Origin of the sequence: Streptomyces ferrugineus (genome assembly GCF_015160855.1) — a bacterium.
GTDB classification, from domain to species: domain Bacteria; phylum Actinomycetota; class Actinomycetes; order Streptomycetales; family Streptomycetaceae; genus Streptomyces; species Streptomyces ferrugineus.
Map to the genome: position 1 here is coordinate 6,555,911 of NZ_CP063373.1, position 115,343 is coordinate 6,671,253.

The following is a 115,343-nucleotide window of genomic DNA, read 5'->3' on the forward strand; positions in this document are numbered from 1 at the left end:
GAGGGGCTGTACGCCGACTGGCCGCACGGCACCAAGGTGATCGAGCGCGTGACGGCCGACGAACTGGGCGAGCTCCTGCCGCGGTTGGCGACCGGGATGCTGCCGAAGATGGAGGGCTGTCTGCGGGCCGTCCGCGCCGGCGTGCGTAGCGCGCACGTGATCGACGGCCGAGTGCCACACGCGCTGTCGCAGGGTGTCCTCGGCGAACAGGGCACCGGAACCACTGTGGTCCCGGGCGAAGGCTCCGAGGCAGACACCGCGTGTCCGCCGCCGACGCCGCACCGATCGCAGACCGCCGGCGGGCCGTGCTGACGGACACTTCCGGCGCCCGCCGCCGGCACCACTCCGGGACAAGGGCAGCACGACATACGCTCGGGCACACCACCCCGCCGTGGTGGCGGCCGACTCCGCCCGGATCGCAGGGCTCGGCCTTGGTCGCCACGCACAGCGGATTTCACAGGCGGCGATCGATGCGCCCCTACCGCAGTGGCCCCAGGCTCCGGGCGAGGACACGCGAGTTGCGCCGCGGATCCAGTGAACTCACCCACTCGGGAGGCGCCAGACTCGCGCTCGCCGGCGTGAACCCATGCCGGAGGAAGAGGCCGCCACCGCCAGTCGTCGCCGTGAACAGGGCGCCCAGCGACTGGGCGCGGGCCCTCGCCAGGGCCGTGCGCAGGAGGCGGGCCCCGGTTCCGCATCCCTGCCGGTGCCGGGCCACGCAGAAGTTGTACAGAACGCCCGCGGGGACGTGGTCGCGCCCCGGGTCGGCGGGGTGAACCCGCAGGGCCAGACATCCCTCAAGGGTGCCGTCGGGGGCCGTCACCACGAGGAAGTCGGACGCATGGGCGGCGTACAGCGAAAGGGGCCGCTCGCGCACCGCCCCCGTGTGGACGAACGGCCGGGACAGAGCAGCGAGTGCGGCGGCGTCCTCACGGTGTGCGGGCCGTACGGACGGTGCCGCCGAGGGGAGCGCACGTGGTAGGACTGGGCGCGGCGTAGCCGTGGTCAAGGCTTTCCTTCCTCGATTCCGCCAGGTGGCCGGGTACGGAGCACGGCTCGTCGCCATGCCACCGCAGGTGGGGCACGTCGGATCAGTCGCCGGACGGCACCTCGCGGCCGTCGACGTACGTGGCCACCACCTCGATGTCGCCCATGCGCGAGATGTCGACTCGTCGGGGGTCGTCACCGAGTACGACCAGGTCGGCGCGCTTGCCCGGGGCCAGACTCCCCACACTGTCCTCCCAGTGGCAGGCGAAGGCGCCCGCGACGGTGTAGGCGCGCAGGGCCTCGTCGACGGCGATGCTCTCGTCCGGGCCGATCACCTGGCCGGTTTCGGAGGCACGCTCGACCATGAACTGCACGGCCCGCAGCGGGGATCCGTCCGCGACGGGGCGGTCGGAGCTGCCGACCAGGGTGATGCCGTGGTCGAGGAAGCCTCTGCCCCGGTACAGCCACGGAGCCCGTTCCTCGCCCATGATCGCCGCGTAGTCGTCGCCGAAGTACCGCAGGAAGTTGGGCTGGACGACCGCGCTGACGCCGAGCCGCGCGAAGCGCGGGAGCTGGTCGGGGCGGATCAGGCCCGCGTGTTCGATACGGTGCCGGGCGCCGGGGCGTGGCCGAAGGCGATGGGCCCGTTCAAGGGCGTTCAGGGCGACGTCCGCCGCGCGGTCGCCGATCGCGTGCACGGCGAGCTGCCACCCGGCCAGGTGGCCTTCCACGATCGTCTCGGCGAGCGCCTCCGGGTCGTCCTGCAACTGGCCCGCGTGGTCCAGCCCTTCGTACGGACTGCCGAGCGCCGCGGTACGCGCCATCATGCCGCCGTCGGTGTAGATCTTCAGGGCGCCCACGGAGAGCCAGTCGTCGCCGAAGCCGGTGCGCAGACCGAGGTCGAGAGCCTTCGGGATGCCGTCGGCGTCATGCGCGGCGACCGGGTTCAGCCGGTCCGCCGAGACCATGAGCTGCACCCGGAGCGGCAACAGGCCCTTGTCGCGGGCGAGTTGGTAGGCGCCCAGCTCGACGGGGCTGTGGCCGAAGAGGGTGCCGCCGACGCCGGCCTCGGCGCAGGCGGTGACGCCCTCGGCCAGACAGGTCCGGGCGGCGCGTCCGATCGCCTCGGCCAACTCCTCCTGGGAGTACGGCAGCCGCAGCGCGCGGGCGGCACCCATGGCACGTTCGGCGAGGAAGCCGTCCTCGTGCGGGATGTCCGCGGGGAGCAGGTCGAGGACGGCCGTGTTGACGACACAGCCGTGCCCGGAGTCGTGCAGCACGAACACCTTGTGTCCGTCGCTGACCTTGTCCAGTTCGGTGGCGGTCAGGTGGCGGCCCAAGGCCCGCTGGTCGTATCCGGCGATGGTCACCCAGGCGCCCGGCGAGTTCCGCCGGGCGACGGCCTCCTCCACGACGGCGAGTACGTCGTCGATCCGCGTACGGCCCGCGATGCTCGGAGTGTTCTGCTTGAAGCCCGTCCAGGCCAGGTGCACGTGGGCGTCGATGAACCCGGGCAGGACGGTGGCGCCCTGAAGGTCGATCACCTCGCGTGCGGGCAGGGAGGTCACGGCCTCGTCCAGGCCCGCGATCCGGCCGTGCCAGATGCCCAGGTCGTGGGCGACCGGACGGTCCGGGTCCATGGTGAGGAAGCGCGCGTTGGTCAGTCGGGCGCAGAGCATGCGTGGTGTTTCCTCAAGGTGTCGATCCGGACGCCCTGTTCGCCGTGGAGGGTCACGCGTCCATGGACGCCGCGAGGGACCGGGGGCGCAGATCGGTCCAGTGGGTCTCGATGTACTCCAGGCACGCCTCCCGGGTGTTCTCCTCGAAGACGACCGTCCACCCTCCGGGTACCTCGGCGAAGGACGGCCAAAGGGAGTGCTGGCCCTCGTCGTTCGCCAGGACCAGGAATCGGCCGTCGGCGTCGTCGAAGGGGTTGGTGCTCATGTCGAGTGCCTCCCGGGAGTACAGAGATTAGGTTAGCCTGACCTAATTCAAATGAGCCTAGCCTTTCCCCTTCCCTCTCACAAGGAGACGTTCATGCGGGGCCTCGCGGCCGACAGGGAGAACGCCTTCGTCGAGTTCGGCCTGCCCGGTACACCCGGCACCGACGAGTTCTGGGCGGCGGCGGGGACACCCGCCTCGCTACCCGCCGGCGACGGCGGTTGGGTGACCTTGTTCCTGTGGCGCGGGTCCGAGGCGAGCATCGCCTTCGAGAGCTGGTCGGAGCCCGTGTCCCTGCGCCGGTGGAAAGACACGGACTGCTGGTACGCCGAGGTGCGCATGCCCGAACGGCTGCGGGTGACCTACCAGTTCCTCGTGGCGGACGCGGCGTACGCCGACCCGTTCAACCCGGTCGGTGCGGGCGGCGACCGGTCCATCGCCGCGACCCCGGACGCCCCGGCCCAGCCGCACTGGCCCATCCTGGGCGCCGATGACGTCCTGCCCCTGCCGCGCACCCGGATCCGTTGGGCCAGTGAACGGCTCGGCGGGCGGCGTACCGTCCGAGTCCACCCGGCGGGCGGCGGCGGACCGGTGGTCCTGCTGCTCGACGGGGACGACTGGCTGCACCTGCACCCGGCCATGACCGCGTTCGACTCGGCCGTCGCCAGTGGCGAGATGCCCCCTGTCACGGTCGTCTTCCTTCCCGCCAAGGACCGGGAGGCCGAGTTCGCGTGCCGGCCCGACCTGTGGCGGGCGATCCGGGACGAACTGCTGCCGCTGGTGGCGGAGTCCGGCGTACGCGCCGACCAGGACCGGCTGGTGGTCGCCGGGCAGAGCCTCGGCGGGCTGAGCGCTGTGTACGCGGCGCTGGAGTTCCCGGAGCTGGTGTCCCGTGTCGCCTGCCAGTCGGGGGCGTTCTGGTGGGCACCTGACGCCATGGACCTGGCCGACCCCCTGGGCGGCCCGGTCGGCGGTGCGATCGCCGAGCGCCTGCGGGAGCCCGCCGACCTGTCCGGTCTGCGGGTCGCCTTCGATGTGGGGGAACACGAGACGCGGATGCTCCCCCACTGCGAGTCTGTCGAGGCCCTGGCCGAACAGGCCGGTGCGACCGTGCGGGTTTCGCGTTCGGCGTCGGGCCACGACCGGGCGGGCTGGCGGCACGCCCTGCTCAGGGATGTCGCCTGGGCCCTCGGCTAGCAGGTCGCGTCACCGCGCCACGGCCAGGCAGTACTCCTCGTCGGCGGCAAGGAGGTTGCGGTGCGTGTCCTCGGCGGTGATGACTCCGTCGTCCAGTACGAGGACACGGTCGGCGGCGTCCAGGAGGGCCGGGCTGCTGGTGATCACGAGGGTGGTGCGGCCCCGGCGCAGCTCCGCGATGTTGCGCGCGATGAGCTGCTCGGTGACCGCGTCGACGGCTGTCGTCGGGTCGTGCAGGACGAGGACGTCGGTGTCGGCGGCCAAGGCGCGGGCCAGGGACAGCCGTTGGCGCTGCCCCCCGGAGAGGTTCGCGCCGCGGTCGCGGACGCCGTAGTCGAGTCCTTCGCGGTGGAGGGCGACGACATCGGTCAGCATGGACGCCTCGACGGCCTCGGGGACCATCCGGCTGGTGCCCGGCGGGTCGATGTTCGTGCCGAGGGTGCCCGCGAAGATCTCCCCGTCGTACGGGTTCACCAGCATGTGCTCGCGGACCGCCTCGACCGACAGCTCCGCGAGTTCCCGCCCGCCGATCCGCACCACACCCTCGTACGCGCCGGGCGGGACGTTCACGGCCAGGACCGACGCGAGGTCGGCCGCCGCACGCGGCTGGTAGGCGGCGATGGCCACGAACTCGCCGGCGGACACCTGGAACTTCAGCTTGCGCAGGGTCCCGTACCGGACACAGTCGATCTCGAGGTCGCCGCCTGCGGCCGGGCGCTTTGGCCCCGGTGTCATCACGGGCGGCGCGGCCAGCACCAGCGCCATCCGCGCCGCCGACGCGCGCGCGATCATCACGTACTTCGGCATCTCCGAGAACAGCTTGAGCGGTTCCATGATGAACTGCGCCAGGCCCACGGCCATGACGAGTTCGCCGATGTTGATCCGGCCGTTGAACGCCAGCCAGCCCGCCATCAGAGTCACGGCGCCGGCGAGGACCGCGTTGAGGGCCAGCGCCGTGCCCGCGTACGCGCCGTTCACCTTGGCGACGGTGATCGCCTGGAGCTTCGCCTCCGTACTGACCTTCCGATAGGACCGGAACGCCGTGTGGTTGCCGCCGAAGCCGTGCAGCGGACGCAGACCGGTGATCAGGTCGGCGACCTTCGCCCCCGCCCGCGCCACCCGGGCCTGCTGTTCCTGGGTACTGCTGCCGATCCGCTTGGACAGCACACTGAGGATCGACAGGATCGCGACCGTTCCCACGATCACCAGCAGGCCGAGCCTGATGTCGGCCAGACCCAGGGCGACCGCCGCGACCACCACCGCGACCAGTGAGCTGATCAGCAGCGGCACCACCTCGATGATGTCGGCCGTCTGGTCGGCGTCCTCGGTGGCGATGGTCAGCACCTCGCCGGACTTGAGGTCGACGTCCCTGGCCACCGGCTGGAGCCCGCAGGCCGCCACCCGCACCCGCCAGCGGTGTGCCTCGGTGGTGTTGGCCTTCTGCAGGACGCGCATCCCGAACCGCCACGACAGCGACACGGTTGTGATGATCACGGCCAGCGCGGCGATGGACAGGCCGAGCGCGCCGAGGCTCCGGTCGCGCATCGTGTGCTCGACGATCAGGCCGAGCGCGATGGGGAACGCGGTCTCCCCCGCCTGGTACAGGCCCATGAGGGCGGTGCCCCCCACCATGGCGCCGATGTTGCGGCGCAGTGCGGTGCGGAGGATGTCGGACCCCGGACGGGGCCGCTGCGGGTCAGGAGTTGTCATCGAGGTGGCGGGCAATCGCTTCGGGGGTTCGCAGGGTGAACAGGTCTCGGATCGTGATCACAGGGCCGTACTCACGGCGGAGCAGGCCGATCAGCCGCACCGCCAGCATGGAGTGTCCTCCGAGGGACACGAAGTCACTCACCGCGCTCACCTCGTCGTCGTCCAGGTCCAGTGCCTCGGCGAAGAACTCGCACACCACGGTCTCGGTCTCGGTCCGAGGGCCGCGCTCCCCCGCCGTGGTCAGCGCGCCCAGCGGCTTGGCCTCCGGCAACGCCTTCGTGTCAGCCTTCCCGTTCACCGTCAGCGGGATGCTGTCGACCTGGGCGAAGTGCGTCGGGCGCAGAAAGTCCGGGAGTGCGGCGCCCACTTCGGCGGCGACGGTGGCCAACTCCGCTCCCTCCAGCACGAGATAGGCGGCCAGTCGGTGGGCGCCGTCGACCTGCGGGTCCGGTTGGGCGACCGCGGCGACGAACCGCACCGCCGGGTGCGCCGCGAACACGGCCTCGACCTCGCCCGGTTCGACCCGGTGCCCGCGGATCTTGACCTGCTGGTCCGTGCGGCCCAGGTACATCAGGTTCCCGTCAGGGCGACGGACCACCAAGTCCCCGGTGCGGTACATGCGCTCACCCGGTTCGCCGAAGGGACACGCCACGAAGCGGTGCGCGGTCTGGGCGGGCCGGCCGAGATAGCCGCGCGCGATGCCGATGCCGGACACGTACAGCTCGCCGGGAACTCCGTCCGGCAGCGGCCTCAGCCACGGATCCAGCACATACACATCGGTGTTGTCGATCGCCACACCCACCACCGGGTCCTGGCACTCGAAGGTGCCGACGCCGAGCGTGTTGATGGTGTACTCGGTGGGCCCGTACAGGTTGTAGCCCACCGTCCCCTCGGTCTCGGCGAGCCGCCGCCACAGCGTCGGAGTCACGGCCTCGCCGCCCAGCAGGACCAGCGCCGGCCGCCGTGCCGGGTTGTCGAGCAGGCCCTCGGCGACCAGCTGCTGCGCGTAGGTCGGGGTCACGTTGATGACGTCGATCCCGTGTTCCAGGCAGTACTCGACCAGCCGGGGCGCGTCACGTCGCAACTCCTCGTCGCAGATGTGCACCTCATGGCCGTCGGCGAGCCACAGCAGCTCCTCCCACGACATGTCGAACGCGAACGACACGGTGTGCGCGATCCGGAACACCCGGTGGCCGTGCTCGGCCAGCACCGGCTCGAAGATCCGGCGCTGATGGTTGATCAGCATGTTGGTGAGCCCGGCGTATTCGGTCACCACGCCCTTGGGCTTCCCGGTCGATCCGGAGGTGTAGATCGTGTACGCGGGATGCCGCAGACGGTTCGGGTCGTCCGGCGCGAACGTCGGATACGGCTCGGCGTCGGGCAGCGGGCGGTCGAGTTCGATCAGGTCGCCGGTCAGCGAGGCCAGTCGCGGCGCCACGGCGCTCACGGTGAGGACGACGTCCGGGCGGGCGTCGTCGACGATCGAGGCGATCCGCTCGTCCGGGTGGTCCAGCTCCAGCGGCACGTACGCGGCGCCGACGCGCAGCACGGCGAACAGCGCCACGATCGAGTCGAGAGAGCGTGGGATCGCGAGGCCGACGGTCCTCTCGGGGCCGATGCCGCGCCCGGCGAGCACACCCGCCACCGCACGGCTGCGGTCCCTCAGTTGAGCGAAGGTCATGGTCGAGCCATGGGCGACGAGTGCCACCCGCTGCGGGTCCCGGTCCGCCGCCTGGTCGAACCGGTCGACCACGGTGTCCGTGCCCACGTCCGTACGCTCGGCGGGCTCGGGCTCCAGTCCCGGGCCCCGCAGCGCGCCCACCGGCCCGGTCGACCGGACCAGGTCTTCGAGCACGCGCAGATAGTCGTCGAGGAGACGGCGGGCGTGGTCGGTGTCGCCGTCGCGGTACTCCAGCTTGACCGTGAACCGGTCGCCGGGCGTGACGACCCAGGTGAACGGGTAGTGGGTGGAGTCATCGGCCTTCACCGAGGTGATGCCGTGCCTGGCGTTCATCTCGGTGAACGCGTCCAGGTCCAGGAAGTTCTGGAGCACGAACAGGTTGTCGAACAGGGTGTCGTGGCCGCTGGCCCGCTGGATCTCGCCGAGGCCCAGGTGCTCGTGCTCCATCGCCCCGACCCTGGCCGCCTGCACGGCCGACAGATACCCGCGCACCGTGTCGTCCGGCCGGGCCCGCGTCCACATGGGCACGGTGTTGAGCAGCACGCCCACGATGTCGGACAGGCCCTCGCCCTCCCGGCCGGAGACGGTCACGCCGAACACGGCGTCACCGCGGCCCGTGTGGGCGGCGAGGAGGAGACCGAAAGCGCCGGTCAGCACGGAGTTCAGGGTGACGCCGTGCGTCCTGGCCGCTTCCCGCAGCAGGTCCGACTGTTCGGCGGACAGCGTGTGCACGAGCGCGCGCGGCAGGTCGTCCGAAAGGGTCGGCGCCGGTCCGGCGAGCAGGGTCGGGCCGGGGAGGCCGGCCAGGTGCTCGGCCCAGAAGCGTTCCGCTACGGCGGGGTCCTTGGCGTCGAGCGCCCGGGCGTAGTCCTCGAAGCTCGGCGTGGCGGGGGCGGCTTCCAGTGCCTCGCCCGCGACGACCGCCTCGTAGGCGTCGAACAGGTCCCGCAGCACGATCTCGCGGGACCAGCCGTCCCACAGCAGCAGGTGGTAGCTCAGCAGCAGACCGTCGCGGTCGTCGGGCAGACGCACCACGGTCACCCGGATCAGCGGCGGCTCACCCGGGTCGAACCCCGTGTCGCGGTCCCGGGCACGCAGGGCGTCGATCTCCGCGTCCGTCGACAGAGCGACCGTACGGACATCGACCCGTCGGCCCGCCTTGAGGACCTGGACCGGGTTTCCGTCGTCGTCGGTGGCGAAGCCGGCGCCCACGACCGGGTGCCGTGCGATCACGTACGCCATCGCCTCGGCCAGCGCGTCGGTGTCCAGGCGCCGGTCGAAGGTGAACCAGCTCTGCGCGACGTAGTGTCCGGCCGAGCCCGCCATCTGGGCCTGGAAGAACAGGCCCCGCTGGAGCGGGGTGACCGGTGCGGTGCGCTCGGCGGTCGCGGAGGCGTCCGCGATGCGCTCCAGTGCGCGCCGCCAGTGCTCGGTGATCGCGTCGGGGATGCCCTCGGCCAGGGTGAACGCCGCGTGCAGGCTTCCGTCGGCCTCGTCCAGCCACGCGTTGACCTCGACGGCGTACGGGCTGCCCTGATCGCCGCCGGTGATGTGCAGCGCCCGGGACTCGCTGCCCCGGCCGAGGTAGTTGAACAGCACCTGCGGGCGGGCGCTCAGCAGCGGGGCCGTCTGCGGGTTGAGGTACCTGAGCTGGCCGTAGGCGACGTGCCCGCGTTCGTCCGGCTGGCGTTCGCCGATCTCGCGCGCCGCCGCTACGGGGTCGGTGTGCGCCGTGAGCCGCACGGGCGCGAGGGAGGTGAACCAGCCGACCGTGCGGGTGTAGTCATGGTGTTCCAGGACCGGGACCCGGCCGTGCCGCTCCAGTTCGATCGCGAGATCGGTGGGCGACGGCTGGATGTGGGTCAGCGCGGTGCGCAACGCGCCGCACAGCAACTCGGTGAGACCGACACCGAGTGCGGCGGGCGCGCTGCGGATCACGCGGTCGGTCACTTTGGGGGCGAGCACGACCGCGGTCTCGCGCAGCTCCTCGACCTCGGACAGCAGCGGGGGCGCCTGAAGCGTGGTGATCCAGTGTCCGAGGTCGTCGATCACCTGGGCGGACCGGGACGTCAGGGCCTCGGCGTACTCGGCGTACGACGTGGTCGGCGGCGCCAGGGTCTCCCCGCGCATGGCGGTGGCCAGGTCGTCCAGCAGGACCAGCCAGGACACCGAGTCGACGGCGAGGTGGTGCACGGTGACCACCAGGGTCCGGCTCGCCTCCAGCCAGGAGAACGCGATGACGTCCCCGGACTCGGGATCGAGTCGTCCGGCGGCCTCGTTCGCCGCCGTTGTCGCATCGGTCGTCTCCGGTCGTACGACGGTGACCTCGCGTGCGGGTTCGGTGCGCAGTGCCCATACGCCGTGCTCGACACGCAGTCGCAGCCGGAGGGCCGGGTGCGCGGCCACCACGGCGTTCGCGGCGCGCTGGGCGTCGGCAATCCCGGCGCCCTCGGGGGCCACCAGCGTTCTGGCCTGGGCGAACCGGGCGAGCGATCCGCCCAGTTCGCGCTGGCGCAGGATGATCGGCGTCGGCGTCAGCGGGCCGTCCTCGCGGCGGGCGGGTGCGGGCGATGCCTCGACCTGCGAGGCGCTCGCTCCCACCTGCTCGGCGAGCGCGCGCGGGGTCCGGAACAGGAACACGTCCCGAGGCGCGATGTGCAGGCCGAGCGCCCTGGCCCGGTTGATCACGGTGATGGCGACGATGCTGTCGCCCCCGGCCCTGAAGAAGTCGGTGTCGGCGTCCACTTCGGAGCCGGGCAGTGTCTCGGCGAAGATGCCGATCAGCGCGGCGAGCGCGGCGTCACAGGTGCCCGAGGAGTCCGCCACCGGGGTGTCGTCGTGTGCGGCCCGCTCGATCAGGGCCTTGCGGTCCAGCTTTCCGTTGACCGTCAGCGGCAGGGCGTCGACCGGCAGCACCCGGCCCGGCACCATGTGCACGGGCAGCTTGGCGGACAGCACGGCGGTGAAGTCGTCGGGCACCCGGCCCACGACGTGCGCGACCAGGTGGTCGCCGCTGTCCGCCACGGTGACGGCGACGTCGATCACACCGTCGAGATCCCTGATCGCGGACTCGACCTCGCCCGACTCGACCCGGAATCCCTTGAGTTGCACCTGGTCGTCGGCGCGGCCGGTGAACTGCAGCTCGCCGTCGAGGGTGCGGCGGGCAAGGTCGCCGGTGTGGTACATGCGGGAGCCGCCGCCCACGAACGGGTCCGCCACGAACCGGGCGGCGGTGAGCCCGGGCTTGCCCAGGTATCCGAGCGACACCTGGTCGCCGGCGACGTAGATGGCGCCTACCCGGCCCGGCGGCACCGGCCGGAGCCGGTCGTCCAGCAGGTAGGTGACCAGGCCGGGAATCGGACCGCCGATCGGGCTGACGTCGCCGCCGTCGAAGTCCTCGTCGGTCAGCACCCGGTGGGTGACGTGGACGGTGGTCTCGGTGATGCCGTACATGTTGACCAGCTCGGGCGAACCGGTGCCGTACCGTTCGACCCAGCCGCCCAGCCGCCCGAGGTCCAGCGCCTCGCCGCCGAAGATGATCCGGCGCAGTGCGGGCAGCGGCTCGCCGGCATGCCGGTCGGCCTCGATGAACTGGTAGAACGCCGACGGGGTCTGGTTGAGCACGGTCACTCCGCGCTCGCGGACCAGCCGGTGGAAGTCGACCGGGGAGCGGGTCAGAGCGTACTCCGGCACCAGCAGCTCACCGCCGTACGCCAGCGCGCCCCACAGCTCCCAGACCGCGAAGTCGAAGGAGAAGGAGTGGAACTGGACCCACACGTCGTGCGGGCCGAACGCCATGTCGGGCTGGGTGTTCGCGAGCAACGTGACCACGCTGGAGTGCGGGACGACGACGCCCTTGGGCCGACCGGTCGATCCGGACGTGTAGATCACGTACGCGGGATCGTGCGGGCCGACCTCACGCTCGGGCTCGGACGTGGCGATCGGCAGCTCGTCCCCCTGTACGAGCACACCGGCCGACACACCCGCCCGGGCCAGCAGCCGCGTGAAGCGGTCCCGCTGCTCACGGGCCACGAGCACGACCTGTGGGGCGGCGTCGATGAGGATGTACTCCAGCCGTTCGTCCGGGTACGCCAGGTCCAGCGGCACGTACGCGCCGCCCGCGCTGACGATCGCGACCAGGGCGACGACCTGCTCGACGGAACGCGGGACGGCGACGGCGACCCGCCTGCCCGGCCCGACACCGGCCGCGCGCAGGGCCGAGGCCAGCTCGTCCTTCGCGTCCTCCAGTTCGCCGTACGTCAGTGAGCGGGTACCGCCGTCGAGAGCGCACTGGGTGACGGCGGCGGCGTCCGGGGCGCGGCGCGCGGCGGCGTCGAACAGTCCGCCCAAGGTCGTCGGGATGATCGGCGCGGGGCTCCGGGTGCCCTCGGGCGCCAGGGAGTCGACCAGGGCGTCGGGCCGGGTGAGCAGGCCGGCGAGAGTGGTGGTGAACGTGTGCAGGATCGCCCGGGCGCTCGCCTCCCGCAGCAGCTCGCCGTCGTAGATCAGGTTGAAGCGCGGGCGACCGTCGGGTGTGCGCTCCACCACCAGCGTCAACGGGTAGTGCGGGGCGCCCTCGTTCACGATGTCGGTGACGACCAGCGTATGGCCGGGCGCCCGCAGCGCGTCCACATCGGTCGCCACGTCGAACACCACCAGGGTGTCGAACAGGGAGCCGGCACCGGCCTGGCGGCCGACCCTCGCCAGCGAGACATGCTGGTGCGGCAGCACCGCGCTCTGGTGTTCCCGCACCGAGGCGAGCAGGTCCCGCGCGGTGGTCGAACCGGTCCAACGGGCGCGCACGGGGATCGTGTTGATGAACAGACCCACCATGTCCTCGATGCCGGGCACATCGGCGTCGCGCCCGGACACCGTGGAACCGAACACCACGTCCCTGCCGTGCAGGATGCCGCCCAGCGTCACCGCCCAGGCGCTGTGCACGGCGACGCTCAGCGGCACGCCGGCCGACCGGACGGCCGCGTCGATGTCGTCGCCCGGCTCCACGGCGGTGTCGGCGAACCGGTCGGACGGCGTGTGCCCCTCGGCGACCAGCGAGGGGCCGGGCAGTTCGGCGAGCTGGTCGCGCCATACCCGGTCGCTCTCGTCGTCGTCGCGTCCGGCGAGCCAGCGTACGTAGTCGGGGAAGCCGCCGAGCGGGTACGTGGTCCCCGGCGCGTGGTACTCGGCCAGCAGCGCGCGGAGCATCGTCGGCACCGACCAGCCGTCGGCGATGATGTGGTGCACGGTCTGCACCAGGACGCTGCGGCCGGAGCCCGCGCGGATGAGCGTGTACCGCATCAGCGGGCCGGTGGCCAGGTCGAACCCGGCGCTGCGGTCCCGGTCGGCGTAGTCGCGTATCTCTTCGTCGGTGATGCCGGGACGGTCCAGTGTGGTGAAGGGGGCCTCCACACCGCCCTCCAGCACCGAGACCACGCGGCCGTCCGTGAGGGCCACGAACCGCGCGGCCAGGTTGGGGTACAGCGTGAGCAGCCGGGTGGCCGCCGCCGCGAGCCGGTCGGGGTCCACCTCGCCGTCCAGTGTCAGCAGCTGCTGTTCGACGTAGCTGCCCGCCGAATCGCCGTCGAAGACCGAGTGGAAGTACAGGCCCTCCTGCAACGGGGTCAGCGGCAGTACGTCCCGCAGCGCGGGGCCGTCCAGGTCGTCGACGTCGGCCTGGGTGAGGGGCACCAGCCCGAAGTCGCTGGGAGAGTGGCCGCCCTGGTCGAGCGCGGCCAGCCCGGCCAGAGCCGACCGGAAGTATGCGCTGAGAGTGTCGATGTCCTCGTCGGTGAACATCCCATCGGGCCAGGAGATGGTGGTGACCAGCTCGTACTCGCCGGTCGAGGCGGCGGGTTCGGCGATCGCGTTGAACTCCAGGGGGCGCGGCAGGCTCATCCTCGGGTCGCGCTTCTCACCCAACTGGCCGGTGCTGTCGGCGAGTTGCCACTCCCCCGTCGAGCCCGCGTCGAAACGCCCGAGGTAGTTGAACAGGACTTGCGGTGCGGGGGCGTCGAACTCGGTGTGGGTCAGGTACCGCAGGGCACCGTAGGAGACGCCGTTGTCGGGCACCTGGGCGAGGTCTTCCTTGACCGCCTTGAGCGCGGCGGCCAGGTACTCGGGTGCGGTGAAGTCGGACGCCGCGCCGGGGTCGACGGTCACCGGGAACAGGGTGGTGAACCAGCCCACGGTCCGCGACAGTTCCGGCTCGAAGCCCGCGGAGTCCGCGACGAACCCTCCTTCGCGGCCGTGCCCCTCGAGTTCGATGTGCGCGAACGTCTGATCCTGCCCGAGATCGCGGCGCCACCGGGCCAGGGCGACGGCGAGCGCGGTCAGCAGTACGTCGTTGACGCCGGCGTGGAACCTCGCGGGGATCTCGCCCAGCAGCGCGGCCGTGACGTCGGGGCCGACCGAGACGGTCCGTATGCGCTCCCGCGCGACGGTGTCGGCCGCGGACAGCGCCCGTCGGCCCACCCGCTGGTCCTCAGCCGGCAGGGAACGCCGGTAGTAGGAGCTGTCCGCGTCGAACGCGGCGCGCTCCAGCATCTGCGTCCAGCGCCGGAACGACGTGCCCACCGGGGGCAGCTCGATCGGCGCGCCCGACGTGAACTGCCGCCAGGCGGTGGCCAGGTCGTCCAGCAGGACCCGCCAGGACACGCCGTCGATCACCACGTGGTGGGCGACCAGGAGCAGTTGCCGTGCCTCGCGCCGCCAGACGGCACGCAGCATCACACCGCCCGCCGGGTCCAGCCCTTCGGTGGCGAGGGCGACACACTCATCGAGCGGTCGGTCGCTCCCCTGCCAGCCCACGGCGGCCTGGTCCGCCTCCGGGATGTCGAAGCTCCAGCGGTCTCCGCGCACCAGCTTGGCGCGCAGCATGTCGTGCCGCCGGACCACGGCGGTGAGGATCTCGTCGAGGGCGTCGGCGGTCAGGTCCGCCGGAGTGTTCAGCACCACCGACTGCACGAATCCGTCGATCGCGTCCGTGGTCTCGCCGAGCCACTGCACGATGGGCGATCCCACGACGGAACCGGTCGCGACATCGCGGTGGTCCACGGTGGAGACGTCCTCACGGGCTGCCACCGCCGCCAGCGTCCCCACGGTGCTGTTGGTGAAGATCTGCCGTGCCGTGACGTAGAGGCCCGCGTCGCGCAGCGCGCTCAGCAGCGAGATCGCCAGGATGCTGTCTCCGCCGAGTTGGAAGAAGTCCTGGTCGACACCGACTTCGTCGAGCCGCAGCACCGCGGCGACCGTCGCGCACACCACGCGCTCGTCGTCGGTGGCGGGCGGGACGATCGAGCCCGTCCCGATGGCGGGCTCCGGCAACGCGTTCCGGTCGAGCTTGCCGTTCGCGGTGAGCGGGAACCGCGTCATCACGACGACGTGTGCGGGCACCATGTACTCCACCATGTGCTCGCTGGCCCACGCCTTGACCTCGTCCGCGCGCAGGTCCTCGCTCCCGGCGGCCGGGATCACGTACCCCACCAGGTAGGTGCCGCCCGCCGCGTTCTTCTTCGCGACGACGCAGGTGTGCCGTACGCCGGGGTGCTCCGCGAGGCCGACCTCGACGTCCTCGATCTCCAGCCGCATACCGCGGATCTTGATCTGGTTGTCGGCGCGGCCGAGGAAGTCCAGCGATCCGTCCGGGGCGAACCTCGCGAGGTCACCGGTCCGGTACAGCCGGGATCCGTCGTTCGCGAAGGGGTTCGCGACGAACCGGGACGCCGTCAGTGCGGGCGCGCCCACGTACCCGCGTCCCAGGAGGAATCCACCCACGTACAGTTCGCCGCCGACCCCGACCGGGACCGGGCGCAGTTCGTCGTCCAGCACGTACAGCTGGGTGTTGGGATTGGCCTTGCCGATCGACGTCGACAGGCGTTCCGCGGCGCCCCGGTAGATGACGTGCGAGACACCGATCGTCGTCTCGGCCGGGCCGTAGCCGTGGTACATGGGGATGTCGAGCCTGGTGCGGAACCGCTCGTACAGCTCCGGGGTCAGCACCTCGCCGCCGCACCACACGTGCCGCAGGCTCTCCAGGCGGTCGGAGTCGCCGGCGATCTCCAGGAGCACGTCCAGCATGGACGACACCAGGTAGGTGAAGGTGACGCGCTGTTCGGCGATGACGCTCAGCAGGTGGTGCGGGTCGCGTTCGCCGCCGGGGCGCAGGACCACCAGTCTGGCGCCGGACACCAGGGGCAGGAAGATCTCGTTGATGGAGATGTCGAAGGACAGCGGCGCCTTGAACAGCGACGCGTCATCGTGCCCGAAGCCCAGGATCTCGCCCACCTGCCACAGCAGGCGCTCGCTGATCGCCTCGTGCCGGATCATCGCGCCCTTGGGCCGCCCGGTCGAACCGGACGTGAAGATCACGTAGGCAAGGGCGTCGCCGAGAACGGTGACCCCGGTCCCCTCGGTGGAGTAGCAGCCGTACCGCCAGTCGCCCAGGTCGACGGCCACCGCTTCCGGCTCGCTCGGGTCGTGCTCGCCCGAGTCGTTGAGCTGCGCCACGACACGGGCGTCCTCGATGACGACGGCTCGGCGCTCGGCGGGCCACAGCGGATCGAGCGGGACGAACGCGCACCCCGCCTCGAGCACGGCGAGCAGTCCGATCACCATGTCGGCGCAGCGGCTGAGGGAGATGCCGACGACCTGTTCGGGGTCAAGTCCGCGTTCGATCAGATGGTGAGCCAACTGGCTGGACAGCTCGGCCGCCTGACGGTAGGTCAGCGAGCGGTCCTCGTCGACGATGGCGACGGCGTCCGGCCTGGTCCGCGCCTGCTCGCGGAACAACTCCACGATGGTCGGGCGGGCCCGGTCGGCCCTGGTGTCGTTCCACCGGGCCAGGATTTCGAGCCTCGACGCCATGCCGGACGGGCTGATGGTGCCGATGGGCCGGTCAGGGAACTCTGCCAGGTCGTCCAGCGCCGGCTGGGCGTCGGCCGGCGCGACGCCCTCCGGGACGGTGATGCTCCGGCCGTCCGCGCCGACCTCCCAACCGCCGGGCGCCGTCCCGCCGTTGTCGACCCAGCCGAGGACGTCGGCGAACAGGGTGCCGGGGGTGAGGTCGATGCCGTCGGGGCTCCGGCCCGTCGCCCAGTACGACAGCCCGATGGCACACGCTTCGACGATGGTCTTGTCGGTGTAGTCGCCGATTCGCCGGCGTACGTCGGCCAGGCGCGCGGGAGACAGCTGTATGAGACGAGCGCTCGGTTCCATCGACGACTCAACGCCCCTTCTGAGCATAAAAGTTAGTCGAACCTAACTTAGGACTACCTAACTACCTTCTCGCCAGGCGCGCCACAGTCGCGCGTACCGGCCGCCCAGGGCGACCAACTCCTCGTGCGTGCCCTGCTCGACGATGCGTCCCGCGTCCAGTACGGCGATCCGGTCCGCCGACATCGCCTGGGTCAGCCGGTGCGCCACGAACAAGGTGGTCCGGCCCGAGCAGGCGGCCAGCACGGCCCGTTCCAGCTCGGCGGCGCCCTCACTGCCCGCCTCCGCGGTCGACTCGTCGAGCACCACCACCGGCGACCGGCGCAGCGCCAGCCGGGCCAGCGCGATCTGGGCGACCTTGGTGACGTCCAGGCGTTCGCCGCCCTCGCCGACCAGGGTGTTCAGCCCGTCGGGCAGTGCCTCGGCCCACTCGCCCGCGCCGACGGTGCGCAACGCGTCCATCAGCTCGGCGTCGGTCGCAGCCGGTGCGGCCAGCCTCAGGTCGTCGGCGAGCGGACCGGAGAACACGTGTGTCTCCTGCGTCAGGATGCTCACCAGGGCACGCGCCCCGGCCTCGTCCAGACCGGCGAGGTCGGTCGGCCCGATGCGCACCGAACCGGCCTGCGGGGTCCCGATGCCCGCGATCAGCGCGGCCAGGGTCGTCTTGCCCGCACCCGTCGCCCCCACCAGCGCGAGCGAACCACCCGCCGGGATCGCCAGGTCGACGTCCCTGAGGACCGGCTCCTCGGTGCCGGGATAACTGAACGTCAGCCCTTCCACCGTCACCGGCAGCGGCGCGGGTTCCGCGGACGCGACGTCCGGGTCGCCCACCAGCCGGCCCTCCGCGGCCTCCCCCAGGACGCCGACCAGGCGGGTCAGGCTCGCGCCCGACTTCTGCGCCTCGTCGAAGGTGAACATGATCAGGCCCAGCGGGGTGAACAGCCGGTGGAAGAGCAGCGGGGCCGCCGACACCTCGCCCAGGCTGGCGGCATCGGCCTCCAGCAGGGCGTACCCCACCAGCAGGATCAGCACCAGCCCGATGAACTCGGCGCGGTTCTCCCGGCCGACGAACCGGCCGAAGAACCGGAACACCTCGATGCCGAGATCGCGCACCCGCCACGACTCTTCGGTGACCTTCTCGCGAAAGGCATCCTCCAGGCGGTACGCCCGGACCGTGTCGATCCCGTTCAGACCACTGATCAACGCCTGCGCACGGTCCGCCTGGGCCACCCGCTGCTTCCGGTAGAGCGGGGCGGAGCGCGGCAGATACCAGCGCAGGGCCAGCGCGTACGCGGGCAGCGCACCGGCCCCCGCCAGGCCGAGCCGCCAGTCCAGTCCGAACATGCCGAACGTGGCGATGGCGACCAGCACTCCCGCGGAGAACACCGTGGGGATGGCCGTACGGATGCCCTTGGAGATGACGGCCACGTCGTCACCGACCCGCGAGAGCACGTCTCCTCGGCCGACCTGCTCGATCCGTGCGCTCGGCATCCCGAGGACCGCCCGTACGGCGCCTTCGCGCAGCCTCGCGAGCAGATCCGCGCCCAGCCGCCCGATCAGGTACGTCGACACCGCGGTGGCCGCCGCGCCGAGCAGGGCGGCGGCCCCCATCAACACGCCGATCGTGACCAGGACCGAGCGCGCATCACCCTCGACCACCGCGTCGACCACCCGGCCGAGCAGGAGCACGGGGAGCACCTGGAGCGCCGCCCCGGCCACCGTGGTGAGCACGGTGGCGGCCGTCAGCCAGGGCACCTCGCGGCAGCGTGCCGCGACCCATCGGGTGCCCTCGCGTCCGGTCGCCGTGCGCAGGGTGGCCGGGGCCACCCGGGTGTCGGTCGTGCTCACACCGCAACCTGGGCAGGCCGGGGACGGGAAGTGTTGATCGACATCCTTAGCCGGCCGCCGACTTGACGAGCTCGTCGACCGCGTACGGCATGGACAGCAGCGTGCCCTGGGAGATGGCCGCGCCGACCGCCGGGCCCTCACTGTCCAGCAGGTAGGACACCTTGCCCTTCTTCACGGCGTCCAGGTTGGTGAACAGCTTGAACTTCTTCAGCGCGTCCGTGTCCGCCTTGTCGTTGATGACGAAGATGCGGTCGACGTCGACCAGGTCGATACGCTCGGGGGAGAGCTTGGTGTAGAAGCTGCCGTCCGCGATCTTGTCGATCCCGGTCTGGTACTTGAAGCCGATGCCCGACACCAGCCGTCCGCGCACGTCGGTCGAGGTGAACGGCGCCACCGAGTTCTCGTACCAGGACAGCGCGACGGCGGTCTGGCCGGCGAACTCCGGGTGCTCCTTCTTGGCCGCGTCGAGCTTGCCCTGGATGTCCGCCACCATCTTCTCGCCCTCCTCGGCCTTGCCGAGTGCCTTGGCGATGTGCAGCGCGTTGTCCTGCCAGGGCGCGCTGAAGGGCTCCTTCTCGGTCTTGGTACGGCCCACCGTCGGAGCGATCTTGGAGAGCTTGTCGTAGCCGTCCTGGTCGATCTCGGAGTAGACCGCGATGATCAGGTCCGGGCGCAGGGCGGCGATCTTCTCGTAGTTGGGGCCGTTGTCACCGTTCTTCATGATGACCTCGGGCTTGGTGTCGCCCCACTTGTCCTTGACCCAGGGCCACTGGGTGTTGATGTCGGGGCTCTGGCCCGCGGGGTTCGGGTACTGGTCGGTCATGCCGACCGGCTTGATGCCGAACGCCAGGACGGACTGGTCGTCCGTGTAGCCGACGGTGACGACCCGCTCCGGGGTCTTGGTGATCTTCGTGGATCCGAAGGCGTGCTCCACAGTGACCGGGAAGGCGCCGGCCGCGGTGGTCGAGGTGTTGTCGCTCGCCTTGTCCGCCGAGTCCGAGTCGGAACCGCATCCTGCGAGGAGGCCGACGCCGAGCGTCGCGGCAGACAGTATCGCCGTCAGCCGCCGCCAGGTCCTCGTACGCGTCGTTCTGTGGAGGAGCATTCGGAATCTCCTTGCTTTTTCGCGCTGTGAGCGCCCCGTCTGAGGGCAGGCAAACCGTATCGCAGGGAGGTAAGGCAAGCCTAGCCTAACTTTTATAACTTTATTGCGAACTAAGCCAGTTCGACGTGCGTTCGACCAATCGGCACGACCAGCGGCCGGTCGCCCACGGGGTCGTCGATCACCTTGGCGCGCAGTCCGAACGCCTCGTCGAGCAGCTCGGCGGTGATCACGTCGCGCGGGTGCCCCTGCGCCAGGATCGCCCCCTCCCTCATCACGATGAGGTTGTCGCTGTAGCGCGTCGCCAGATTGAGGTCGTGGAGCACCATGACCACCGTGCAGCCCGACTCGTGCAGGTCGTTCACCAGGTCGAGCACGTCGATGGCGTGCGCCAGGTCCAGGAAGGTGGTCGGCTCGTCCAGCAGCAGCAGGTCGGTGCCCTGGGCCAGGGTCATCGAGATCCACACGCGCTGACGCTGGCCGCCGGACAGCGTGTCGACCGGACGGTCGGCCAGGTCGGACACCCCCGTCATGGCCAGCGCCCGCTCCACGACGGTGACGTCGTCCGAGGACCACTGCCGCAGCCAACTCTGGTGCGGATGGCGGCCCCTGGCGACCAGGTCCGACACCGTCAGCCCGTCCGGCGCCACCGGCGACTGCGGCAGCAGGCCGAGCTTCTTCGCCACGTCCCTGGTCCTGAGCCTGGCGATGTCCTCGCCGTCGAGCACGACCGTCCCCTTGGCCGGCTTCAGCAGCCGCGACAGGGTCCGCAACAGGGTCGACTTCCCACAGCCGTTGGGGCCGATGATCGTGGTGATCACCCCTGGCGGTATCGCCACGTCGAGATCATCGATGACGGTCCGGGCGCCGTAGCCGACCGTGACCCCTCTGGCTGCCAGCCGTGAGGCGTCATCGACCTCGGGCTGAGTCTTGGTGATGGAGTGAGCGACCACAAGGCCCCCTTGTTTAGGCTTTCCTGACTCTGTACCAGCTATCTGCGGTTCGCCCGCACCAGCAGATAGACGAGGAAGGGGCCGCCGATCGCGGCGGTGACCACGCCGACCGGGACACTGACCGGGAGTGCCGTACGTGCGACCAGGTCCGAGCCGATCAGCAGCAGGGCACCCAGCAGGCCGGAGGCCGCCATCGGTGGTGTCGGGCACCGCGCCAGCCGCATCGCCACCTGCGGCGCCATCAGCGCGACGAACGTGACCGGACCCGCCGCGCTCACCGCCACGCCGGCCAGCAGGACGGCGCACAGGAGAAGGACCGCCCGCACCGCCGAGTAGCGAACGCCCAGGCCCGCGGCGACGTCGTCGCCGAGGTGCATGGGCTTGAACTGGAACGCGACACACGTCACGACGGCCAGGAGGACGAGCGTGCCCCAGAGCGCCACCCGGACCTCGTCCCACGACCGGTTGTCCAGCGAACCGACCAGCCATGCCTGGGCCTGGGCCACGTCCCTGATGTCGGCTGTGGCCAGCAGCCAGGTCGTGATCGCCTCCATCACGGCGCTCACCGAGATGCCGATGAGAATGAGCCGGAAGCCCTCGATCCCGCGCCGCCACGCCAGGAAGTACACCAGCAGACCCGTGCAGAGACCGCCCGCGAGCGCCGCCGCGGACAGGCCCACGGAGTCGACGACCGCCGCGGCGGCTCCTCCCGACACCGTCACCCCGAACACCGCGACCGCGCTGGCGCCCCAGGTGATACCCAGGATGTCCGGGCTGGCCAGCGGATTGCGCGCGATGGACTGCGTGATCGCCCCCGACACCCCCAGCGCGATGCCCACGACGAGTCCGGCCAGGGCCCGCGGCATCCGCAGGTCCATGATCACGAACTCGTCGACCTGCTCGCCCCGGCCGAGGATCGTGGCGATCACCTGGGGCAGGCCGATGGGGAAGTCCCCGACGCCGATGGACAGGCAGAACACCAGGAAGGCCGCCGCCGCCAGCAGGCAGGTGACGAAGACGATCCAGGGCCGCCATACGAACGACACGCCGCCGAGCCGCACGCCCGGCGCCACCGATGGCTTCACGTCTGTCCTGTTCATGCGCTCTTGAACTTTCCGCGCCAGACCAGAGCCGCGAAGAACGGGGCGCCGAGGAGGGCGACGAGGACACCCGCGTCCAGCTCGCCCGGCCGCACCACCAAGCGCCCCACGATGTCACAGACCAGCAGGATGACGGCGCCGAGCAGACCCGCGTACGGCACCAGCCAGCGGTAGTCCGGCCCGGTCAGATACCGGGCCACGTGGGCCACCATGAGCCCGAGGAACGCGATGGGTCCGCACGCCGCCGTCGCCGCGCCCGCCAGCAGGGTGATGGCGGCGATGCCGACGGTCCGGCTCCACGCGATGTTCACGCCCAGCCCTCGCGCCACGTCCTCACCCAGGTTCAGCAGATTGATGGCGGGCAGCGTCGTCAGCGCCAGCACTAGCCCGACCGCGATGAACGCGGTCACCGGCCAGATGACGTCGAAGCCGACACCCGCCAAGGAACCCGCGTTCCAGAACCGCAGCGCGTTCAGCGACTTCTGGTCCGACAGCGCGACGGCCGTGGTCATCGCCGCGAGGAACACCGTGACCCCTTGCCCGGCCAGTGCGAGCGTCAGCGGGTTGCCGGCGCCCCGGCCGATGCTCGCCAGCCCGAACACGACGACGCCGGCGACGCCCGCTCCCAGGAAGGCGAACCAGACGTACTGGAACGGGTTGGAGAACCCGAACAGGGCGATCACCGACACCACGGTGAACGAGGCGCCGGAGTTCACCCCCAACAGGCCCGTGTCGGCGATCGGGTTGCGTGTGTACCCCTGGATCAGCGCCCCGCCGACCCCCAGCGCGATGCCCGCCACGATCCCGAGCACCGTCCGGGGCACCCGTACGGTCTGCACGATGAGCCTGATCTCGGTGAGCCGTTGGTCGGAGTCCGGAGCCGCGAACAACCCGTGCCACACCTCGGCGGGACTCAAGGCGCGCGCACCGACGGCCAACGACGCCGCCCCCGCGATCACAAGGATCACCACCAGCGCGCCCAGCCCCACAACCCGCCGTCGGCGGACCGGTGTTGTGGCCGTGGACGCGGGACGCTCAACTGCAGTCGTGCCCATGTGGACGTACGTTATCCCTTTGATCAGTGCCGCCCCGCCTGCCCGGTGGAGTTCACCGGGCGGGCGCGGCGATGTAGCGGGGGCCGAAACGGTGGGGGGCCTAACGGGCGGTGCTGCCGGTTCCGTCGGCGACCGTCCGGGCCTCGTCGGAGGCGGATTTCAGGCCCCGGTCGAGGAGTGAGTCCAGGATCTCGCCGACCCTGATGGCGGTGTTGGACAGCAGGGACGATGTGATGCCGTGCGTGTGCTCCGTGCCGCCTTGCAGGTAGATGCCGCAGCGCAGATCGGAGTCGGTCGCGAGTCGGTAGTCGCGCTCGACGCGGACGCGGCCCTCGTCGTCGCGCAGGCAGCGGTCCGCGACCTCGCCGAGCAGGCCGGTCGGGTCGGCGGGGCTGTAGCCGGTGGCGAAGACCACGACGTCGGCGTCCAGACGGGTTTCCTCGCCGGTGACGAGGGACGTGACCGTGGCCCGGACCTGGCCCTGCTGCGTTTCCTTGACGTCGGTGAGCCGGGAGACGTTGAGGAAGCGCAGACGCTCGGTGCCGAGGACCTTCTCCTGGTACATCTGCCGGTACAGGTCGTCGATCAGGTCGATGTCCACCACGGAGTAGTTGGTGTTGCCGTGGTAGTCCATCAGCCGGCGCTTGACGTTCTCCGGCGCGGAGAAGAACTCGTCGACGGCCTCGGGGTCGAAGATCCGGTTGGCGAAGCTGCTGTCGTCGGCGGGGCTGTAGCCGTAGCGGGAGAAGACGGCGCAGACCTCGGCCTGGGGGAAGCGTCTGTGGAGGTAGGCGACGTTCTCCGCGGCGCTCTGTCCGGCGCCCACGACGATGAACCGGGACGGGGCCCCGGCCTCCAATCCATCGACCTTCGCCAGCAGTTCGGAGTTGTGCCAGACACGGTCGCCGCGCTCCACGCCCTCCGGCATGAGGGGACGCAGGCCGGTGCCGATGACGAGGTTGCGCGCCCGGTGTACGGCGAGCCCCTCCCCCGACCGGACCGTCACGTCCAGATACTCCACGGCCCCGTCGCGAACGACCGGCATGACGCCGACGACCTCATGGCCGTAGGAGACCATGTCGTCGACTTTGCCGGCGGCCCACTCGAAGTAGTCGTGGAACTCCACCCGCAGCGGGAAGAGGTTCTTGTGGTTGATGAAGTCGATCAGCCGTCCCTTGCTCTGCAGGTAGCACAGGAAGCTGTACTCGCTGGCCGGGTTCCGGAGCGTCACCAGGTCCTTGAGGAAGGACACTTGCATGGTCGCGTCGTCGATGAGCATGCCTCGGTGCCAGCCGAAGCGCGGCTGCTGCTCGAAGAAGTGAGCCGTGATCACTTCCTCGCGGCCGACGCGTGCGTTGTGCTCGCTGAGCGCGATCGCCATGGCCACGTTGGACGGCCCGAAGCCGATGCCAATGAGGTCGTGGATCAAAGGGGCGTCGCCGGGACGAGCCTGTGCCATGTCACTCCCATCGTGCGGGCGGCTGCCGTGCGGGGGCAGGCAGCCGTTGGTCGAGCATCGGGAAGTACGGAAGTTGGGCACGCCGAAGACCCACGGCCCAGAACTTAGGTAAGGCTAAGCTCATCCCGCGCACCTGTCCATGGACAAAGTGGACACTCCGAAGGCGGACGACGGTCAACACACCTCCATGCACGCCCCGTTGACCACTTAGGTAAGCCTTGCTTTACTGGCCACGGCCAACCCCTGCCTTGAGGAGGAACCCCATGCGGGTCGTCATGTTCGGTTACCAGACCTGGGGGCACCGCACCCTGCAAGCCCTCCTGGACTCCGAGCACGACGTGGTCCTGGTCGTGACCCACCCCAAGAGCGAGCACGCCTACGAGAAGATCTGGAGCGACTCGGTCGCCGACCTCGCCGAGGAGAACGGCGTACCGGTCGTGATCCGCAACCGCCCTGACGACGAAGAGCTGTTCGCGCGCCTCAAGGAGGCCGACGCGGACATCATCGTGGCCAACAACTGGCGTACCTGGATCCCCCCGCGCATCTTCAACCTGCCGCGCCACGGCACGCTGAACGTGCACGACTCTCTGCTGCCGAAGTACGCCGGCTTCTCCCCGCTCATCTGGGCCCTGATCAACGGCGAGCCCGAAGTGGGCGTCACCGCGCACATGATGAACGACGAGCTCGACGCCGGCGACATCGTGCGGCAGGAAGCGGTGCCGGTCGGGCCGACGGACACGGCCACCGACCTGTTCCACAAGACCGTCGACCTCATCGCCCCGGTCACCATCGGCGCACTCGGCCTCATCGCCTCCGGGCAGACGGAGTTCACCCAGCAGGACCGCTCCCGGGCGAGCTTCTTCCACAAGCGGTCCATCGAGGACAGCCGCATCGACTGGACGTGGCCGGCGCAGGACCTGGAGCGCCTGGTCCGCGCCCAGTCCGAGCCGTACCCCAGCGCCTTCACCTTCCACAGGGGCAAGCGACTCGAGGTCCTCGCGGCCGTCGTCTCCGAGGGGCGATACGGCGGCACCCCCGGCCGCATCTTCTACCGCGAGGGCGACGGCGTGGTGATCGTCGCCGGCGCCGACGCCCGCTCCGGCCGCAACCACGGCCTGGCCATCACACGCGTACGGACCGAGGACGGCCGGGAGCTGCCCGCGGGCGAGTACTTCACCTCCATGGGCGGCTATCTGACCAACCGCGCCTGACGGTACGGTCCCGGGGCCGACAGGGCGTCGCCGTCACGAACTTGGACATGAACGTGAGCGATCCGGCCCCGGTGCGCTTCATCGTGACCTCACCCATGTGCGCCGGGGCTGACGACCGGACAACGAGGGCTCCTTATAGGCGGGTTCAGCGGCGTCGGCAAGCGTTCACACCCAGCCCGCGACAGCGGCGATGACGCGGGGCCATCCCACGGCATGCTGCAGGGCCGCCGATGCCACGCGGGTGCGCGGGGCGACCAGCATCGAGCCCAGCACCTCGGCGAAGTCGTCGGCCTCGTCGGGGCGTACGAAGAAATCGCCGTTGTCGTCCTGGCCGAAGCACTCACCTGGGCGTACGACGACGGTCTCGGCACCCGCGAGGGCGAGCCGTTCGGCGAGGGCGGCGCCCCGCGGGTCGTCGGCGAGCACCCGCCGCCTCCAGCTCCTCCTCCGTCACCTGCCGCAGTCCGAGCTCTCCGGCGAGGAGGTTGCGCCACAGCTCGCCGACGTCGGCGGCGCCCGGGAAACGCCCGGACATGCCGATGAGCGCCACTGCGGACTCGTACTCGTCGTCTGTCGCCGCGTTCTCCCCATCCACTGATTCACACGCACACGTCCGGCCGGACCGCGACCGCGGTCAGAGCAGGTGGCTGCGCCCCCAGCCGCGGGCCAGGCGGTAGGTCGCGAGCGCTCCGGCGGCGAACGCGATACCGAGACACACCAGCACCGGGGTCAGCATGGCGCCGGCATCACCCTTCAGGGCGGTCCGCATCATGTCCATGGCCCAATAGCCGGGCGAGAACGGGGCGATGGCCTGGGCCCACCCCGGCATCAGGCTCACCGGGACGAGCGCGCCGCCGAACGCGCTGACCGTCATGGCCCCCACGTCGGACACCAGGGCGAGGTCACCGCGGCTGCGGGCGACGGTCGCCAGCGCGGCGCCGATGGACAGGAGCGTGATGCCCCAGACCGCGACCGCGATCACGACGTAGCCCATGCTGCCGGGCACCGGAAGCCCGATGACCAGGCAGCCGAAGAAGAGCAGGATCACCTGCTGGAGCACCAGCACCACCAGGATCGGCACCGTCTTGCCGAGCAGCAGTTCCGCCCGCCCCGCCCTGCTGGAGCGCATCTGGTCCCAGGTGTGCCACTCGCGCTCGGCGAGGATCGAGTTGCCGACGATGGACAGCGCGAAGACGGAGAACATCACGAGCGGCCCGGTGACCGCCTGGGTCACTCCCCCGTCCAGGGCCTTCACGTACAGCTCCTTGAGCATCACCATCAGCACCATCGGCAGCGCGATGTAGGTGATCAGCTGGGCGGGGTCGCGCAGCCTGAGCACCGTGTTATGCCGGACGAGGAGGGACGTGCGGTGCAGGGCGTCAATCATGGTCAACCGCCAGGGCTCGGTAGAGGTCGTCGAGGTCGGGGTGGTGGATGTCCACGGACTCGACGGGCTTCTGCGCGGTCTTCAGCAGCTCGACCAGCGTCGCGCTCTGGTTCGTGGTGGCCACCGAGACGGTTTCGTCGGGGAAGGTGACCCGTACCTCGCCGGGCAGTCCCGCGAGGAGTTCCTCGCTGCTGCCTCGTGCGATGACCCGGCCCCGCTTGGCCACGGCTATGGTCGCCTGCAGCTCACTGAGTTCGCTCAGATAGTGCGTCGTGTAGATGACCGCGGTCCCCTGTGCCGCCCGCTGTTTGACCACGTCGAGCAGTGCCTGCCGGGTCTCGGGGTCGGCGCCCGCGGTCGGTTCGTCGAGCAGGAGCAGCGCGGGACGGTGGATCAACGCGATGGCCGCCTGTGTCCTGCGCTGCTGGCCGCCCGAGAGGATGCCGACCCGCCGGTCGAGGAACTCCTCCAGGTGCATGGCCGCCGCCAGTTCGTCGATGGCGGCGCTCAGTTCGGCGCGGCGCAGGCCCGCGAGACCGCCGAACAACCTCAGGTGCTCCCGTACGGTGACCGGCAGGTAGAGCGCGATGTGCTGGGGCGACACCCCGACCTCGGCCCGTGCCGCAGCCGGTGGCCGGCCGTTGATGAGCACGGTGCCGGAGTCCTGGCGGATCAGCCCCGACACAATCTCGAGGAAGGTGCTCTTGCCTGCGCCGTTGTGACCCACCACGCCGACGATCTCTCCGGCGGCCACACTGAGGTCGAATCCGGCGAGCGCCTGTACCTCGCCGTACCTCTTCACGAGATGGTCGACTTCCAGCATGGTCATGCTCCTTCCTGGTGAGGCGGGGCGGTGCGCCCCCGTGGTCTGCTCCGTCGCTGTCAGTCGAGGTCCTGGCTCGCGGAGAGCTCCGCGAGCCAGCGGGGAGGAGCGGCCGCGCCGACGCGGGCCCGCTTGGCGGACTTGAGCTCCGCGAGCGATGCGGGCCGGCGCCGCGCACCGTCCGCAGTGCCCCGCACGATGCGCATCGGACGGGGTATCCGGGTGGCGGGGACGGTGCTCTGACCGACCGCCGGGTCGACGCGGCCGCGCGCGGTCGCCTCCTCGGCCGGAGGAGCCTGAGCGCGCCGGGCCTGACCGAGTTCCGCCAGCCGCTCCTCGGCGAGCCTGCTCCACTGGGTCTCACCGAGCATCTCGAACACCGCATGGGCGAGGCCCAGGCGCCCCCGGGCGTTGTCGGTGCGGCCTGCGCGCATGTCGAGCAGGGCCAGCGAGTACAGCAGCGTGGCCTCCCCCAGCCGGTCCTGGTCCTGGCGGGCCGCCCCCATGGCGTAGGTGCTGCTTTCGTGCCAGTCGGTGTGGCGGCCCAGCGCCTCGCAGATCGCCGCGATCCCCAGGGCGAGGTTCCAGCGGTAGGCGGCGTTGCCGACCAGATAGGGCTGCTCGATCATGTTCAGGAGATTCGTCCGCTCGCCTTCGTACCAGTCGTGCGGATCGGTGAGCATCGCGTCGACGACGGGGGCCGACAGCGCCCAGCGCGGCGCGGGGCCGCACGGCAGGCTGGTGTCGCCGAAGTGGCGGCGGCACAGCGTGTCGGCGAGGTGCAGCCAGGCGCCGAGCAGCCTGGCCTGGGCCGCCGAGCGCTCACTCGTGGATTCCGCGAGCGCGATGGCGTGACGCGCGTAGCTGCGGGTGAGGGGGCCGATCCGGTACCGTGCGCCGTTGCCGTCGCGGCTGACGACATCGACCAGCCGCGCTTCGACCAGCGTCTCCAGGACGTCGACGGCCGAGCCGGTGTCCAGGTCGAGCAGCGGCTCGGCCACCCAGGCCGCGAACTCGTCGGTGGCGAGCAGCGCCAGCCGCCCGAGCAGCAGGCGGGCGAGCGGCGGCAGTTGTTCGCACATCGACTGGTGCAGTGAGGCCGCCAGTTCCTGGCCGGCCAGTGAGTCGAGCCGGCGCTGCTCGTCGCGGAGCCGGGCGACCAGGTCGGTCAGTCGCCAGTGCGGCCAGGCGTTGAGCCGGGCCGCCGCCACGTTCAGTGCGAGCGGCAGCCCTCCGCAGAACTCGACGAGGCCGATCGCCTCGCTCGGTTCCGAGGTCACCCGCTCGCGGCCGAGCGTGCTCTCCAGCAGTTGCAGCGCTTCGCCGAGCCGGAACGGGCCGAGTTCGAAGCCCGTGCCACAGTCCAGGGCGTCGGGGCGGATACGGCTGGTCACGACGAGCCGCCCGCCGGGCGCCCCGGGTGCCAGCAGCCGTATGTGGTCGGCCCGGGCGAGGTTCTCGACCAGGACGACCAACCGCCGTCCGGCGATCGTGTCGCGGTAGAGCGCGGCCCGCGGCGACAGGTCCTGCGGGAGGGACGTCGCGGGATGGCCGAGTTCCGTCAGCAGCTGGGCCGGCACATCGAGGAGCGCCTCGTCACAGCCGACGCCCCCGGCCGCCTCGGCATGCAGTTGTCCGTCGGGATAGGCGTCGGCGACCGCGTGCACGGCCTCGAGTGCGCGTGCCGACTTGCCCGCTCCGGCCCGGCCCGTGATCACCGTCGTACGGGCGAACGCCGGTCCCAGGGCACGACGCGCCACGGGACATCCGCCGACCGGTCCTCGCCGGAGGCGTTGACCAGCACCACGTGCCCGACCGTGGAGCCATGGCCGAGCGCCTCGCCCACGGTGCAGCGGCGCTCGGCCGTGGTGATCACGACGCGGGCCTCGCAGTCCTCCACGATGTGCGCCAACTGACCTGCCTTCAAGGCAGGGTTGACCGGCACGAGCACTGCGCCGGCGGCCGGGACGGCAAGCAGCGGTCTCAGGCCCAGTGCGCGCAGACCGTTCGCCGCACGCTCCACGCGCTGCGCCAACTTCCCGTAGGTGAGCGTCTCGGCCCTGTAGGTCACGGCCGGACGCGCGGGATCACCACACGCGATCAGATGATCGACGCGGAACGGAGGTCGTCGCCAGGACGGGAGTGGGAGTGCGGCCGGATGCTCAGGCCTCACCAGACTCCACCGGTTCCACCAGGGCGGCCACCGTGGACCAGAGCGACCCGACCGTCGCGAAGGTCTCCTCGTTGAGGGCCTCGTCGGGGAAGTCCACGTAGGAGTGGTCCTCCAGAGCGGCAAGCGGCTGGACCACTCCCATGGAATCCAGGCCGAGAGACAGAAGTTCACCTTCCGCGTAAGGAAGGTGAACCAGCAGAACACCCTTGAAAGAGTCAGGTACCTTTACAGTCGCCACGCTTGTCCCCCTGGGCAGCGATAAGGCCGCAGACGCGCTACAGAAATACGTACGTTGGCCGGTTCCGTGCGGCGACTTCTCAGCCACACCCTGGAGCCAACCCCACCACGAGCCGCCCTCAAGCGGCTACCAACTCACCACCGGGCCCCGCAGCAAAGGCTTTCCATGCCGATCGCTGGACCGATAGTGGCTTCATACCCCCCTGGCATTCTGAACTCCGAGCCACCGAAACGCTCAAGTTCTGCAGTTCCAGCGAACATTACACCGATGGCATGGCGTATTCGATCAAATGAGGGAAGTAACTCGATCACGACAGTGCCACTTCAGAAACCGGCGAGGTCCGGTGACCGACACGCTGGTGAGCGACGTCTACCGCCTGGCGGCCCGAAGTGGCTGGATCGATTCACTGGAAGGCGCCGCCGACCAGTTGGGGCTCAGCACACGCGAGGTCTTCGCCGCGGTCACCCGGCTCATGGAACTGCGGGAGAGCGTCGAGGCGGTCGCCCGGGCACGCGAGGACTCCCCGGATCCGGTCGGCGCCATCGCCCGGCTTGGTCAAGGGCACCGAACTGGGACAAGCTCGGCTTCCACGAGTCCGCCTCCCTCGGCGGCACCGCCGGCCCGGCGGCCGCACAGCCCGAGCACTCCCTCGCCGACTCGGCCTCGTACCGGATCGGGTTCACCGGCCGCGACGACGAGCGGCAGCTCTCCGCCGTCGTCGCCGGATCGGGTGACGTCGGCTACGCCTCGGCTGCCCGCATGGCGCTCTGTGCCGCGGACTGCCTGCTGTGGAAGGCGCCCGACGCACCGGGCGGGATGTGGAGTCCAGGTGCGCTGCTGGGCGAGGAGCTGGTGAACCGGCTCCGGGAAGCGGCCGGGATGACGTTCACGGTGGAGGAGACCGCTTGACGGCCGCCTCGCAACGGCATCATGGCCGGTCCACCTGAGCCGCCGCAAGCACCGCACAAACTCACACGCCCGAGCACGCTGAAGCACGCCAGGCGATCAAGGACTGCGAGCGACGACCCGCCCGCACCAAGCAGCCCCCGTCACTCAGTGGATCAACGAGACATTGCGCAGCTGCGAAGCCCTGTATTTGTATTTGTGTCCGAGGGGGGACTTGAACCCCCACGCCCGATAAAGGGCACTAGCACCTCAAGCTAGCGCGTCTGCCATTCCGCCACCCGGACCAGGTGTCTGCCGCCTTGCCGGGGGTCTTCCCCGCGGCGACGTGGACAACAATACCAAGGTTTCGCAGTGCCTTTCACCTGCATATCCGTGCGCCGGACGGCCGTGGGAGCCGTCCGGCCGGGCGGCCCGAGGTGCCTCACGGCAGGTGACCGCGGGGTCACGCATGGGTGAGGGCGGCACCGGTACCGGTGGCGCCCGCGTGCCGTGGGCGCCACCGGTGTTCCGTCACGGCATGAGGTGGTAGTCCGGGAAGTTCCCGGGCAGCCGCTCCCCCGCCGGACCTTGTGTCACCGCGCGCACCAGCAGCTCGCCGCCGACGAACGCCCCGCGCCAGGATGCGCCGAACCCGCCGAACAGCTCGTCGCGGTCGCCGCGGGAGCGCGGCTTGCCGTGGCCGACCTTGAACGCGCGGATCTGCGGGGCCAGGCGGTCGTACGTCGCCCGGTCGTCCGTGGACAGCGTGGCGACCAGCGCGCCGTTGGAGGCGTTCATCGCCGCCAGCAGCTCGGCCTCGGTGTCGACCAGGACGATGGTGTCGACCGGGCCGAACGGTTCCGCGTGGTGGAGGGGGGAGGACGGGGGCGGGTTGAGCAGCGTGACCGGCTGGACGTACGCCGAGGTGTCCTGGCCGGGCAGGAAGCGCGCGTCGCACAGCCTGCCCCGGTGCAGTGGGACGGCACCGCGGTCGATCGCCTCGGCGACCTGGTCCTCCAGCTCCTTGGCCTTGGCCGCGTTGATCACCGGCCCGAAGTCCAGCCGTGGATGGGGGTCGTCCCGCTCCTCGACGGCCAGGGGGTGGCCGACCCTGAGCGTGCGCACCGCCGGGAGGTACGCCGCGAGGAACTCGTCGAACAGCTCACGCTGGACGACGAAGCGCGGGTACGCCGTGCAGCGCTGTTTGCCGTAGTCGAAGAGCTTGGGGACGACCGCCGTGAGCGCGTCCCAGTCCGTGTAGTTCCAGATGCCCCAGGTGTTCAGTCCCTCCTGTTCGAGTACATGTCGTTTGCCGAGGTCGGCGACGGCCGTGGCCACCGCGGCGCCGGTGTCGCGGCCGCCGACGAAGGAGACGCAGCCGATCTCGGGCGCCCGCACCAGCGCCTGGGACAGCTCGCCTCCGCTGCCGCTGACGAGGGTGACGGGGATCCCCTCGCGGGCGGCGAGCGCGCAGGCCAGGGTCAGACAGGCGACACCGCCGTCGGTCGGGGTCTTGGCGATGACCGCGTTGCCCGCCAGTGCTTGTACCAACACTGCGTGAACGAGCACGCTCATCGGGTAGTTCCAGCTCGCGATGTTGGAAACCGGGCCGTTCAGCGGGGCCCGCCCGGCGACCATCGGCTCGATGCCGTCGACGTACCAGCGCACGCCGTCGATGGCCCGGTCGACGTCCGCCTGCGCGAGCCGCCAGGGTTTGCCGATCTCCCAGACGAGGAGCAGGGCGAGCAGCTCCCGGTGCTGGGTCAGGGCGTCGAGGGTGGCCGCGACGCGTGCCCGGCGTTCGTCCAGCGGGATGTGCCGCCATGCGCGGTGCTGGTCGAGTGAGGCGCGTACGGCCTGGTGGGCGGCGGCCCGGTCCAGGCGCGGCGGGCCGGCGATCGGGCTGCCGTCGACCGGGCTCATGGCGGGCAGGGCGCGGCCGTCCGCCTGCCAGGTGGAGTTCCAGAGGTTGAGGACTCGGTCGTCCCGGAATGCCTCCGGGGCGACGGTGAGGCAGCGCTGCCAGGCGTCGGCCCAGGAGGTGCCTGCTTTGAGGGTGAGGGTGGTGGCCATGGGGTCTCCGCTCTCGGTGCACAGTCGGGGGCGGTTGATGATGGCTACGGCGGGGCGAGCGAGGCGCCGGTATGCCTGAGAGTGACTTCGCTCGGACGTTGGGTGACGTCATGCCTCCGAGTCGAGGTGGTCCAGCACCAGGCGCGCGGTTTCGGTGGGCGTGCTCCCGACCCCGACGCCCACCGCTTCGAGCGCCTCCTTCTTCGCCGCGGCCGTACCGGACGATCCGGACACGATCGCGCCGGCGTGCCCCATGGTCTTGCCCTCGGGTGCGGTGAAGCCGGCGACGTAGCCGACGACCGGCTTGGTGACGTGGTCGCGGATGTACGCGGCCGCGCGTTCCTCCGCGTCGCCGCCGATCTCCCCGATGAGGACGATCAGTTCGGTGTCGGGGTCGTCCTGGAAGGCGGCCAGGCAGTCGATGTGGGTCGTGCCGACGACGGGGTCGCCGCCGATGCCGACGCAGGTGGAGAAGCCGATGTCACGCAGCTCGTACATGAGCTGGTAGGTGAGCGTGCCGGACTTGGAGACCAGGCCGATGCGGCCGGGCTTGGTGATGTCGGGCGGGATGATGCCCGCGTTGGACTGGCCGGGGGTGATCAGGCCGGGGCAGTTGGGGCCGATGACGCGGGTGCCGCGCGCCTTCGCGTACGTGGTGAAGGCGACGGAGTCGTGGACCGGGATGCCCTCCGTGATCACGACGGCGAGTCCGATACCGGCGTCGGCGGCCTCGACGACGGCCGCCTTGGCGAAGGCGGGCGGCACGAAGACCACGGTCACGTCGGCGCCGGTCGCGCGCATGCCGTCGGCGACCGAGCCGAAGACGGGGACCGCTCGGTCATCGAAGTCGACGGTACGGCCCGCCTTGCGCGGGTTGACGCCGCCGACGACGTTCGTGCCGGCGGCCAACATGCGCCGGGTGTGCTTCATGCCCTCGCCGCCGGTCATGCCCTGGACGAGGACCTTGCTCTCCTTGGTGAGGTAGATGGCCATGTCGTCGTGTCTCCTCAGGCTGCTGCGGCGGCGAGTTGGGCGGCACGCAGAGCGGCGCCGTCCATGGTGGTGGCCTGCTGGACCAGGGGGTGGGCGCGGTCGTCGAGGATGGCGCGGCCGCGGGCGGCGTTGTTGCCGTCGAGGCGTACGACGAGCGGCTTGGTCAACTGGACGCTGTCCAGGGCCTGCACGATGCCGTCGGCGACCGCGTCGCATGCGGTGATCCCGCCGAAGACGTTGACGAAGACCGACTTCACGGCCGGGTCGGAGAGGATGACGGAGAGACCGTCGGCCATGATCTGGGCCGATGCGCCGCCGCCGATGTCGAGGAAGTTGGCGGGGCGGGCGCCGCAGCCCGCGACCACGTCGAGGGTGGACATGACGAGCCCGGCGCCGTTGCCGATGATGCCGACCTCGCCGTCGAGCTTGACGTAGTTGAGGCCCTTGGCCGCGGCTGCCGCCTCCAGGGCGTCGTCGTGCTCCACGTCGTCGGCGCCCCAGCGTGCCTGCCGGAAGCGGGCGTTGTCGTCGAGGGTGACCTTGCCGTCGAGGGCGAGGATTGGGCCCTGCCGGGTGCGCACGAGCGGGTTCACCTCGACGAGGAGGGCGTCCTCGCGGACCAGCACCTCCCACAGTCGTACGAGGACGTCGACGGTCTGCGGCGGCAGTCCGGCCGCCTCGGCGATCTCGCCCGCCTTCGCGGACGTGACGCCCTCGGCCGGGTCGATCGGGATGCGCGCGACGGCCTCGGGCCGCTCGGCGGCGACCTCCTCGATCTCCATACCGCCCTCGGCGGAGGCGATCGCGAGGAAACCGCCCGCCGCGCGGTCGAGTACATAGGACACGTAGAACTCGGTCTCGATGTCCACGGGCTGGGCCATCATCACCTTGCCGACCGTGTGGCCCTTGATGTCCATGCCGAGGATCTGGCGTGCCGTGATCTCTGCGGCTGCCGGGTCCGCGGCGAGCTTCACGCCGCCCGCCTTGCCGCGGCCGCCGGTCTTCACCTGCGCCTTGACCACTACTCGGCCGCCGAGTCGGCGTGCGATCTCGCGGGCTTCCTTGGGTGAGTCCGTCACCTCTGCCCGTGGCACCAAGATGCCGTGTTCCTCGAAGAGTTCCCTTGCCTGGTGTTCGTACAGGTCCATTCCGGCTCCTGACTCAAAAGTGCCGCACGCCCCCTGGACACCACCCACCGGATGCGGGATAACAAGGTTCATACAGTATTCGTCGACTGTATGCAATGTACCGCGAGAGCCGTTCCACCCCCTACGAAGGGACAGGACTTCGCCATGCCCGACGACACCCAGGACGTCATTTCCGGTGGTCATCTCGTTGCCAAGGCGCTGAAGGCCGAGGGGGTCGACCGCATCTACACGTTGTGCGGCGGCCACATCATCGACATCTACGACGGCTGCGTCGACGAGGGCATCGAGGTCGTCGACGTCCGTCACGAGCAGGTCGCCGCCCACGCCGCCGACGGCTACGCACGCATCACCGGCAAGCCCGGCTGCGCGGTCGTCACCGCCGGCCCCGGCACCACCGACGCCGTCACCGGCGTCGCCAACGCCTTCCGCGCCGAGTCACCGATGCTGCTCATCGGCGGCCAGGGCGCCCTCACCCAGCACAAGATGGGGTCCCTGCAGGACCTGCCGCACGTCGACATGATGACGCCGATCACCAAGTTCGCGGCGGCCGTGCCGGACACGGCGCGCGCGGCGGACATGGTGTCCATGGCGTTCCGTGAGTGCTACCACGGCGCGCCCGGGCCCTCCTTCCTGGAGATCCCGCGCGACGTCCTCGACGCCAAGGTGCCCGCCGCCAAGGCGCGCGTGCCGAAGCAGGGCGCCTACCGCGCCTCCACCCGCTCGGCCGGTGACCCCGAGGCCATCGAGAAGCTGGCCGACCTGCTGGTCCACGCCGAGAAGCCGGCCATCCTGCTCGGCAGCCAGGTGTGGACGACACGCGGCACCGAGGCGGCCATCGAGCTGGTGCGCACCCTCAACATCCCCGCCTACATGAACGGCGCCGGCCGCGGCACCCTGGCGCCCGGCGACCCGCACCACTTCCAGCTCTCGCGCCGGTACGCCTTCTCAGGCGCCGATGTCATCGTCATCGTCGGCACGCCCTTCGACTTCCGCATGGGCTACGGCAAGCGGCTGTCGCCGGACGCCACCGTCGTGCAGATCGACCTCGACTACCGCACCGTCGGCAAGAACCGCGACATCGACCTCGGGATCGTGGGCGACGCCGGGCTGGTGCTGAAGTCGGTGACCGAGGCGGCCTCCGGGCGTGTGAACGGCGGCGCGTCGAAGCGCAAGGAGTGGCTCGACGAGTTGCGCGCGGCCGAGCAGACCGCCATCGAGAAGCGGCTGCCGAGCCTCAAGTCGGACGCCTCGCCGATCCACCCGTACCGGCTGGTCAGCGAGATCAACGACTTCCTCACCGAGGACTCGATCTACATCGGCGACGGCGGCGACATCGTCACCTTCTCCGGCCAGGTCGTGCAGCCCAAGTCGCCGGGCCACTGGATGGACCCGGGCCCGCTGGGCACGCTCGGCGTCGGGGTGCCGTTCGTGCTCGCGGCCAAGCAGGCGCGGCCCGACAAGGAGGTCGTCGCGCTCTTCGGCGACGGCGCGTTCTCCCTCACCGGCTGGGACTTCGAGACGCTCGTCCGCTACAACCTCCCCTTCGTCGGCATCGTCGGCAACAACTCCTCCATGAACCAGATCCGCTACGGCCAGGCCCAGAAGTACGGCATGGAGCGCGAGCGGGTCGGCAACACCCTCGGCGACGTCCACTACGACAAGTTCGCGCAGATGCTGGGCGGTTACGGCGAGGAGGTCCGTGACCCCGCCGACATCGGCCCGGCACTCAGGCGCGCCCGTGAGTCGGGCAAGCCGTCGCTGATCAACGTCTGGGTCGACCCGGACGCGTACGCCCCCGGAACCATGAACCAGACCATGTACAAGTGAGGTGGCCTGCATGACCGGCACGACGGGTACTCCGTCCAAGGCTCTCGAAGGCATCCGCGTCCTGGACATGACGCACGTCCAGTCCGGGCCCTCCGCGACCCAACTGCTCGCCTGGCTCGGCGCGGACGTCGTCAAGCTGGAGGCGCCGTCCGGGGACATCACGCGCAAGCAGTTGCGCGACCTCCCGGACGTCGACTCGCTCTACTTCACGATGCTCAACTGCAACAAGCGGAGCATCACCCTCAACACCAAGACCGAGCGCGGCAAGGAGATCCTCACCGAGCTGATCCGGCGCTCCGACGTCATGGTCGAGAACTTCGGACCGGGCGCGGTCGACCGCATGGGCTTCACCTGGGACCGCATCCAGGAGATCAATCCGCGTATCGTCTATGCCTCCATCAAGGGGTTCGGCGAGGGCCCGTACACCAACTTCAAGGCGTACGAGGTCGTCGCGCAGGCCATGGGCGGGTCGATGTCGACCACCGGTTTCGAGGACGGGCCGCCGCTGGCGACCGGAGCCCAGATCGGGGACTCGGGGACGGGTGTGCACGCCGTCGCGGGGATTCTCGCGGCGCTGTTCCAGCGCGAGAACACCGGGCGTGGGCAGCGGGTCAACGTGGCCATGCAGCACGCTGTACTCAACCTGTGCCGGGTGAAGCTGAGGGACCAGCAACGCCTGGCACACGGGCCGCTCGCTGAATATCCCAACGAGGACTTCGGCACCGAAGTTCCCCGCTCGGGAAACGCGTCCGGCGGCGGTCAGCCCGGCTGGGCGGTCAAGTGCGCGCCGGGCGGGCCCAACGACTACGTGTACGTCATCGTGCAGCCCGTCGGCTGGCAGCCGATCAGCGAGCTCATCGGCCGGCCCGAACTCGCCGACGACCCCGAGTGGGCGACGCCGGAGGCCCGGCTGCCCAAGCTCAACAAGATGTTCCAGCTGATCGAGGAGTGGTCCTCGACCCTGCCCAAGTGGGAGGTGCTGGAGAAGCTCAACGCCCACAACATCCCGTGCGGGCCGATCCTGTCCACCAAGGAGATCATCGAGGACTCCTCGCTGGTCGCCAACGAGATGGTCGTCACCGTGCCGCACCCCGAGCGGGGCGAGTTCATGACCGTCGGCAGCCCGCTCAAGCTCTCCGACTCCCCCGTCGAGGTGTCCAGTTCGCCGCTGCTCGGCCAGCACAACGAAGAGGTCTACATCGGCGAGCTCGGCCTCGGCGACGAGGAAGTGCGCCTGCTCAAGTCGAACGGAGTGATCTGACGTGATGGCCGAAGACCGGGTCCTGAGGGTGCGCACGCTCCTCGACTCCGTGCGGGCCGAGGGCCGTACGGCGCTGACCGCACCCGAGGGCAAGGTGATCGCCGACGCGTACGGGATCGCCGTACCGGGCGAGGAGCTCGCCACGGACGTCGACGAGGCGGTGGCCTACGCGGCGCGCTTCGGCGGGCCCGTGGTGATGAAGATCGTCTCGCCGGACATCCTGCACAAGACCGACGCGGGCGGCGTGATCGTCGGTGTCGAGGGGGCGACGGACGTACGGGCCGCCTTCCACAAGATCATCGACAACGCGCGCACCTACAACGCGGATGCCCGCATCGAGGGCGTGCAGGTGCAGGAGCTGCTGCCGCAGGGGCAGGAGGTCATCGTCGGCGCGGTCACCGATCCGACGTTCGGCAAGGTCGTCGCCTTCGGCCTCGGCGGGGTCCTGGTCGAGGTCCTCAAGGACGTCACCTTCCGGCTCGCACCCGTGACCGCTGACGAGGCGCTGTCCATGCTGGACTCGATCCGGTCGGCGGAGATCCTGCGCGGGGTGCGCGGCCAGGCGGCGGTGGACCGGTGGGCGGTCGCCGAGCAGATCCGCCGGGTGTCGCAGCTGGTCGCGGACTTCCCGCAGATCGCCGAGGTCGACCTCAACCCGGTGATCGCCACCGCGGACGGCGCGGTCGCGGCCGACATCCGCGTGATCCTCTCCGAGACGCCCGTGAAGCCGCGCCGCCGCTACACGCGCGAGGAGATCCTCACCTCCATGCGCCGACTGATGCAGCCGTCGTCGGTCGCCGTCATCGGCGCGTCCAACGAGCAGGGCAAGATCGGCAACTCGGTCATGCGCAACCTCATCGACGGCGGCTTCGCCGGGGACATCCACCCGGTGAACCCCAAGGCCGATGACATTCTGGGCCGCAAGGCGTACAAGAGTGTCACGGACGTTCCCGGTGAGGTGGATGTGGCGGTCTTCGCTATCCCCGCCAAGTTCGTGGCCTCGGCCCTGGAGGAGGTGGGACGCAAGGGGATCCCGAACGCCGTGCTGATCCCCTCCGGGTTCGCGGAGACCGGTGAGCACGAACTCCAGGCGGAGATCGTCGCCATCGCCGAGCGGCACGGCGTCCGGCTGCTGGGCCCTAACATCTACGGCTACTACTCGACGTGGCAGGACCTGTGCGCCACGTTCTGCACGCCGTACGACGTCAAGGGCGGGGTGGCCCTGACCTCGCAGTCCGGCGGCATCGGGATGGCCATCCTGGGCTTCGCGCGGACCACGAAGACGGGTGTGTCGGCGATCGTCGGCCTCGGCAACAAGTCGGACCTGGACGAGGACGATCTGCTGACCTGGTTCGGCGAGGACCCGCACACCGAGTGCATCGCGATGCACCTGGAGGACCTCAAGGACGGGCGTGCCTTCGTCGAGGCCGCGCGCGCGACCGTACCGAAGAAGCCGGTCGTCGTCCTCAAGGCGGGCCGCACGGCGGCGGGCGCCAAGGCGGCCGGCTCGCACACCGGAGCCCTCGCCGGCGACGACGCCGTGTACGACGACATCCTCCGGCAGGCCGGTGTCATCCGGGCGCCGGGGCTGAACGAGATGCTGGAGTACGCGCGCGCGTTGCCGGTGCTTCCCGCTCCCAAGGGCGACAACGTCGTGATCATCACCGGCGCCGGCGGCAGCGGGGTGCTGCTGTCGGACGCGGTGACCGACAACGGCCTGTCCCTGATGGAGATCCCGCCGGACCTGGACGAGGCGTTCCGGAAGTTCATCCCGCCCTTCGGGGCGGCGGGCAACCCGGTCGACATCACGGGCGGCGAGCCGCCGTCGACGTACGAGGCGACGATCCGGCTCGGTCTGGAGGATCCGCGCATCCACGCGCTGGTCCTGGGCTACTGGCACACGATCGTCACTCCCCCGATGGTCTTCGCGGAGCTCACCGCGCGCGTGGTGGCCGAATTCCGGGAGCGCGGCGTGCAGAAGCCCGTCGTCGCCTCGCTCGCGGGTGATGTCGAGGTCGAGGAGGCCTGCCAGTACCTGTACGAGCGGGGGGTCGTGGCGTACCCGTACACGACCGAGAAGCCGGTGGCCGTGCTGGGCGCCAAGTACCGGTGGGCGCGGGCGGCCGGACTCCTGGGGGGCGGTTCATGAGGTGAGGCAGCGGGGGGCCGGCCGACGGTGCGCGTCGGCCGGCCCCGGGACCCGCGCGCGCACGAAAGGCAATGGACAGGGGGCGCTGGCCAGAACTTTCGACGCAAGGGGTGCAACTAACGTGACAACCACCGACGTTACAAGGGTCGCCACCTACCGGGAGGTGACCGACAAGAACGGACGCGTCTACCGCATCGGCGAGTCCGACATCGACATCATGGGCCGCAAGCGCAAGTGGATGGTGATCCTGCCCTGGGTCGGCATGATGGGCATCTCCTCCGCCGAGTACGCGTTCGCGTCCGCCGAGGACACCCTGCACACGGCGCATCACTGGAACAGCATGCACATCTTCTGGATGATGACCGTGTGGGTCTTCTTCCAGGCCGCGGTGGCCTTCCCCGCGGGAAAACTGCGTGAGAGCGGCAAGCTGCCGGCCCGCTGGGCGATGATGTTCGGCGCGACGGGCACCCTGCTGGGCTATCTGTCGCTGGCCTTCGCACCGCACGTCGTCGTCGCCTACATCGGCTTCAGCGTCTTCAGCGGCATGGGCGCGGGCATGGTGTACGCCACCTGCGTCAACATGGTGGGCAAGTGGTATCCCGAGCGCAAGGGCGGCAAGACCGGCTTCGTCAACGGCGGTTTCGCCTACGGCTCGGTGCCCTTCGTCTTCATCTTCAACGGCTACATGGACCTGACCAACTTCCGCTGGGTGCTGGTCTCGGTGGGCGTGTTCCTGGCCGGGATCGTCGCGTTCTCCGGCTTCTTCTTCAGGGACCCGCCGAAGAACTGGTGGCCCGCCGCGATCGACCCGCTCAACCCGCCGAAGGACCCGCGCGCGGCCCGCTCGCTGCGGATGAACCCGCCCGCGGTCCACCAGTACTCCCCCAAGGAGGCGTGGAAGACCGGCCGGGTGGCCCTGATGTGGTTCTGTCTGGCGTGCACGTCCGGCGTGAACATCTTCGGTATCGCCTTCCAGGTGGACATCGGCGAGGAGGCCGGATTCGCGGGCGGGATCGTGGCCACGGCCATGTCCCTGAAGGCGATCGTCAACGGCACCGGCCGCGGTGTCATCGGCTGGCTCTCCGACCTGTACGGCCGCAAGCGGTGCCTGCTCTTCGTATGCCTCGTCCTGGGCCTCTCCCAGTACGGCATCCTCTGGTCGGCCGAGGCCAAGAACCTTCCGCTGTTCCTGGTCTTCTCCTCGGTCTCCGGCTTCGGCGGCGGCGCCATCTTCCCGATGTTCGCCGCGCTCACCGCCGACTACTTCGGTGAGAACAACAACGCGTCCAACTACGGCATGGTCTACAGCGCCAAGCTGGTCTCCGGTCTGGGCGCCGGCATGGGTGCCGTGGTCGTCGGCGCCTGGGGACACTCCGGCGCGTTCATCCTGGCGGGCTCCATCTCGCTCTTCGCCGGCTGCATGGCGCTGTTCCTCAGCCCACCGGGACGCGACAAGGAAACGCGCCGTATCGCTCCCAACCCGCAACCGCTCGGCGAGGACATGTCCTGATATGACGGCAGATCCATGCGCAGCAGACAGCTCGTCCGTCCCACCCGACGCCGCACACCGTCCCTACCGTGAGGTGACCGACGCGCGCGGGCGCGTCTACCGTGTCGGCGAGACCGACCGGGACATCCTCGGCCACTCCCGCACGTTCATGGTGTATCTCCCGTGGATCGCCATGATGGCCATCAGCGTCTTCGCATACGCGTACGGCTCCGCGCCGGACACCCTGTCCCACGCGCACGGCTGGACGCAGAGCAACACCTTCTGGATCCTCAGCGTCTGGGTGTTCTTCCAGGCCGGTGTCGCCTTCCCGGCGGGCCGGCTGCGGGAGAAGGCCATCCTGACGGCCCGCAGGGCCAGGTACCTGGGCTCGGGCATGTGTCTGCCATCAACATGGTCGGCCGCCGCTACATCATGATCGTCGTCCTCGGATGCGCGTTCTTCTTCAAGGACCCGCCGAAGAACTGGTGGCCCGCGGACGTCGATCCGCTGACCTACGCGGGCCGGGCATGCTGCCGCTGATGTGGCTGTCCGTCGTACTGACCGCAGGGGTGTCGATCTTCGGCGGCGGCCTGGGCTCCATGGTCGTCGCGGCCTGGGGCTACGACGGCGCCTGCGCGCTGGCCGGCGGCGTGTCGCTGGTGGCGGCGGCGATCGCGCTGCTGCTGCGGCAGCCGGGGCGGGCGGCGGCGCCGCATCCAGCGGGTTGAACGATCGCGAACCTGAGGAGGCCCTCCCCACCCCGGGGAGGGCCTCCTCAGGTCAGTACGGCCGTCAGCACTTCTCCCGCAGCGAGTGCAGATGCTCGCTGGAACGCCGGGCGAACGTGAAGGACTCGGTCGGGTTGTCGTGCTCCGCCTGCCAGTGGTGGGCGAATCGCCGGCCCCGCAGTCTCGTCACCGCGGAGATGAACCGCTTGTAGTCGATGTCACCGTCGCCGACGTCGACCATCTGGTAGCCGTACTGGTTGGCCGGGTCGCTCACGCCGTCCTTGACATGGAACAGCGGGTAGCGGTGGGGCTGCTTCAGCACGTAGTCCAGGGGTTCGAAGGGGGCGGGTGAGCCGTCCGGCCGCTTCGAGAAGCGGAACTGGCCGGAGTACGCCCAGAAGATGTCCATCTCCAGGTAGACGAGGTCGGGGTCGGTCTCGGCGAGCAGCACGTCGTAGAGGCGGACCTTGGGGTTGTCGGTGGCGAAGGAGAACTCCTCGGAGTGGTTGTGCTGGTAGAACTTCATGCCGCGCGCCTTCGCCGCGGCGCCGTAGGTGTTGAACTCCTCGGCGGCGCGCTTCCAGGCGTCGACGGTGGAGCCGTACCGGAACGGCCCGGACGCGGTGCCTATGTGCTTCAGGCCGAGGGCCTCGGCGTCGTCCAGGACCTTGGTGAGGTTCTGGGCGAAGGTGTAGGCGCCCGGGTCGTTGGAGTAGTAGCCGACGTGGCTGCCGATCGGGTTCAGACCATAATTCCTGGCCAGCCGCTTGAGCTGGGCGAGGGTGATCGGGCCGGCCGAGCCCTGGGTGTATCCGGCGAACTCCACCTCGTCGTAGCCGCACTTCGCCAGTTCGGCGAAGACGGGGGCGAAGCCGAGCGTGGAGACCTTGTCGCGCAGGCTGTAGAGCTGGATGCCGAGGCGGCCGGGCGGCAGGACGGGACGGCCGCGGCCGTGCCCGCGGGAGGCCGTGTCCGGGGCGGGCGCGGTGCCGGGGGCGGCGGTCGCGGGGGCCGCGGCGGCGCCCAGCAGGGCGGCGGCCGTGGTGCCCGCGGCCACACCGAGCATGCCTCGTCTGGTGAGGCGGTGGGTGAGTTCGGGATCCGTCGGGGAAAAGCGGCTCATGCCTGGAACTCCCTGTGATCGAAGGCCGTTGTCAGTGGTGAGTGCTTCACTTGGGACCAGTCGGAAGAGACGGGTCGGTGAGACCGGCGAGTTGGAGCAGGAGTGACTTCACATCGGTGGCCGCGACGCGGTCGCCGACAGCGCGGGGGGTGGAGCAGATGAGGAGCGGACCGTCGTCGTCGCTCATGGGAAGGCGGCCGTGGCTGCCGCGAATAGGTGACGGATCCAGGGGCACGACCGCCATGCGATAGCGCATGCCGAGTTTCTTGCGCGCGAGCGCGGTCGCGGCCTTGACCTTGACGTAGGGGTCGAGGGGATCCATGAAGAGTTCGACCGGGTCGTAGCCGGGTTTGCGATGGATCTCGACGAGTCGCGCGAAGTCGGGCGCGCGGGCGTCATCGAGCCAGTAGTAGTACGTGAACCAGGCGTCCGGCTCCGCCACGGCGACGAGTTCGCCGGAGCGCGGATGGTCGAGATGGTGGTTCTTCTTGCCCTCGTCGTCGAGGAGTTGCTCAATGCCGGGCAGTCCGTCGAGTGCGGCCCGGGTCGCGTCGAGATCCTCCGGGCGGCGCACATAGACGTGGGCGATCTGGTGATCGGCGACCGCGAAGGCACGTGAGGCCATCGGGTCCAGGTACTCCATGCCGTCCTGGGTGTGCACTTCGAGCAGTCCCGCGCGGCGCAGGGCCCGGTTGATGTCGACGGGGCGGTCCGCGCGGGTGATGCCGTACTCGGACAGCGCCACCACGGTACGGCCCTCCGCTCGGGCGTCGTCCAGGAGCGGGGCCATGGCCGCATCCAGGTCGGCGGCCGCCTTCAGCGAACGTGGGTCGCCGGGGCCGAAGCGCTGCAGGTCGTAGTCGAGATGAGGGAGGTAGCAGAGCGTCAGATCCGGGTGCCGGGTGCGGTTGATGTGGCGGGTCGCGTCGATGATCCAGCGGCTGGAGACGAGGTCCGCGCCGGGGCCCCAGAAGTGGAAGAGCGGGAAGGTGCCGAATGTGTCGGTGAGTTCGTCGTGGAGAGCGGGTGGACGGGTGTAGCAGTCGGGTTCCTTGCGGCCGTCGGAGTAGTAGATCGGACGGGGGGTGACGGTGATGTCGGTGTCGGCGCCCATGGCGTACCACCAGCAGATGTTGGCGACGGTGTAGCCGGGGTGGGCGCGGCGGGCGGCGTCCCAGAGTTTGTCGCCGGTGACCAGGCCGTTGTGCTGGCGCCACAGGAGTACGTCGCCGAGGTCGCGGAAGTACCAGCCGTTGCCGACGATGCCGTGCTCCGACGGGTGGGTGCCGGTGAGGAAGGTGGACTGGGCGGCGCAGGTGACGGCGGGCAGGACGGTGCCGAGCGGGGCGCGGGAGCCGGACTGGGCGAGGGCCTTGAGGTGAGGCATGTGGTCGAGCAGACGGGGGGTGAGGCCCACGACGTCCAGGACGAGGAGCGGGGTGGGACGGTGCGCGGCGGTGGCGTCCGGCCGGGGCGCTGGGCGGGTGGCCGGGGCTGCCGGGACCGTGGGGTCCGATGGCTCGGTCATGGCAGCTCCTTCAGGCCCAGGTCGGTCAACAGGTCGCGGGCGAGGGTGAGTTCGGCGGCGATGCCGTCGGCGAGCTGGCTGCGGGCGCGGGGCCGCAGTTCGGCCGGGAGGGCCTGCCAGGTGTATGTCTCCACCTCCAGGTGGCGGGTGAGCGGCTGCGGGCCGCCGACGAGACGGGCCAGGGCGGCCTTCAGGACATCGAGTGTGGAGGTGAGGGGCGCGGCGGGGGCCGCGTGCAGCGGGACGTGGAAGTGGGCGCGCCACGGGGAGGCGTCGGGGAGGGCGTCGCCGTTGAGGGCCTGGCCGAGGTCGTCGGTGCAGCGCAGGCCGGCGGCGGTGGCCGTGCGGGTCTGGTGCAGGAAGCGGGGTTCGTCGAAGGCGGCGAGGGCCTCGCGGACATCGGGGAGGTGCGGGTGTTCGGCGTGCAGTGCGGCCGACAGCTGGGACTTGACGACGGGGACGCGGGCTGCGGTGAGCGCGTCCAGGGCGGTGTGCGGATCTTCGAAGGAGGTGGCGAGGTGGCAGGTGTCGACGCAGATGCCGATGCGGTCGTGGCCGATCGCGGTGAGCGGGGCGATGGCGTCGCCGGTGGTCTCGACGGTGCAGCCCGGTTCGGGTTCGAGGCCGACGCGGATGTCGCGGCCGGTCAGCTCCCGCAGGGCGTCGAGGCGTTCGGCGAGGGTGCGCAGGGCCGTGCGGGCGGTCCCGGCGCGGTCCTCGTCATAGGCGGTGCGCCAGGTGAGGGGCAGGGTCGAGATGCTGCCCTCGGTGACGTCGTCGGGGAGGAGTCCGGCGAGGACACGGGCCAGGGCCGTGGTGTGGTCGAGGCGTTCGGGGTCGGCCCAGTCCGGCTTGTAGACGCGGTACTTGACCTCTTCGGCGCCGAACCCCTCGTACGGGAAGCCGTTGAGGGTGACGACCTCGAGGCCACGCCGGTCGAGTTCGGTGCGCAGGCCGCGCAGGGCGGAGGGGTCGGTGACGAGGGAGTGCGCGGCGTCCTTGGCGAGCCACAGGCCGATGCCGAGGCGGTCGCGGCCGAGCCGTCGGCGGACGGGTTCGCAGTGGTCGCGGAGTTGGGCGAGGACGCCGTCGAGGGTCTCGGCCGGGTGGACGTTGGTGCAGTAGGCGAGGTGGATGGTGGAGCCGTCGGGGTGGCGGAAGCGCATGGCTCACGCCCCCGGGGACGGGGCGGCGGCCCGGGTGTCCGACTCACCCGGTGCGGCTGCCGGTCCGTCCGGGTCCTTGGGGGCGCCGCGGAGGATGGAGTTGCCCTCGTGGGTGGCCTCCGGAGTGGCGACATCGAGGGTGAGGCGGCCGCTGAGCCCGTAGAAGGCGACGGGGTTGCGCCACAGCACCAGGTCGACGTCGTCCTCGCCGAAGCCCTCGGCCAGCATCAGGTCCGCGACCTTGCGGGTCTTCAGGGGGTCGCTCCTGCCCCAGTCGGCGGCGGAGTTCACCAGGACCTGCTCGGGTCCGTACGCGCGGAGGATCGCGATCATCCGCTCCTCGTCCATCTTGGTGTCGGGATAGACGGAGAAGCCGAGCCAGCAGCCGCTGTCCTTGGCCTCCTTCACCGTGGTCTCGTTGAGGTGGTCGACGAGGACACGCTCTGGGGGCAGCGCGGACTCCCGGACGACGTCGAGGGTGCGGCGCAGGCCCGCCAGCTTGTCGCGGTGCGGGGTGTGGACGAGCGCGGGCAGTTCATGGTCGGCGGCGAGCTGGAGCTGGGCGGCGAGGGCGGTGTCCTCGGCGGGCGTCATCGAGTCATAGCCGATCTCGCCGACGGCGACGACCTGGTCCTTGACGAGATAGCGGGGCAGCTCGTCGAGGACGGGGACACAGCGGGGGTCGTTCGCCTCCTTGGGATTGAGGGCGAGCGTGCAGTGGTGCGCGATGCCGTACTGCGCGGCGCGGAAGGGCTCCCAGCCGAGGAGCGAGTCGAAGTAGTCGAGGAAGGAGGCGGGAGAGGTGCGGGGCTGGCCGAGCCAGAAGGAGGGCTCGACGACGGCGCGGACGCCGGAGGCGTGCATGGCCTCGTAGTCGTCGGTGGTGCGGGACGTCATGTGGATGTGGGGGTCGAAGAGGCGCATCAGGACTCCTTGCCGTCGGTGCCGCGGCTGCCGCGCTCGGCGGCGGGTGCGGGCGGGATGGCCGTGGGGTCGGTCAGGGTCAGGACGCGGTGCAGGTCTTCGGGCACGGGACGGCCCGCGGCGGTGCGTTCGGCGGCGTAGTCGCCGAGCATGCGGGCGAGTTCGGCGTCGCGGTGGGCGCGGCGGTCCAGGTCGGCCACGGTGTCGACGCGGACACCGGTGAACAGGCACTTCAGGACGGCGTGCCGCCACTGGTGGGGGTCGAGGTGCCGGGCGGCGTAGGGGCCGACGGCGGCGGCGAGGAGGCGGGTGTCGTTGGTGCGCAGGGCGTCCTCGACGAGCGGGAGTGCCTCCGGGCCGGGTACGAGGTGGGGCAGCGCGTGCAGGACGGCGCGGCGTTCGGCGGCGGTGCCCTGGAAGTAGACCCGGGTGAGGGCGTCCGTGTCGGCGCGGGCCGCGTGCAGGATCAGGACGCGGGCGGCGTCGGCGTACTCGGAGCCGCAGCGACGCCCGGCCTCGGCGATGCGCAACTCCCAGACGGAGATGGGGCCGTGGGTCCCGGGATGTGCGGCAGCCTCGTCGAGGGCTCGGTGGAGCCAGGCGCCGGCGGCCGAGCCCAGGTGCGCGGTGAGATCGGCGCGCAGGTCGGGGGGTGGGGTGAGGGCGAGGGCGAGGGGTGTGCCCGGGGTGGCTGACGGGTGCGGGGCGTGTGCCTGGCCTTCGGTGGCCGCTCGGTCCTGGGTGCTCGCCCGACCCGCGGTGCTCGCCCGACCCCCGGTGCTCGCCCGGCCCTGGGTGCTCGCCCGACCCTCTGTGCTCGCCCGGTCCTGGGTGCCGTCGGTTCGGCTCTCGGCGTCGGCTCGCTTCTCGGCGGGCGTTCCGGGCTCGGCGCGCGTTCGAGGCTCGGTGTCCGCGCCCGGGGTCGCCGGGCTGGTGCGGGGGCGGGTCATGAGGTGCTCCCTTCGGGGGTGGCGGAGGGATCGCCATGGGGTGGGACGAGTGCGGGTGATCGGGTGGCCGTTGCCTCGGCGCGGCGGAGGAACGGCAGGGAGAGTTCGGCGAAGTGGGGGCCCGCGTGGGAGTGGCGGGGCAGTTCGACGACGGTCAGGCCCCGGTAGCCGGAGGCGGAGAGGGCGGCGAGGACGGGTGGGAAGTCGATCTCGCCGTCGCCGAAGGGGAGGTGTTCATGGATGCCGCGGCGCATGTCCTCGATCTGGACGTGGCGCAGCCAGGGGGCGGCGGCGCGTACGCAGTCGGCGGGAGAGAGGGGTTCGAGGCACTGGCAGTGGCCGATGTCGAGGGTCAGGCCGAGGTGTTCGGGGTCGCCGAGTGCCCGGCGGAGTCGGTGGAAGTCGGCGAGGGTGGCGAGGAGGTGGCCGGGTTCGGGTTCGACGGCGAGCGGGATGCCGGTCGCGGTGGCGACGTCCAGGACCGGGGCGAGCGCGTCGGCCAGACGCTGCCAGGCGGTGTCCTGGTCCGTGCCCGGCGGTGTGAGTCCGCTGAAGCAGTGGACGGCGTGGGCACCGAGGTCGGCGGCCACCCGGACGGCGCGGAGCAGCAGGTCGACGCGGCGGGCGCGGTCGTCCGGGTCGGGGTCCAGCAGGGAGGGGCCGTGCTTGCGGCGCGGGTCGAGCACATAGCGGGCGCCCGTCTCCACGGTGGCGCCCAGGCCGAGCGCGTCCAGCCGCTGCGCGAGGCGGCGGGTGCGGGCGGCGAGATCCAGGGCGAGCGGGTCGAGGTGCATGTGGTCGAGGGTCAGGCCGACTCCGTCGTAGCCGAGGTCGGCGAGGAGGGCCAGGGCGTCGTCGAGGCGGAGGTCGGCGAGGCCGTTGGTGCCGTAGCCGAAGCGGAGGACGGCACCGGGCTGCCCGATGCCGGTGCCGTGCAGCAGGCGGGCGTCGGTGCCCGAGGCTTCGGCGGGACGCGCCGGGACAGCCGTCGCCCGGCTCGGCGGGGTGGCGCTGCGGCCCGACGCCCCGTTGGACCTGCCCGGATCGGTCGTCGCGTCGCTCATGTGACGCTCACCTTCCTTCCGAATCTCCGGCCGAGCGCGGTGAGTCCGGCGACGAACAGGGCGGTGCGGGCGGCGCCGGATCGGGCGCACAGAGCGGCCTGGAGCGGGATGGTGGCGCGGATGCCGCCGCCGACGGCTCGTTGGGTGAGCGGGGGTGAGGGGTTGAGCGTGGCGTGGAGGTAAGGGCGGGCGGCGGTCGCGGCGTAAGCCGCGGCCAGGGCAGTACTCAGGGCGCGGGCGCCCGGCGAGCCGGCACCGCCAACCGCGAGGGCGGCGGCGTGCCGACGGCCCTCCAGGCCATGGGCGTCCGCAGACCCACCGCCCGCCGGAGATCCCGTGGGTCGGCGTGACAGAAGCCGGCTCAGGAGTGCCGTCGTGGTCAGCGCCGCGAGCGGTGCCAGGGGCGAACCGCCCCTGGTCTCCTGGCGGGACACCGCGGTGACCGCCAGCGTGTGGGTGCCGAGCAGGGCGGCTGACGGGAGGGCCTCGCGGGTGTGGCCGGTCGTTGCCGCTGCGCCCAGGAGGAGGTCCAGTGCACGGGCCGTGGCCATGGCCGCGGGTCCGGCGGGCGTGTGTTTCAGGGCGAGGTCGTAAGCCCAGACGGTGGCCGCGAGCGGCGCGGCAACCGTGAGGGCGGGGCGGCCGGCGCGGGCGGCGAGTGCGAGGCCCGCGCCGGTCAGGGCGCAGGCCGCGGTGAGGGCGGCTGCGGGGTGGACGCGGCCGGACGGGAGGGGGCGATGGGGGCGCTCGGCGGCGTCCTCCGCGCGGTCCGCCCAGTCGTTGAGGGCCATTCCGGCCTCGTACAGACAGAGGGAGGAACCGATGGCGAGCAGGGTGCGGGAATTGGGGCGGGCCGCGGTCGTGGCGGCGCCTGCGAGGGCGTCGCCGGGGACGGTGAACAGGGCGGGGAGGCGGAGCAGTTCGGCCCAGGCGAGTGCCGTACGGCGCGGCTCTCCCGTAGCGCCGATGGCCGGCGGCGTGGACGTCGCCCTGCGCCGCCGGTGCCGGTTCACCGGCGCTCCTCGTCGGAGCCGGAGTGCGGCGCCGGCTCTCCCGGGCGCTCCACCCTCAATCGTTGCGCGAAGCCCGCCAGGGCCGCGTACTGCTCCCCGAGCGCCGCCGGCCCCTCCCCCGCCGGGTCCTTGAAGTAGAAGCCGAGTTCGGAGAGCGGGCCGGACAGGCCGGCCTCGTGGGCGCGTGCCGTCAAGCGGGCCAGGTCGAGGACCAGGGGTGCCGCGAGGGACGAGTCGCAGCCCTGCCAGGTGGTCTGGAGGACCATGCGGGTGCCGAGGAAGCCGTCGAAGGCGATGTGGTCCCAGGCGGTCTTCCAGTCGCCGAGGGCGGGGACGTCGTCGATGTGGACCTCGCCCTCGGGAGCGGTGCCGAGGGTGTCGGCCAGGACCCTCTCCTTGCCGGCGTTCTTCGCCGCCGCCGCGGCCGGGTCGGCGAGAGAGGCGCCGTCGCCGCCGCCCAGCAGGTTGGTGCCGGACCAGGCGCGGACGGCCAGCGCGCGTTGGGCGAACATCGGGCCCAGCACGGACCGCAGCAGCGTCTGGCCCGTCTTGCCGTCGCGCCCCGCGAAGGGCAGCCCGGCCGACGCAAGCAGGGGTGCCAGCGCGGGGTGGTCCAGGCCGGTCGAGGGGGTGAAGTTCACGTAGGGGCAGCCCGCTCGCAGGGCCGCCGCCGCGTACAGCGAACTCGGGGGCAGTGCGGTGCCGGTGGGCGGCGGCTCGGTGGAGGCGACGTTGACCACGACCGCGCGGGTGAGGTCGTAGCGCCGTATGAAGTCCTGGATGTCGTCCGCGAAGGCGGTGATCAGGTCGGGATCGCCGCGCGTGTCGCCGGGGAGCGGGCCGCCGGGCCTGATCTCCGCGTCCGCCGTGGCGAGTTCGGCGCGTACCGCCGTGGGCAGGCCCGGGGGCAGCACACCGCCCGCTGCCAGGGCTTCCGCGCGTTTGGGCAGGGGGCAGTCCACCGTGTCGTGGCCGCCGAAGACCAGGGACGACAGCGCGGGCAGGCCGCTGTCCGCGAACATGGGCGTCTCGGTGACCAGGCCCGTCGGCGGGTGCAGTCCCGCGGTGACGGCGGCGCACCCGGCGACGACGGTCGTGGCGACGGAGCCGCGCGCCCCGATCAGCCAGACGCCGACGCGCGCCACGGACGGGGAAACGGACGCGGACATGGCAGCCTCCTTGTCGAACGCGTCGTATGTGAGCCCCTTGGGCCGGGCCTCGCCGGAGGCCCGGTGGGGTGAAGACGGCGGGCGGGAGTCCGGCGTCGCCCGCCCGCCGTCGCTCAGTCGCCCTGCGAAGCCGTGGGTCCGGCGGAGTCCGCGGACTCGGTCGGCCTCGTGGGCTTCGTGGGCAGTTCCTTGATCCGGATGTCACGGAAGGACACCTCGTCGTCGGCTCCGTGGTTCTGGATGCCGATGTGTCCGTCGGTGAGGCTCCGGGCCGGGTCGGTGTTGGTGAAGTCGTTGATCTTCACACCGTTGAGATAGACGCGGAGGCGCTCGCCCTCCACGCGGATCTCGTAGGTGTTCCACTCACCCGGCGGGTTCAGCGCGCGGTCACGTTTCTTCAGGTCGGCGGACTTGAAGCCGTACACCGCGCCGGTGGTGCGGTCGGCGGCGTCGGTCGCGTCGATCTGGATCTCATAACCGTTGTTGACGGCCGACCACGGGTCGTCCGAGGGCGGGAAGCCCACGAACACACCGGAGTTGTCGTCGCCGGCCATCTTCCAGTCGAGCTTCACGGAGTACGACCCGAAGCCTGATCCGGCGTACCAGAGCATCCCCATCCCGCCGGTCGAGGTGAGGGTGCCGTCGGCGGCCAGGGTGAAGGAGCCGGGGCCCGCCTGTCGCCAGTCGTCCAGCGAGGCCTGTGTGCCGTCGAAGAGGGGGCGGTAGCCCGTCTCGGGGCGGCAGTCGGCCTGTGCGTCGCCGATCGCCCAGCGGATTCCGCCGAGCAGGTGCTCGCGGAACAGGGGCTCGGCGTAGGACTCCTTGGTGTGGCCGCCCCCGGTGTAGAAGGCGCGGCCGCCCTGGTAGTTCTGGCACCAGGCGATCGGGTGGTCGCCGTTCATGGTGCCGCCGGTGTACGAGGACTCGTCGAGGGACGCCAGGACATGGGCCCGCTCACGGGGGTTCGAGCGGTAGTTGTACCACTCGTCCGTGCGGTTCCAGGTCTGGGCGAGACCCGAGGTCGCCGGGTGGGCGTGGTCCTCGACGTCCACCGTCGCGGGCTGGATCGCCGGGTGCGACTGGAAGTAGGCGCCGGCGAGGCCGCCGTAGAACTCCCAGTCGTACTCGGTGTCGGCGGCCGCGTGGATGCCGACGTACGCCCCGCCCTGCCGGATGTATCCCTCGAACGCCCGCTGCTGGGCGTCGTTCAGGACGTCTCCGGTCGTGGACAGGAACACGACCGCGGCGTAGCGGCCGAGGTTGCCGGCGGTGAAGGCGGCGGCGTCCTCGGTCGCGTCGACCGTGAAGCCGCCCTGCTCGCCGAGCTGCTTGACCGCGGCGACGCCGTCGGGGATGGAGTCGTGGCGGAAGCCGGCCGTCTTGGAGAAGACCAGCACCCGCTCGGCCTTGGCCCCCGGGCGCGGGTCGCGGGTGGACTGTGACGCGGCCGGTCCCGAGACGCAGCCGAGGAGTACGGCCGCTCCCACGACTGCCGTTGTCAGTCGTCCGGTTGGACGCATACGCATGCTTCGTTCCTCCTCTCAGCCCGTCGTGAAGGTGAAGTCGTCCACGTCGTACAGGGCTCCGGTGCCGCTGCCCTTGAAGACCAGGTAGAGCGTGGTGGTGCCCCTGGGCGCGCGGGACAGGTCGGCGCTGACGTCCTGGAAGGTCTCCCAGCCGCCGGTCACCGGGACGGTCGCCTTGCCGAGCAGGGTGCCCGTCGAGGATCCCGCACGGACCTCGAGCGTGCCGCCCGCGCCGCCGGAGGAGATGCGCGCGGTGATCTTCTTGGCGTTGCTCAGGGCGTACGGCGTGAAGGAGATCCAGTCGCCGTTGTTGATGTTGCCGACCGTCCGGCCGCCGTGCGCGGCGTCCTTGGTGATGACGGAGACGCCGGAGCCGTTGCCGAAGTGCTCGGCCTGGCGGTGCTTGGGCTGGGTGACGTTCTGGTCGTGGGTGGTGAGCGGGGCCTGGCCGCCGCCGCCGTTGTCGGTGTACTCGGCGTCGATGACGCCGAAGATGTTGGCGTCCTCGTCATGGCCGCCGTCGGCGCTGGTCTGGAGGGTGCCGGTGCAGCCGTTGGCCGAGGTCAGCGGGTGGCCGTGGCTGTCGTGGCCGAGGATGAAGCTGACCTTGACCTTGGAGCAGTCGATGGTCCGGTCCTCGGGGTCACTGACCTTCACCTTGAACGGGATCCCGTCACCGAAGCTGAACAGCTGTCCGTCCTGCGGGAGTTCCAGCGTCACCTTGGGCGCGGTGTTGCCGACCACGATCTGCACGCTCGCGCTGCCGGTGCGGCCCGAGGGGTCCTTGGCGGTCAGGGTCGCGGTGTAGGTGCCGTTCTTCTTGTAGCGGTGCGTCGGGTTGGCCGCCGTGGACTTGCCGCCGTCGCCGAAGTCCCAGCTGTAGGTCAGGGCGTCGCCGTCCTGGTCGGACGTGCCCTCCGAGGAGAACCGGACCCTGAACGGGGCCTTCCCGGACGTCCTGCTCGCCGCGGCCTGCGCGACCGGCGAGTGTCCGTCGGTGGCGTTCTCGATGCGGTACAGGGCCGAGTTCTCGTCGCCGCCGAACCAGGCGGTGCCGTAGTCGAGGACGTACAGCGCGCCGTCCGGGCCGAAGGCCATGTCCATGATCTGGGTGCCGGTCCACGGGACGTCGTTGATCGACTGCACGGTCCCGGCGTCGTCGCTGACGATCCGCTTGATCCAGCGGCGGCCGAACTCCCCGGCGAAGAAGTTCCCGTCGTAGGCCTCGGGGAACTTCACCGGCGAGTCGAGCGCGGCGTCGTAGTGGTAGACCGGGCCGCCCATCGGCGACTCGGAGCCGGTGCCGAACTCGGGCACGGATCCGCCGTCGTAGGGGATCCAGGCGGCCTGGGCCGGGGGAAGGTCGGTCAGGCCGGTGTTGTTCGGTGAGGTGTTCTTCGGGGCGGCGCAGTCGAAGGCCGCGCCGGACTGGCCGGTGGCGAAGTCGTAGTCGACGTAGGCGTCGTTGTCACCGGTGCAGTACGGCCACCCGAAGTTGCCGGGGCCGGTGACGCGGGCGAACTCGACCTGTCCCGCCGGGCCGCGCGCCGGGTCGGCGGCGCCGGCGTCGGGGCCGTAGTCGCCGACGTAGAGGATCCCCGTCTCCTTGTCGACGCTGAAGCGGAACGGGTTGCGGAAGCCCATCGCGTAGATCTCGGGCCGTGTCTTGTCGGTGCCGGGCGCGAAGAGGTTCCCGTCCGGGATCGAGTAGGAGCCGTCGGCGTTCACCTTGATGCGCAGGATCTTGCCCCGCAGGTCGTTGGTGTTGCCGGAGGAGCGCTGGGCGTCGAAGGCCGGGTTGCGGTTGGCGCGCTCGTCGATCGGGGTGAAGCCGTCCGACTGGAACGGATTGGTGTCGTCGCCCGTTGAGAGATACAGGTTGCCCGCCGCGTCGAAGTCGATGTCACCGCCGACATGGCAGCACAGGCCGCGGGAGGCGGGGATGTCGAGGATCTTCGTCTCGCTGGCCGTGTCGAGCGTGCCGTCGGTCTTCAGGACGAAGCGGGAGAGGCGGTTGACGCCGTCGAAGGGGGCGAAGTCGGCCGCCGTCCCGGTCTCGGGGGCGTCGCCGGCGGGGGTGTCGAGCGGGGGTGCGTAGTAGAGGTAGATGAAGCGGTTCTCGGCGAATCCGGGGTCGACGCCGACGCCCTGCAGGCCTTCCTCGTCGTGGGTGTACACGTCGAGCTTGCCCGCGAGTTCGGTGTTGCCGGCCGCGTCGGTGAGGCGCAGTTCGCCGTCGCGGGAGGTGTGCAGGACCGAGCGGTCCGGGAGGACGGCGAGCGACATGGGCTCGCCGACCTCCGGTTCGCCCTTGGCGAGGGTGACCTGCTGGAAGTCCTCGGCCGCGGCGGCCTCAGCGGCAGCCGCGGCGGTCCCCTCGCCGGCGACGGCTGCGCCGGCCTGGGGTGCGGTGAAGGTGAGTGTCGCGCCCGCCAGCAGCGCGCCGCTCAGCAGTGCCACCGCCTTGCGGAAGGACGGGCGTCGTCTGTGGGTCTCGCTTCTGCCGGTGCTGGTGATGCGGTCGTTCCCGTGCACGAGTGCCTCCAGAAAGGGGCCGGTTGTACGGGCGGGTGCGTGCGCCGGGATGCGCCGTCATCCCGGAGAGCGAAGGCAGGGCTCGACGAGCCCTTGGGACGGGTCAGTTGCCGAACGCCGCGTCGAAGGAGGCGGACGGCGGCTCGAAGTCGTAGGCCTTGAGACGGGTCAGCGCCTCGGGGGCGCCCTGGAGCCGGTCCATGCCGGCGTCCTCCCACTCGACGGAGATCGGTCCCTGGTAGCCGATGGAGCGCAGCATCCGGAAGACGTCCTCCCAGGGCACGTCGCCGTGCCCGGCCGACACGAAGTCCCAGCCCCGGCGCGGGTCGCCCCACGGCAGATGGGAGCCGAGGCGGCCGTTGCGTCCGTCGAGGCGCTTGCGGGCCTCCTTGCAGTCGACGTGGTAGATGCGGTCGCGGAAGTCCCAGAGGAAGCCGACCGGGTCGAGGTCCTGCCACACGAAGTGCGAGGGGTCGAAGTTCAGCCCGAAGGCCGGGCGGTGGTCGACGGCTTCGAGGGTGCGTACGGTCGTCCAGTAGTCGTAGGCGATCTCGCTCGGGTGGACCTCGTGCGCGAACAGCACACCCTCCGCGTCGAAGACGTCGAGGATCGGGTTCCAGCGCTCGGCGAAGTCCGCGTAGCCGCGTTCGATCATCGACTCGGGCGCGGGCGGGAACATGGCGACCAGATGCCAGATGGCGGAGCCGGTGAAGCCGATCACGGTGTCGACGCCGAAGGCGGCCGCGGCGCGCGCGGTGTCCTTCATACGGTCCGCGGCGCGCCGCCGTACCCCCTCCGGGTCGCCGTCGGCCCACACCTCGCCCGGCAGGATGGCCTGGTGGCGTTCGTCGATGATGGCGTCGCAGACGGCCTGGCCGACCAGGTGGTTGGAGATCGCCCAGCACTTGAGGCCGTACTTGTCGAGCAGGGCCTTCCTGGAGTCGATGTACGACGGGTCCGCCAGGGCCTTGTCGACCTCGAAGTGGTCGCCCCAGCAGGCGAGTTCGAGCCCGTCGTAGCCGAAGTCGCGGGCGAGCCGACAGACCTCCTCCAGCGGCAGGTCGGCCCACTGGCCGGTGAACAGCGTGAACGTACGCGGCATGGCGCGTCAGCCTCCTCAGACCGCGATCGGGGTGTAGACGGAGTTCTTCTCGGCGCTCTCCTCCACCGCCGCGAGCACGCGCTGCACCTGCAGCCCGTCGGCGAAGGAGGGCTCGGGCCGGCGGCCCTCGGCGATGGCGTGGACCAGGTCGCGGGCCTGGTGGACGAAGGTGTGCTCGTAGCCGAGGCCGTGGCCCGGGGGCCACCAGGCCTCCAGGTAGGGGTGGTCGGGTTCGGTGACGAGGATGCGGCGGAAGCCGGCGTGCGCTCCCGGTTCCGTGCCGTCGTGGTAGGCGAGTTCGTTGAGCCGCTCCAGGTCGAAGGCGATCGAGCCGTGTTCGCCGTTGAGCTCGATGCGCAGGGCGTTCTTGCGGCCGGTGGCGTAGCGGGTGGCCTCGAAGGAGGCGAGGGCGCCGGAGCCGAAGCGGCCGGTGAACACGGCGGCGTCGTCGACGGTGACCTGGCCGGTGGCGCCCTCGGCCGAGACGGCGGACAGGCCCTTGACGGCCCCGCCGGGCAGCGGACGTTCCCGTACGAAGGTCTCGGTCAGGGCGGACACGCCGCTCAGCCGCTCCCCCGCCAGGTACTGCGCGAGGTCGATGATGTGCGCGCCCAGGTCGCCGAGCGCGCCCGAGCCGGCCAGCTCCTTGCGCAGCCGCCAGGTGAGCGGGAACTGCGGGTCAACCAGCCAGTCCTGGAGGTAGGTCACCCGTACGTGGCGCAGGCTGCCGAGGCGGCCCTCGGCGACCATGCTGCGGGCGAGGGCGGTGGCGGGCACCCGGCGGTAGTTGAAGCCGACCATCGCCAACTGGCCGCGCCCGTACGCCTCTTCGGCCGCCGCGACCATCGCCTCGGCCTCCTCGACGCTGTTCGCGAGGGGCTTCTCGCACAGCACGTGCTTGCCCGCGGCCAGCGCGGCGAGGGCGATCTCGGCGTGGCTGTCGCCGGGGGTGCAGATGTCGACGAGGTCGATGTCGTCCCGCTCGATCAGAGCCCGCCAGTCGGTCTCCGCGGTCGCCCAGCCGTGCCGGTCGGCCGCCGCGCGCACCGCCGCCGCGTCCCGTCCGCAGATCGCGGCCAGGACCGGGGTGCGGGGGAGGTCGAAGACACGGCCCGCGGTGCGCCAGCCCTGCGAGTGGGCGGCGCCCATGAAGGCGTAGCCGACCATGCCGACGCGCAGTGGTGGCTTCCCGGCCCCCGTGCCCGGTGCTCCCGCCTCGCCGGCCGTGGCCCGTGCCTCCGCCTCGGCCTCTTCGGGCTGCTGCGGCTGTCCCATGCGATGGTCCTCCTCGTCGTCGTGGAGCGGTGGGGGGTTGGGGCGTCCTGCGCACGTCGCGGTCGGGTCGTCCGGGCGTTGACCGCCTGGCGCACGGGTCTCGCGGTCGTCACCGCCGTGCCCGTGACCACCAGGGCCGTGTCCGGAGCGGCCGGAGCCGTGTCACAGGCGGCGCGGTGGCCATGACCCGGGCTGCGGCACCGGCCGGACTGCGGCACCGGCTCGACCGCGGTGCCGGCTCGCTCACCGGCCCGAGGCCCGCGCACCGACCGGGACCCGGATCCGACCGAGGCCCGGATCCGACCGAGGCCCGGATCCAGCCGGAGCCAACGCACCGGCATCGACCGGCGCACCCGCCGAGCCCCGCCCACCGGCGTTGCCCCGGACCGGCGCCCTGCTCCGATCCCCCGGCACCGGCCCACCCGCGAAATCCGTCCGCCATGTGGCCGGCCCGGCCGCGCAGGTACGACAGCCCCGGCCGCGGCACAGCCCGCCCGGCGACGTCCCCGGCTCGATCCGCTGGACGCTCCCGGCTGCCCTGCCCGACGACCCCTCGGCCCCGTCGGGCAGGGTGCGCCTCACTTGAAGCCGGTGGACATGTACTGGTCGACGTTGGTCTTGTCGACGACCGCCGAGTAGAGCGTGATCGAGGCGGGGATCTCGAACTCCGCCATGCCGCCGACGCCCTTGCCCTGGCCCAGCGCACGGGCCAGGTCGATGGCCGACGCGGCCATGGTCGGCGGGTACAGGACGGTGGCCTTGAGGACACCGTCGTCCTGCTTGATGGCCTGGAACGCGGACAGCGCGCCCGCGCCGCCGACCATCAGGAAGTCGTCGCGTCCGGCCTGGTCGATGGCGCGCAGCGCGCCCACGCCCTGGTCGTCGTCGTGGTTCCACAGCGCGTCGAACTTCGACTGCGCCTGGAGCAGTTGGGCCATCTTGGCCTGTCCGGACTCGACGGTGAACTCGGCTGCCTGACGGGCCACCTTCTTGATGTTGGGGTAGTTCTTCAGCGCGTCGTCGAAGCCCTGGGTACGCTGCTTGGTCAGCTCCAGGTTGTCCAGGCCGGCCAGTTCGATGACCGTGGCATTGGACTTGCCCTTGAGCTTCTCGCCGATGTAGTGCCCGGCGTTGAGGCCCATGCCGTAGTTGTCGCCGCCGATCCAGCAGCGGTACGCCTGCGGGGTGTTGAAGATCCGGTCGAGGTTGATGACCGGGATGTCCGCGCGCATCGCCTTCAGGCCGACCTGGGTGAGGGCCTTGCCGTCGGCGGGCAGCACCACCAGCACGTCGACCTTCTTGTTGATCAGTGTCTCTATCTGGCCGATCTGCGCGGCGGTGTCGTTCGACCCCTCGGTGATCTCCAGCGTCACGTCGGAGTACTTCTTCGCCCGGCTCTTGGCGTTGTCGTTGATCGCGTTGAGCCAGCCGTGGTCGGCCTGCGGTCCGGCGAAGCCGATGGTGACCTGCTTGCCGGGCTTGTCGTCGGCGGCCGGCTGGTCGTTCGCGGCCGGCTCGTCCTTGGACTCGTTGCTCGTGCAACCCGTGAGGAGGGCACCGGCGCCTACGGCGGCGGTCCCGAAGAGCAGCCCTCTGCGACTGGTGAAGCGGCTCATGGTCTCTGGCATGGCGGTGAACCCTTTCCTCAGGTCGTGCTCGCGGTACGGCGCTGGACCAGCACGGCGGCGACGATGATCGCGCCCTTGGCGATCTGCTGGACGTCGCTCTGCAGGTTGTTCAGGGCGAAGATGTTGGTGATCGTGGTGAAGATCAGGACGCCGAGCACGGAGCCGGTGATGGTGCCGCGGCCCCCGCTGAGCAGCGTGCCGCCGATGATCGCGGCCGCGATGGCGTCGAGTTCGTAGAGGTTGCCGTTGGTGTTCTGACCGGAGCCGGACAGGATGATCAGCAGGAAGGCGGCGATGCCGCAGCACAGTCCGGACAGCAGGTAGAGGTAGAGCCGCTGGCGGCGTACGTCGATGCCGGCGAGGCGGGCGGCCTCCGCGTTGCCGCCGACGGCGACCGTGCGCCGCCCGAAGGTGGTGCGGTTCAGCACCAGCCAGCCGATGATCGTCACGACCGCGAACACCATGACCAGCGGCGGGATGCCGAGCACATAGGCGTCGCGCTCGCCGAGGTCCAGCACGGAGGGGATGGTGACGATCTGTGTCTTGCCGTCGGTGATCTGGAGGGCCAGGCCGCGCGCGGAGGCCAGCATGGCGAGCGTGGCGATGAACGGGACCATGCCGCCGTACGCGATCAGCAGGCCGTTGACCAGTCCGCACCCCACGCCGACCAGTACGGCCGTGAAGAGGATGCCGCCGAAGCCGTACTCCTGGGTGGCCACCGTCGTCGCCCACACCGAGGCGAGCGCGACGATCGCGCCGACGGACAGGTCGATGCCGCCGGAGGTGATGACGAAGGTCATGCCGACGGTGACGACGCCGATCACGGAGGCCTGGGTGAGGACGAGTTGGAGGTTGCGGGTGTCCAGGAACTGGTCCGGCTTGGTGATGCCGCCGATGATGATCAGCGCGGCGAGGACGCCGAGCAGGGAGAGCGTGCGCACGTCGGCGCGGGCGATCAGGCCCCGCCAGGCGGGGGGTCCGTCGGCCGACGGCACCTTGCCGGTGCTGTCCCGCGGCGGGGAGGCGTGCTGCGTCATGACGCCGGGCTTCCTTCCATGACGAGGTCGAGTACGCGGTGTTCGTCGAGTTCACGCGCGGGCGCCGTGTGCACGACACGGCCCTCGCGCAGCACCAGGACGCGGTCGGCGAGGCCGAGCACCTCGGGCACCTCGCTGGAGACCAGCAGCACGGCGAGGCCTTCGTCGGCCAGTCGGCGTACCACCGCGTACAGTTCGGCGCGGGCGCCGACGTCGACGCCGCGGGTGGGTTCGTCGAGCAGCAGGACGCGGCAGCCGCGCAGCAGCCAGCGGGCCAGGACGGCCTTTTGCTGGTTGCCGCCGGAGAGCGTGCGTACCGGCACCGACGGGTTGTCGGGGCGCAGCGACAGCTCGCGTGTCGCGGCCCGCGCCGCGCCCAGTTCGGCGGTGCGGTCGATCCAGCCGCCGCGTGAGAAGCGGGACATGGAGGACACCGAGACATTGCGGGTGACGGACTCCAGCATCAGCAGGGCCTGCGCCTTGCGTTCCTCGGGGGCGAGCCCGAGTCCGGCGCGCACGGCGGCCCGTACGCTGCCCGGCTTCAGCGCCCGGCCGTCCACGAGGACCTGGCCCGCGGTGGGCTTCCTGGCGCCGTAGATCGTCTCCAGGATCTCGGAGCGCCCCGAGCCGACCAGTCCGGCGAGCCCGACGATCTCCCCGGGCCGCACGCTCAGGTCGAGGGGCTCGAACTCCCCGTCGCGGGCGAGTCCGCGCACCTCCAGCAGCGGTTTGTCGGCCGTCGCGTCCTTCATCGGCCGCTCGGGGAACACGTACTCGACGTTGCGTCCCGTCATCATCGCCACGACGTCACGCGTCGGCGTCGTCTTCGCCGGGAGCCCGCCCGCCACGGCCCGCCCGTCCTTCAGCACGGTCACCCGGTCGCCGATCCGGCGGATCTCCTCCAGCCGGTGCGAGATGTAGACGACGGCGACTCCGGCGGCGGTGAGGTCGCCGACGATGCGGAAGAGGTTGTCGACCTCGTCGGGGTCGAGGGCGGCGGACGGCTCGTCCATCACGATCAGCCGTACGTCGTGGGAGAGCGCCCGGGCCATCGACACGATCTGCTGCTGGGCCGCCGACAAGTCCCCGACCAGGCGCCCCGGTTGGATCTCGGGATGCCCAAGCCGCTTGAGCAGCTGGGCGGTTGAATCTCTGGCGGCCTTTCCGCGTACGACGAATCCGGCGGCCGTGGGTTCATGGCCGAGGTGGACGTTCTCGGCCACCGACAGGTGTTCCACCAGGTCGAGTTCCTGGTAGATGGTGGCGATGCCGAGGCGCATCGCGGCGATCGGCGAGCGGAGGGTGACCTCGTCGCCGCGCCAGCGGATGGTGCCGGTGTCGGGCTGGTGGGCGCCGGCCAGGACCTTGATGAGGGTGGACTTGCCGGCGCCGTTCTGGCCGAGCAGGCAGTGCACTTCACCGGCCTGGACGTCGAGGTCGACGCCGTCGAGGGCGCGGACTCCGGGGAACGACTTGGTGATGCCGTTCATGGTGAGCAGCGGTGGTTCTGGTGCCATGAGGTCCCCTTGGCGGGCGTGCGGGCCGGTTCAGGGCAGGGCGAGGCGGGGCGCGGTGCTGGTACAGCCGTACTGAACTGAGTGCTGCCGTACTGAGCTGAGTGCTTACGCGGGTGAGAACAGGTGGTCGCTGATGAGCCGGGCCGCGCCGATGACTCCGGCGGTGGGGCCCAACTCACCCAGGACGATGGGGAGGTTGCCGGTCGCCAGGGGCAGCGACTGGCGGTAGACCTGGGTGCGGATCGCGGCGAGCAGGTTGTGGCCGAGGCCGGTCACCCCGCCGCCGATCACCACCAGGCCGGGGTTGAAGAAGCTGACGAGTCCGGCGATGACCTGGCCGACGCGGTTGCCGCCCTCGCGGATCAGGTCGAGTGCGGTGGCGTCGCCGGCGGCGGCCGCGGCGGCGACGTCTACGGCGGTCAGGGTGCCGTTCGCCGCCAGCCGCGAGGCGAGTTCCTCCGACCGCCCCTGCTGGGCCGCCTCGATGGCGTCCCGGGCGAGGGCCGCCCCGCTGAAGTGGGCCTCCAGACAGCCCCGGTTGCCGCAGGCGCAGGGGCGGCCGTCGGGCACGGCCTGGATGTGCCCGATGTCGCCCGCGCTGCCGGTGACACCGCGGTGGACGTCACCGCCCGCGACGATGCCGCAGCCGATGCCGGTGCCGATCTTGACGCAGAGGAAGTCGCCCACGGAGCGTGCGACGCCCGCGTGCTGCTCCCCCATCGCCATGAGGTTCACGTCGTTGTCGACCATGACCGGGCAGCCCAGTTCCTGGCTGAGCGCCTCCCGCACCGGGAAGCCGTCCCAGCCCGGCATGATCGGCGGGGCCACCGGGACGCCCTCGGGGAAGCGGACGGGGCCGGGGACGCCGATGCCGGCGCCGTCGAACCCCTCCGCGAGCCCGGAGGCCTTCAACTTCGCGGCCATGGACAGGACTTGCTCGAAGACCGCGACCGGGCCCTCGCGTACGTCCATGGGCTGGTTGAGGTGGCCCAGGATCTCCAGTTCGGCGTTGGTGACGGCGACGTCGACCGAGGTCGCGCCGATGTCGACGCCGAGGAAGCGCAGCCCGGGATTGAGCCGGATGTTGTGGGAGCGGCGGCCACCGCGCGAGGCGGCGAGTCCGTCGGCCACGGCCAGGCCCGTCTCCAGCAGGCGGTCCACCTCCACGGCCAGCTTGGACCGTGAGAGGTCGATCTGATCGCCCAGCTGGGCCCGGGAGTTGGGCCCCGCGTCACGCAGCAGCCGGAGCAGCTTGGCCTGATGGGCGTTCGCGGGTCGCGCCGTCATGCGTCTCACGAGCCCCTCCCCGCCTCAATCGGCCTGAGCGCGCCGGGTTTCGGCCACTTCCGTGACCTGCTTTCGAGGGGAACGTAGCAGCGGCTGCCGGGGGTGGGAAGAACTTGCGCAGAGATTGCCGTCAACTTTCTCCACTCACAGGACAAAGCCGAGGGCGCACCGGATCACATGTGGCTGCGCTCAGGACTTGGCGCGCTCGTGATACGACCGGCGCGTGTGCTCCGTGTGCTCCCGCATGAGCTGGGTGGCCTGTTGTTCGTCGCGGGCGGTGATCGCGGCGATCATGCCGCGGTGCTCGATCCAGGACTGGTGGCCGCGCTGGCGGGCGACCGGCGTGTAGTACCAGCGGACGCGGCGGTCGACCTGGGCCGCGAGGCCCGCGAGGACCGCGTTGCCGGCCAGCTCCATGATCTTCGCGTGGAAGCGGGCGTTGAGGGCGACGGCGGCGTCCACATCATCGGCGGCGACGGCCTTCTCGCCCTCGGCGCACAGCTCTTCCAGGGCCTTGATGCCGGCGCTGTCGGCGTTCGCGGCGGCCAGCCGGGCGGCCTCGGCCTCCAGCAGGGTGCGGACGGTGAGGAGCTGATCGGCCTCCGCCTCCGTCGGCTCGTGCACGAACGCGCCCTGCGCGGGCCGCAGATCGACCCAGCCCTCGGTGTTCAGCCGCTGCAGCGCCTCACGCACCGGCTGGCGCGACACGCCGAGGTGACCTGCCAGTTCGCTCTCGACCAGATGCTGGCCGGGCTGGAGGGCGCGGGTGGTGATCAGTTCGAGCAGCGCCTCGTAGACACGGTCGCGCAGCGGGCCGGGCCGTTCGAGCTTGGGCACCGCGCCCTGCGGCAGTCCTGTCGACAACATCGGTTCCCCTCCTGGGCGAACGCCGGGCGACTGCGTCCGGTAGCCGACCGTCACTGAAAGCCAGTATCGATTGTCTTTCGTCTACAGTCTACGGCGCACAAAGGCCAGGGAACGGGGAAGTCGGCCACGTCACACCGCGGCCTCGCACCGGTGTCAGGGGCAGCGCACGACCTGGCCCGCATACGACAGGTTCCCGCCGAACCCGAACAGCAGCACCGGGTCCCCGGTCGAGATCCGCCCCTGCTCCACCAGCTTGGACAGCGCCAGCGGGATGCTCGCCGCCGAGGTGTTCCCGGACTCGGCGACATCCCGCGCGACCACGGCGCTGACCGCGCCGAGCTTGAGGGCGAGGGGCTCGATGATGCGCAGGTTGGCCTGGTGCAGCACGACCCCGGCGAGGTCCTCGGGCGCGAGGCCCGCCCGCTCGCAGGCCCTGCGGGCGATGGCCGGCAGCTGGGTCGTCGCCCAGCGGTAGACGCTCTGCCCCTCCTGCGCGAACCGCGCCGGCTGCCCCTCGATGCGCACCGCGTGCCCCATCTCGGGCACCGAACCCCACAGCACCGGTCCGATGCGGGCCTCCTCGGCCGCCTCCACGACGGCGGCGCCGGCCCCGTCGCCGACCAGCACACAGGTAGTGCGGTCGCTCCAGTCCGTCACGTCGGACATCTTGTCGGCGCCGATCACCAGCGCCCGGGCCGCGGCCCCCGCCCGCACCGCGTGGTCGGCGGTGGCCAGGGCGTGGGTGAAGCCGGCGCACACGACATTGACGTCCATCGCGGCGGGCGAGGGGATGCCGAGCCGGGCCGCGACGCGCGCGGCCATGTTCGGGGAGCGGTCGATGGCGGTGGAGGTGGCGACCAGGACCAGGTCGATGTCGCCGGGAGCGAGGCCGGCCGCCGCGAGCGCCTTGGCGGCGGCGTGCGCGGCGAGCTCGTCGACCGGCTCGTCGGGCCCGGCGATGTGGCGCGTACGGATGCCCACCCGGGACGTGATCCACTCGTCACTGGTGTCGACCATGCCCGCGAGGTCCTCGTTGGTGAGTACCTTCGCGGGCTGATAGTGGCCGACTGCGGCGATGCGCGAGCCGTTCATCGATGGTGATCCCCTCGGGCCTCGGGTAGCGGGATTCACCAGTCTGATCAGTGACTCACGGGTATGACGGCACGTGATGCCACAGGAATCGGGCGCCCGCGTTGTCGGCTTCCATCAGGCCCTCGGACGCCCGGACAACTCCCGAACACCTACCCGGTGAACAGCTGCGTCGCCTTTCGTACGAGTTCGTAGACCCCGTAGGCGAGCGGAATCCCCACCCACACCCAGGCGAACGCGATCAGCCCACGTCGGCCGGGCGGACTGCTACTGCTGTCGCTGGACATCGGCGGCCTCCTTCTCCTGCTGCGCGTTCGACGCCGGGGCGGGAACGTGATGGCGCGGGTGGACGGGCCGGACGAGTTCGTTGGCGACGAATCCGATGGCGAGCAGCCCGATCATGATGAACAGGGACAGGGTGTACAGGGACGAGCCGTCCTTGCCGGCCTCCTCCTGCCGGTCGGCGATCCAGTTCACGATCAGCGGCCCGAGGACGCCGGCCGTGGACCAGGCGGTGAGCAGCCGGCCATGGATGGCGCCCACCTGGTAGGTGCCGAAGAGGTCCTTCAGATAGGCGGGGATGGTCGCGAAGCCGCCGCCGTAGAAGGACAGGATCACCAGCGCGCACAGGATGAACAGCGGCTTGGAGGAGTCGCCGGCCAGGGCGATGAGCCCGTACATCAGCGCGCCGACGCCCAGGTACACCCGGTAGATGTTCTTGCGCCCGATCAGGTCGGAGGTCGACGACCAGGCGATGCGGCCCGCCATGTTGGCGGCGGACAGCAGGGCGACGAAGCCGGCGGCGGCCGACGCCGACACCGTTGTCGAGGTGTTCGCGAAGAAGTCCGTGATCATCGGCGCGGCCTTCTCCAGGATGCCGATGCCGGCGGTCACGTTCATGCAGAGCACGACCCACAGACACCAGAACTGCGGGGTGCGCACGGCGTTGCGGGCGGACACCTGCGGCCCGTCGAGGGCGCTGGGCCCGTCGCCGACCGGCTTCTCGGTGCGCGGCACGCGGACCAGCAGCACGCCGAGCAGCATGAACACGGCGTACGACAGACCGTGCACCAGGAACGCCATCGCGATCCCGGAGCTGTCGCTGCCGAACGACTCCAGCATCTGTGCCGACCAGGGCGAGGCGATCAGCGCGCCGCCGCCGAAGCCCATGATGGCGATGCCGGTGGCCATGCCGGGCCGGTCCGGGAACCACTTGATCAGCGTGGAGACCGGCGAGATGTAGCCGATGCCCAGGCCGATGCCGCCGACGAAGCCGTAGCCGAAAACGATCAGCCAGTACTGCTCGGTGGCCGCGCCGAGGGCGGAGAGCAGGAAGCCGGACGAGAAGCAGATCAGGGCGACGGTCATGGCCCAGCGCGGGCCGTTGCGCTCCACCAGCGTGCCGCCGAACGCGGCCGACAGCCCGAGCATGACGATGCCGAGCTGGAAGGGCAGCGCGCTCTGCGTGCCGCTGAGGCCGAGGGCGGATTCGAGCGGCGGCTTGAACACGCTCCACGCGTAGGCCTGGCCGATGGACAGATGGACCGACAGAGCGGCGGGCGGAACCAGCCAGCGGCTCCATCCCGGGGGAGCTACAGGGGGACTCATGATCCCGAACGGTAAGGAGCGGCGGGGGAGTTGAGAAGGCGGCGCGTCGACCGTATGCGATGAGCGGTATGCAGGACGCGATGAACGGTCGAACGCCGTGCGCGAACCCTTGCTGCGCCCCAATCCATACTGTAGACAATATTCAGTCGACGAGATTTCGACCTGCTCGACCCATGGATCTGATCGTCGACCCCAACTTCCCAGCCACCTCCGCGGTACTCCCTCGACCGAACGGAGCGTTCCGAAGTGAAAGTTGCAGTCCTCGGCGCCGGTGCCATCGGCGCCTACGTCGGAGCCGCGCTCCATCGCGCCGGCGCCGACGTGCACCTGATCGCCCGTGGACCGCATCTGGCGGCCATGAGGCAGCACGGAGTGCGGGTGCTCAGTCCGCGCGGCGACTTCACCGCCCGCGCCCACGCCACCGACGACCCGGTCGAGATCGGCCCGGTCGACTATGTCTTCCTGGGGCTGAAGGCCAACTCGTACGCGGCGTGCGGGCCGCTGATCGAGCCTCTTCTCCACGATCGCACCGCGGTCGTGGCCGCCCAGAACGGCATCCCCTGGTGGTACTTCCACCGGCACGGCGGCCCGCACGACGGCCACCGCGTCGAGAGCGTGGACCCCGACGGCGCGGTCAGTGCGGTGATCGCGCCCGAAAGGGCCGTCGGCTGCGTCGTCTACGCCGCCACCGAACTCGAAGGCCCAGGTGTCGTACGGCACTTGGAAGGCACCCGGTTCTCCATCGGCGAACCCGACCGCAGTGTGTCCAAGCGCTGTCTGGACCTCAGCGAGGCCATGATCGCCGGTGGCCTGAAATGCCCGGTCGAACCCGACCTGCGCAACGACATCTGGCTCAAGCTGCTCGGCAACATCTCCTTCAACCCGATCAGCGCGCTGGCCCGCGCCACCATGCGGCAGATGTGTCTGCACGGCGGCACCCGCAAGGTCATCGAGATCATGATGACCGAGACGCTCTCGGTCGCCGAGGCCCTCGGCTGCGAGGTCGGCGTCTCCATCGAGCGCCGGCTCGCGGGCGCCGAGCGGGTCGGCGACCACCGCACCTCCACGCTCCAGGACCTGGAGCGCGGCAAGCCGCTCGAACTCGACGTACTCCTCGCGGCGGTCGTCGAGTTGGCGGAGATCACCGGCGTCCAGGTGCCCACCCTGCGCACCGTGCACGCCATCTCGGACCTGCTCGCGCTGAGGAGCGCCGCATGAGGAAGCGTGAACCGAAGACCTACACCCGTCTGACCCACCCCCTGGTGCGGGACTCCCGCGACGAGCCGTTCCGGCAGGCGACCTGGGAGGAGGCCCTGACCCGCGCGGCCGAGGGACTGGCCCGCAACCGAGGCGCCTTCGGCATGTTCTCCTGCGCCCGTGCCACCAACGAGATGAACTACGTGGCGCAGAAGTTCGCCCGCGTCGTCATGGGCACCAACAACGTCGACTCCTGCAACCGCACCTGCCACGCGCCGAGCGTGGCGGGCCTGTCGGCGGCCTTCGGCTCGGGCGGTGGCACCTCCTCGTACGAGGAGATCGAGCACACCGACGTCATCGTGATGTGGGGCTCCAACGCCCGCTTCGCACACCCGATCTTCTTCCAGCACGTGCTCAAGGGCATCAGGAACGGCGCCCGGATGTACGCGGTGGATCCGCGCCGCACCTCCACCGCCGAGTGGGCGGAGAGCTGGCTCGGCCTCAACGTCGGCACCGACATCCCGATGGCCCACGCGATCGGCCGCGAGATCATCCACGCGGGCCTGGCGAACGAGGCGTTCATCGAGCGGGCGACCAGCGGCTTCGAGGAGTACAAGGCGCTGGTGGAGCCGTGGACGCTGTCTCTCGCCGAGAAGGTCACGGGCGTACCCGCCGCCGCCATACGGGAGTTGGCGCACGCCTACGCCCGCGCCGAGCGCGCCCAGCTGTGCTGGACCCTCGGCATCACCGAGCACCACAACGGCACCGACAACGTCCGCGCACTGATCAACCTGTCCCTGCTGACCGGCCACGTCGGCCGTTACGGCAGCGGGCTCCAGCCCCTGCGCGGCCAGAACAACGTCCAGGGTGGCGGCGACATGGGCGCGATCCCCAACCGCCTCCCCGGCTTCCAGGACATCCTCGACCCCGACACCCGCCTGAAGTTCGAGTCGGCCTGGGACACCGTGATCCAGCCGCACTACGGCCTCAACCTCACCCAGATGTTCGAGGCGATGGAGGAGGGCACGCTCAAGGCCGTCTACTGCATCGGCGAGAACCCGGCGCAGTCGGAGGCGGACAGCGAGCAGGCCGTACGGCGCATGGGGCAGCTCGACTTCCTCGTCGTCCAGGACATCTTCCTGACGAGGACGGCCGAGCTGGCCGACGTCGTCCTCCCCGCGACCGCCGGGTGGGCCGAGACCGAGGGCACCACCACCAACAGCGAGCGCCGGGTCCAGCGGGTGCGCCGGGCCGTCACCGCACCCGGCGAGGCGCGCGAGGACATCGACATCATCTGCGAGCTGGCGGCACGGCTCGGCCACGAGTGGAAGTACGCGGACGCCGAGGCGGTGTGGAACGAGCTGCGCTCGGTCTCCCCCGACCACTACGGGATGACGTACGAACGCCTGGCGGAGCACCAGGGCATCCAGTGGCCGTGCCCGAGCACCGAGCAGCTCGAACCGACGTACCTGCACGGCCGGTTGTGGGAGGGGGATCCGGCGCGGCGCGGCAGGCCGGCGCCGTTCGGGATCGTCCAGCACGATCCGCCGGTCGACCTCACCGACGAGGAGTACCCCGTCCGGCTCACCACCGGGCGACGGCTCGACTCGTACAACACCGGGGTGCAGAGCGGGAGTTTCGCCTCCCCGCTGCGGCGCGGCGAGTACGTCGAGCTCAGCCCGGAGGACGCCGAGCGCTACGGGGTCGTCGTCGGCGAGGAGGTCCAGGTGACCTCGCGGCGCGGTGCGGTCGTGGCACCGGTGTGGGTCGACACGGCGCTGCGGCCCGGGCTCGCCTTCATGACCATGCACTTTCCCGACGAGGTGGACACCAACCAGCTCACGATCGAGGCGAACTGCCCGATCGCGGGCACGGCGGAGTTCAAGGCGTCGGCGATCCGGATCGAGAAGCTCCCCGTCGCGACCATCGTGAGGTGACGTAAGTGGACCTGCACTTCGGCGACAGCAAACCGACGGACGACGAACGGGCGGCCGTCGACGCCCTGTTGGGCCCACCGGAGTCGTCGTGGGAGGGTGCCGACCGCTCCGACGCGGACCTCAGGTGGGCGCGCGGCGGACGCGAGGCCCGGGACCGCCGCGACCTGCTGTTGCCGGGGCTGCACGCCATCAACGACCGGATCGGCTGGATCAGCGAGGGCGCCCTCGACTACCTGTGCCGGCGCCTGACGGTGCCGCCGTCGGAGGCGTACGGGGTGGCCACCTTCTACGCCATGTTCTCCGTGAAGCCGCGTCCGGCCACGGTGCTGCACGTCTGCACCGACCTGGCGTGCGCGGCCACGGGGGCGTCCGAGCTGTGCGCCGGGATCGAGTCGGCTCTCGGTCCCGGTGTCCATGTCGAGCGCAGCCCCTGTCTGGGCCTGTGCGAACGGGCTCCGGCCGCGCTCGCGATCAAGGCCGGGGATCCGGTGCGTACGGCGGTCTCGGCGCCGGCGACCGTGCACGACGCCGTCCTCGCCGCCAGCGCACCGGACTCGGCGCCGCAGGAGCCGCCGGCGGCGATGGCGGTACCGCAGGCCGGGGATCCCGGACTGACCCTGCTGAGCCGGGTCGGGGTCGTCGACCCTTCCTCGCTGGACGACTACCGCGCCCACGGCGGCTACACCGCGCTGCGCCGGGCCTTCGAGATCGGTCCCGCCGGAGTCATCCGTGAGGTCACCGACTCCGGCCTGGTCGGGCGCGGCGGCGCCGCCTTCCCCACCGGCCGCAAATGGCAGGCCACGGCGTCCCAGCCCGACCATCCGCACTACCTCGTCTGCAACGCCGACGAATCGGAGCCGGGCACCTTCAAGGACCGCGTGATCATGGAGGGCGACCCCTATGCGCTGATCGAGGCGATGACGATCGCGGCGTATGCGACGGGCGCCCACAAGGGCTACCTGTATCTGCGCGGCGAGTATCCACGGGCGCTGGCGCGCCTGGAGCACGCCATCGCGCAGGCACGCGCGCGTGGGCTGCTCGGGGACGACGTCCTCGGGCAGGGATACGCCTTCGACATCGAGATCAGGCGAGGGGCGGGGGCGTACATCTGCGGCGAGGAGACGGCCCTGTTCAACTCCATCGAGGGCTACCGGGGCGAGCCGCGCTCGAAGCCGCCGTTCCCGGTGGAGAAGGGGCTGTTCGGCAAGCCGACCGTCGAGAACAACGTGGAGACGCTGGTCAATGTGCTGCCGATCCTGACCATGGGCGCCCCGGCGTACGCGGCGATCGGAACGGAGCGGTCCACCGGGCCGAAGCTGTTCTGCGTGTCAGGGAGTGTGGCGCGGCCCGGGATCTACGAGCTGCCCTTCGGCGCGACACTGGGCGAGCTGCTGGAGCTGGCCGGGGTCCGGGACGGGCTGCGTGCGGTGCTGCTGGGCGGGGCGGCCGGCGGCTTCGTACGGCCGGACGAGCTCGGCATCCCGCTGACCTTCGAGGGCACGCGCGAGGCGGGCACGACGCTCGGCTCGGGTGTGGTCATGGCCTTCGACGACACCGTCCCGCTGCCCCGGCTGCTGCTGCGCATCGCCGAGTTCTTCCGGGACGAGTCGTGCGGGCAGTGCGTGCCGTGCCGGGTCGGGACCGTACGGCAGGAGGAGGCGCTGCACCGGATCGCCGAGCGCACGGGTGCGGCGGCCGCCGATGACATCGCCCTGCTCAGGGAGGTCGGCCGCGCGATGCGGGACGCCTCGATCTGCGGTCTGGGGCAGACCGCGTGGAACGCCGTGGAATCCGCCATCGACCGTCTGGGGGCGTACGAATGACCGTGGTACCGCTGGGGATCCCGCGCCGGCTGCTGGAGTTCACGATCGACGGGGAGCCCGTGCGCACGACGGAGGGCTCCACGATCCTGGACGCCTGCCGGGCGGCGGGGAAGGACATCCCGACCCTGTGCGAAGGGGACACGCTCAGGCCCAAGAACGCCTGCCGGGTGTGCGTGGTGGAGGTCGAGGGGTCCCGGACCCTGGTACCCGCCTGCTCACGCAAGGCCGAGGCCGGCATGGAGGTGCGGACCGGCACCGAGCGGGCCCGGCACAGCCGCAAGATCGTGCTGGAACTGCTCGCCTCGTCGGTGGATCTGTCGACGACCTCGCAGGTCGCCGGATGGATCAAGGAGTACGAGGCGAAGCCGGACCGGTTCGGCCCGGACGCGGCGCGGCTCAACGAGGAGCCGAAGGTCGACAACGAGCTGTATGTGCGGGACTACGACAAGTGCATCCTCTGTTACAAGTGCGTGGACGCGTGTGGGGACCAGTGGCAGAACAGCTTCGCGATCTCCGTGGCCGGACGCGGGTTCGACGCGCGGATCGCGGTGGAGCACGACGCGCCGCTGACCGATTCGGCGTGCGTGTACTGCGGGAACTGCATCGAGGTGTGCCCGACGGGGGCCCTGTCCTTCAAGTCCGAGTTCGACATGCGGGCGGCGGGCACCTGGGACGAGAGCGCGCAGACCGAGACGACGACCGTGTGCGCGTACTGCGGTGTGGGCTGCAACCTCACGCTTCACGTGCAGGACAATGAGATTGTCAAGGTCACCTCGCCGCACGACAACCCGGTGACCCACGGCAACCTCTGTATCAAGGGCCGCTTCGGCTACCAGCACGTACAGAACCGGGACTGAGACACGACATGGGACGAGTCACGGAACGACGCAAGGTGATCCGGATCCGGGACGGGGCGATCTCGACCCGGCCGGACACCCTCGTCGCCGAGGAACCGCTGGAGATCCGGCTCAACGGCAAGCCGCTGGCGATCACGATGCGCACGCCGGGTGACGACTTCGCGCTGGCCGCCGGGTTCCTGGTGAGCGAGGGGGTGCTCGGCGCGGCCGGGGACCTCCAGAACATCGTCTACTGCGCGGGCGCCACGGTGGACGGCTCGAACACCTACAACGTGGTGGACGTGAAGACGGCGCCGGACGTGACCGTCCCCGACATCACCCTCGAACGGAACGTGTACACGACGTCGTCCTGCGGCCTGTGCGGCAAGGCGTCACTCGATGCCGTCCGTACGACGGCCCGCTGGCCGATAGCCGACACTCCCCCGGTCCGGGTCGACCCCGAACTGCTCGCGAGCCTCCCCGACCGGCTGCGCGCGGCCCAGCGGGTCTTCGACCGGACCGGGGGCCTGCACGCGGCGGCCCTGTTCACCGAGGACGGCGAGCTGCTGGACATACGGGAGGACGTGGGCCGGCACAACGCGGTCGACAAGCTGGTCGGCCGCGCCCTGCAGAACGGCGACCTGCCGCTGTCCCGGACGCTCCTGCTGGTCTCGGGGCGGGCCAGCTTCGAGCTGGCGCAGAAGGCGGTGATGGCGGGGATCCCGGTGCTCGCGGCGGTCTCGGCGCCGTCCTCGCTGGCGGTGGATCTCGCCGCGGAGACCGGGCTGACGCTGGTGGGCTTCCTGCGCGGCAGCTCCATGAACGTGTACGCGGGCGAACACCGGCTCGCTCTGCGGACCGCGGCCGCCCAGGCCTGACCGGCTCCCCGCGACACGGCGGCGGGGCCCCGACCGGCGGGGAGCGCCCCCTGCGCCGTGCTGGGGCCCCGCCGTTTTGACAGCTCGGTGGCCTACGGGGTGCGCCGGCCGCTCAGCCACTGGTGAGCGACACGTCCGCGGCCCGGGCCACCGATCCCAGCCGGGGAAAGTCCAGGCGCACCGACGCGTCGTGCTCCGCCGCCGTGAACGCCGTCATCGCGTCCTCCACGAAGACCAGGTCGTAGCCGAGGTCGCCGGCCGCGCGGGCCGTGGACTCGACGCCCAGGTTGGTGGCGATGCCGCCGAGCACCAGGGTGGTGACGCCGCGTTCGCGGAGGCGGTCGTCCAGGCCCGTGCCCTGGAAGCCGCCGATGGTCCGCTTCACGATCTCGACGTCGCCGTCCTTCAGCAGGCCGGCCACCAGGCCGCTGCCGGGCGGTTGCTCGGCGACGCCGGGGCGTTCGACGCGGACGAGGACGACGGTGGCGCCGCGGGAGCGGAAGGCCGCCGCCAACTCCTCGCAGGTCGCGAGGACTTCGGTGCCCTTACGGGGCTCCAGGGGCAGCGCGACGATGCGGTCCATGAGATCGACTAGCACGAGGGCGGTGCGTGCGGCTTCGAGCACGAGGGGTGCGGTCATGACGGAACGTTATCCGCCATCAGCTCTGCGTACCGGAAATCCGGATCAACGGGTCCAGGAATCGGTCACGTTCAGCGGGCGAGAGAAGCCGGGGAGGGGGGCCGTTGGTGTTCCCCATGGCTCCTGGAGGTGTGATGCGTCGCGTCCGCTGCGAATCCAGGCTCGGGGCGCTGGGGGCCGCCCGGCCTCGGGAGGGGGAGGCGGCGCTGGTCACCGCCGCGGCGAGCGGCGCCCTCGCGTCGCTCACGCCCGGCGGGCGGCTCGTGGCCTACAGTTCGGACGGCGGAACAATTCAGACATATGACCTTCTTGTCGGCGCCGAGTCCGTCATCGGATTCCAGCCGGCCCGGATCGCTCGCGGCGATCGAGTCGCGGGGCAACAGAGGGAAAGTGGTACTCCATCCGTGATGTGACACGTGCACGGTTCTTGTGATGTGTGCGATAGCCCAACTAACGTCTGTGATGCGCACTTTGGACGTGGGATGTCCGAATGTTCAGATGCCTGGACGGATGACCAGACGATGAAAGGGCGGGCCGCACCATGCCTTCAAGAGTTCGCGCACGTCTCAGAGCCGCCCTCGTCACGGCCGTCGCCACCTCGGCGACGGCCGTGGCGTTAAGTCCCGCGGAGTCCCAACCGGCCAAGACGGCGCCGGTGTTCGAGCAACAGGTGCTGTTCCGGGCGTCCCAGGATCCCGGGTACGCCTGCTTCCGCATCCCCGCGATCGTGAAGACCAAGGACGGCACGCTGCTGGCGTTCGCCGAGGGGCGGGTGCTCAACTGCGGCGACGCCGCCGACATCGACATCGTGCTGAAGCGGTCGACGGACGGCGGCCGCACCTGGGGTCCGCTCCAGGTCGTCAACGAGGGCGGCGGCGACACGCACGGCAACCCGGCGCCGATCGTGGACCGCGAGACCGGCCGCATCCTGCTGGCGGAGACGTACAACACGGGGCGTACGGACAGCGGCAGTTGCTCGGTGCCATGTGATCGCACACCGCATCTGCAGTACAGCGACGACGACGGCCGGACCTGGTCCCGGCCACGCGATCTGAGCGGCTCGATACTGCCCCCGAACTGGAACTCCTGGTACGCCACCGGCCCCGTGCACGGTATCCAGCTCACCAAGGGCAAGCACGCCGGGCGTCTGGTCTTCGGCGTCAACACCGAGACCTGGGACGGCAGTCGGGTCACCGCCAACCACGCCGCCCTCATCGTCAGCGACGACGGCGGTGACAACTGGCGGATCGGCGCGACCGACTCCTGGCCCATCTCCGCCGCCGACGGCACCTTCCGGCAGAAGCCGTCCGAGGTGACCCTCACCGAGCGCGCGGACGGCACGATCCTCATCAGCGGCCGGGAGCAGGACGGCACCGACCTCGGGCACCGCGCGCAGACGTACAGCAGCGACGGCGGCGACAGCTTCACCGGGCCCTTCCGCGACCTTCCGGACCTCTACACGCCCCAGGTGCAGGGCGCCACGCTCCGCCTGGGCGACCGCATCCTGCTGTCCGCCCCGGGCGACCCGGACCGGCGCCGGACGATGATGATCCGCAGCTCCTACGACGGCGGCGCCGGCTGGGACAGCGTGGACCGCGGCAAGGTCGTCACCACCGACTGGTCCGGCTACTCCGACATGGTGGACATCGACGCGTCCACGGTGGGCCTGATGTACGAGGGCGGTGCGGTCGACGCGCGGGACGAGATCCGCTTCGCGCGGTTCAACGAGGACTGGCTCGGGCCTCGGCGCGGCCCGGACCCGACCACCCCCGACCTCGCCATCGGCGCACCCCGCGCGACCGTGCTCGGCGGCCCCGAGGTGACGGACGGCGTGCTCGGCAACGCCCTGCAGTTCGACGGGGACGACGACGCCGTACGCCTGCCGTATCGGACGAGTCTGCCGCTCGGGACCCGTGAGTTCACGGTGTCGCTGTTCTTCCGGTACTCCGCCACCAGCGGTGAGCAGCCGTTCCTGTGGATGGGCGGGATCGGCGCCAGTCAGCCCCAGGTCTGGCTGCGCGGCGAGCCCGGCAACGACCGGGTGCGCGCCCTGATCACCACGCGGGAGGGGTTCGGGACGGTGCGCACCTCCTCCGTGTGGGCCGGCGGCGCCGCCAACGACGGCCAGTGGCATCACCTCGCCCTGCGGCGCGGCGGCGGGCGGCTGACGCTGTTCCTCGACGGACGGGCGATCAGCACCACGGACGTGCCCGGGTCGGTCAGCCGGAACTCACCGTTCGGCGTGCACATCGGGCAGCGCATGGACAGCCGGGCCTTTCTCACCGGCGCGATCGACGACGTACGCGTGTGGAACCGGGCGCTCGGCGACGAGGAGCTCAGCGCCGCGGCGCTGCGGGCCACCCCCCGCGAGAAGGTGAACACCCGCGACACCGTCCTGTGGCTGCCCATGGACCAAGTGGGCTGAGGCCACTAACGTCCCGGGCGTGCCCGACGACGCACGAGCACGGCAGCGCACGGGAACCGGCCTGGGACTTCTGCTGGCCCTGGTTCTCGCGGCCGTGCTGCTCACCGCCCTCCCGGACGACGGCGAACGGGAGGGCGGTGACGCGTGCGTGCCTCGTTCGGTGGCGTCCTGGTCGGCGGACAAGGACCTCACGGGCGAGTTCGCCCGCTACGGCGACGATCCCTCCCGTGCGGACGACTGGACCGGCGGTGACGGTACGCACTCGGTGCGGCTGCCGGACGGCCGGGTGCTGTGGCTGTTCTCGGACACCTATCTGGGCCGGGTGCACGCCCCGCCCAACCCGTTCGGCGAGTCCTACACCTGGCGGGAGGCGTCCGCCCCGCTGGTGCGCAACTCGGCGGTCGTCATGCGTGACGGCCGCCTGGAGCGCACCCTGTCCACCCCGCTCTTCCCGGACCCCGCCCCGAACCAGTGGCGCTGGCCGGTCGCGGCCCGCGTCGAGCCCCGTTCCCCCGGTTCGTCGCAGCAGGTGCTGCGGGTGCTGCTGTGGGTGCGCACGGCCGGGCAGGCGCCCTGGATCTACGGGGTGCCGACCGCGACCGAGGTCGCCACGCTCTCGCTGCCCGATCTGCGGGTCGAGTCGGTGGTGAAGGTCCTCGACCAGCAGCTGGTGCCGGACGCGTCCCGGCGGGTGCTGTTCGGGACGACGCTGGTCGAGGAGGACGGCTGGACGTACGTCTTCGGCGGCGACGACGGCCAGGCGGCCTCCCGGCCGGTCTCGCACGCGTACGTCGCGCGCGTGCCGGAGGGCCGGCTCGCCGAGCCGGGCGCCTGGCAGTACTGGAACGGGTCGGAGTGGGGGAAGGCCGGAGCCCGGCTGCCCCCGGTGCTGGGGGACGGACAGCGCACGGGGGTGGGCAGCGCCTTCTCGGTGGCGCGGGTGCGCGGGACGTACGTGCTGTTCACGATGGCCGCCGGCAGCAGCGGGCTGACGACCGTGACCTCGTACTGGGCCTGCTCCCCCGCCGGCCCGTGGCACGGGCCGGCCAAGGGCTTCAGCCCGTCGCTGCCGGCGGGCGGCCAGGTCGCCGCCTACAACCCTCAGGTGCACCCCGAGCTGAGCGGCGACGGGCGCCTGGTGCTCAGCTACGACGTCAACTGGCTGGACACCGGCGATGCGGCGGCGCAGCTCAGCCGGAACGTGTCCCTGTACCGACCGCGGTTCGTGACGCTGCGGGCGGCGCCGACACGTTGACCGTCTCCTGGGCGTCGTGGGCGCGGCGCCTGGCGATGACCGCGCACACCATGAGCTGCATCTGGTGGAAGAGCATCAGCGGCAGCACGGCCAGTGAGGCGTGCGCGCCGAACAGGACGCTCGCCATGGGCAGCCCGGCGGCGAGGGACTTCTTCGAGCCGGCGAACTGGATGGCGATGCGGTCCTCGCGGTTGAAGCGCAGCGCCTTGGCGCCGTACCAGGACAGGGCGAGCATCACGGCCAGCAGCACCGCCTCGACGGCGAGCAGGCCGCCCAGCCGGACCGGGCTCACCTGGTGCCAGATGCCCTGGACCATGCCCGCGCTGAACGCGGTGTAGACGACCAGCAGGATCGAGCCGCGGTCGACGAGCCCGAGGACCTTCTTGTGCCGGGCGACGAAACCGCCGATCCAGCGGCGCAGCACCTGCCCGGCGACGAACGGCACGAGCAGTTGCAGCACGATCTTGACGAGCGAGTCGGCGGAGAAGCCGCCCGCGCTGCCGCCGAGCACGGCCGCCGCGAGCAGCGGGGTGATGACGATGCCGACCAGGGAGGAGAAGGAGCCCGCGCAGATCGCGGCGGGCACGTTGCCGCGGGCCATCGAGGTGAAGGCGATCGACGACTGGATGGTCGACGGGACGAGGGTGAGGAACAGCAGGCCCTGGTAGAGCGGGTGGGTCAGGATCACCGGGACGAGGCCGCGCGCCGCCAGGCCCAGCAGCGGGAAGGCGACGAAGGTGCAGACCAGGACGGTGACATGGAGCCGCCAGTGCTTCAGTCCGTCCAGTGCGTCACGGGTGGACAGCCGGGCGCCGTAGAGGAAGAAGAGGAAGGCGATCGCGGCCGTGGAGGCACCGGACGCCACGTCGGAGGCCGTCCCGCGCGCCGGGAACAGGGCCGCGAGGCCCACGGTCCCGAGCAGCAGCAGGATGTACGGGTCGATGGGCATCCAACGCGGCCATTGCAGGCGTTTCACTGTGCTCCACTACTTCGCTTGCTTCGCTGAACATCCGGGCTGATCTTCCGGTTGCGGACACGGACGTGCCCTCTCCATCGTCCTCCGGCGGTCCGCGATCGGGAATCCGGCATACCACTCTGACTGTCATCACGTTTCGCGATAACGGCGGGGTAGCCTGATCGACGTGTACGACCCCTCCCACCTCCGTACGTTCCTGGCGGTGGCCCAGACGCTGAGCTTCACACAGGCCGCCAGACGGCTCGGCCTGCGGCAGTCGACCGTCAGCCAGCACGTACGGCGACTGGAGGACGCGACCGGACGGCCGCTGTTCTCCCGGGACACCCACTCCGTGGAGCTCACCGAGGACGGCGAGGCGATGCTCGGCTTCGCCCGCCGGATCCTGGAGGTGCACGACCAGGCGGCGGCGTTCTTCACCGGCACCCGGCTGCGCGGCCGGCTCCGCTTCGGCGCGTCCGAGGACTTCGTCCTGACCCGGCTGCCGGAGATCCTGGAGGGCTTCCGCTACGACCATCCCGAGGTCGATCTGGAGCTGACGGTCGAGCTCTCGGGCACCCTGCACGAGCAGCTCGCCGCCGGAAAGCTGGACCTGGTGCTGGCCAAGCGGCGTCCGGAGGACCCTCGCGGGGAGCTGGTCTGGCACGACCGGCTGGTGTGGATCGGCGCGGAGCGGCTGCGCCTGGAGCCGGATCGTCCGGTGCCGTTGATCGTCTATCCGCCGCCGGGCATCACCAGGGCGCTGGCCCTGGAGGCGCTGGAGCGGCAGGGGCGCGAGTGGCGGATCGTGTGCACCAGCGGCAGCCTCAACGGGCTGATCGCCGCCGCGCGGGCCGGGCTCGGGGTGATGGCGCACTCGCGGGGGCTGATTCCGCCGGGGCTGCTGCGGGTGCCGGACCGGTCGGGGCTGCCGGAGCTGGGGCGGGTCGACTTCGTGCTGGTGCACGGGGGGCGGCGCACGGCCGCGCAGGGGGCGGCGGACGCGCTGGCGGCGACGATTCTGGCGGGCGGGGACCGGTTGCACCGGCGTCAGCCGTGAAGGAGACCGGAGTGACAGATTCAGCCACTTGGACGCTGACGGAAGAGGCGACGGCTCGGCGCGGTCGACATGATCGGCAGGGGCCGAACCGGGTCGTCGGGTGTACAGATTCGGTGGAGATTACGGGTCCGAAACTTACTCAACCGTCAGTTTTCTGTCCGACCCTTCCCCATGTGAGCGCATTTTGCTTCGCTGACCAGTGCATACCTGAGCACCAGTCCATTTTCGGCCCTCTCCCGTCCGAAAGGCGGGTGGGGTAGCTTTCACGGCGCTGTGCGGAGTGTCAGCCTAGGCATTCGGAGCGGGGAGCGGGGTTTGCGCGAGTTCACCAACCCTCCGTTGGCGTTGGCACCGCCGGTGGGCGGCCTGGCCGACGTCGTCTTCCAGCATGCCCAGGAGGACCCGTTGTACGTCGTCCTGGGCCGCAAGGACGAGGACGGGCACTGGCGGGACGTCACCGCCGCCGAGTTCCGTGACGAGGTCCTGGCCCTGGCCAAGGGCCTGCTGGCCCGGGGCATCCGGTTCGGCGACCGGGTCGCGATCATGTCCCGCACCCGGTACGAGTGGACGCTCTTCGACTTCGCCCTGTGGACGATCGGCGCTCAGGTCGTGCCGATCTACCCCACCTCGTCGGCCGAGCAGTGCTTCTGGACGCTGTACGACGCCGAGTGCTCGGCGGCCATCGTGGAGCACGAGGACCACGCGATGACCATCGCGACCGTCATCGACCGGCTGCCCCGGCTGCACCAGCTCTGGCAGCTCGACGCGAGTGCCGTACAGGAGCTTTACGACGCCGGCGCGCACCTCGACGACGAGGTGGTCCACCGGCACCGGCAGGCGGTCACGCCGGACTCGGTCGCGACGGTCATCTACACCTCGGGCACCACGGGGCGCCCCAAGGGCTGTGTGATCTCGCACGGCAACTTCATGTACGAGGCGGACACCGTCATCGAGCGCTGGGAGCCGGTGTTCCACTCCAAGAAGGGCGACGAGGCGGCGACCCTGCTGTTCCTGCCGCTCGCGCATGTCTTCGGGCGGATGGTGCAGGTCGCCGCGATCCGCGGCCGGGTCCGCTTCGGTCACCAGCCGCAGATGAACGCCGCCGCGCTGCTGCCGGATCTGGCCGCGTTCAAGCCGACGTTCTTCCTCGGGGTGCCGTACATCTTCGAGAAGGTCTTCAACGCCGCGCGCCGCAAGGCCGAGAAGGAGGGCAGGGCCGGGGCCTTCGAGAAGGCCGTCGAGGTCGCCGTGAAGTACGCGGACGCGATGGAGGCCAAGGCGTGGGGCATCGGCCCCGGCCCGTCGACGGGTCTGCGCATGCAGCACCAGCTCTTCGACAAGCTGGTCTACTCGAAGATGCGGGCGGCGATGGGCGGCCGCATCCGGCAGGCGATGACCGGCGGCTCGGCCATGGACCGGCGGCTCGGGCTGTTCTTCGCCGGCGCGGGCGTGCACATCTACGAGGGCTACGGCCTCACCGAGTCGACGGCGGCCGCGACCGCCAACCCGCCCTCGCGCACCCGCTACGGCACGGTCGGACAGCCCATCCCGGGCATGACCGTGCACATCGCGGACGACGGTGAGGTCTGGCTGCACGGCGCCAATGTCTTCCAGGGCTACCTCAACAACCCGAAGGCCACCGACCAGGCCCTGCACGACGGCTGGCTGGCCACCGGCGACCTGGGCTCCCTGGACGAGGACGGCTATCTGACCATCACCGGCCGCAAGAAGGAGATCCTGGTCACCTCGGGCGGCAAGAGCGTCTCGCCGGGCGTGCTGGAGGAGCGCGTCCGCGACCATCCCCTGGTCTCCCAGTGCATCGTCGTCGGCAACGACCGCCCGTACATCGCGGCCCTGGTCACGCTGGACCAGGAGGCCGTGGAGCACTGGCTGATGATGCGTGACAAGCCGCAGCTGACCCAGGCCCAGCTGGTGCGCGACGCGGACCTGGAGACCGAGGTGCGGCGGGCGGTCGTCGCCGCCAACACGCTGGTCTCCCAGGCCGAGTCGATCCGCACCTTCCGCATCCTCGCCCAGCCGTTCACCGAGGAGCACGGGCTGCTCACGCCGTCCCTGAAGCTGAAGCGCAAGGCGATCGAGAACGCGTACGCCAACGAGGTGGAGGCGCTGTACCGGGCGTGACGGCCGCGGATTTCACCGTCAGGAATGCAGAAGGCCTCGTGATCGTTGACGATATGAGTACCACCTGACGACAACCGTAAGGATCAAGAGCTCGTGAGCAGCAAGGTCCCCCCGATCATCCTCAACAACGGCGTCGAGATGCCCCAGCTGGGCTTCGGCGTCTGGCAGGTGCCGGACGACGAGGCGCAGCAGGCGGTCGGCACCGCGCTGGAGGCCGGGTACCGCAGCATCGACACAGCGGCGATCTACGGCAACGAGGAGGGCACCGGCAAGGCCATCGCCGCCTCCGGTCTCCCCCGCGAGGACATCTTCGTCACCACCAAGCTCTGGAACGGCGACCAGGGTTACGACGCGACGCTGCGCGCCTTCGACGCGTCGCTCGACAAGCTCGGCCTGGACTACGTCGACTTGTACCTCATCCACTGGCCGCTGCCGTCGCAGGGCAAGTACGTCGACACCTACAAGGCGTTCGAGAAGCTCCACTCCGACGGCCGGATCCGCGCGATCGGCGTCTCGAACTTCCTCCCCGAGCACCTGGAGCACCTCATCGCCGAGACGTCGGTGATCCCGGCGGTCAACCAGATCGAGCTGCACCCGCACCTTCAGCAGCGCGCCTCCCGCGAGTTCCACGCCGAGCAGGGCATCGCCACCGAGGCCTGGTCGCCGCTCGGCTCCGGCAAGGGCCTGCTGGAGGTTCCGGCGATCGTCGCCATCGCCCAGAAGCACGGCCGCACCCCGGCCCAGATCGTGCTGCGCTGGCACCTCCAGCTCGGCAACGTCGTGATCCCGAAGTCCGTGACGCCGTCGCGGATCAAGGAGAACATCGAGGTCTTCGACTTCAGCCTGGACGACGAGGACCTGGCGGCGATCAGCGCGCTGAACGAGGACCGGCGGCTCGGCCCCGACCCGGCGACGTTCGGCGCCTGACGCCGACCCGGCCGCTTCGTTCCGCCCGCCGCTCGTACCGCTCGAGCGGCGGGCGGACGCGTCAGTCACCGCGCACGTCGGTGAAGACGACCTCGAACTCCTCCAGTCCGGTCACCGTGACATGCGCCTTGGCCGCGCCCTCGTGCCGGGCCGCCGCCTGACCCGCGCGCGAGGCCGCGAGCGACGCCTGATCGACGAAGATCGCCCCGACCAGCCCGCGGCCCCGCTCCCGGTCGACCAGCAGGGACGCCCTGGCGAACCCGGGGAGGGTGTCGAGCCTCGGCACCACCGTCGCCCGGAACGTGTCGGCGAGCAGATCGGTGTCCCTGGGATCGAACTCCAGCCTGCTGAGCCGCAGTCCGCCACCCGCCTGCGGCTGCCGTGCCTGGTGGAAGACCGGCGCCTCGTAGTTGTCGACCGCCAGCGTCCCCATGAACGGCTCCAGCATCGGCACCCGCCGTTCCCGCAGCACCTCGTCGCTGTTGTGCCGGGCCTGCTCCGTCTCCCACCAGCTCGCCGCGAGGAGTTTGCCGAGCGTCCGGTCCACGAAGACGCTCGCTCCGCGGTATCCGGGACGGTCCTCCAGCAGGTCCCGCCCCTCGGTGTTCATGGCCCTGATGGCCGTGTCGATCTTCGCGGGATCGCCGGTCGTGTAGATGGCGCGTACGAACATGACACCTCCCGGGAGTCCGGGCCGACATCCGAAATCTTCGGTACGCCCAGTGTTCTACCGGGGTGATAGCGCCGCAAACAGGGCGATCAGGAAACTTTCCTAATAGAAGGCCGCACGGAGGTCACTTCGGCCGGACCGCCGTGTACACCGTCTGCGCCGCCAGGACGAACAGGTCGGGGCGGTGGTGGACGCTCGCCTTGTCGTCCGGGTCGAGCAGGCGGTCCAGGGTCGCGCGGTCCTCGGCGTCGAGGCGTTCACCGACACCCTCGCGGGTGCGGGCGAGGGAGGCGGCGACGTAGGCGCGGGCGCGGTCCGTGGTGGGGGCCGGCAGGTCGAGGAGGAAGGTGCGGGTACCGGTGGGCCTGAGGCCGGCGGCGGTCAGCAGCGCGGGCCAGTCCTCGGTCTCGGCGACGGAGCCGGGCAGCTCGGCCCGCATCTGCGCGAACCACTCCGCCTCCAGCACATCGAGCCGCGCCTGCAGCCCGGGCCGCCCGAACCCGATGTCCCGCGGCAGGAACCGCGCGGGCAGCCCGCCCTCCTGCAGGGCCAGTGTGCCGCCGTACCCGAGACGGTCCGCGAACGCGGCGAGGGCGGCGCGCTGGTCGCCCAGGTGGTGCAGGCTGCGGCTGGCCCACAGCAGATCGGCGGGGTAGTCCAAGTCGTCGAGGACGTCCGGGAGTTCACCGGCGAGGGTGCCGAAGCGGTCGGCGACACCGAGCCGCTCGGCACGCGCCCGGGCCCGCTCCAGAAGGGGTTCGGATCCGTCGACGGCGACGATACGGGCCCCGGGGAAGGTGTCGGCGAGCAGACAGGCGACGACCCCCGGCCCGCTTCCGGCGTCGACGACCAGCCCCGGCTCGGTCTGCCGTTTGGCGAGCCAGGCCATGGCGTGCTCGTACAGGGGCGTGAACAGCTCCGCCTGCGCCTCGAGGAGCGGCGCCATCTCGCCCCAGTCGATGTCGGCGTGGTCGTGGTGGTGACCGGTGTGGTGGTGTCCGGCGTGGTCGTCGTGGTGATGGTGCGCCATGCTCGTCAGCCTCTCCCTCGGGTGAGGCCAGCGTGCGCCGACGCACCGTCGCGGGGCCACTGTCGTTGCCGTAACGGCAAAAGCACGGCAAAAAATCGGATGCGGCCCACGGGTCCGGTCACCCACGATGGCCCGATGGACGACGAGATGGTGGAGCGCTTCCTCGAGGACGGGTTCGTGAAGATCGAGGGCGCCTTTCCGCCGCGTGTCGCCGAGCACTGCGCGCGGCTGCTGTGGCGGGAGACCGGGTACGACCCGCAGGACCCGGGCACCTGGAAGGAGCCCGTGCACTGGGTGTACGACATGGCGCAGGGCCCCTTCGCGGCCGCCGTCAACACGCCCGTCCTGCACGAGGCCTTCGATGTGCTGGTGGGTGAGGACCGCTGGCAGTCGCGGTACTCGCTGGGCAGCTTCCCGCTGCGGTTCCCGCACGAGGAGGAACCGGACGACGCGGGCTGGCACATCGAGGCGAGCTACGTTCCCGAAGGCGCCGAGCACCCGCATACGAACCTGCGCTCCAAGGACCGCGCGCTGCTCATGCTGTTCCTGTTCAGCGAGGTCACCGAGGCCGACGCCCCGACCCGCGTCCGGGTCGGCTCGCATCTCGACGTACCGCCGGTCCTGGCACCGTACGGCGAGATGGGCGCCTCCTTCCTGGAGCTGGGCCCGAAGGTCGCCGCGGCCTCCGCGCACCGCCCGCTGGCCCACGCCACCGGCCGCCCCGGCGACGTCTACCTCTGCCATCCCTTCCTGGTCCACGCCGCCCAGCCGAACCACGGCACACGCCCGCGCTTCATGGCCCAGCCGCCGCTGCACACGTCGGTGCCGCTGGAGCTGGAGCGGGCGGACGGCGACTACTCGGCAGTGGAGTTCGCGATCCGCCGGGGCCTGGCCCGGGAGGAGGGCTAGGCCCCGGCGGGGCGGGTCGGGCGGCTAGGACAGCGGCGGGTACGCGTTCTGCATCAGCTGCTGGAACTGCGCCGAGAACCAGTGCCCGGAGATGGGTGCGTTCGGCAGGGCGCCGGACATGTTGTTGCCGTTGCGCGGGTTGCCCTCGTACGTCGGGTCGCACATGCGGTCGAAGCCCTTGCCCTCGTCGTTCGGGATCTCCTGGCTGGAACCGTCGGACTCACCCGGCGGCTTCATCCAGACGTACGCGTCGATCCCGGTCGCCGGGTTGGCCTGCGGGCGCTCGCCGAGGCCGGCTCCGGACTGGTTGCACCAGTTGCCGACGTGGATGCGGCGGTCGTAGCGGCCGCCGTCGACATAGGCGTCGACGTCCGTCGTCGGGCCCGGTCCGGCGGGACGCGCGCTGCCGCCCCAGCCGTTGCGGGAGGTGTCGATGAGCATGCCGATACCGGAGTTGAAGCCGGTCGTGACGAGCTGGTTGCGGAAGCCCTGCGCGAAGGACAGCTCGTCGACGTAGCGGTTCCAGTCGACCCACTTCGACTCACGGACCGACTTGCCGCCGGCGGAGTCGTTGATGGTGAAGTTGTTCTCCTTCAGGGCGCTGTAGTTGGCCGTGTTGGTGATGAAGCCGTGCACGTCGTTCACGGTGGCGCCCTCGGAGGTGGCGGCCTCCTTCATCACGGCGGCGCTGGGGGCGAAGTTGTCGTCCCAGCCGATCCAGCCGTGGTGCCCGGCGTCGATGTAGTTGTAGACGTTGGCCACGTCACCGAGCTTGTTCAGGGCGTAGCCGACGCCCTTCTGGTAGTTGCCGTTGGCCTTCATCACATCGCACTCCGGGGTGGCCGTGGGACGGCTTCCGGTGTTGGTGACCAGGTTCGGCAGCGAGTCGATCTCGATCGTGGTGACGATCCGCAGCGCGGCGTACTTCGGGTCGGCGAGGATCGCGGCGATCGGGTCGATGTACTCGGTCTTGTACCGGCCGAGTTCCGTGGGGCCGAGCTCGCCGTTGGAGGCGAGGGCGGAGCAGTCGCGGCCCGGCAGGTTGTAGATGACCAGTTGGACGACGAGTTCGTCGGAGCCCTTCTGTTCCAGGGCCTTGTCGAGGTGGGCGCGCAGACCCATCTTGCCGCCCGCGCCGTTGATGGCGGCGATGCGGTCGAGCCAGACGCCGGTGGGCTGGTTGGCGATGCGGCTGCCACCCGGCTCGGCCGCCGCCGCGGCTTGCCACTCGGGGTTCACGTACACCTTGGCGCCGGAGTACGGGTTGTCGACCTTGGGGCCGGTCGGGTCGGGGTCCGGCGGATCCGTGGGACCGCCGCCGCCGTCGTCGACGTTGCAGGTCACGCCGTCGAGGGTGAAGGTGGCGGGGACGGCGTTGCCGCCGCTGTAGGAGCCCTGGAAGCCGAAGCTGACCGAACCGCCCGTCGACAGCGTCCCGTTGTAGGTCTCGTTGGTGGCCGTGACGTCGGCGCCGCTCTGGCTGATCCGCGCGTTCCAGCCGCTGGTGACCTTCTGGTTTCCGGCGTACGACCACTTCACCGACCAGTTCGACTTGGCGGCGCCCTGGTTGGTGACCGTGACGGCCGCGGTGAAGCCGGTGTCCCACTGGTTCTGCACCGTGTAGTCGACGGTGCAGGGCACGGCGGCCGTGCCGATTCCGCCGGGGTCCGCGGCGAGCGCGGTCCCCGAGGCCCCGGCGACCAGGGCCAGGGCGGCGAGCATCGCTGTTCTGGTACGACTCATGAGTGCGGGTTTCCTTCTCGGTTGCGGGTGTTGTCCGTCGAGTGAGCGCGGGTGATCGCGCAGCCCGATGCCCTGCGACGCGGGGGTTCCGTCGCAGTCGGAGATCAGGGATGACCCAAAGGAGCAGTCGTCGAACCACTTCGTGACCGGAGCGGGCGTGGAGTGCCAGCAGCTCTCGGCGAGGGCGACCGTGCGGTGACGGCTATAAGTACTGAACGCGGGGGGTGTCGCATGAGCGACTCCTTGCAGATCAGCGCGCCGGGACGGACGCGTCGACTGATGGAATCGCTCCCACTGGTGCCATTGAAGCTAGCGCCAAGTGACGGTAAAGGACAGGGGAGTTACTGACTTTTGCTCAACTGAACTCATCGAATCTTTTCGACTCTTCAAGCACCTTGACCCCTTGCACCCCCGTCCCCACTATGGGAGCGCTCCCACTGGTTCAAGCCTTGACTTCTCCGAGCCGCAAGGAGGAACCAGCACGTGCATCCCCCACGCAAACGCAGAGCCGTACGACGGTTGTGGACGGCCGCCGTAGCGGCCCTGGCGCTCCCCTTGACGATGCTGAGCACGGGTTCGACACCCGCTCAGGCAGCGGCAGTTCAGTGCAGTGTCGATTACAAGACCAATGACTGGGGCTCCGGCTTCACCGCGGATCTGACGATCACCAACCGCGGCACGGATGTCATCGACGGCTGGACCCTGACGTACAGCTACACGGGCAACCAGAAGCTCGGCAACGGCTGGAACGGCACCTGGTCGCAGTCCGGCCAGGCGGTCACGGTCAAGGACGCCGGCCACAACGGCCGGATCGCCGCCGGAGCCGCGGTCAGCACCGGTGCGCAGTTCACCTACAGCGGCAGCAACGCCGCCCCCACGAACTTCGCCATCAACGGTACGAGTTGCACCGGCGCCCACCAACCCCCCATCACCGTGCTGACCAGCCCGGCGGCGGGTGCCGTCTACTCACAGGGCGACGCCGTCCCGCTCGCGGCCACCGCCGCGGCCGCGGACGACGCGACGATCAGCAAGGTCGAGTTCTACGACGACACCACGCTGCTGGGCACGGACACGACGGCGCCGTACTCGCTCTCGGTCTCCAGCTTGACCGTGGGCAGCCATTCACTGCTGGCGAAGGCGTACGACAGCCTGGGCGCGTCCGCGGAGTCCACGCCGGTCGGCATCACGGTCGCCTCGGGTCCCGCCGTGGTCGCGACGCCGGCCCAACTCCCGGTCCAGCAGGGCAGGACGGCGACATACGACGTCAAGCTGTCGACCCAGCCGTCGGCCGGCGTCACCGTCACCACCGCCCGCGCAAGCGGCAACCCGGGCCTGTCGGTGACCGGCGGCGCCTCGCTCACCTTCACGCCCTCGAACTGGAACACCGCGCAGAAGGTGACCCTCACGGCCGACGCCTCCGGCACCGGTTCGGCGACCTTCGAGTCGACGGCCACCGGGCACGCGAAAGCCACGGTCACCGCCACCCAGATCGCGGCGACGAAGGCGTACGACGCCCGCTTCCTGGAGCTGTACGGCAAGATCACCAACCCGGCGAACGGCTACTTCTCGCCCGAGGGCATTCCCTACCACTCGGTCGAGACACTGATCGTCGAGGCACCGGACCACGGCCACGAGACCACGTCGGAGGCCTACAGCTACCTTCTCTGGTTGCAGGCGATGTACGGCAAGGTCACGGGCGACTGGTCCAAGTTCAACGGCGCCTGGGAGATCATGGAGAAGTACATGATCCCGACCCATGCCGACCAGCCGACGAACTCCTTCTACAACGCCTCGAAGCCGGCTACGTACGCACCTGAGCTGGACACCCCGAACGAGTACCCGGCGAAGCTGGACACCGGGGTCCCGGTCGGCTCGGACCCGATCGCCGGCGAGCTGAAGAGCGCGTACGGCACCGACGACGTCTACGGCATGCACTGGCTGCAGGACGTCGACAACACCTACGGCTACGGCAACTCGCCCGGCAAGTGCGAGGCCGGGCCGAGCGACACCGGGCCGTCGTACATCAACACCTTCCAGCGCGGTGCGCAGGAGTCGGTGTGGGAGACGGTGCCGCAGCCGACCTGCGACCAGTTCAAGTACGGCGGCACGAACGGGTACCTGGACCTGTTCACCGGTGACGCCTCCTACGCCAAGCAGTGGAAGTTCACCAACGCCCCGGACGCCGACGCCCGAGCGGTGCAGGCCGCGTACTGGGCCGACAAGTGGGCCGACGAGCAGGGCAAGGGCGGCGAGATCTCCGCGACCGTGGCCAAGGCCGCGAAGATGGGCGACTACCTGCGCTACGCGATGTACGACAAGTACTTCAAGAAGGTCGGCAACTGCGTGGGCGCCTCGTCCTGCCCGGCGGGCACCGGCAAGGACGCCTCGCACTATCTGCTGTCCTGGTACTACGCCTGGGGCGGAGCCACCGACACCTCGGCGGGCTGGGCCTGGCGCATCGGCTCCAGCCATGCGCACGGCGGCTACCAGAACCCGATGGCGGCCTATGCGCTGAGCTCGTACGCCGATCTGAAGCCCAAGTCGGCGACGGGACAGGCGGACTGGGCCAAGTCCCTCGACCGGCAGATCGAGTTCTACCGCTGGCTGCAGTCCAGCGAGGGCGCGATCGCGGGCGGCGCGACCAACAGCTGGGCGGGCCGGTACGCGACGCCGCCCGCCGGCAAGTCGACCTTCTACGGCATGTACTACGACCAGCAGCCCGTCTACCACGACCCGCCGTCCAACCAGTGGTTCGGCTTCCAGGCGTGGTCGATGGAGCGGGTCGCCGAGTACTACCAGCAGACGGGGAACGCCGCCGCGAAGGCCGTCCTCGACAAGTGGGTCGACTGGGCGCTGTCCGAGACGACCGTCAACCCGGACGGCACGTACCGGATCCCGTCGACGCTCCAGTGGTCGGGGCAGCCCGACACCTGGAACCCGTCAAGTCCGAGTGCGAACAACGGACTTCATGTCTCCGTCGCCGACTACACCAATGACGTCGGCGTGGCGGCCGCGTACGCCAAGACCCTGACGTACTACGCGGACCGCTCCGGGGACACGGAGGCCGCCGCCACGGCCAAGGCGCTCCTCGACGGCATGTGGGACAACCACCAGGACGACCTGGGCATCGCCGTCCCGGAGAACCGCGCCGACTACAACCGCTTCGACGACGCGATCTACATCCCGTCCGGCTGGACCGGCACCATGCCGAACGGTGACGCGATCAACTCGTCGTCGACCTTCGACTCGATCCGTTCGTTCTACGAGGACGATCCGGCCTGGTCGAAGATCGAGGCGTATCTCGCGGGCGGCGCGGTGCCGTCGTTCACGTATCACCGGTTCTGGGCCCAGGCGGACATCGCGTTGGCCATGGGCTCGTACGCGGAGCTTCTCGAATAACCGTCCCCGCCAGGAGCTCCGCGGGAGGAGCCGGGTTCGACTGCGGGTCCGCCGTGGCTGGTCGCGCAGTTCCCCGCGCCCCTCGGGGCGTCACCGCCCCGTTGCCCGGGCGGTCCCCAGCCTCACCGGGGACCGCCCGGTCATCTCCGTCCTCGATAGAAAGCGCTTGCCCCAAGGAGAGGACCCCACCGTGCGAAGAACACGCATCCTCACCGCCGCGCTGGCCCTCGCGGCCGGACTGCTCGCGGGCACCCCACCCGCACTCGCCGCCCCTGCCGCCAAGGGCGTGTCGATCAGCGCCGACACCTACACCTGGAAGAACGCCCGCATCGACGGCGGCGGCTTCGTCCCCGGCATCGTCTTCAACCGCACCGAGAAGAACCTCGCCTACGCCCGCACCGACATCGGCGGCGCCTACCGCTGGCAGGAGTCGACGAAGACCTGGACGCCGCTGCTGGACTCGGTGGGCTGGGACGACTGGGGGCACACGGGCGTGGTGAGCCTGGCCTCGGACTCCGTGGACCCGGACAAGGTGTACGCCGCGGTCGGCACGTACACCAACAGCTGGGACCCGAAGAACGGCGCGGTGATGCGCTCCTCCGACCGGGGCGCGAGCTGGGAGAAGGCGGACCTGCCGTTCAAGCTGGGCGGCAACATGCCCGGCCGCGGCATGGGTGAGCGGCTGGCGGTCGACCCGAACAGGAACAGCGTGCTGTACCTGGGCGCGCCCAGCGGCAAGGGGCTGTGGCGGTCGACCGACTCCGGGGCGACCTGGTCGCAGGTGGCGAACTTCCCCAACGTCGGCAACTACGTGCAGGACCCGAGCGACTCCAGCGGATACGCCAGCGACAACCAGGGCATCGTCTGGGTCACCTTCGACGAGTCCACGGGGACGTCCGGGAACGCGACCAGGACCGTCTATGTCGGGGTCGCCGACAAGGACAACGCCGTGTACCGGTCGACGGACGCGGGCGCGACCTGGTCGCGGGTCGCCGGGCAGCCGACGGGACACCTGGCGCACAAGGGGGTCCTGGACGCGGCGAACGGCTACCTCTATCTCGCCTACAGCGACAAGGGCGGCCCGTACGACGGCGGCAAGGGCCGGCTGTGGCGGTACGCGACGGCGACCGGCACCTGGACCGACATCAGCCCGGTCGCCGAGGCCGACACCTACTACGGCTTCTCCGGGCTGACCGTGGACCGGCGGCGGCCGGGCACGGTGATGGCGACGGCGTACAGCTCCTGGTGGCCGGACACCCAGATCTTCCGCTCCACGGACAGCGGCGGGACATGGACGAAGGCGTGGGACTACACGTCGTATCCCAACCGCGAGAACCGCTACACGATGGACGTCTCGTCCTCGCCGTGGCTGACGTGGGGCGCGAACCCGTCGCCGCCCGAGCAGACGCCGAAGCTGGGCTGGATGACGGAGGCGCTGGAGATCGACCCGTTCGACTCCGACCGGATGATGTACGGCACGGGCGCGACCATCTACGGCACCGAGAACCTCACGAACTGGGACAGCGGAAGCAAGTTCGCCATCAAGCCGATGGTGCGAGGTCTGGAGGAGACGGCGGTCAACGACCTCGCCTCTCCCCCGTCGGGCGCGCCGCTGCTGAGCGCCCTCGGCGACATCGGCGGCTTCCGGCACACGGACCTCACCAAGGTGCCGTCGATGATGTTCACCCAGCCGAACTTCACCACGACGACGAGTCTGGACTTCGCCGAGGCCAATCCCGGCACCGTGGTGCGGGTCGGCAATCTGGACTCCGGCCCGCACATCGCGTTCTCGACGGACAACGGCGCCAACTGGTTCGCCGGGAGCGACCCTTCGGGCGTCAGCGGCGGCGGCACGGTCGCGGCGGCGGCGGACGGCAGCCGGTTCGTGTGGAGCCCCGACGGTACGGGCGTGCGGTACACGACGGGCTTCGGCACCTCCTGGGCTGCCTCCAGCGGGATCCCGGCCGGGGCGGTCGTGGAGTCCGACCGGGTGGACCCGCAGGTCTTCTACGGCTTCAAGTCCGGGAAGTTCTACGTCAGTTCGGACGGCGGCGCGACCTTCACCGCGTCCTCGGCGTCCGGGTTGCCGAGTGGGGACAGCGTCCGCTTCAAGGCGCTGCCCGGGGCGAAGGGGGACGTGTGGCTGGCGGGCGGTGCGCCGGACGGCGCGTACGGCCTGTGGCACTCCACGGACGGCGGCGCGACCTTCACCAAGCTCTCCAACGTCGAGCAGGCCGACACGATCGGCTTCGGCAAGGCGGCGACGGGAGCGTCGTACCAGACGCTGTACACCAGCGCGAAGATCGGTGGCGTACGCGGCATCTTCCGGTCGACGGACAAGGGCGCGACCTGGACCCGCATCAACGACGACGCCCACCAGTGGGGTTGGACGGGGGCCGCGATCACCGGCGACCCGCGGGTGTACGGGAGGGTGTACGTGTCCACGAACGGCCGCGGGGTCGTCTACGGCGACACGTCGGACGCGGGCGGCGGTGGCGGCACCGACCCCACGCCCACGCCGACCGGCGGCTGTGCGGTGACGTACAAGGTGACCAACCAGTGGTCGGGCGGCTTCCAGGCGGATGTGCAGCTGTCCAACACGGGCTCGAGTGCCTGGAGCGGCTGGTCGCTCGGCTGGTCCTTCGCGGACGGTCAGCGGATCACTCAGGCGTGGAACGCCGAGTACACGCAGTCGGGTTCGGCGGTGACCGCGAGGAACGTCGGCTGGAACGGCGACGTGGCGGCCGGTGCGTCCGTGAGTTTCGGGTTCACGGGCGACTGGTCCGGGGCGAACGCGAAACCGACCGCGTTCAGGCTGGGTGAGCGGACCTGCGCGGTGAGTTGAGCGGACCCGAGGGTGCGTGCCGGCGCCGGCACGCACCCTCGGTGTTCTCCTGCACGATCTCGTCGGGCTCGGCCTTCAGCCGTTCACGGTGTGTAGACCGTGGGGCGCGGTGCCGTCGGCATGCCGTTGCCGAGGAAGAAGCTCGGGTGCGGCGGCTGATTATATGCGGTGTTCTGCCACGCGATGCCCGTGCGGTACATCGTGTCGTGCAGCAGGGTCGTGATCTTCGTGTTCGTCTCGTACGGCGTCGAGTAGATCCGTAGCGCCCTGTTGTCGCTGGTTCGCCAGACGACCTCCTCACGCCAGTCGCCGAGGACGTCGCCGGACAGCACGGGCGTGGCCTTCGTGCCGTTGTTGGAGGAGACACCGGATCCGGTCAGCAGTCGGGTGTCGGACGACGTGCCGTACTTGTCGATGCGGGTGCCGTCGAGGAGTTCGCGGACCGGGTCGCCGTCCCACCAGGACAGGAAGTTGACGGAGGACGGCTCGCGGCCCTTGGTGGCGCCGGCCTCGTCGCGGATCGAGGAGTCGGAGGCGGACCAGACCTCGGCGCCGTCATTGCCGGCCCAGATGTCCCCGGCGACCCCGCGGCCGTTGTCGCAGCAGGCGGCGAGCTTCCAGTTGACCGTGCCGTTGGCCGGGTTGACGTACAGCTCGGCGGGCTGGCTCGTCGACTCGGAGACCTTGAAGTACTCCAGGCCCGCTCGGGAAGGGTCGAGGTCGCCGAGGTGCTGGGCGTCGCCGTGGCCGGTCCTCGTGGTCCACAAGCCCCGGCCGTTGTCGTCCACGGCCATCGCGCCGTACACGATCTCGTCCTTGCCGTCGCCGTCGACGTCCCCGACGGAGAGGCTGTGCGAGCCCTGGCCGTCGAAGCCCTTGCCGGCGTTGGTGGAGGAGTTGGTGTCGAAGGTCCAGCGGCGGGTGAAGGCGCCGTCTCGCCAGTCCCAGGCCGCGATGACCGAACGGGTGTAGTAGCCGCGGGCCATGATGAGGGAGGGGCGGGAGCCGTCCAAGTAGGCGGTGCCGGCGAGGAACCGGTCGACGCGGTTGCCGTAGGAGTCGCCCCAGGACGACACGTTGCCGCGGGCCGGCACGTAGTCGACCGTCCCCATCGCCTTGCCGGTCTGGCCGTTGAACATGGTCAGGTACTCGGGACCGGACAGGATGTAGCCGGACGAGTTGCGGTGGTCGGCCGAGGAGCTGCCGATCACCGCGCCGGTGCCGTCCCGCGTGCCGTCGGCCGTCTTCATGGCGACCTCGGCCTTGCCGTCGCCGTCGTAGTCGTACACCTGGAACTGTGTGTAGTGCGCGCCGGAGCGGATGTTGCGGCCCAGGTCGACGCGCCACAGCCGGGTGCCGTCGAGCTTGATGCCGTCGATGATCGTGTTGCCGGTGTAGCCGGACTGGGAGTTGTCCTTGGCGTTGGTGGGATACCACTTCAGGACGATGTCGAGGGCCCCGTCGCCGTCGAGGTCGCCGATCGAGGCGTCGTTGGCCTCGTAGGTGTACGCCACTCCGTCCGGGGTCGTGCCGCCGGCCGGCGGGCTGATGGGGACGTCCTTGTAGCCCGTGCGGAACTGGACGGCGTGCACCGAGTCGCTCTGCTCGACGCCGCCCACGACCGCGCGGACGGTGTAGTCGGCGTGGGCGGGGGCGCCGGAGTGGAAGTAGTTGGTGGAGCCGGTGATCGGGGCCGAGTTGACCTTGGTGCCGGCCCGGTAGACGTTGAAGGAGACGTCGTCCGGGTCGGTTCCCAGCCAGCGCCAGGTCACCAGGTTGCCGCTGGAGGTGTGGACACTGACCACGCCCCGGTCGAGCGCCTCGACCTGGCGGGCGGTGGCCGCCCGCGCCGTGCCGGCGGTGTTGAGGGTGGTGAGTCCGGCCGCGATCAGGGCGGCCGTGGCGAGGGTCGCGGCGAGGGCGGCCCGGCGTCTGCGGTGCTTGCGCGGGTGCTGCACGAGACGTACCTCCTCGGGAGGACGGACGGGTTCCGTTCCCTCGGTCGCCGCTGTTCGTGCGCAAGTTGCCGCGTCTTTCGGCCAGTTCGGACCTGAGCGACCCCTCTCTCAAGTCCGGGACGGTTCAGTCGGGCTTCCGGAACGCCCGCAGGCTGAAGACCGGCTCGGGCCGGGGGCGGTCCTGGTCCGGGAGCTGCGCCAGGCGCGCGGCGAATCCGTCGGCGAGCGCGCCGCCGGGCGGCACGGTGACGAACCAGCCCCGGCGCAGGTCGGCCACCGTGCGGCGGGGGCTGCGGCCCTGGCCGCGCCCGGTGAAGCGGGCCTGCCCGGCGGGGACCAGACCGTGGGCGAGGGCGTACGACTCGACGAGGGCCGCCGCGTCCCGGGCCGGGCGGCGCGGGCGGGAGGCCATGACGGCGTCGATGTCGCTGCCCACGTTGTGCGCGGCGGCCTTGTCGACCGTGGTGACGTAGACCCCGCCGGGCCGCAGCACCCGGGCGCACTCGCCGACGATGGTGCGTACGTCCTCGGCGGTCTGCGCCAGGTGCAGCAGCCACACGCTGCTGACGGCGTCGAAGAGGCCGTCCCGCACGGGCAGCCGGCGGCTGTCGCCCAGCACGACCGCGCCGGGCATCCGGGCGGCCGCCTGCCGGGCCATCGCGGGCGCCAGGTCGACGCCGGTCACGGACAGGCCGCCGCGCCCGGCGGCGAACCGGCGCGTCACGATGCCGGTGCCGCAGGCGACGTCGAGCAGGCGCCGGGTCCCGTCCGGGAGGAGTCCCAGCACCGCTTCCGCGGCGGCGGCCGCCCTGGGCTCGCCGCCGCGCGAGGCGTCGTACCGCTCCGCTTCCTTGTCGTAGTCCAGCACCGGCATCACTGGGCCCCGTGGCCGGGGGCGAGGTCCTCGATCCTGCGGGCGAGGGCGAAGTCCCGCTCGGTGACGGCGCTCACGGTGTGCGTGTTCACGGTGAGGGACACCGTGTTGTAGCCCAGGGTGAGGTCGGAGTGGTGGTCGAGCTCCTCCTGGACCTGGGCGATGTGCACGACCATCGCCGTGGCCGCGAAGTGCGAGGGCAGCCGGTAGGAGCGGGCGATCCGGTCGCCGTCCCGCGACCAGCCCGGCAGCTCCGCGAGCCGGTCCTCGATCTCCTTCTGCGACAGCGGTTCGAGGGGCATGGCCTCGCTCCTTCCTGATCGGGAGGGTTCGTCTTCAGCCTGCCACAGCCAGGGCCTGTTCTGAGTTCCCCGTCGTCCACGCGCAGCGCGGGCGCAGCGGCGGAGTGGGGGTACCTCCCGCCCGAGCCGTGCGAAGCGCGGTTCGAGGGTGGGGGAGCGTGCCCTCGGCGTGCGGCGTCGCAGGTCATGTGGCGGAGCCACCTGTCCTGTGGCGCCGTGCGGCGAGGGTGCGTGCCGGGCGTCGGGGCGCAGGCGGGGAACTCAGAACAGGCCCTGGGGCGCGACGGTCCTGGTCAGACGCTTGCCCGCTGGTCAGCGGCGCACACGTGCGGCGGCGAGATCATCGCCGAGGGGATTATGGTCGTACTCATGACCACGGTCCCGTCCGGCGCCGCCCGGCCCGCCGCCATCCCCTCCGGCCAGGGCGTCGGCCCGTTGCTGCGGGCCTGGCGTGAGCAACGGCGGGTCAGCCAGTTGGAGTTGGCGCTGCGGGCGGACTCCTCGGCGCGGCACATCAGCTTCATCGAGACGGGCCGGTCCCGGCCGAGCGAGGAGATGGTGCTGCGGCTGGCCGAGCACCTTGAGGTGCCGGTGCGCGAGCGCAACGCGCTGCTGCTGGCCGCCGGCTACGCCCCGCGCTTCCCGGAGACCCCGCTGGACGACCCGGCGCTGGACGCGCTGCGCGCGGGCATGGAGCAGCTGATCCAGGGCTACGAGCCGTACCCGGCGTTCGTGGTGGACGCGATGTACCACGTGCAGGCGGCCAACCGCGGCATTCTGATGCTGCTCGACGACCTCCCCGAGCACCTCCTGCAACCCCCGCTCAACGCCATGCGCCTGACCCTGCACCCGGAGGGCCTCGCGCCGCGCATCCGCAACCTGCGTGAGTGGCGCGGCCATCTCCTCGCGCAGATGGAGCGGCAGATCGCCCTGCACCGCTCCGCACCGCTGCGCGCGCTGTACGAGGAGGTGGCGGCGTACCCGGTACCGGAGCAGCCGCCCGGCGCCGGGGAGCCGGCCGAGCCCGTGCCGCCCTTCGCGCTGCCGATGCGGATCGAGCACGACGGCCGCGTCCTGTCCTTCATCTCCTCCATCTCCACCTTCAACACCCCCATGGACGTGACCGTCGCCGAGCTGGCCATCGAGACGCTGCTCCCGGCCGACCCGGCGACGGTCAAGTACCTTCAGACGCTGCTGCCCTGACGTGACTTCAGGGCGGCGTACTGGAGCGCCGCGAACCCGGCGACGGTGAGCGCCTGCAGCACGGTCCACACCGCACCGGCCGTGGTCGGCGACAGCCACAGCGCGAGCGCGAGGAGGCTCAGCACGGCCCAGGCGAGGTTGGCCTCGACGACGGCACGCACCAGGGGGGCGGCGGGGCGGGCGCGGGAGGCGAGCAGTCCGACGGCGGCCGCGTACCCGGCGAGGAAGGCGCCGAGCGCGAGCAGCAGGGCCGAGTCGACGCCGAGGAACCGGCCGAGCGGCCCGGACGCGACGAGGTAGGCGAGTCCGTTCGCCCCGGTCACCACCGCGTCCAGGGCCAGGAAGCGGCGCAGCACGGTCTGCGGGTCGGAGGTCCGGGCGAGCGTGGCGAGCGAGGTGGCGGACATGGTGGATCACCCTCCGTCGAGGTCGAGGTCGAGGTCGAGGTCGAGTGGCGGTGGTGGGCCCGGGTCCCGGACCGGAGTGCGCCGGCCCGGAACCCGGTGACTCCACGGTGCCGCGTGGCGGCGGGCGGGTCGATTACGCCGGAGGTAATGGCGGAGGCAATGACGGCAGAGGCCTCGGGCCGGCTCCTTCGGCGGCACACACCCCTGTGAGCTCTCGCACCGGACATGGCAGACTGCACGGCGTACTTTCGGCGCGTAGGGGAGGCGTGGCGTGAGTGAGCGGCGACCCGCGCCCACTGTGGGCCAGGTGGTGCTGGGCAGACGCTTGCAGGAGCTGCGGGAGGCTGCCGGACTCGGGCGCGACGAGGCCGCGCGGGTCCTGCGGGTGGCCGCGGCGACCGTGCGGCGGATGGAGACGGCCGAGGTCGCCCTGAAGATCCCGTACGTGCAGGTGCTGCTCGAGACGTACGGCGTGCCGGAGGACGAGGCGGCGGCGTTCGTCTCGCTGGCCGAGGAGGCCAACCAGCCGGGCTGGTGGCAGCGGTTCCACGATGTGCTGCCGGACTGGTTCAGCCTGTATGTGAGCCTGGAGGGCGCCGCCCGGCTCATCCGGTCCTACGAGCCGCACTTCGTGCCCGGACTGCTCCAGACCGAGGAGTACGCCCGTGCCGTACTGCGGGCGGGCACGATCGGGCAGACGGGGCCGGAGAACATCGAGCGGCATGTGTCCCTGCGCATGGCGCGGCAGGAACTGCTGGAGCGCCCGGACCCGCCCCATCTGTGGGTGATCATGGACGAGACGGTGCTGCGGCGCCCGGTGAGCGGCCGGCCCGAGGTGATGCGCGACCAGGTGGACAGGCTGCTGGAGTTCGCCGAGCGCGACCGCGTCACCCTCCAGATCGCCGAGTTCGCCGCCGGCCCGCATCCGGGGACGTACGCGCCCTTCACGCTGTTCCGCTTCGCCGAGCCGGAGCTGCCCGACATGGTCTACACGGAGTACCTGAGCGGCGCCCTGTACCTGGACTCCCGCAAGGAGGTCGCCGCGCATCTGGAGGTCCTGGACCACATGTCGACGGGCGCCGCGTCGGCCGGGCGCACGAAGAAGATCCTGCGGGAGTTCCGCGAGGAGTTCTGAGACGTAAAGCCCGCGCAGGCCGACACCCCCCGAGGAGAGCACACCGTATGACCGGATCCGACGCCTCGCCCGCCCGCGTCGACACCAGCCGGCCGCATCCGGCCCGCGTCTACGACTGGTGGCTGGGCGGCAAGGACAACTACCCGGTGGACGAGGAGCTGGCCCGGAGGATCCTCGCCGTGGACGGCACGGTCCTGCGCGGGGCGCGGGCCAACCGCCGCTTCATGCACCGGGCCGTGCGCGCGGTCGCCGAGGCCGGCGTCCGTCAGTTCCTGGACATCGGCACGGGCATCCCCACCGAGCCCAATCTGCACCAGGTCGCGCAGGGTGTCGCGCCCGAGGCCAGGGTGGTGTACGCGGACAACGACCCGATCGTGCTGCGGCACGCGGAGGCGCTGCTGCGGGGATCCGCCGAGGGCGGCACCGACTACGTGCACGCCGACGTCCGTGACGTCGACGCCCTGCTGGGCCGGGCCGGGCAGTCCCTGGACTTCACCCGGCCGGTCGCGCTGTCGCTGGTCGCGCTGACCCACTACCTGGGTGCGGACCCCGACGGGGACGACGTGTACGGGCTCCTGGAGCGATACGTCGCCGCGCTCGCCCCGGGCAGCCATCTGATCCTGTCCCAGGTCACCCCCGACCTCAGCCCGGAGGCCATCGAGAACGCGGCGAACCACTTCCGGCGCGGCGGCACCCCCTTCTTCCCCCGTTCGCTGGCCGAGTTCTCGCGCTTCTTCGACGGCCTGGAGCTGCTCGGCCCCGGCGTGATCCCGGTCTACGGCTGGCGCCCGGAGCCGGAGGACGTGGCGGCCCAGGCCGAGGGCATCGTGCCCGTCTACGCGGGGGTCGCCCGCAAGCCCTGACCCGTACGGGTGCCGTGAACAGGTGCGCTGCCCTGCCCCGCCCTAGGTTCGGGACCAGGGCAAGCAAGGGAGCGCCTGTGACCGACACCCGGATACCGCCCACCCCGCCCGCCGAGCCGGGCGCGGCGCTGCTGAAGGCCGGCAGGTTCTTCCGGCCGGGCACGACCGCGCCAGATCTGCACAGCCTCCGGCTGACCGGCGGGCGGGAGGCGGACGCCTTCTACCGGGACCGCTGGAGCCACGACAAGGTCGTGACCTCCACGCACGGGGTGAACTGCACCGGCTCCTGCCGCTGGAACGTGTACGTCAAGGACGGCATCATCACCTGGGAGACCCAGCGAACGGACTATCCGAGCGTCGGGCCCGACCGCCCCGAGTACGAGCCCCGCGGCTGCCCGCGCGGCGCCGCCTTCTCCTGGTACACCTACTCCCCCACCCGGATCCGTCACCCGTACGTCCGCGGTGCGCTCCTGACGATGTACCGGGAGGCGAAGGAACGTCTGCGGGATCCCGTCCTCGCCTGGGCCGACATACAGGACGACCCCGAGCGCCGCCGTCGTTACCAGCGGGCGCGCGGCAAGGGCGGGCTGGTGCGGGCGAGTTGGGACGAGGCGGTCGAGATCGTCGCGGCGGCCCACGTCCACACCATCAAGACGTACGGCCCCGACCGCGTCGCCGGCTTCTCCCCCATCCCGGCGATGTCGATGGTGTCGCACGCGGCGGGCGCCCGCTTCCACTCCCTGATCGGCGCCCCGATGCTGTCGTTCTACGACTGGTACGCCGACCTGCCGGTGGCCTCTCCGCAGGTCTTCGGCGACCAGACCGACGTACCGGAGTCGGGCGACTGGTGGGACGCGGCGTATCTGATCATGTGGGGCTCGAACGTCCCGGTGACCCGCACTCCCGACGCGCACTGGATGGCGGAGGCCCGCTACCGGGGCCAGAAGGTCGTGGTCGTCGCCCCCGACTACGCCGACAACGCCAAGTTCGCCGACGAGTGGCTGCACCCGCACCCCGGCACGGACGGCGCGCTGGCCCTCGCCATGGGGCACGTCGTCCTCAAGGAGTTCTTCGTCGACCGCGAGACGCCGTTCTTCGCGGACTATGTACGCCGGTTCACCGACCTGCCCTTCCTGGTCACCTTGGAGGAGCGGGACGGCGCTCATGTCCCGGCCAAGTTCCTGCGCGCCTCGGATCTGGGCCAGGAGGGCGAGGGCGCCCAGTGGAAGACGGTCGTGCTGGACGAGGTCTCGGGCCGCGCGGTCGCCCCGAACGGCTCCCTGGGCTTTCGCTGGACCGAGTCGGGCAAGGGCCGCTGGAACCTCGAACTCGGCGACATACACCCGCGGTTGAGCCTGTACGGCAGTGAGGTCGCCGCCGGTGTCGAGGTGCTGCTGCCCCGCTTCGACACCGAGGGCGGGGCGCACGGGCAGGGACGCGGGGGCGTCGTACGGCGTGGTGTCCCGGCGACGAGGCTGGGCGGTGCCCACGGGCCGCTGGTGACGACCGTCTTCGACCTGCTGCTCGCCCAGTACGGGGTGGCGCGGCCGGGGCTGCCGGGCCGCTGGCCCGCCTCGTACGACGACGCCGACGCGCCCGGCACGCCCGCGTGGCAGGAGGCGCACACCTCCGTCCCGGCGGTCAAGTGCATACGCATCGCGAGGGAGTTCGCGCGGACGGCCGAGCGGTCGAAGGGCCGCTGCATGATCCTGATGGGCGCCGGAACCAACCACTGGTTCCACTCCGAGACGATCTACCGCTCCTTCCTCGCGCTGCTCCAGCTCACCGGCTGCCAGGGCCGCAACGGCGGCGGCTGGGCGCACTACGTGGGACAGGAGAAGTGCCGTCCGGTGACCGGCTGGGCGACGCTCGCCGCCGCGTCGGACTGGTCGCGGCCGCCGCGGCAGATGATCGGCACGGCGTACTGGTTCCTCAACACCGACCAGTGGCGCTACGACCGGTTCACGGCGGATGTGCTCGCCTCGCCGCTGGGTGCGGGGCGGCTGCGGGGGATGACGGGCGCGGACTGTCTCGCGCTGTCGGCGCGTGCGGGGTGGATGCCGTCGTATCCGACCTTCGACCGCAATCCGCTGGAGCTGGGCGAGGTGTTCGGTGACCAGGTGGCGCGGGTGGTGGCCGAACTGCGGGCGGGCACGCTGAAGTTCGCCTGCGAGGACCCGGACGCGCCGGAGAACTGGCCGCGGGTGCTGACGCTGTGGCGGGCCAATCTGCTGGGCTCGTCGGCGAAGGGCGCGGAGTACTTCACCCGGCATCTGCTGGGCACCGACTCCTCGCTCCGGGCGCAGGAGGCGCCGAACGACGTCCGGCCGCGGGAGGTGGTCTGGCGCGACGAGGCGCCCGAGGGCAAGCTCGATCTGCTGCTGTCGCTGGACTTCCGGCAGACGTCGTCCACGCTGCTGTCGGACGTCGTACTGCCCGCCGCCACCTGGTACGAGAAGCACGACCTGTCCAGCACGGACATGCATCCCTACGTGCACTCGTTCACCCCGGCCGTGGACCCGCCGTGGCAGGCGCGCACCGACTTCGACGCCTTCAAGGCGCTGGCCGAGCGGCTCAGTGAGCTCGCCGTCGGCCATCTGGGCGTGCGCAAGGACCTGGTGGCCACTCCGCTCCAGCACGACACCCCGGGCGAGCTCGCCCAGCCGGGCGGGGTCGTCCTGGACTGGCGGCGCGGGGAGTGCGATCCGGTGCCGGGGAAGACCATGCCGAACCTGACCGTCGTGGAGCGGGACTACACGGCGATCGGCGCCAAGTTCGCCGCGCTGGGGCCGCTGGTGGAGCAGCTCGGGCTGTCCGCGAAGGGCATCGTGCTGAGGCCGGACGCGGAGGTCGAGGAGCTGAGGCGGCTGAACGGCGTCACGGCCGACGGCCGGCCCGCCCTCGACACGGCCGTGAAGGCGGCGAACACCATCCTCGCCCTGTCCGCCACCACCAACGGCCGCCTCGCCACCCAGGGCTTCCGCACCCTTGGGGCCCGCACCGGGCAGGAGATGGCGCACCTGGCCGCCGAGCACGAGGGCAAGCGGGTCACGTACGCGGACGCGCAGGCCGCGCCCGTGCCGGTGATCACCTCGCCGGAGTGGTCGGGCAGCGAGTCGGGCGGGCGGCGCTACACCGCCTTCACCCTCAACACCGAGCACCTCAAGCCCTGGCACACCCTCACCGGCCGCCAGCACTTCTTCCTCGACCACGACTGGATCCACGAAGTGGGCGAGGCGCTCCCCGTCTACCGGCCGCCGCTGGACATGAACAAGCTGTTCGGCGAGCCACTCCTCGGCCCGGACGGCCAGCGGGAGGTGACGGTCCGCTTCCTCACCCCGCACAGCAAGTGGTCCATCCACTCCGAGTACCAGGACAACCTGTTCATGCTGGCCCTCTCCCGCGGCGGCCAGAACATCTGGATGTCCCCGCAGGACGCGGACGTCATCGGCGTCGCGGACGACGACTGGATCGAGGCGGTCAACCGCAACGGCGTGGTCGTCGCCCGGGCCGTCGTCTCGCACCGCATACCGCACGGCACCGTCTACATGCACCACGCGCAGGAACGCACGGTCGCCGTCCCCAGGACCGAGACCACCGGCCGGCGCGGCGGCATCCACAACTCGCTGACCCGGCTGCTCCTCAAGCCGTCCCACCTCGTCGGCGGCTACGCCCAGCTGTCCTGGGCGTTCAACTACCTGGGCCCGACGGGCAACCAGCGCGACGAGGTGACGGTGATCCGCCGCCGCAGCCAGGAGGTCGAGTACTGATGCGTCCGATGGCCCAGATCGCGATGGTGATGAACCTCGACAAGTGCATCGGCTGCCACACCTGCTCGGTCACCTGCAAGCAGGCGTGGACCAACCGGCGCGGCATGGAGTACGTCTGGTTCAACAACGTCGAGACCCGCCCCGGCCAGGGCTATCCGCGCCGCTACGAGGACCAGGAGCGCTGGCGCGGCGGCTGGGAGCTGAACCGGCGCGGCGCGCTGAAGCTGAAGGCGGGCGGCCGCTTCCGCAAGCTCGCCGGGATCTTCTCCAACCCCGAGCTGCCGGAGATCAAGGACTACTACGAGCCCTGGACCTACGACTACAAGAACCTCACCGACGCCCCGCTCGGGGACGACTTCCCGGTCGCCCGGCCGATCTCTCAGCTCGACGGCAAGCCGACGAAGATCGAGTGGTCCGCGAACTGGGACGACAACCTCGCGGGCGCTCCCGCTTACGGCGACCTCGACCCGATGGTGGAGCGGACGCGGACGCAGGCGTCGCAGAAGGTGCGGTTCGAGTTCGAGCAGAGCTTCATGTTCTATCTGCCGCGCATCTGCGAGCACTGCCTCAACCCGTCCTGTGTGGCGTCGTGCCCGTCGGGGGCGATGTACAAGCGGGCGGAGGACGGCATCGTCCTCGTCGACCAGGACCGGTGCCGGGGCTGGCGGATGTGCGTGACCGGATGCCCGTACAAGAAGGTGTACTTCAACCACCGCACCGGCAAGGCCGAGAAGTGCACGATGTGTTATCCGCGCGTCGAGGTCGGTCTGCCGACGGTCTGCTCGGAGACCTGCGTGGGCCGGCTGCGCTATCTCGGGGTGGTGCTGTACGACGCCGACCGGGTGACGGCGGCGGCCTCCGTGCCCCGTGAACGGGACCTGTACGAGGCGCAGTTGGACATCTTCCTCGACCCCGAGGACCAACAGGTGCGGCGGGCCTGCGAGGAGGCGGGGATCCCGTACGACTGGCTGGAGGCGGCCCGCCGCTCGCCCGTGCACACGCTGATCAGCAAGTACCGGGTGGCGCTTCCGCTGCATCCGGAGTACCGCACGATGCCGATGGTCTGGTACATCCCGCCGCTGTCCCCGGTGGTGGACGTGCTGGCGGAGACCGGGCACGACGGCGAGGACGCCCGGAACCTGTTCGGCGCGATCGACAGCCTGCGCATCCCGCTGGAGTACCTGGCGGAGATGTTCACGGCCGGGGCCGTCGGACCGGTGCGCGCCTCGCTGGAGAAGCTCGCCGCGATGCGCTCCCACATGCGGTCGATCAACCTCGGCGAGGAGCCGGATCCCTCGGTGCCGGACGCCGTGGGCATGCGGGCCCGGGAGCTCGAGGACATGTACCGGCTGCTGGCGGTCGCCAAGTACGAGGACCGGTACGTCATTCCGACGGCGGCCGTCGCCGACGCCCGGCGCCTGGAGGAGTCGGCGCTCCCCGAGGGGTGCAGCCTCGACTACGAGGGCGGGCCCGGGATGGGCGGCAGCGGCCCGTTCGGCCAGGACTCGGGCCGCAAGCTGCTGCCGCTGGTGTCGGTGGAGAACTTCCATGTGCTGCGCAGACGGCAGACCGCGGACACCTCCGACCCGGCCGCCGTGACCCATACCCCCGACGCAGAGGAGGCCTGATGCCCTCCTTCGAGGTGCTCTACCAGGCAGCCGCGCTCTGCCTGACCTACCCCGACGACGACTTCCACGCCCGGCTGCCCCTGCTGCGCGAGGCCGCCCCGCAGCTGCGGGAGTTCACCGACCACGCCGCGGTCACCCCGCCGGAGGAGCTGGCCGCGCACTACGTCGAGGTCTTCGACCTGAGGAACCGCCACAGCCTGTACCTGACGTGGTGGAGCGACGGCGACACCCGGCGGCGCGGCATGTCGCTGGTCCGCTTCAAGGAGCTCTACCGCGAACACGGCCTGGAGTTCGCCGGCGAGGAGCTGCCCGACTTCCTGCCCGCGGTACTGGAGTTCACGTCCCGCACCGGCAACACCGACCTGCTGCTGGAACACCAGGAGTGCCTGGAGCAGCTCCGCTCCCGGCTCACCGACTTCGGCACACCGTACGCGTCCGTCCTGGGCGCCGTGTGCGCCACCCTGCCGACCGCACGGACCGGGAAACGCCCATGACGACACTGCTCTGGGGAGTGCTGCCCTACGTCACCTTCGCCCTGCTGGTCGCGGGCCTGTTCTGGCGGCACCGCTACGACCGCTTCGGCTGGACCACGCGCTCCTCGCAGGTGTACGAGTCGAGGCTGCTGAACATCGCCTCGCCCGCCTTCCACTACGGCATCCTGTTCGTGCTGGTCGGCCATCTGGTCGGCCTGTTCGTCCCGGAGTCCTGGACACACGCGCTGGGCGTGAGCCAGCACGCCTACCACCTGTTCTCCCTCTACGGCGGCACGGCGGCCGGGGTGCTCACGGTCGCCGGGATCGCGCTGCTGATCTACCGCCGCCGCACGAACGCACCGGTGTTCCGGGCGACGACGGCCAACGACAAGCTGATGTACGTCGTCCTGCTCGGCGCGATCGTGCTGGGCATGGTCGCCAAGCTCGCGCACGTCTCCGGCGACGGCTACGACTACCGCCAGTCGATCGCCCCTTGGGCCCGCGGCCTGTTCACCCTGCAGCCGGACCCGGCCCGGATGGAAGGCGTGCCGGTGCTGTACCAGATCCACACGGTGATCGGCATGGCGCTGATCGCGCTGGTGCCGTACACCCGGCTGGTCCATATGTTCAGCGCGCCCGTGCAGTACCTGTTCCGGCCGTACGTCGTGTACCGCAGCCGCGACCCCGGGCAGCTGGGGCCGCGGCCGGAGCGGCGGGGCTGGGAGAGGACGGGCTCCTAGGCCGCCCCGCCCCGCTGGTCCCGCTGGTCCCCCTGCTCCTTCTCCTCGTCGACGATCTCCGCGTCCACCACACCCTCGTCGTCCTGCGCCGCGCCCTGCTCCGTGCCCGCGCCGGCCCCGGCGTCCGCCGGCGCCTGCTGGGACTGGGCGTACATCGCCTGGCCCATCTTCTGGCTGACGGTGGCGAGATTCTCGATGCCGGTGCGCAGGGCGCTGGTCTCGGCGTTCTGCTCCAGTTGCTGCTTCAGGTCGGTGATCGCCGACTCGACCTCCGACTTGGTGTCCGCCGGGACCCGGTCCTCGTTGTCCCGGATGAACTTCTCGGTCTGGTAGACGAGTTGCTCGGCCTGGTTCCTGGTCTCCGCCGCCTCGCGCCGCTTGTGGTCCTCCTCGGCGTACTGCTCGGCCTCCCGCATCATCCGGTCGATGTCGTCCTTCGGCAGGGCCGATCCACCCGTCACCGTCATCTTCTGCTCACGGCCCGTGGCCAGGTCCTTGGCGGAGACGTGCATGATCCCGTTGGCGTCGATGTCGAACGCGACCTCGATCTGCGGCACCCCGCGCGGCGCCGGCGGCAGACCCGTCAGGTCGAAGACGCCGAGCTTCTTGTTGTACGCGGCGATCTCGCGTTCGCCCTGGTAGACCTGGATGCCGACGGAGGGCTGGTTGTCGGCGGCGGTGGTGAAGATCTCCGAACGCCGGGTCGGGATCGTCGTGTTGCGTTCGATGAGCTTCGTCATGATGCCGCCCTTGGTCTCGATGCCGAGGGACAGCGGGGTGACGTCGAGCAGCAGGACGTCCTTGACGTCGCCGCGGATGACACCGGCCTGGAGGGCGGCGCCGACGGCCACGACCTCGTCGGGGTTGACGCCCTTGTGCGGGTCCTTGCCGGTGAGTTCCTTCACGAGGTCGGTGACGGCGGGCATCCGTGTGGAGCCGCCGACGAGGATGACGTGGTCGACCGCCGAGAGCTTGATGCCGGCGTCCTTGACCGCCTGGTGGAAGGGGGTCTTGCAGCGGTCGAGGAGGTCGGCGGTGAGCTCCTGGAACTGGGCGCGGGTCAGCTTCTCGTCGAGGTGCAGGGGGCCCTCAGCGGAGGCGGTGATGTAGGGCAGGTTGATCGTGGTCTCGGAGGAGCTGGACAGCTCGATCTTGGCCTTCTCGGCGCCCTCGCGCAGCCGCTGCAGGGCCATCTTGTCGTTGCCGAGGTCGATGCCGTTCTGTCCCTTGAACTTCTTCACCAGGTGCTCGACGACCCGCTGGTCCCAGTCGTCGCCGCCCAGGTGCGTGTCGCCGTTGGTGGCCTTGACCTCGATGACGCCGTCGCCGATCTCCAGCAGCGAGACGTCGAAGGTGCCGCCGCCGAGGTCGAAGACCAGGACGGTCTGCTCCTCGCCCCGGTCGAGCCCGTAGGCGAGCGCCGCGGCGGTGGGCTCATTGATGATCCTGAGCACCTTCAGGCCCGCGATCTCCCCGGCCTCCTTGGTGGCCTGCCGCTGGGCGTCGTCGAAGTAGGCGGGAACGGTGATCACCGCGTCCGTGACGTCCTCGCCGAGGTAGGACTCGGCGTCCCGCTTCAGCTTCTGCAGCACCCTGGCCGACAGCTCCTGCGCCCGGTAGCGGGCGCCGTCGATGTCGCCCTGGTCCGGGAAGCGCCAGTTCGCGTCGCCCATGTGCCGCTTCATGGAGCGGGCGGTGCGCTCGACGTTCGTCACCGCCTGCCGTTTGGCCACCTCACCGACGAGTATCTCGCGGTTCTTGGCGAAGGCCACGACCGACGGTGTGGTCCTGGCCCCCTCCGCATTCGCGACGACAGTGGGTTCGCCGCCCTCCAGGACGGCGACCACCGAGTTGGTGGTACCGAGATCGATCCCGACCGCGCGTGCCATCGTTGTCCCCTTCCGCCAGGGCACCTCTTGAACTCCAGCACAAAACTTGAGTGGGTTCTTGTCAATGGGACGGGTGGCCCGGGGAGCGGGACCCAAACGGGGGCTGAGCGGTCGCTCAGCCCCCGGTGGAGCGCTACGCCAGCTTCGCCGTCAGCGTGATCGTCGTGCCGGTCAGGGCCTGGCTGACCGGGCAGTTCTTCTTGGCGTCCTCCGCGGCGGCGACGAACGCCTCGTCGTCGATGCCGGGGACCGTGCCCTCGACGGTGAGGTGGACGCCGGTGATGCCCTCACCGGGCTGGAAGGTGACGTCGGCGGAGGTGATCAGCTTGGTCGGCGGGGTGCCGGCCTTGTCGAGGATGTTCGAGAACGCCATGGAGAAGCAGCTGGAGTGCGCGGCGGCGATCAGCTCCTCCGGGCTGGTCTTGCCGTTCGCCTCCTCGGCGCGCGACGGCCACGACACCGGCTGCTGGGCGATGCTGCCGGAGGAGTCGAAGGAGACGACGCCATTGCCCTGGAACAGATTGCCTTCCCACACGGTGTGTGCGGAGCGCGTGGTTGCCACGATGATTCCCTTCGGTGAGGTCCCTGGTTCGGGGTCCGTGCCCCCATCCGATCACACTCCGGCTCACTGCACCCGGAAGACCGGCCCACGCGGGGTGAACGGCAGTCGACGGCCCGGGGGAATCAGATACGCGTGCTCGCGCCGCACCCGCAGGACGTCGCACCAGCCGTCGGTGATGACCAGCACCGGTGCGCCCGGCGGGAAGTCGTCCGCCCGCTGCAGCAGATCGATCCCGGGCTGCAGGACCGTACCGCCCCGGCCGCGGACCCGCACCCGCCCCGCGATGTCGGTCACCGGCACATACCCGGCGTCGTACGGCCCGGCGTCGCAGAACACCACCCGCGCCGCCGGTACGTCCCGCGCCTCGGCGTACGAGGCGATGGCGCCCAGCGCCTTGCCGAGCAGGCCGGCGCCCATGGAGCCGGAGGTGTCCAGGACGACGCCGAAGGTGCAGCGGGCGATCTCCTCGGGCGGGAAGTAGCGGCCGGCACGCGGGATGTCGGGCGTCGACGCCTGGCGGCGCGCGGGACGGGCGTACGTCCTGACCGGTTCCGGGCGCGGCACGAACTCGTCGAACCAGCGGGCGAGTCGGGCGTCCCAGGGCAGCGGCGGATGGCTGAGCGCGCGGATCTCCTGGACCAGCCCGCCGGGCAGGAAGCCCCGTTCCTGCTGCTGGTGCAGGTCGAGGCCCTGGCACAGGCCCCGCCGGTAGAACTCGTCGAGGTCGACGTACTCTCCGGGCGGGCCGAGCGGTGCGCCGAGCACATCGCCGACGCCCTTGCCGCGCAGGGTGGCCAGCCGGCGCATCCGGCGCAGGTCGCCGGCGATCCGGTCGTACACCTCCTCGGCGGACAGGCCGCTGAACCGTGCGTCGTACAGCAGCCCTTGGGGCATCTCCCCGACCTGCATCTCGCGCAGCCAGCCGTTGATGACGTAGTCGCAGGCGACGTTGAACAGATACGGGTCGCGGGCGCCGCAGCGGTCGCCGTGGCGCAGGGCGGCGTGCAGCATCTCGTGGGCGAGGATGAACCGCCATTCCTCGGTCTCGAAGGTCCGCAGCGGGTTGACGTAGATCTCGCCGGCCTCGGCGTTGACGGCGGCGACGGCGATGCCGTGCGCGCGGGCGAGTTCGGCGTCGGCGACCAGCTTGATGCCGGCCGCGATGCCGCCGAGCAGCGGGTAGGAGGTGATGAACCACTCCAGCGCCCACTGCCAGGGCCGCTTCCTGACCGGTTCGCCGTCCATGGAGTCGCGCCGGCCGCCCGCCATGTCCATCGCGGTGGAGACGGTACGGGTGAGCGCGGTGGCGAAGGCGAGCTGGTGGTCCGGGGGCGACCCGAACCAGCCCGTCCACTCCACGAGCAGCAGGTCCGGCTCCCCTCCCGCCGTGCCGCAGCGCTCGTACCCGGCCGGGACGCCGTCGCGCCGCCACCGCGTGGCGAGCTGCTCCTCGTCGCCGTCGGGGTAGCTCAGGGGCAGGTGGTCGGGGGCCTGTCCCACCGGGAAGGTGAGCAGGAAGCGGTTGACGACGACGCAGCGGGCGGCGAGTTCGGCGCGGTCGGGCTGTACGGGCTTTCCCTTCCTGGAGGGGACGTGGCCGAAGCCGAGGTGCAGGACCGCGTGCGCGATGGCCCACGCCCAGGTCGCCGGTTCGGCCAGGCGGTGCGGGTGGGCGTGCAGATCGCCGTCGGAGTCGACGCGGACGAGGCCGTCGCCCGGGGCCTGTTCGCAGGTCTCCTGGCGGCAGACGGTGAACTCGACGGCGGCGAGCGCCGGGTTGGCGCGCACCAGCCGCATCCCCTCGGCGAAGGCCTCCGCGGCCAGGTCCCGCTTCTTCTTGCCCTTCCCCTTGTCGTGGGTGCGGCTCATCGCCGCGCCTCGACCAGCCGGGGCATGTCCCGGGCCGCCTCCACCAGGAACCACGACGGCAGCACCGGGTTGCCGTCGGCGTCGGAGGCGATGACGCTCTGGGCGACCTCGACGGAGATCTCCGCGAGCTGCACCAGCAGCGGCTTGGCGCGGTACGCGGTCTGCCGCCCGCTCGCCGACATGTGGTCCTTGCTCACGGGCAGTTCCTTGATCAGGCGGCCGCGGAAGGACTCGGCGAGGTAGTAGAGCAGGTCGCGGTCCGCCATGCGGTGCGGCCAGCGGGCGTCGCCCTTGATGATGGCCTCGATGCCGTACTGGCTGCGCACGATCTTGACGTAGCCGCAGAACGCGGTGGCGTGCGTCGGCGTCAGCGTGCCGTGCGCCAGCACCTTCAGCGTGTCCTCGTCGAGGCCCTGGCCGAAGGAGTGCAGCGCGTCGGAGAGCATGTGCCAGGAGCGGGGCGTGGAGAACGGCTCCTCGGTCTTGGGCGGCTTGGACCACAGATGGTCGGGGCGGTCGGTGAGGTGGTCCAGGATCCACGGGTGGATGCCGTTGTTCGCGGCCCAGGTCAGCCAGTCCTTGGCGGAGACCTCCAGGTGGACGTGGGTGAGGCGGTTGACCAGCGCGGAGGCGATGGGGCGGGCGAGGGCGTTGTCGGTGGCGCGGTTTCCGGCGCCGATGACGATGGAGCCCTTCGGCAGTTCGTAGTTGCCGATACGGCGGTCCAGGATCAGCGAGTAGAACGCCTTCTGCACATCCGGGGTGGCCGCGTTCAGCTCGTCCAGGAACAGGCAGTACGGCTCGTCGCGGGCGATGGCCTCCGGCGGGCAGAACACCGAGCGCCCGTCCCGGATCTGCGGCACGCCGATCAGGTCCTCCGGCGCGAGCTGGGTGCCGAGCAGACTCACGCACGTCAGGCCCAGCGACTCGGCGAAGTCCCTGACCAGGGAGGACTTTCCGATGCCGGGGGCACCCCAGAGGAAGACCGGCCGCACGGTGGCGAGGCCGAGAAGCAGTTCGGGGACACGGGAGGGCGTGACGGTGACGGCTGCCTGCAAAGCAGGGGCTCCTTGGGGGTGTTCGAGTGGTTTGCGACTCGAACAGTGTGTGCCCGCCGCTCCTCCGGCGCAGCCGATTTTCAGGCGGCCCGTTCCTCCGGCTCCGTCTCCAGGGGCACCTGAGGGCCGGTCGATTCCCGCAGCCAGCGGCGCAGTACGTGGTGCACCTGCTCGGCGCCGACCAGGTCCTCCCCGTCGTCCACCGGGGGCGAGAAGACGATCGGCGACAGCAGGAACGGCCGGCCCTGCGCCCCGCCGAGTCCGCCGTGCGAGCCGATCTGCTCCTCGAAGGCGAGGACCTCGCCGTCGTCCGGTTCGTACCAGGAGTTGACCATGATGTCGGCGGTGTTCGGGAAGGAGTGCGTGCGCCGTACGGCGTCGGCGGCGCCCGGCCCGAAGACCTCCAGCGGGCCGGGCTCGTCGTCCAGCCGGTCCAGGGGGATCTCCGCGCCGTGCGCGCCGAGCACGACCCCGCCGTGCCGCCCGCTGCGCACGAGCAGGAAGCCGATGCCGGGGTGGTTGGCGAGGGTGGTGAGCAGGGCCGGGTGGCGGGCGTCGATCTCCTCCTTGGTCATCCGGTGCGGGACGTCCGGGAAGGAGACCAGGCCGAGGTTGCCGGAGGCCAGCACGATCGGCTCGGAGCGGCGGGACGGGCGGTGCTGCTCGCCGCCCTCCTCGACGGGTCGGCGCAGCGCCGCGCGCACGGCGGCCCGGGCCTCGGCGCCGCTGTGGGTGCGCCGCGCCCGGCGCGGCACCGGCAGCCCGCAGCCGGCCCGCACCAGGTCGGCGAGGCCGAGGCCGTAGCGGGCGCGGAAGGTCTCGCCGGGGCTCTGGCCGTGGTCCGACAGCACGACCAGCCGGTACGCGCGCGGCGCGTGCTCGGCGGCCTTCTCGATCAACGCTAGTGACCGGTCGAGCCGTTCGAGGACCTTCTCGGCGTCGCGGCCGCACGGCCCGGAGTGGTGCGCCACCTCGTCGTACGCCACCAGGTCGGCGTAGACGGCGGTGCGGCCGGCGAACATGTCGCCCAGCACGGCGGCGACGACGACGTCGCGCTCCACGACGGTCGCGAAGGCACGGACGAGCGGGTAGAGGCCGCCGCGGGAGACTCGGGGCCGGGTCTTGCGGGCGCGGGCCCGGGTGGACTGGCCGATCTCACGGCCGACCTCGGCGATGAAGGACAGGGCGGTGCGCACGGCGTTGGCCGGGTCGGAGAAGTAGGCGAAGTAGCCCGCGCGGGAGCGGTTGCCACGCCCTCGGCGTCTGGTGGCGATGGACAGCACCAGGGCCTGCTGGTCGGCGCCGCCGCTGAAGAGGTTGCCGCGGCTGGCGCCGCCGTCGGCCAGCAGTCCGCCGTCTCCGGTGCGGTCGACGGCGCGGCGCTGGAGTTCGGCGGCGCTGGTGGGGCGGTTGCAGACCATCACCTCGCGGCCGGCCTTCTCGTACCAGCGGAACGCGGGCACGTCGTGGTTGCTGCCGTGCAGGATGCCGAGCTGGCTGGCGCCGGTCTGGCTGGACCAGTCGGTGCGCCAGGGGGTGAGCCGGTGGGTGCGGCGGTCGCCGGTGCCGTCGCCCAGCCAGCGGGCGACGGTGGGCATGAGGCCCTTGCCGACGGCGGCGAGGAGGACGTCGTGGCCGACGCCGTCGAGCTGTACGAAGACGGTGCCCGGGCCGGCCGGGCCGGGCGGCAGGGCCCGGCGCCGACGGTCGGCGAGGCGGTACAGGCGGCGGCGGTAGGCGTCGTCGTCCCGTACGGCCAGGGCGGCGCCGGTGGCGGAGGCGACGGCGGACATCACTGCGGCGACGATGACGGCGGTCTCGGGGGCGGCCTCGCTGTCGCCGGAGGGCACGATGCGCAGGGCGACGATGAGCAGGGAGCCGTTGAGGAAGAACACCAGCAGGCCGAGCACGAGGGCCGGCACGAGGAGCAGGAGCCGTACGAGCAGGGGCCACACCAGCGCGGACAGCAGACCGAAGGCACCGGCGCCGAGGGCCGCCGTGATGGCGATACGGGTGGCGCTGTCACCGTCCGCCGACTGCAACTGGAAGTCCGGCAGGATCCCGGCGAGCACGAGCATGGTCACGGTGGAGACCGCCCACACGGCGATGCTCCGCCCGATCTGACTGGCGACCCGCCGCCAACGCCCATGCACGCCCAGCCCACCTCACGACCCGGCCCACCCCGAAACGGGCCTTCACGTCCCCAGCCTGGCACACGCCACCGACACCGGGCCGGGGCGGTCACCGCGAAGCCTGCCGCTCAACGCCCGTCGTAGCCTGCCGTCGGCATCGACAGCCGCCGATGCACCCGTGCCTTCATCTGCGCGTCGTACGACGGCTCCGCGCGCCCCACCGTCTCCACCCGCACCCCGCGCCGGGCGCACTCCGCGGTGAACTCCGCCACCGACGACAGGGCGCTCTCCAGCACCCTGCGGCTGGGCGCCACGAACAGGTCGAGTCCGGGCCGGACGCCCTCCCACAGCACGCTGTGGTCGGCCCGCAGGCCCCGTACGAGTAGCTCGCGCGCGACGACGTACCCGTGCTCAGCGGCCCAGCGCGCACACATCGCGTGCTGGCTGCGGGAGTCCACCAGGAAGGGGTCGGCGTCCAGCTCTTCGAGCGGCGTCAGGCTGGCAATGGCCGTGACGCGCACTATGGATGGCCCCATGGCGCCCCCCTCACCTCCGGGTTTCGCCGCCGACCCTACTCCAGCCCGTACGCTTCGGGGAGTCGCGCGAAGGAGGCAAAGAGGTGCCGGTGGAGATCACCTGGTGGGGTCACGCCACCTGCACGGTCGAGGACTCGAACATGCGCGTCCTCACCGACCCTCTGTTCGCACGCCGGCTCGCGCATCTGCATCGCCGCCGGGGCGCGCTCCCGGCGCCCGCCGCGCGGCGCGCCGACGTGG

The 115,343-nt window shown here is 70.9% G+C and carries 85 protein-coding genes, 1 tRNA gene and 2 pseudogenes (2 of these 88 running past the window's edge); 31 read left to right on the plus strand and 57 right to left on the minus strand.

The window, feature by feature from the left end:
• Positions 1 to 312, plus strand: partial view of an acetylglutamate kinase gene (gene argB, locus IM697_RS29540; protein ID WP_265582752.1) — the 3' end only. Its footprint begins 528 nt before the window's first position; only the last 312 of its 840 coding nucleotides appear in the window; its start codon lies beyond the left edge, outside the window; the stop codon is at positions 310 to 312.
• Between the two features lie 166 nt (positions 313 to 478).
• On the opposite strand, the gene IM697_RS29545 is transcribed toward argB, so the two are convergent.
• From IM697_RS29545 to IM697_RS29555, 3 genes are all read right to left on the minus strand, one after another.
• Positions 479 to 1,009 carry a GNAT family N-acetyltransferase gene (locus IM697_RS29545; protein ID WP_228044222.1) on the minus strand — a complete coding sequence of 177 codons (531 nt, stop codon included), beginning with the start codon at positions 1,007 to 1,009 and terminating at the stop codon, positions 479 to 481.
• Positions 1,010 to 1,091: 82 nt separating this feature from the next.
• Complete coding sequence (locus IM697_RS29550; RefSeq protein WP_194039143.1) at positions 1,092 to 2,666, minus strand: amidohydrolase; 1,575 nt, start codon at positions 2,664 to 2,666, stop codon at positions 1,092 to 1,094.
• Positions 2,667 to 2,718: 52 nt separating this feature from the next.
• Positions 2,719 to 2,931, minus strand: coding sequence for an MbtH family protein (locus tag IM697_RS29555; protein ID WP_194039144.1), 213 nt, complete (start codon positions 2,929 to 2,931; stop codon positions 2,719 to 2,721).
• 93 nt (positions 2,932 to 3,024) lie between these two features.
• On the opposite strand from IM697_RS29555, the gene IM697_RS29560 reads away from it, so the two are divergent.
• Positions 3,025 to 4,125: an alpha/beta hydrolase-fold protein gene (locus IM697_RS29560; RefSeq protein WP_194039145.1), complete on the plus strand. Its 1,101-nt coding sequence runs from the start codon at positions 3,025 to 3,027 to the stop codon at positions 4,123 to 4,125.
• 9 nt (positions 4,126 to 4,134) lie between these two features.
• Here IM697_RS29560 and IM697_RS29565 read toward each other — a convergent pair whose 3' ends face one another.
• From IM697_RS29565 to IM697_RS29600, 8 genes are all read right to left on the minus strand, one after another.
• Entirely contained in the window at positions 4,135 to 5,835 is a 1,701-nt protein-coding gene (locus IM697_RS29565; protein WP_194039146.1) for an ABC transporter ATP-binding protein, read from the minus strand.
• Positions 5,822 to 16,729: a non-ribosomal peptide synthetase gene (locus tag IM697_RS29570; RefSeq protein ID WP_194039147.1), complete on the minus strand. Its 10,908-nt coding sequence runs from the start codon at positions 16,727 to 16,729 to the stop codon at positions 5,822 to 5,824. Before IM697_RS29570 ends, IM697_RS29565 begins: the two co-directional genes overlap by 14 nt.
• 57 nt (positions 16,730 to 16,786) lie before the next feature.
• Complete coding sequence (locus IM697_RS29575; RefSeq protein WP_194039148.1) at positions 16,787 to 18,574, minus strand: ABC transporter ATP-binding protein; 1,788 nt, start codon at positions 18,572 to 18,574, stop codon at positions 16,787 to 16,789.
• 46 nt (positions 18,575 to 18,620) lie between these two features.
• Positions 18,621 to 19,679: an iron-siderophore ABC transporter substrate-binding protein gene (locus tag IM697_RS29580; RefSeq protein WP_194039149.1), complete on the minus strand. Its 1,059-nt coding sequence runs from the start codon at positions 19,677 to 19,679 to the stop codon at positions 18,621 to 18,623.
• Positions 19,680 to 19,789: 110 nt separating this feature from the next.
• Positions 19,790 to 20,629: an ABC transporter ATP-binding protein gene (locus IM697_RS29585; protein WP_194039150.1), complete on the minus strand. Its 840-nt coding sequence runs from the start codon at positions 20,627 to 20,629 to the stop codon at positions 19,790 to 19,792.
• A 38-nt stretch (positions 20,630 to 20,667) separates the two neighbouring features.
• Positions 20,668 to 21,729 (minus strand): FecCD family ABC transporter permease, encoded by a 1,062-nt coding sequence (locus IM697_RS29590; RefSeq protein ID WP_194039151.1) that lies wholly within the window; start codon positions 21,727 to 21,729, stop codon positions 20,668 to 20,670.
• Entirely contained in the window at positions 21,726 to 22,784 is a 1,059-nt protein-coding gene (locus tag IM697_RS29595; RefSeq protein WP_194039152.1) for a FecCD family ABC transporter permease, read from the minus strand. Before IM697_RS29595 ends, IM697_RS29590 begins: the two co-directional genes overlap by 4 nt.
• Positions 22,785 to 22,884: 100 nt before the next feature.
• Positions 22,885 to 24,243 carry a lysine N(6)-hydroxylase/L-ornithine N(5)-oxygenase family protein gene (locus IM697_RS29600; protein WP_194039153.1) on the minus strand — a complete coding sequence of 453 codons (1,359 nt, stop codon included), beginning with the start codon at positions 24,241 to 24,243 and terminating at the stop codon, positions 22,885 to 22,887.
• Between the two features lie 263 nt (positions 24,244 to 24,506).
• Between IM697_RS29600 and IM697_RS29605 the strand changes: the two genes are divergently transcribed.
• Complete coding sequence (locus IM697_RS29605) at positions 24,507 to 25,454, plus strand: methionyl-tRNA formyltransferase (protein WP_194039154.1); 948 nt, start codon at positions 24,507 to 24,509, stop codon at positions 25,452 to 25,454.
• Positions 25,455 to 25,619: 165 nt separating this feature from the next.
• Here IM697_RS29605 and IM697_RS29610 read toward each other — a convergent pair whose 3' ends face one another.
• The 7 genes from IM697_RS29610 to IM697_RS45585 form a co-directional block, all read right to left on the minus strand.
• Positions 25,620 to 25,880: a hypothetical protein gene (locus IM697_RS29610; protein ID WP_194039155.1), complete on the minus strand. Its 261-nt coding sequence runs from the start codon at positions 25,878 to 25,880 to the stop codon at positions 25,620 to 25,622.
• Complete coding sequence (locus IM697_RS46025; protein ID WP_194049930.1) at positions 25,795 to 25,989, minus strand: beta-ketoacyl synthase N-terminal-like domain-containing protein; 195 nt, start codon at positions 25,987 to 25,989, stop codon at positions 25,795 to 25,797. Before IM697_RS46025 ends, IM697_RS29610 begins: the two co-directional genes overlap by 86 nt.
• 99 nt (positions 25,990 to 26,088) lie before the next feature.
• A complete protein-coding gene (locus tag IM697_RS29620) occupies positions 26,089 to 26,841 on the minus strand; it encodes an ABC transporter permease (protein ID WP_194039156.1) in 753 nt (250 codons plus the stop codon).
• Positions 26,834 to 27,670, minus strand: a complete 837-nt coding sequence (locus tag IM697_RS29625) for an ABC transporter ATP-binding protein (RefSeq protein ID WP_228044224.1) — start codon at positions 27,668 to 27,670, stop codon at positions 26,834 to 26,836. Before IM697_RS29625 ends, IM697_RS29620 begins: the two co-directional genes overlap by 8 nt.
• A gap of 53 nt (positions 27,671 to 27,723) precedes the next feature.
• Positions 27,724 to 29,424: an ATP-binding protein gene (locus tag IM697_RS29630; protein WP_194039157.1), complete on the minus strand. Its 1,701-nt coding sequence runs from the start codon at positions 29,422 to 29,424 to the stop codon at positions 27,724 to 27,726.
• Positions 29,379 to 29,735: an AMP-binding protein gene (locus IM697_RS29635; RefSeq protein ID WP_194039158.1), complete on the minus strand. Its 357-nt coding sequence runs from the start codon at positions 29,733 to 29,735 to the stop codon at positions 29,379 to 29,381. The genes IM697_RS29630 and IM697_RS29635 overlap by 46 nt, the downstream gene beginning before the upstream one ends.
• Positions 29,736 to 29,826: 91 nt before the next feature.
• Positions 29,827 to 29,979 (minus strand): acyl carrier protein, encoded by a 153-nt coding sequence (locus tag IM697_RS45585; RefSeq protein ID WP_265582679.1) that lies wholly within the window; start codon positions 29,977 to 29,979, stop codon positions 29,827 to 29,829.
• Positions 29,980 to 30,834: 855 nt separating this feature from the next.
• Between IM697_RS45585 and IM697_RS29645 the strand changes: the two genes are divergently transcribed.
• Entirely contained in the window at positions 30,835 to 30,984 is a 150-nt protein-coding gene (locus tag IM697_RS29645) for a hypothetical protein (RefSeq protein WP_194039159.1), read from the plus strand.
• Between the two features lie 196 nt (positions 30,985 to 31,180).
• On the opposite strand, the gene IM697_RS29650 is transcribed toward IM697_RS29645, so the two are convergent.
• The 4 genes from IM697_RS29650 to sucC form a co-directional block, all read right to left on the minus strand.
• Positions 31,181 to 31,265, minus strand: a tRNA-Leu gene (locus tag IM697_RS29650).
• 226 nt (positions 31,266 to 31,491) lie between these two features.
• Entirely contained in the window at positions 31,492 to 33,033 is a 1,542-nt protein-coding gene (locus IM697_RS29655; RefSeq protein ID WP_194039160.1) for an aldehyde dehydrogenase family protein, read from the minus strand.
• A 108-nt stretch (positions 33,034 to 33,141) separates the two neighbouring features.
• Positions 33,142 to 34,026, minus strand: coding sequence for a succinate--CoA ligase subunit alpha (gene sucD / locus IM697_RS29660; protein ID WP_194039161.1), 885 nt, complete (start codon positions 34,024 to 34,026; stop codon positions 33,142 to 33,144).
• A gap of 14 nt (positions 34,027 to 34,040) precedes the next feature.
• A complete protein-coding gene (gene sucC, locus IM697_RS29665; protein WP_194039162.1) occupies positions 34,041 to 35,174 on the minus strand; it encodes an ADP-forming succinate--CoA ligase subunit beta in 1,134 nt (377 codons plus the stop codon).
• A 144-nt stretch (positions 35,175 to 35,318) separates the two neighbouring features.
• Here sucC and IM697_RS29670 point away from each other — a divergent pair, with 144 nt between their 5' ends.
• The 5 genes and pseudogenes from IM697_RS29670 to IM697_RS29690 form a co-directional block, all read left to right on the plus strand.
• Entirely contained in the window at positions 35,319 to 37,001 is a 1,683-nt protein-coding gene (locus IM697_RS29670; protein ID WP_194039163.1) for a thiamine pyrophosphate-binding protein, read from the plus strand.
• A gap of 10 nt (positions 37,002 to 37,011) precedes the next feature.
• Entirely contained in the window at positions 37,012 to 38,262 is a 1,251-nt protein-coding gene (gene frc, locus IM697_RS29675) for a formyl-CoA transferase (RefSeq protein WP_194039164.1), read from the plus strand.
• A gap of 4 nt (positions 38,263 to 38,266) precedes the next feature.
• Complete coding sequence (locus IM697_RS29680) at positions 38,267 to 40,411, plus strand: acetate--CoA ligase family protein (RefSeq protein WP_194049933.1); 2,145 nt, start codon at positions 38,267 to 38,269, stop codon at positions 40,409 to 40,411.
• 121 nt (positions 40,412 to 40,532) lie between these two features.
• Positions 40,533 to 41,921: an OFA family MFS transporter gene (locus tag IM697_RS29685; RefSeq protein WP_194039165.1), complete on the plus strand. Its 1,389-nt coding sequence runs from the start codon at positions 40,533 to 40,535 to the stop codon at positions 41,919 to 41,921.
• Position 41,922: 1 nt separating this feature from the next.
• Positions 41,923 to 42,484: pseudogene (locus IM697_RS29690) on the plus strand (hypothetical protein); the annotation flags it as partial.
• A gap of 208 nt (positions 42,485 to 42,692) precedes the next feature.
• Here the strand turns inward: IM697_RS29690 and IM697_RS29695 are convergent.
• The 20 genes from IM697_RS29695 to IM697_RS29785 form a co-directional block, all read right to left on the minus strand.
• Positions 42,693 to 43,751, minus strand: coding sequence for a sugar phosphate isomerase/epimerase family protein (locus IM697_RS29695; RefSeq protein ID WP_194039166.1), 1,059 nt, complete (start codon positions 43,749 to 43,751; stop codon positions 42,693 to 42,695).
• Between the two features lie 46 nt (positions 43,752 to 43,797).
• Positions 43,798 to 45,279 (minus strand): alkaline phosphatase family protein, encoded by a 1,482-nt coding sequence (locus tag IM697_RS29700; protein ID WP_228044227.1) that lies wholly within the window; start codon positions 45,277 to 45,279, stop codon positions 43,798 to 43,800.
• Positions 45,276 to 46,445, minus strand: coding sequence for a metabolite traffic protein EboE (gene eboE, locus IM697_RS29705; RefSeq protein ID WP_194039167.1), 1,170 nt, complete (start codon positions 46,443 to 46,445; stop codon positions 45,276 to 45,278). The genes IM697_RS29700 and eboE overlap by 4 nt, the downstream gene beginning before the upstream one ends.
• Before the next feature lie 3 nt (positions 46,446 to 46,448).
• Complete coding sequence (locus IM697_RS29710; protein WP_194039168.1) at positions 46,449 to 47,369, minus strand: TatD family hydrolase; 921 nt, start codon at positions 47,367 to 47,369, stop codon at positions 46,449 to 46,451.
• Positions 47,369 to 48,319, minus strand: coding sequence for an EboA domain-containing protein (locus IM697_RS29715; protein WP_228044228.1), 951 nt, complete (start codon positions 48,317 to 48,319; stop codon positions 47,369 to 47,371). Before IM697_RS29715 ends, IM697_RS29710 begins: the two co-directional genes overlap by 1 nt.
• Positions 48,316 to 49,383, minus strand: coding sequence for a sugar phosphate isomerase/epimerase family protein (locus tag IM697_RS29720; RefSeq protein ID WP_194039169.1), 1,068 nt, complete (start codon positions 49,381 to 49,383; stop codon positions 48,316 to 48,318). Before IM697_RS29720 ends, IM697_RS29715 begins: the two co-directional genes overlap by 4 nt.
• On the minus strand, positions 49,380 to 50,396 hold the full coding sequence (locus IM697_RS29725) for an SCO3242 family prenyltransferase (RefSeq protein ID WP_194039170.1): 1,017 nt from the start codon (positions 50,394 to 50,396) through the stop codon (positions 49,380 to 49,382). Before IM697_RS29725 ends, IM697_RS29720 begins: the two co-directional genes overlap by 4 nt.
• Positions 50,393 to 51,565, minus strand: coding sequence for an inositol-3-phosphate synthase (locus IM697_RS29730; protein ID WP_194039171.1), 1,173 nt, complete (start codon positions 51,563 to 51,565; stop codon positions 50,393 to 50,395). Before IM697_RS29730 ends, IM697_RS29725 begins: the two co-directional genes overlap by 4 nt.
• Positions 51,566 to 51,678: 113 nt before the next feature.
• Complete coding sequence (locus IM697_RS29735) at positions 51,679 to 53,085, minus strand: ThuA domain-containing protein (protein WP_194049936.1); 1,407 nt, start codon at positions 53,083 to 53,085, stop codon at positions 51,679 to 51,681.
• Between the two features lie 21 nt (positions 53,086 to 53,106).
• Entirely contained in the window at positions 53,107 to 55,626 is a 2,520-nt protein-coding gene (locus tag IM697_RS29740; RefSeq protein WP_194039172.1) for a PQQ-dependent sugar dehydrogenase, read from the minus strand.
• Between the two features lie 103 nt (positions 55,627 to 55,729).
• Positions 55,730 to 56,728: a sugar phosphate isomerase/epimerase family protein gene (locus tag IM697_RS29745; RefSeq protein ID WP_194039173.1), complete on the minus strand. Its 999-nt coding sequence runs from the start codon at positions 56,726 to 56,728 to the stop codon at positions 55,730 to 55,732.
• Between the two features lie 15 nt (positions 56,729 to 56,743).
• A complete protein-coding gene (locus IM697_RS29750; RefSeq protein WP_194039174.1) occupies positions 56,744 to 58,003 on the minus strand; it encodes a Gfo/Idh/MocA family protein in 1,260 nt (419 codons plus the stop codon).
• Positions 58,004 to 58,581: 578 nt separating this feature from the next.
• Complete coding sequence (locus IM697_RS29755; protein WP_407699662.1) at positions 58,582 to 59,619, minus strand: substrate-binding domain-containing protein; 1,038 nt, start codon at positions 59,617 to 59,619, stop codon at positions 58,582 to 58,584.
• Positions 59,620 to 59,648: 29 nt separating this feature from the next.
• On the minus strand, positions 59,649 to 60,668 hold the full coding sequence (locus IM697_RS29760) for an ABC transporter permease (RefSeq protein ID WP_194039176.1): 1,020 nt from the start codon (positions 60,666 to 60,668) through the stop codon (positions 59,649 to 59,651).
• Entirely contained in the window at positions 60,665 to 62,185 is a 1,521-nt protein-coding gene (locus IM697_RS29765; protein WP_194039177.1) for a sugar ABC transporter ATP-binding protein, read from the minus strand. The genes IM697_RS29760 and IM697_RS29765 overlap by 4 nt, the downstream gene beginning before the upstream one ends.
• Before the next feature lie 105 nt (positions 62,186 to 62,290).
• On the minus strand, positions 62,291 to 63,472 hold the full coding sequence (locus IM697_RS29770; protein ID WP_194049937.1) for an ROK family protein: 1,182 nt from the start codon (positions 63,470 to 63,472) through the stop codon (positions 62,291 to 62,293).
• A gap of 189 nt (positions 63,473 to 63,661) precedes the next feature.
• Positions 63,662 to 64,339 (minus strand): GntR family transcriptional regulator, encoded by a 678-nt coding sequence (locus IM697_RS29775; RefSeq protein WP_194039178.1) that lies wholly within the window; start codon positions 64,337 to 64,339, stop codon positions 63,662 to 63,664.
• A gap of 153 nt (positions 64,340 to 64,492) precedes the next feature.
• Positions 64,493 to 65,431 (minus strand): beta-ketoacyl-ACP synthase III, encoded by a 939-nt coding sequence (locus IM697_RS29780; protein WP_194039179.1) that lies wholly within the window; start codon positions 65,429 to 65,431, stop codon positions 64,493 to 64,495.
• Between the two features lie 149 nt (positions 65,432 to 65,580).
• Positions 65,581 to 65,715, minus strand: a complete 135-nt coding sequence (locus tag IM697_RS45590) for an MFS transporter small subunit (RefSeq protein WP_265582680.1) — start codon at positions 65,713 to 65,715, stop codon at positions 65,581 to 65,583.
• Entirely contained in the window at positions 65,696 to 67,036 is a 1,341-nt protein-coding gene (locus IM697_RS29785) for an OFA family MFS transporter (RefSeq protein WP_194039180.1), read from the minus strand. Before IM697_RS29785 ends, IM697_RS45590 begins: the two co-directional genes overlap by 20 nt.
• 246 nt (positions 67,037 to 67,282) lie before the next feature.
• Between IM697_RS29785 and IM697_RS29790 the strand changes: the two genes are divergently transcribed.
• Genes IM697_RS29790 through fdhD form a run of 5 tightly spaced genes read left to right on the plus strand, consistent with a single transcriptional unit; the run spans position 67,283 to position 73,707 of the window.
• Positions 67,283 to 68,254 (plus strand): 2-dehydropantoate 2-reductase, encoded by a 972-nt coding sequence (locus IM697_RS29790; protein ID WP_194039181.1) that lies wholly within the window; start codon positions 67,283 to 67,285, stop codon positions 68,252 to 68,254.
• Positions 68,251 to 70,170, plus strand: a complete 1,920-nt coding sequence (locus tag IM697_RS29795; protein WP_194039182.1) for a molybdopterin oxidoreductase family protein — start codon at positions 68,251 to 68,253, stop codon at positions 70,168 to 70,170. Before IM697_RS29790 ends, IM697_RS29795 begins: the two co-directional genes overlap by 4 nt.
• Positions 70,171 to 70,175: 5 nt before the next feature.
• Positions 70,176 to 71,993: an NADH-ubiquinone oxidoreductase-F iron-sulfur binding region domain-containing protein gene (locus IM697_RS29800; RefSeq protein WP_194039183.1), complete on the plus strand. Its 1,818-nt coding sequence runs from the start codon at positions 70,176 to 70,178 to the stop codon at positions 71,991 to 71,993.
• On the plus strand, positions 71,990 to 72,850 hold the full coding sequence (locus tag IM697_RS29805) for a 2Fe-2S iron-sulfur cluster-binding protein (protein ID WP_194039184.1): 861 nt from the start codon (positions 71,990 to 71,992) through the stop codon (positions 72,848 to 72,850). Before IM697_RS29800 ends, IM697_RS29805 begins: the two co-directional genes overlap by 4 nt.
• A gap of 8 nt (positions 72,851 to 72,858) precedes the next feature.
• Positions 72,859 to 73,707, plus strand: coding sequence for a formate dehydrogenase accessory sulfurtransferase FdhD (gene fdhD, locus IM697_RS29810; RefSeq protein WP_194039185.1), 849 nt, complete (start codon positions 72,859 to 72,861; stop codon positions 73,705 to 73,707).
• A gap of 112 nt (positions 73,708 to 73,819) precedes the next feature.
• Here the strand turns inward: fdhD and IM697_RS29815 are convergent, their stop codons facing one another.
• Positions 73,820 to 74,347 (minus strand): isochorismatase family protein, encoded by a 528-nt coding sequence (locus tag IM697_RS29815; protein ID WP_194039186.1) that lies wholly within the window; start codon positions 74,345 to 74,347, stop codon positions 73,820 to 73,822.
• 161 nt (positions 74,348 to 74,508) lie between these two features.
• Between IM697_RS29815 and IM697_RS45055 the strand changes: the two are divergent.
• From IM697_RS45055 to IM697_RS29825, 3 genes and pseudogenes are all read left to right on the plus strand, one after another.
• Positions 74,509 to 74,706, plus strand: a pseudogene (locus IM697_RS45055) (hypothetical protein); the annotation flags it as partial.
• A gap of 182 nt (positions 74,707 to 74,888) precedes the next feature.
• Positions 74,889 to 76,772 (plus strand): sialidase family protein, encoded by a 1,884-nt coding sequence (locus tag IM697_RS29820; protein ID WP_194039188.1) that lies wholly within the window; start codon positions 74,889 to 74,891, stop codon positions 76,770 to 76,772.
• 19 nt (positions 76,773 to 76,791) lie between these two features.
• Positions 76,792 to 78,027 (plus strand): DUF4185 domain-containing protein, encoded by a 1,236-nt coding sequence (locus IM697_RS29825; RefSeq protein ID WP_194039189.1) that lies wholly within the window; start codon positions 76,792 to 76,794, stop codon positions 78,025 to 78,027.
• Here IM697_RS29825 and IM697_RS29830 read toward each other — a convergent pair.
• Entirely contained in the window at positions 77,963 to 78,976 is a 1,014-nt protein-coding gene (locus tag IM697_RS29830) for a bile acid:sodium symporter family protein (RefSeq protein ID WP_194039190.1), read from the minus strand. The two genes, IM697_RS29825 and IM697_RS29830, sit on opposite strands and share 65 nt — an antisense overlap.
• A 193-nt stretch (positions 78,977 to 79,169) precedes the next feature.
• Here IM697_RS29830 and IM697_RS29835 point away from each other — a divergent pair, with 193 nt between their 5' ends.
• The 3 genes from IM697_RS29835 to IM697_RS29845 all read left to right on the plus strand — a co-directional run bounded on the left by IM697_RS29835 (position 79,170) and on the right by IM697_RS29845 (position 83,108).
• A complete protein-coding gene (locus tag IM697_RS29835; RefSeq protein ID WP_194039191.1) occupies positions 79,170 to 80,039 on the plus strand; it encodes a LysR substrate-binding domain-containing protein in 870 nt (289 codons plus the stop codon).
• 315 nt (positions 80,040 to 80,354) lie between these two features.
• Positions 80,355 to 82,181 carry an AMP-dependent synthetase/ligase gene (locus IM697_RS29840; protein ID WP_194039192.1) on the plus strand — a complete coding sequence of 609 codons (1,827 nt, stop codon included), beginning with the start codon at positions 80,355 to 80,357 and terminating at the stop codon, positions 82,179 to 82,181.
• A gap of 93 nt (positions 82,182 to 82,274) precedes the next feature.
• A complete protein-coding gene (locus IM697_RS29845) occupies positions 82,275 to 83,108 on the plus strand; it encodes an aldo/keto reductase (protein ID WP_194039193.1) in 834 nt (277 codons plus the stop codon).
• Positions 83,109 to 83,169: 61 nt separating this feature from the next.
• Here the strand turns inward: IM697_RS29845 and IM697_RS29850 are convergent, their stop codons facing one another.
• The gene (locus tag IM697_RS29850) at positions 83,170 to 83,781 is read right to left on the minus strand and encodes a hypothetical protein (protein ID WP_194039194.1); all 612 of its coding nucleotides are present in this window, start codon (positions 83,779 to 83,781) and stop codon (positions 83,170 to 83,172) included.
• Between the two features lie 121 nt (positions 83,782 to 83,902).
• Positions 83,903 to 84,808, minus strand: a complete 906-nt coding sequence (locus IM697_RS29855) for a class I SAM-dependent methyltransferase (RefSeq protein ID WP_194039195.1) — start codon at positions 84,806 to 84,808, stop codon at positions 83,903 to 83,905.
• Positions 84,809 to 84,907: 99 nt separating this feature from the next.
• On the opposite strand from IM697_RS29855, the gene IM697_RS29860 reads away from it, so the two are divergent.
• On the plus strand, positions 84,908 to 85,717 hold the full coding sequence (locus IM697_RS29860) for a phytanoyl-CoA dioxygenase family protein (RefSeq protein ID WP_194039196.1): 810 nt from the start codon (positions 84,908 to 84,910) through the stop codon (positions 85,715 to 85,717).
• A 24-nt stretch (positions 85,718 to 85,741) separates the two neighbouring features.
• On the opposite strand, the gene IM697_RS29865 is transcribed toward IM697_RS29860, so the two are convergent.
• Positions 85,742 to 87,460 (minus strand): glycoside hydrolase family 6 protein, encoded by a 1,719-nt coding sequence (locus IM697_RS29865; protein WP_194039197.1) that lies wholly within the window; start codon positions 87,458 to 87,460, stop codon positions 85,742 to 85,744.
• 483 nt (positions 87,461 to 87,943) lie between these two features.
• Between IM697_RS29865 and IM697_RS29870 the strand changes: the two genes are divergently transcribed.
• Both IM697_RS29870 and IM697_RS29875 read left to right on the plus strand, forming a co-directional pair.
• A complete protein-coding gene (locus IM697_RS29870; RefSeq protein WP_194039198.1) occupies positions 87,944 to 90,859 on the plus strand; it encodes a glycoside hydrolase family 48 protein in 2,916 nt (971 codons plus the stop codon).
• Positions 90,860 to 91,049: 190 nt separating this feature from the next.
• On the plus strand, positions 91,050 to 93,704 hold the full coding sequence (locus tag IM697_RS29875; RefSeq protein WP_194039199.1) for a cellulose binding domain-containing protein: 2,655 nt from the start codon (positions 91,050 to 91,052) through the stop codon (positions 93,702 to 93,704).
• 83 nt (positions 93,705 to 93,787) lie between these two features.
• Here the strand turns inward: IM697_RS29875 and IM697_RS29880 are convergent, their stop codons facing one another.
• From IM697_RS29880 to IM697_RS29890, 3 genes are all read right to left on the minus strand, one after another.
• Positions 93,788 to 95,662 carry a rhamnogalacturonan lyase gene (locus IM697_RS29880; RefSeq protein WP_194039200.1) on the minus strand — a complete coding sequence of 625 codons (1,875 nt, stop codon included), beginning with the start codon at positions 95,660 to 95,662 and terminating at the stop codon, positions 93,788 to 93,790.
• Between the two features lie 124 nt (positions 95,663 to 95,786).
• Positions 95,787 to 96,530, minus strand: coding sequence for a class I SAM-dependent methyltransferase (locus IM697_RS29885; RefSeq protein WP_194049938.1), 744 nt, complete (start codon positions 96,528 to 96,530; stop codon positions 95,787 to 95,789).
• A gap of 5 nt (positions 96,531 to 96,535) precedes the next feature.
• Complete coding sequence (locus IM697_RS29890) at positions 96,536 to 96,838, minus strand: 4a-hydroxytetrahydrobiopterin dehydratase (RefSeq protein ID WP_194039201.1); 303 nt, start codon at positions 96,836 to 96,838, stop codon at positions 96,536 to 96,538.
• A 369-nt stretch (positions 96,839 to 97,207) separates the two neighbouring features.
• Between IM697_RS29890 and IM697_RS29895 the strand changes: the two genes are divergently transcribed.
• Entirely contained in the window at positions 97,208 to 98,041 is an 834-nt protein-coding gene (locus IM697_RS29895) for a helix-turn-helix domain-containing protein (RefSeq protein ID WP_194039202.1), read from the plus strand.
• Here IM697_RS29895 and IM697_RS29900 read toward each other — a convergent pair.
• Positions 98,023 to 98,448, minus strand: a complete 426-nt coding sequence (locus IM697_RS29900) for a hypothetical protein (protein WP_194039203.1) — start codon at positions 98,446 to 98,448, stop codon at positions 98,023 to 98,025. The genes IM697_RS29895 and IM697_RS29900 overlap by 19 nt on opposite strands.
• A gap of 271 nt (positions 98,449 to 98,719) precedes the next feature.
• On the opposite strand from IM697_RS29900, the gene IM697_RS29905 reads away from it, so the two are divergent.
• The 6 genes from IM697_RS29905 to narI all read left to right on the plus strand — a co-directional run bounded on the left by IM697_RS29905 (position 98,720) and on the right by narI (position 107,057).
• Positions 98,720 to 99,583, plus strand: a complete 864-nt coding sequence (locus IM697_RS29905) for a helix-turn-helix domain-containing protein (protein ID WP_194039204.1) — start codon at positions 98,720 to 98,722, stop codon at positions 99,581 to 99,583.
• 47 nt (positions 99,584 to 99,630) lie between these two features.
• Positions 99,631 to 100,446: an SAM-dependent methyltransferase gene (locus IM697_RS29910; protein ID WP_194039205.1), complete on the plus strand. Its 816-nt coding sequence runs from the start codon at positions 99,631 to 99,633 to the stop codon at positions 100,444 to 100,446.
• 77 nt (positions 100,447 to 100,523) lie between these two features.
• A complete protein-coding gene (locus IM697_RS29915; RefSeq protein WP_194039206.1) occupies positions 100,524 to 104,216 on the plus strand; it encodes a nitrate reductase subunit alpha in 3,693 nt (1,230 codons plus the stop codon).
• The gene (narH, locus tag IM697_RS29920) at positions 104,216 to 105,844 is read left to right on the plus strand and encodes a nitrate reductase subunit beta (RefSeq protein WP_194039207.1); all 1,629 of its coding nucleotides are present in this window, start codon (positions 104,216 to 104,218) and stop codon (positions 105,842 to 105,844) included. Before IM697_RS29915 ends, narH begins: the two co-directional genes overlap by 1 nt.
• Positions 105,844 to 106,338, plus strand: coding sequence for a nitrate reductase molybdenum cofactor assembly chaperone (narJ, locus tag IM697_RS29925; RefSeq protein ID WP_194039208.1), 495 nt, complete (start codon positions 105,844 to 105,846; stop codon positions 106,336 to 106,338). The genes narH and narJ overlap by 1 nt, the downstream gene beginning before the upstream one ends.
• A complete protein-coding gene (narI, locus tag IM697_RS29930) occupies positions 106,335 to 107,057 on the plus strand; it encodes a respiratory nitrate reductase subunit gamma (protein WP_194039209.1) in 723 nt (240 codons plus the stop codon). The genes narJ and narI overlap by 4 nt, the downstream gene beginning before the upstream one ends.
• Here the strand turns inward: narI and dnaK are convergent.
• The 6 genes from dnaK to IM697_RS29960 all read right to left on the minus strand — a co-directional run bounded on the left by dnaK (position 107,054) and on the right by IM697_RS29960 (position 115,103).
• Complete coding sequence (gene dnaK, locus IM697_RS29935) at positions 107,054 to 108,946, minus strand: molecular chaperone DnaK (protein WP_194039210.1); 1,893 nt, start codon at positions 108,944 to 108,946, stop codon at positions 107,054 to 107,056. The genes narI and dnaK overlap by 4 nt on opposite strands.
• 133 nt (positions 108,947 to 109,079) lie before the next feature.
• Positions 109,080 to 109,508 carry an OsmC family protein gene (locus tag IM697_RS29940; protein WP_194039211.1) on the minus strand — a complete coding sequence of 143 codons (429 nt, stop codon included), beginning with the start codon at positions 109,506 to 109,508 and terminating at the stop codon, positions 109,080 to 109,082.
• Between the two features lie 63 nt (positions 109,509 to 109,571).
• Positions 109,572 to 111,377 carry a vWA domain-containing protein gene (locus IM697_RS29945; protein ID WP_194039212.1) on the minus strand — a complete coding sequence of 602 codons (1,806 nt, stop codon included), beginning with the start codon at positions 111,375 to 111,377 and terminating at the stop codon, positions 109,572 to 109,574.
• Entirely contained in the window at positions 111,374 to 112,435 is a 1,062-nt protein-coding gene (locus tag IM697_RS29950; protein ID WP_194039213.1) for an ATP-binding protein, read from the minus strand. Before IM697_RS29950 ends, IM697_RS29945 begins: the two co-directional genes overlap by 4 nt.
• Before the next feature lie 80 nt (positions 112,436 to 112,515).
• Entirely contained in the window at positions 112,516 to 114,537 is a 2,022-nt protein-coding gene (locus IM697_RS29955; protein ID WP_194049939.1) for a phage holin family protein, read from the minus strand.
• Between the two features lie 158 nt (positions 114,538 to 114,695).
• Positions 114,696 to 115,103 carry a hypothetical protein gene (locus IM697_RS29960; RefSeq protein ID WP_194039214.1) on the minus strand — a complete coding sequence of 136 codons (408 nt, stop codon included), beginning with the start codon at positions 115,101 to 115,103 and terminating at the stop codon, positions 114,696 to 114,698.
• Positions 115,104 to 115,186: 83 nt separating this feature from the next.
• On the opposite strand from IM697_RS29960, the gene IM697_RS29965 reads away from it, so the two are divergent.
• Positions 115,187 to 115,343 carry the 5' end (the start) of an MBL fold metallo-hydrolase gene (locus IM697_RS29965; protein ID WP_194039215.1) on the plus strand. The gene runs 617 nt beyond the window's last position, so only the first 157 of its 774 coding nucleotides appear in the window; it begins with the start codon at positions 115,187 to 115,189; its stop codon lies beyond the right edge, outside the window.

Bases quoted from the DNA above. Each gene is read 5' to 3' on its own strand.
- IM697_RS46025 (WP_194049930.1), bottom strand. From the start codon at position 25,989: ATGTCCGGGCGTTTCCCGGGCGCCGCCGACGTCGGCGAGCTGTGGCGC.
- IM697_RS29645 (WP_194039159.1), top strand. From the start codon at position 30,835: ATGGCGCTCTGTGCCGCGGACTGCCTGCTGTGGAAGGCGCCCGACGCA.
- eboE (WP_194039167.1), bottom strand. From the start codon at position 46,445: ATGCGCTTCCGCCACCCCGACGGCTCCACCATCCACCTCGCCTACTGC.
- IM697_RS45585 (WP_265582679.1), bottom strand. From the start codon at position 29,979: ATGGGAGTGGTCCAGCCGCTTGCCGCTCTGGAGGACCACTCCTACGTG.
- IM697_RS29960 (WP_194039214.1), bottom strand. From the start codon at position 115,103: ATGGGGCCATCCATAGTGCGCGTCACGGCCATTGCCAGCCTGACGCCG.
- IM697_RS29755 (WP_407699662.1), bottom strand. From the start codon at position 59,619: ATGAGCCGCTTCACCAGTCGCAGAGGGCTGCTCTTCGGGACCGCCGCC.
- IM697_RS29595 (WP_194039152.1), bottom strand. From the start codon at position 22,784: ATGGGCACGACTGCAGTTGAGCGTCCCGCGTCCACGGCCACAACACCG.
- IM697_RS29710 (WP_194039168.1), bottom strand. From the start codon at position 47,369: ATGCGCCTCTTCGACCCCCACATCCACATGACGTCCCGCACCACCGAC.
- IM697_RS29780 (WP_194039179.1), bottom strand. From the start codon at position 65,431: ATGAACGGCTCGCGCATCGCCGCAGTCGGCCACTATCAGCCCGCGAAG.
- IM697_RS29670 (WP_194039163.1), top strand. From the start codon at position 35,319: ATGCCCGACGACACCCAGGACGTCATTTCCGGTGGTCATCTCGTTGCC.
- IM697_RS29620 (WP_194039156.1), bottom strand. From the start codon at position 26,841: ATGATTGACGCCCTGCACCGCACGTCCCTCCTCGTCCGGCATAACACG.
- IM697_RS29815 (WP_194039186.1), bottom strand. From the start codon at position 74,347: ATGACCGCACCCCTCGTGCTCGAAGCCGCACGCACCGCCCTCGTGCTA.
- IM697_RS29865 (WP_194039197.1), bottom strand. From the start codon at position 87,460: ATGAGTCGTACCAGAACAGCGATGCTCGCCGCCCTGGCCCTGGTCGCC.
- IM697_RS29590 (WP_194039151.1), bottom strand. From the start codon at position 21,729: ATGAACAGGACAGACGTGAAGCCATCGGTGGCGCCGGGCGTGCGGCTC.
- IM697_RS45590 (WP_265582680.1), bottom strand. From the start codon at position 65,715: ATGTCCAGCGACAGCAGTAGCAGTCCGCCCGGCCGACGTGGGCTGATC.
- IM697_RS29580 (WP_194039149.1), bottom strand. From the start codon at position 19,679: ATGCTCCTCCACAGAACGACGCGTACGAGGACCTGGCGGCGGCTGACG.
- IM697_RS29765 (WP_194039177.1), bottom strand. From the start codon at position 62,185: ATGGCACCAGAACCACCGCTGCTCACCATGAACGGCATCACCAAGTCG.
- IM697_RS29770 (WP_194049937.1), bottom strand. From the start codon at position 63,472: ATGACGGCGCGACCCGCGAACGCCCATCAGGCCAAGCTGCTCCGGCTG.
- IM697_RS29910 (WP_194039205.1), top strand. From the start codon at position 99,631: ATGACCGGATCCGACGCCTCGCCCGCCCGCGTCGACACCAGCCGGCCG.
- fdhD (WP_194039185.1), top strand. From the start codon at position 72,859: ATGGGACGAGTCACGGAACGACGCAAGGTGATCCGGATCCGGGACGGG.
- IM697_RS29605 (WP_194039154.1), top strand. From the start codon at position 24,507: ATGCGGGTCGTCATGTTCGGTTACCAGACCTGGGGGCACCGCACCCTG.
- IM697_RS29805 (WP_194039184.1), top strand. From the start codon at position 71,990: ATGACCGTGGTACCGCTGGGGATCCCGCGCCGGCTGCTGGAGTTCACG.
- sucD (WP_194039161.1), bottom strand. From the start codon at position 34,026: ATGGCCATCTACCTCACCAAGGAGAGCAAGGTCCTCGTCCAGGGCATG.
- IM697_RS29785 (WP_194039180.1), bottom strand. From the start codon at position 67,036: ATGAGTCCCCCTGTAGCTCCCCCGGGATGGAGCCGCTGGCTGGTTCCG.
- IM697_RS29695 (WP_194039166.1), bottom strand. From the start codon at position 43,751: ATGAGCCGCTTTTCCCCGACGGATCCCGAACTCACCCACCGCCTCACC.
- IM697_RS29700 (WP_228044227.1), bottom strand. From the start codon at position 45,279: ATGACCGAGCCATCGGACCCCACGGTCCCGGCAGCCCCGGCCACCCGC.
- IM697_RS29570 (WP_194039147.1), bottom strand. From the start codon at position 16,729: ATGGAACCGAGCGCTCGTCTCATACAGCTGTCTCCCGCGCGCCTGGCC.
- IM697_RS29600 (WP_194039153.1), bottom strand. From the start codon at position 24,243: ATGGCACAGGCTCGTCCCGGCGACGCCCCTTTGATCCACGACCTCATT.
- IM697_RS29550 (WP_194039143.1), bottom strand. From the start codon at position 2,666: ATGCTCTGCGCCCGACTGACCAACGCGCGCTTCCTCACCATGGACCCG.
- IM697_RS29900 (WP_194039203.1), bottom strand. From the start codon at position 98,448: ATGTCCGCCACCTCGCTCGCCACGCTCGCCCGGACCTCCGACCCGCAG.
- IM697_RS29860 (WP_194039196.1), top strand. From the start codon at position 84,908: ATGCGGCCCACGGGTCCGGTCACCCACGATGGCCCGATGGACGACGAG.
- IM697_RS29750 (WP_194039174.1), bottom strand. From the start codon at position 58,003: ATGGGACAGCCGCAGCAGCCCGAAGAGGCCGAGGCGGAGGCACGGGCC.
- narH (WP_194039207.1), top strand. From the start codon at position 104,216: ATGCGTCCGATGGCCCAGATCGCGATGGTGATGAACCTCGACAAGTGC.
- narJ (WP_194039208.1), top strand. From the start codon at position 105,844: ATGCCCTCCTTCGAGGTGCTCTACCAGGCAGCCGCGCTCTGCCTGACC.
- IM697_RS29795 (WP_194039182.1), top strand. From the start codon at position 68,251: ATGAGGAAGCGTGAACCGAAGACCTACACCCGTCTGACCCACCCCCTG.
- IM697_RS29775 (WP_194039178.1), bottom strand. From the start codon at position 64,339: ATGTTGTCGACAGGACTGCCGCAGGGCGCGGTGCCCAAGCTCGAACGG.
- dnaK (WP_194039210.1), bottom strand. From the start codon at position 108,946: ATGGCACGCGCGGTCGGGATCGATCTCGGTACCACCAACTCGGTGGTC.
- IM697_RS29895 (WP_194039202.1), top strand. From the start codon at position 97,208: ATGACCACGGTCCCGTCCGGCGCCGCCCGGCCCGCCGCCATCCCCTCC.
- IM697_RS29745 (WP_194039173.1), bottom strand. From the start codon at position 56,728: ATGCCGCGTACGTTCACGCTGTTCACCGGCCAGTGGGCCGACCTGCCG.
- IM697_RS29730 (WP_194039171.1), bottom strand. From the start codon at position 51,565: ATGTCCGCGTCCGTTTCCCCGTCCGTGGCGCGCGTCGGCGTCTGGCTG.
- sucC (WP_194039162.1), bottom strand. From the start codon at position 35,174: ATGGACCTGTACGAACACCAGGCAAGGGAACTCTTCGAGGAACACGGC.
- IM697_RS29830 (WP_194039190.1), bottom strand. From the start codon at position 78,976: ATGCCCATCGACCCGTACATCCTGCTGCTGCTCGGGACCGTGGGCCTC.
- IM697_RS29655 (WP_194039160.1), bottom strand. From the start codon at position 33,033: ATGGCCACCACCCTCACCCTCAAAGCAGGCACCTCCTGGGCCGACGCC.
- IM697_RS29855 (WP_194039195.1), bottom strand. From the start codon at position 84,808: ATGGCGCACCATCACCACGACGACCACGCCGGACACCACCACACCGGT.
- IM697_RS29735 (WP_194049936.1), bottom strand. From the start codon at position 53,085: ATGCGTCCAACCGGACGACTGACAACGGCAGTCGTGGGAGCGGCCGTA.
- IM697_RS29560 (WP_194039145.1), top strand. From the start codon at position 3,025: ATGCGGGGCCTCGCGGCCGACAGGGAGAACGCCTTCGTCGAGTTCGGC.
- IM697_RS29945 (WP_194039212.1), bottom strand. From the start codon at position 111,377: ATGAGCCGCACCCACGACAAGGGGAAGGGCAAGAAGAAGCGGGACCTG.
- IM697_RS29625 (WP_228044224.1), bottom strand. From the start codon at position 27,670: ATGACCATGCTGGAAGTCGACCATCTCGTGAAGAGGTACGGCGAGGTA.
- IM697_RS29890 (WP_194039201.1), bottom strand. From the start codon at position 96,838: ATGCCCCTCGAACCGCTGTCGCAGAAGGAGATCGAGGACCGGCTCGCG.
- IM697_RS29715 (WP_228044228.1), bottom strand. From the start codon at position 48,319: ATGACCCGCCCCCGCACCAGCCCGGCGACCCCGGGCGCGGACACCGAG.
- frc (WP_194039164.1), top strand. From the start codon at position 37,012: ATGACCGGCACGACGGGTACTCCGTCCAAGGCTCTCGAAGGCATCCGC.
- IM697_RS29555 (WP_194039144.1), bottom strand. From the start codon at position 2,931: ATGAGCACCAACCCCTTCGACGACGCCGACGGCCGATTCCTGGTCCTG.
- IM697_RS29720 (WP_194039169.1), bottom strand. From the start codon at position 49,383: ATGAGCGACGCGACGACCGATCCGGGCAGGTCCAACGGGGCGTCGGGC.
- IM697_RS29680 (WP_194049933.1), top strand. From the start codon at position 38,267: ATGGCCGAAGACCGGGTCCTGAGGGTGCGCACGCTCCTCGACTCCGTG.
- narI (WP_194039209.1), top strand. From the start codon at position 106,335: ATGACGACACTGCTCTGGGGAGTGCTGCCCTACGTCACCTTCGCCCTG.
- IM697_RS29760 (WP_194039176.1), bottom strand. From the start codon at position 60,668: ATGACGCAGCACGCCTCCCCGCCGCGGGACAGCACCGGCAAGGTGCCG.
- IM697_RS29565 (WP_194039146.1), bottom strand. From the start codon at position 5,835: ATGACAACTCCTGACCCGCAGCGGCCCCGTCCGGGGTCCGACATCCTC.
- IM697_RS29820 (WP_194039188.1), top strand. From the start codon at position 74,889: ATGCCTTCAAGAGTTCGCGCACGTCTCAGAGCCGCCCTCGTCACGGCC.
- IM697_RS29850 (WP_194039194.1), bottom strand. From the start codon at position 83,781: ATGTTCGTACGCGCCATCTACACGACCGGCGATCCCGCGAAGATCGAC.